This window comes from Eubacterium sp. LMAG:50 (genome assembly GCF_008680265.1).
In the GTDB taxonomy this organism is placed as follows: Bacteria; Bacillota; Clostridia; order Lachnospirales; family Lachnospiraceae; genus Eubacterium_U; species Eubacterium_U album.
The window spans coordinates 173015-288357 of the sequence record NZ_NALP01000007.1 but is presented as its reverse complement, the minus strand read 5'-3'; the positions used below and the strand labels follow the sequence as shown (position 1 = coordinate 288357).

At 32.7% G+C, this 115343-nt stretch carries 85 protein-coding genes and 1 CRISPR repeat array (1 of these 86 cut by a window edge); of the genes, 75 read left to right on the top strand and 10 right to left on the bottom strand.

The features are described from left to right. From CCC31_RS06545 to CCC31_RS06530, 4 genes are all read left to right on the top strand, one after another. Positions 1–1169, top strand: the end of a protein-coding gene (locus CCC31_RS06545; protein WP_290850430.1) for a fibronectin type III domain-containing protein. 1720 nt of this gene lie to the left of the window's left edge; only the last 1169 of its 2889 coding nucleotides appear in the window; the start codon falls outside the window, past its left edge; its stop codon occupies positions 1167–1169. 586 nt (positions 1170–1755) lie between these two features. Then, positions 1756–2517 carry an ABC transporter ATP-binding protein gene (locus CCC31_RS06540; RefSeq protein ID WP_022088985.1) on the top strand — a complete coding sequence of 254 codons (762 nt, stop codon included), beginning with the start codon at positions 1756–1758 and terminating at the stop codon, positions 2515–2517. Further along, the gene (locus CCC31_RS06535) at positions 2517–3698 is read left to right on the top strand and encodes an ABC transporter permease (protein ID WP_117908278.1); all 1182 of its coding nucleotides are present in this window, start codon (positions 2517–2519) and stop codon (positions 3696–3698) included. Before CCC31_RS06540 ends, CCC31_RS06535 begins: the two co-directional genes overlap by 1 nt. After that, a complete protein-coding gene (locus CCC31_RS06530) occupies positions 3685–4833 on the top strand; it encodes an ABC transporter permease (protein ID WP_022088987.1) in 1149 nt (382 codons plus the stop codon). The genes CCC31_RS06535 and CCC31_RS06530 overlap by 14 nt, the downstream gene beginning before the upstream one ends. 185 nt (positions 4834–5018) lie before the next feature. Here CCC31_RS06530 and CCC31_RS06525 read toward each other — a convergent pair whose 3' ends face one another. Further along, positions 5019–7268, bottom strand: coding sequence for an ATP-binding protein (locus tag CCC31_RS06525; protein ID WP_290850427.1), 2250 nt, complete (start codon positions 7266–7268; stop codon positions 5019–5021). A 183-nt stretch (positions 7269–7451) separates the two neighbouring features. Here CCC31_RS06525 and CCC31_RS06520 point away from each other — a divergent pair, with 183 nt between their 5' ends. The 6 genes from CCC31_RS06520 (at position 7452) to CCC31_RS06495 (ending at position 17961) form a co-directional block, all read left to right on the top strand. After that, positions 7452–8783, top strand: a complete 1332-nt coding sequence (locus CCC31_RS06520) for a sodium-dependent transporter (protein ID WP_022088989.1) — start codon at positions 7452–7454, stop codon at positions 8781–8783. Between the two features lie 2 nt (positions 8784–8785). Continuing rightward, positions 8786–9691 carry a hypothetical protein gene (locus tag CCC31_RS06515; protein ID WP_290850424.1) on the top strand — a complete coding sequence of 302 codons (906 nt, stop codon included), beginning with the start codon at positions 8786–8788 and terminating at the stop codon, positions 9689–9691. Between the two features lie 208 nt (positions 9692–9899). Then, a complete protein-coding gene (locus CCC31_RS06510) occupies positions 9900–10637 on the top strand; it encodes a LytTR family DNA-binding domain-containing protein (protein ID WP_290850422.1) in 738 nt (245 codons plus the stop codon). Further along, positions 10638–11969: a sensor histidine kinase gene (locus tag CCC31_RS06505; RefSeq protein ID WP_290850420.1), complete on the top strand. Its 1332-nt coding sequence runs from the start codon at positions 10638–10640 to the stop codon at positions 11967–11969. Positions 11970–12150: 181 nt separating this feature from the next. Continuing rightward, the gene (locus tag CCC31_RS06500; protein WP_290850418.1) at positions 12151–17553 is read left to right on the top strand and encodes a lectin-like protein; all 5403 of its coding nucleotides are present in this window, start codon (positions 12151–12153) and stop codon (positions 17551–17553) included. Positions 17554–17730: 177 nt separating this feature from the next. After that, the gene (locus tag CCC31_RS06495; protein ID WP_117908290.1) at positions 17731–17961 is read left to right on the top strand and encodes a purine biosynthesis protein PurH; all 231 of its coding nucleotides are present in this window, start codon (positions 17731–17733) and stop codon (positions 17959–17961) included. Between the two features lie 42 nt (positions 17962–18003). On the opposite strand, the gene CCC31_RS06490 is transcribed toward CCC31_RS06495, so the two are convergent. Then, positions 18004–18756, bottom strand: coding sequence for a class I SAM-dependent methyltransferase (locus CCC31_RS06490; RefSeq protein ID WP_290850415.1), 753 nt, complete (start codon positions 18754–18756; stop codon positions 18004–18006). 177 nt (positions 18757–18933) lie between these two features. Between CCC31_RS06490 and CCC31_RS06485 the strand changes: the two genes are divergently transcribed. The 23 genes from CCC31_RS06485 (at position 18934) to CCC31_RS06375 (ending at position 50678) form a co-directional block, all read left to right on the top strand. Continuing rightward, complete coding sequence (locus CCC31_RS06485) at positions 18934–21123, top strand: ATP-dependent helicase (RefSeq protein ID WP_290850413.1); 2190 nt, start codon at positions 18934–18936, stop codon at positions 21121–21123. 158 nt (positions 21124–21281) lie between these two features. After that, positions 21282–22877: a peptide chain release factor 3 gene (locus tag CCC31_RS06480; protein ID WP_290850411.1), complete on the top strand. Its 1596-nt coding sequence runs from the start codon at positions 21282–21284 to the stop codon at positions 22875–22877. 427 nt (positions 22878–23304) lie between these two features. After that, positions 23305–23793 carry a sigma-70 family RNA polymerase sigma factor gene (locus tag CCC31_RS06475; protein WP_118564924.1) on the top strand — a complete coding sequence of 163 codons (489 nt, stop codon included), beginning with the start codon at positions 23305–23307 and terminating at the stop codon, positions 23791–23793. Further along, complete coding sequence (locus CCC31_RS06470; protein WP_290850408.1) at positions 23786–24184, top strand: hypothetical protein; 399 nt, start codon at positions 23786–23788, stop codon at positions 24182–24184. The genes CCC31_RS06475 and CCC31_RS06470 overlap by 8 nt, the downstream gene beginning before the upstream one ends. 242 nt (positions 24185–24426) lie before the next feature. After that, positions 24427–24744, top strand: coding sequence for an HIRAN domain-containing protein (locus CCC31_RS06465; RefSeq protein WP_117908302.1), 318 nt, complete (start codon positions 24427–24429; stop codon positions 24742–24744). Between the two features lie 89 nt (positions 24745–24833). Continuing rightward, positions 24834–25094, top strand: a complete 261-nt coding sequence (locus tag CCC31_RS06460; protein WP_260978964.1) for a hypothetical protein — start codon at positions 24834–24836, stop codon at positions 25092–25094. A gap of 184 nt (positions 25095–25278) precedes the next feature. Further along, positions 25279–29061, top strand: a complete 3783-nt coding sequence (cas12a, locus tag CCC31_RS06455) for a type V CRISPR-associated protein Cas12a/Cpf1 (RefSeq protein ID WP_260978963.1) — start codon at positions 25279–25281, stop codon at positions 29059–29061. Then, the gene (gene cas4 / locus CCC31_RS06450; RefSeq protein ID WP_147585347.1) at positions 29061–29627 is read left to right on the top strand and encodes a type V CRISPR-associated protein Cas4; all 567 of its coding nucleotides are present in this window, start codon (positions 29061–29063) and stop codon (positions 29625–29627) included. The genes cas12a and cas4 overlap by 1 nt, the downstream gene beginning before the upstream one ends. Before the next feature lies 1 nt (position 29628). Next, complete coding sequence (gene cas1 / locus CCC31_RS06445; RefSeq protein WP_290850403.1) at positions 29629–30591, top strand: type V CRISPR-associated endonuclease Cas1; 963 nt, start codon at positions 29629–29631, stop codon at positions 30589–30591. Between the two features lie 20 nt (positions 30592–30611). Then, positions 30612–30887 carry a CRISPR-associated endonuclease Cas2 gene (cas2, locus tag CCC31_RS06440; RefSeq protein WP_147585349.1) on the top strand — a complete coding sequence of 92 codons (276 nt, stop codon included), beginning with the start codon at positions 30612–30614 and terminating at the stop codon, positions 30885–30887. Between the two features lie 122 nt (positions 30888–31009). Beyond that, positions 31010–33549: a CRISPR direct-repeat array (repeat unit 25 nt; unit sequence GTTTGAATAACTTATAATTTCTACT). Between the two features lie 247 nt (positions 33550–33796). Then, positions 33797–34639 (top strand): hypothetical protein, encoded by an 843-nt coding sequence (locus CCC31_RS06435; RefSeq protein WP_290850400.1) that lies wholly within the window; start codon positions 33797–33799, stop codon positions 34637–34639. Between the two features lie 357 nt (positions 34640–34996). Beyond that, positions 34997–36349 (top strand): MATE family efflux transporter, encoded by a 1353-nt coding sequence (locus CCC31_RS06430; protein WP_363347873.1) that lies wholly within the window; start codon positions 34997–34999, stop codon positions 36347–36349. Between the two features lie 138 nt (positions 36350–36487). Beyond that, complete coding sequence (locus CCC31_RS06425) at positions 36488–36649, top strand: hypothetical protein (protein WP_022088824.1); 162 nt, start codon at positions 36488–36490, stop codon at positions 36647–36649. Positions 36650–36827: 178 nt separating this feature from the next. Continuing rightward, positions 36828–37121 (top strand): Dabb family protein, encoded by a 294-nt coding sequence (locus tag CCC31_RS06420; protein WP_178515163.1) that lies wholly within the window; start codon positions 36828–36830, stop codon positions 37119–37121. A 167-nt stretch (positions 37122–37288) separates the two neighbouring features. Next, positions 37289–38524 carry an HD domain-containing protein gene (locus CCC31_RS06415; protein ID WP_290850394.1) on the top strand — a complete coding sequence of 412 codons (1236 nt, stop codon included), beginning with the start codon at positions 37289–37291 and terminating at the stop codon, positions 38522–38524. Between the two features lie 212 nt (positions 38525–38736). Beyond that, entirely contained in the window at positions 38737–39561 is an 825-nt protein-coding gene (locus tag CCC31_RS06410) for an undecaprenyl-diphosphate phosphatase (protein WP_290850392.1), read from the top strand. 312 nt (positions 39562–39873) lie between these two features. After that, positions 39874–41211 (top strand): MATE family efflux transporter, encoded by a 1338-nt coding sequence (locus CCC31_RS06405; protein WP_290850391.1) that lies wholly within the window; start codon positions 39874–39876, stop codon positions 41209–41211. Positions 41212–41402: 191 nt separating this feature from the next. Next, positions 41403–41852: a hypothetical protein gene (locus tag CCC31_RS06400; RefSeq protein WP_290850388.1), complete on the top strand. Its 450-nt coding sequence runs from the start codon at positions 41403–41405 to the stop codon at positions 41850–41852. Positions 41853–42519: 667 nt separating this feature from the next. Further along, a complete protein-coding gene (locus CCC31_RS06395; protein ID WP_290850385.1) occupies positions 42520–43944 on the top strand; it encodes an extracellular solute-binding protein in 1425 nt (474 codons plus the stop codon). Between the two features lie 172 nt (positions 43945–44116). Further along, on the top strand, positions 44117–45040 hold the full coding sequence (locus tag CCC31_RS06390; RefSeq protein ID WP_022088830.1) for a sugar ABC transporter permease: 924 nt from the start codon (positions 44117–44119) through the stop codon (positions 45038–45040). 12 nt (positions 45041–45052) lie between these two features. Continuing rightward, complete coding sequence (locus CCC31_RS06385; RefSeq protein ID WP_290850382.1) at positions 45053–45931, top strand: carbohydrate ABC transporter permease; 879 nt, start codon at positions 45053–45055, stop codon at positions 45929–45931. Positions 45932–46109: 178 nt separating this feature from the next. Further along, on the top strand, positions 46110–48425 hold the full coding sequence (locus tag CCC31_RS06380) for a glycosyl hydrolase family 65 protein (RefSeq protein ID WP_290850380.1): 2316 nt from the start codon (positions 46110–46112) through the stop codon (positions 48423–48425). 66 nt (positions 48426–48491) lie between these two features. Continuing rightward, the gene (locus CCC31_RS06375; RefSeq protein ID WP_118564939.1) at positions 48492–50678 is read left to right on the top strand and encodes a glycosyl hydrolase family 65 protein; all 2187 of its coding nucleotides are present in this window, start codon (positions 48492–48494) and stop codon (positions 50676–50678) included. Between the two features lie 118 nt (positions 50679–50796). On the opposite strand, the gene CCC31_RS06370 is transcribed toward CCC31_RS06375, so the two are convergent. Next, a complete protein-coding gene (locus CCC31_RS06370) occupies positions 50797–51816 on the bottom strand; it encodes a LacI family DNA-binding transcriptional regulator (RefSeq protein WP_290850376.1) in 1020 nt (339 codons plus the stop codon). 110 nt (positions 51817–51926) lie between these two features. Between CCC31_RS06370 and pgmB the strand changes: the two genes are divergently transcribed. Genes pgmB through CCC31_RS06355 form a run of 3 tightly spaced genes read left to right on the top strand, consistent with a single transcriptional unit; the run spans position 51927 to position 54800 of the window. Beyond that, positions 51927–52571 carry a beta-phosphoglucomutase gene (gene pgmB, locus CCC31_RS06365; RefSeq protein ID WP_290850373.1) on the top strand — a complete coding sequence of 215 codons (645 nt, stop codon included), beginning with the start codon at positions 51927–51929 and terminating at the stop codon, positions 52569–52571. Further along, positions 52565–54169 carry a glycosyl hydrolase family 28 protein gene (locus tag CCC31_RS06360; RefSeq protein WP_022088836.1) on the top strand — a complete coding sequence of 535 codons (1605 nt, stop codon included), beginning with the start codon at positions 52565–52567 and terminating at the stop codon, positions 54167–54169. Before pgmB ends, CCC31_RS06360 begins: the two co-directional genes overlap by 7 nt. 10 nt (positions 54170–54179) lie before the next feature. Continuing rightward, the gene (locus CCC31_RS06355; RefSeq protein ID WP_118564940.1) at positions 54180–54800 is read left to right on the top strand and encodes a discoidin domain-containing protein; all 621 of its coding nucleotides are present in this window, start codon (positions 54180–54182) and stop codon (positions 54798–54800) included. Positions 54801–55093: 293 nt separating this feature from the next. Here CCC31_RS06355 and CCC31_RS06350 read toward each other — a convergent pair whose 3' ends face one another. Further along, entirely contained in the window at positions 55094–56632 is a 1539-nt protein-coding gene (locus tag CCC31_RS06350; RefSeq protein WP_290850369.1) for a leucine-rich repeat protein, read from the bottom strand. Between the two features lie 612 nt (positions 56633–57244). Between CCC31_RS06350 and CCC31_RS06345 the strand changes: the two genes are divergently transcribed. The 17 genes from CCC31_RS06345 to CCC31_RS06265 all read left to right on the top strand — a co-directional run bounded on the left by CCC31_RS06345 (position 57245) and on the right by CCC31_RS06265 (position 83694). Then, on the top strand, positions 57245–58057 hold the full coding sequence (locus CCC31_RS06345; RefSeq protein WP_290850367.1) for a hypothetical protein: 813 nt from the start codon (positions 57245–57247) through the stop codon (positions 58055–58057). A 24-nt stretch (positions 58058–58081) separates the two neighbouring features. After that, entirely contained in the window at positions 58082–59980 is a 1899-nt protein-coding gene (locus tag CCC31_RS06340; RefSeq protein ID WP_178515181.1) for a hypothetical protein, read from the top strand. Between the two features lie 73 nt (positions 59981–60053). Next, entirely contained in the window at positions 60054–62363 is a 2310-nt protein-coding gene (locus CCC31_RS06335) for a glycosyl hydrolase family 28-related protein (RefSeq protein WP_290850364.1), read from the top strand. Between the two features lie 60 nt (positions 62364–62423). Continuing rightward, positions 62424–66419: a CARDB domain-containing protein gene (locus tag CCC31_RS06330; protein WP_290850362.1), complete on the top strand. Its 3996-nt coding sequence runs from the start codon at positions 62424–62426 to the stop codon at positions 66417–66419. A 308-nt stretch (positions 66420–66727) separates the two neighbouring features. Then, positions 66728–67387, top strand: a complete 660-nt coding sequence (locus tag CCC31_RS06325) for an HD domain-containing protein (protein WP_022088843.1) — start codon at positions 66728–66730, stop codon at positions 67385–67387. Positions 67388–67540: 153 nt separating this feature from the next. Then, positions 67541–68605 (top strand): 16S rRNA (cytosine(1402)-N(4))-methyltransferase RsmH, encoded by a 1065-nt coding sequence (gene rsmH, locus CCC31_RS06320; RefSeq protein ID WP_117908346.1) that lies wholly within the window; start codon positions 67541–67543, stop codon positions 68603–68605. A gap of 145 nt (positions 68606–68750) precedes the next feature. Then, positions 68751–69854 (top strand): ADP-ribosylglycohydrolase family protein, encoded by a 1104-nt coding sequence (locus tag CCC31_RS06315; protein WP_117908349.1) that lies wholly within the window; start codon positions 68751–68753, stop codon positions 69852–69854. A 225-nt stretch (positions 69855–70079) separates the two neighbouring features. Continuing rightward, positions 70080–70643, top strand: coding sequence for an HD domain-containing protein (locus CCC31_RS06310; RefSeq protein ID WP_117908351.1), 564 nt, complete (start codon positions 70080–70082; stop codon positions 70641–70643). Positions 70644–70767: 124 nt separating this feature from the next. Continuing rightward, complete coding sequence (locus CCC31_RS06305; RefSeq protein ID WP_118564947.1) at positions 70768–71607, top strand: patatin family protein; 840 nt, start codon at positions 70768–70770, stop codon at positions 71605–71607. A gap of 561 nt (positions 71608–72168) precedes the next feature. Further along, positions 72169–77328, top strand: coding sequence for a discoidin domain-containing protein (locus CCC31_RS06300; RefSeq protein ID WP_290850358.1), 5160 nt, complete (start codon positions 72169–72171; stop codon positions 77326–77328). Between the two features lie 450 nt (positions 77329–77778). After that, positions 77779–78744 (top strand): beta-ketoacyl-ACP synthase III, encoded by a 966-nt coding sequence (locus tag CCC31_RS06295; RefSeq protein WP_290850356.1) that lies wholly within the window; start codon positions 77779–77781, stop codon positions 78742–78744. Between the two features lie 137 nt (positions 78745–78881). Then, positions 78882–79595: an AzlC family ABC transporter permease gene (locus CCC31_RS06290; RefSeq protein ID WP_290850354.1), complete on the top strand. Its 714-nt coding sequence runs from the start codon at positions 78882–78884 to the stop codon at positions 79593–79595. Next, positions 79596–79919 (top strand): AzlD domain-containing protein, encoded by a 324-nt coding sequence (locus CCC31_RS06285; RefSeq protein WP_290850352.1) that lies wholly within the window; start codon positions 79596–79598, stop codon positions 79917–79919. It abuts the gene before it with no gap. 265 nt (positions 79920–80184) lie between these two features. Then, positions 80185–81612 carry a glycoside hydrolase family 25 protein gene (locus CCC31_RS06280; RefSeq protein ID WP_290850350.1) on the top strand — a complete coding sequence of 476 codons (1428 nt, stop codon included), beginning with the start codon at positions 80185–80187 and terminating at the stop codon, positions 81610–81612. Positions 81613–81977: 365 nt separating this feature from the next. Continuing rightward, positions 81978–82901 (top strand): homoserine O-succinyltransferase, encoded by a 924-nt coding sequence (metA, locus tag CCC31_RS06275; RefSeq protein ID WP_022088854.1) that lies wholly within the window; start codon positions 81978–81980, stop codon positions 82899–82901. A gap of 14 nt (positions 82902–82915) precedes the next feature. Next, entirely contained in the window at positions 82916–83071 is a 156-nt protein-coding gene (locus tag CCC31_RS06270) for a hypothetical protein (RefSeq protein WP_022088855.1), read from the top strand. A 128-nt stretch (positions 83072–83199) separates the two neighbouring features. Further along, entirely contained in the window at positions 83200–83694 is a 495-nt protein-coding gene (locus CCC31_RS06265) for a CarD family transcriptional regulator (protein WP_022088856.1), read from the top strand. A 63-nt stretch (positions 83695–83757) separates the two neighbouring features. On the opposite strand, the gene CCC31_RS06260 is transcribed toward CCC31_RS06265, so the two are convergent. Beyond that, positions 83758–84816 (bottom strand): DUF975 family protein, encoded by a 1059-nt coding sequence (locus tag CCC31_RS06260; protein WP_290850345.1) that lies wholly within the window; start codon positions 84814–84816, stop codon positions 83758–83760. Positions 84817–84959: 143 nt separating this feature from the next. Here CCC31_RS06260 and CCC31_RS06255 point away from each other — a divergent pair, with 143 nt between their 5' ends. The 9 genes from CCC31_RS06255 to CCC31_RS06215 all read left to right on the top strand — a co-directional run bounded on the left by CCC31_RS06255 (position 84960) and on the right by CCC31_RS06215 (position 93615). Further along, on the top strand, positions 84960–85826 hold the full coding sequence (locus CCC31_RS06255; RefSeq protein WP_290850342.1) for a zinc ribbon domain-containing protein: 867 nt from the start codon (positions 84960–84962) through the stop codon (positions 85824–85826). Between the two features lie 36 nt (positions 85827–85862). After that, positions 85863–87311: an aminoacyl-histidine dipeptidase gene (locus tag CCC31_RS06250; RefSeq protein ID WP_290850340.1), complete on the top strand. Its 1449-nt coding sequence runs from the start codon at positions 85863–85865 to the stop codon at positions 87309–87311. Between the two features lie 105 nt (positions 87312–87416). Next, positions 87417–89300 (top strand): fructose-1,6-bisphosphatase, encoded by a 1884-nt coding sequence (locus CCC31_RS06245; protein WP_290850338.1) that lies wholly within the window; start codon positions 87417–87419, stop codon positions 89298–89300. A 79-nt stretch (positions 89301–89379) separates the two neighbouring features. After that, positions 89380–89508 carry a hypothetical protein gene (locus tag CCC31_RS06240; protein WP_260978937.1) on the top strand — a complete coding sequence of 43 codons (129 nt, stop codon included), beginning with the start codon at positions 89380–89382 and terminating at the stop codon, positions 89506–89508. Between the two features lie 24 nt (positions 89509–89532). Further along, complete coding sequence (gene nadA / locus CCC31_RS06235; RefSeq protein WP_363347842.1) at positions 89533–90441, top strand: quinolinate synthase NadA; 909 nt, start codon at positions 89533–89535, stop codon at positions 90439–90441. 95 nt (positions 90442–90536) lie between these two features. Continuing rightward, complete coding sequence (locus CCC31_RS06230) at positions 90537–91835, top strand: L-aspartate oxidase (RefSeq protein WP_117908371.1); 1299 nt, start codon at positions 90537–90539, stop codon at positions 91833–91835. A 69-nt stretch (positions 91836–91904) separates the two neighbouring features. Continuing rightward, the gene (nadC, locus tag CCC31_RS06225) at positions 91905–92759 is read left to right on the top strand and encodes a carboxylating nicotinate-nucleotide diphosphorylase (RefSeq protein WP_022088863.1); all 855 of its coding nucleotides are present in this window, start codon (positions 91905–91907) and stop codon (positions 92757–92759) included. 113 nt (positions 92760–92872) lie between these two features. After that, entirely contained in the window at positions 92873–93424 is a 552-nt protein-coding gene (locus tag CCC31_RS06220; protein WP_022088864.1) for a 3H domain-containing protein, read from the top strand. A 17-nt stretch (positions 93425–93441) separates the two neighbouring features. Further along, complete coding sequence (locus CCC31_RS06215; RefSeq protein ID WP_022088871.1) at positions 93442–93615, top strand: hypothetical protein; 174 nt, start codon at positions 93442–93444, stop codon at positions 93613–93615. 374 nt (positions 93616–93989) lie between these two features. Here CCC31_RS06215 and CCC31_RS06210 read toward each other — a convergent pair whose 3' ends face one another. Next, entirely contained in the window at positions 93990–95594 is a 1605-nt protein-coding gene (locus tag CCC31_RS06210) for a CTP synthase (RefSeq protein ID WP_290850335.1), read from the bottom strand. A 589-nt stretch (positions 95595–96183) separates the two neighbouring features. On the opposite strand from CCC31_RS06210, the gene ftsH reads away from it, so the two are divergent. The 9 genes from ftsH to CCC31_RS06165 all read left to right on the top strand — a co-directional run bounded on the left by ftsH (position 96184) and on the right by CCC31_RS06165 (position 106643). Continuing rightward, positions 96184–98181 carry an ATP-dependent zinc metalloprotease FtsH gene (gene ftsH / locus CCC31_RS06205; protein WP_290850334.1) on the top strand — a complete coding sequence of 666 codons (1998 nt, stop codon included), beginning with the start codon at positions 96184–96186 and terminating at the stop codon, positions 98179–98181. Positions 98182–98793: 612 nt separating this feature from the next. Next, complete coding sequence (locus CCC31_RS06200; protein ID WP_290850333.1) at positions 98794–99453, top strand: YkgJ family cysteine cluster protein; 660 nt, start codon at positions 98794–98796, stop codon at positions 99451–99453. Position 99454: 1 nt separating this feature from the next. Further along, positions 99455–101353 (top strand): excinuclease ABC subunit UvrC, encoded by a 1899-nt coding sequence (uvrC, locus tag CCC31_RS06195; RefSeq protein WP_118564957.1) that lies wholly within the window; start codon positions 99455–99457, stop codon positions 101351–101353. Positions 101354–101484: 131 nt separating this feature from the next. Further along, positions 101485–102426 (top strand): HPr(Ser) kinase/phosphatase, encoded by a 942-nt coding sequence (gene hprK, locus CCC31_RS06190; RefSeq protein ID WP_178514921.1) that lies wholly within the window; start codon positions 101485–101487, stop codon positions 102424–102426. Between the two features lie 15 nt (positions 102427–102441). Then, positions 102442–103386, top strand: coding sequence for an ROK family glucokinase (locus CCC31_RS06185; protein ID WP_117908383.1), 945 nt, complete (start codon positions 102442–102444; stop codon positions 103384–103386). Positions 103387–103515: 129 nt separating this feature from the next. Further along, a complete protein-coding gene (gene murB, locus CCC31_RS06180) occupies positions 103516–104433 on the top strand; it encodes a UDP-N-acetylmuramate dehydrogenase (RefSeq protein ID WP_260978923.1) in 918 nt (305 codons plus the stop codon). 18 nt (positions 104434–104451) lie between these two features. Beyond that, on the top strand, positions 104452–105312 hold the full coding sequence (gene rapZ / locus CCC31_RS06175; RefSeq protein ID WP_022088883.1) for an RNase adapter RapZ: 861 nt from the start codon (positions 104452–104454) through the stop codon (positions 105310–105312). Between the two features lie 105 nt (positions 105313–105417). Then, positions 105418–106386 (top strand): DNA-binding protein WhiA, encoded by a 969-nt coding sequence (gene whiA, locus CCC31_RS06170; protein WP_022088884.1) that lies wholly within the window; start codon positions 105418–105420, stop codon positions 106384–106386. Beyond that, positions 106383–106643 (top strand): HPr family phosphocarrier protein, encoded by a 261-nt coding sequence (locus tag CCC31_RS06165; RefSeq protein ID WP_022088885.1) that lies wholly within the window; start codon positions 106383–106385, stop codon positions 106641–106643. The genes whiA and CCC31_RS06165 overlap by 4 nt, the downstream gene beginning before the upstream one ends. A gap of 119 nt (positions 106644–106762) precedes the next feature. Here CCC31_RS06165 and CCC31_RS06160 read toward each other — a convergent pair whose 3' ends face one another. Then, positions 106763–107920, bottom strand: coding sequence for a HAMP domain-containing sensor histidine kinase (locus CCC31_RS06160; RefSeq protein WP_290850331.1), 1158 nt, complete (start codon positions 107918–107920; stop codon positions 106763–106765). After that, positions 107917–108597: a response regulator transcription factor gene (locus CCC31_RS06155; RefSeq protein ID WP_022024520.1), complete on the bottom strand. Its 681-nt coding sequence runs from the start codon at positions 108595–108597 to the stop codon at positions 107917–107919. The genes CCC31_RS06160 and CCC31_RS06155 overlap by 4 nt, the downstream gene beginning before the upstream one ends. A gap of 94 nt (positions 108598–108691) precedes the next feature. On the opposite strand from CCC31_RS06155, the gene CCC31_RS06150 reads away from it, so the two are divergent. The 4 genes from CCC31_RS06150 (at position 108692) to CCC31_RS06135 (ending at position 111988) form a co-directional block, all read left to right on the top strand. Beyond that, complete coding sequence (locus tag CCC31_RS06150) at positions 108692–108835, top strand: CD1871A family CXXC motif-containing protein (RefSeq protein ID WP_009263530.1); 144 nt, start codon at positions 108692–108694, stop codon at positions 108833–108835. Then, complete coding sequence (locus tag CCC31_RS06145; protein WP_147585378.1) at positions 108828–109715, top strand: 4Fe-4S binding protein; 888 nt, start codon at positions 108828–108830, stop codon at positions 109713–109715. Before CCC31_RS06150 ends, CCC31_RS06145 begins: the two co-directional genes overlap by 8 nt. A gap of 41 nt (positions 109716–109756) precedes the next feature. Beyond that, positions 109757–110659, top strand: coding sequence for a TlpA disulfide reductase family protein (locus CCC31_RS06140; protein ID WP_147585379.1), 903 nt, complete (start codon positions 109757–109759; stop codon positions 110657–110659). A gap of 177 nt (positions 110660–110836) precedes the next feature. After that, positions 110837–111988: a hypothetical protein gene (locus CCC31_RS06135; protein ID WP_290850311.1), complete on the top strand. Its 1152-nt coding sequence runs from the start codon at positions 110837–110839 to the stop codon at positions 111986–111988. 96 nt (positions 111989–112084) lie between these two features. On the opposite strand, the gene ppk1 is transcribed toward CCC31_RS06135, so the two are convergent. Further along, positions 112085–114214 (bottom strand): polyphosphate kinase 1, encoded by a 2130-nt coding sequence (gene ppk1 / locus CCC31_RS06130; RefSeq protein ID WP_290850309.1) that lies wholly within the window; start codon positions 114212–114214, stop codon positions 112085–112087. Positions 114215–114355: 141 nt separating this feature from the next. Continuing rightward, positions 114356–115264 (bottom strand): phosphatase, encoded by a 909-nt coding sequence (locus tag CCC31_RS06125; protein WP_290850307.1) that lies wholly within the window; start codon positions 115262–115264, stop codon positions 114356–114358. Between the last annotated feature and the right edge of the window lie 79 nt (positions 115265–115343).

Below are 115343 nucleotides of genomic sequence, written 5' to 3'. Positions count from 1 at the left end.
GATTAAGCATATCAGCTTATGGAACAAAAGTACCAAAAGATAATATTTTCAAAATTTCAAATTGTATTATACATAATTTTAATAAGCAAAATGATGGAATTGGTCTATCATTAAGTGTAGAAGAAGATTTAATTGAAAAAATAGTTTTGGAAAATGTTACAATTGCAAACTGCTATTATGGAGTAAGCATAGGCAGATATATGACAAAACTTCCGATAATAAAAAATTGTATAATAGCCGGAAACAAGAGAGGATTTAAGAATCTAAATGACGATACAGACACATCAAATATAACATATACATGCATATATAATGATAGCTGGAATGGTAACACTTATAATTATGGAATAGGATGTATATTTGAAGAACCATTATTTGCAAATATAGAAAAAGGAAATTATCATTTGAAATCTAAAGGCGGAAGATGGAATGGAACGATGTGGATTGCGGATGATGTTACAAGCCCTTGCATAAATGCAGGTGACCCGTTAAGTGATTATTCAAATGAACCGGCTCCTAATGGAAGTAGAGTCAATATGGGTGCTTATGGAAATACGGCAGAAGCTTCAAAAACAGATGATGGGACTTTTATTCCAACTGAATGTGAGCACAAAAATACGACAATTATAAATAAAAAAGATGCAACAGAACAAGAGGAAGGATACACAGGAGATACTTATTGTAACGATTGTGATAAAATAATTGCAATAGGAAAAACATTACCAAGAATTATAGCATCAACTTCTGAGACAACAAAAGAAGCAGATTCTACACAAACAACAAAAAAAGCAGATGTAACTAATACGACAACACAAAAGCAGCCGGAAAGCAAAACTGAAACAACAACAAATCCGCAGAACACAACTGCTGTAGTTTCAACACCGAAGACTACAAAGATTATTAAGACAATTGCTAAAAAGAAAGCAATTACTTTGAAATGGAAAGCAGTTAAAAACGTAAAAGGATATGAAATTCAGGTAGCAACTGATAAGAAGTTTAAGAAAAACAAAAAGACAATATCAGTAAACAAACAAAAGGCAACTATATATATTGTAAAGAAATTAAAAGCAAAGAAAACATACAATGTTCGCATCCGTACTTACAAAATAGTAAATGGAAACAAAGTATATTCAGCATGGTCAAAGACAAAAAGAGTTAAGACAAAATAGTAAAAAATAATTAAAAATTACTAAGGTGAAATACCGAAGGTCTATTGTTAATAGATTTTCGGTATTTTTTTAAATTAAAGTATGAAAAATAGAAAATTTAATCAACTATATCCGATTTTAAAGAACTATATAAATTAAATCACCCAATCTGTCAAAACTTTTTATAAGCAACAAAATTTCCATACCCCAGCCGGCAGAAATATCCAGAGCAACAAAATTTCCACACCCCAGCCGGCAGATATTTTCATAAGCAAACGATAGGCAGATTTTTGAAATTTTGCGAGCATAGCGTAAGTTCAAAAGATATGTCTGAGCCGATAGGCGAGTTTATCTTTTGAACTTACAATAAGCGGCGCAGCAAAATAAAAAAATCAACGTGTTTGCTATGAAAAAATCTGCCGGCTGGGGGGAAGGAAAATCAACGTGTTTGCTATGAAAAAATCTGCCGGCTGGGGGGAAGGAAAATCAACGTGTTTGCTATGAAAAAATCTGTCGGCTGGGGAAGAAATTCAAAATATAAAACATAATCAAATTAACATATGATATAATTTAATCACAATATGAAAAGAAAAATTATGGAGGCAATATGGAAAAAGTAATAGAGGTAAAAAATCTAACTAAAGAATATAAAGAACAAAAGGCAGTTGATAATTTATCATTTGATGTATATGAAGGAGAAATATTAGGATTACTTGGACCTAACGGAAGTGGTAAAAGTACAACTATAAATTCAATTTTAGCATTGCTTAAATATCAGAACGGAAGCATAAAAATATTTGGTAAGGATATGAAACCCGATTCGTACGATATAAAATCGAAAATTGGAGTCATTTTTCAGGAGGTTGCAGTATTTAATGAATTAAATGTATATGACAATATAAACTATTTTTGTGGATTATACATAGAAGATAAAAATATCAGAAAGCAATATGTAGAAGATGCCATTGAATTAGTAGGACTTGGTGAATTTAAAAAATATTTGCCAAAACAACTTTCAGGGGGACTTTTAAGAAGATTAAATATTGCCTGTGGAATAGCACATAAACCAAAACTTATTTTTCTTGATGAACCAACAGTAGCAGTCGACCCACAGAGTAGAAACAATATTTTAGATGGAATTAAGAAATTAAGAGATGATGGTGCTACAATAGTTTACACAACACATTATATGGAAGAGGTAGAGATACTTTGCGATAGAATTATAATTCTTGATAAAGGAAAAATAATAGCTCAGGGAACAAGCGAAGAACTGAAACAACAGGCAAATATTGAAGAAAAAATAGAACGTGTAGGACCTACATTAAATGATGTATTTTTGAAATTAACAGGAAAGGAATTAAGAGATTAATGTTTATTCATAATTTGAAATATACGATAAAAACATTGTTTAAAAATAAAATATTAGTCTTTTGGACATTTGCCTTTCCGATTATTCTTGGAATATTTTTCAATATGGCATTTTCCAACATAGAAAAAGATGAAGTATTAAAAGTGTTTGATATTGCAGTCGTAGATAATGACGAATTTGAAACGCAGGAAATATACAAAAACGCATTAAAAGAATTATCGGATAATGATAATAAAGACAAATTATTTAATATCAAATATGTAAGTAATAAAAAAGCAGATTCACTATTAGATGATTCTAAAATTGAAGGATATGTTGTATTTAAGAACGACGAACCGCAGGTTGTAGTAAAGGCAAATGGTACATATCAAACATTACTTAAGTTTGTCATAAATGAAATCAGACAGAATGAAACAATAGTAGAAGAATTGACCGAAAAAAATATAGAAAACGAAATAGCAAACGGGAATTTTACATTTGATACAGACAAAATAGTAAATCAAATATTAGACAAAATTAATGATGAACAAGTTAATTTGAAAAATATTTCTAATTCAAATTTAAGTTATATGCAAATAGAATATTATACTTTAATTGCGATGATGTGTATGTATGGTGGAATATTCGGGTTGACTGCAATAAATAACTGTCTGGCGAATATGAGTAGCAAGGGAAAAAGAATTTCCGTGTCACCAAATAAAAAAAGCACAATTATTTTGAGTTCGACTATAGGAAGTTATGCGGTAAGTCTGGTAGGACTTGCGGTACTTATGGCATTTTTGACATTTGTAATAAAAGTTGATTTTGGAGAAAATCTTTTGTTAATTATTTTACTTTCCATGGTAGGAAATCTGGCAGGAATTGCACTAGGGGTAGTAATTGCTTCAATATTCAGAGTGTCAGAAGGTGCTAAGACAGGAATAACTATTGCTGTTACAATGTTCTTTTCTGTTTTTTCAGGAATGATGGGAGTTACATTAAAATATGTAATTGATAAAAATGTGCCTATAATTAATCTGATAAATCCAAATAACTTAATAACTGATGGCTTTTATTCATTATACTATTACGATACTTTAGACAGATATTTTAGAGATATCATTTATTTGATTATATTTATCATAATTTGTCTATTAATTTCGTTTGTTAGCTTAAGGAGGGAAAAGTATGACAGTATTTAAGACTATTTTAAAGATATTAAATAAATTAAAGGGAATGATTATTTTATATACTGCCATACTTGTTGCAATAACAGCACTTAATCAGACATCAGGTAATAATATGACAAATTTTGAAGATTCAAAACCAAGTGTGTTAATTGTAAATAAAGACAGTGAAGATAATATTGCTAAAGGCTTTGAGGATTATATAAGTAAACATTCAGAAATAAAAGATATAGATACAAAAGACGAAGACAAAATAAATGATGCAATTTTTTACAGAGACGTAAATTATGTAATTTATATACCAAAAGATTTTGGAAAAAATTTATTAGATGGAAAGAATCCTTCGTTGGAATATAAATCATGTGGTGATGAATATTCTTCATATGCCCAAATGATGGTGGAAAAATACATAAAAACCGTGCTTATTTACAAGGATTATTATAGTGGAGCTGAGTTAATTTCAAAAGTAAATAAAGTTGTGGACAAAGATACAAAGGTTTATATGAAAACGACTTTAGATACATCAAAGTTAAGCAGCATGACACAGTATTTTAATATCCTAAATTACGCCTTGCTTGCAGGATGTGTGTATTGCATCAGTATGATTTTAGCAAGTTTAAATGATGAGACTGTAAGAAAGAGAACAATTATAAGCAGTTTCAATTACAAAAAATATAATAGAATCGTACTATTATCAAATTCCATAGTAATATTTGCAATGTGGATTTTATATATGATTTTGGCATTGATTTTGTTTAAAGACTTAATGTTTAGTTCAAATGGTTTAGGCTATGTTATAAATTCATTTGTATTTACGATATGCAGTCTGACCATAGGATTTTTAATTGGAAATATTACGCAGAATAAGAATGCTATTGGTGGAATAGTAAATGTAATAGCACTCGGCACATCATTTCTTTGTGGATGCTTTGTGCCATTTGAATACATGCCTGATTATGTATTGAAAATAGCACATATATTGCCAACATATTATTATGTAGCAAATAACCAACTGATAAAAACTATGGAAGTTTTTAATTTTGAAAGCATTAAACCATTGTTAATAAATGGGGCAGTTATAGTAATTTCCAGTTTTATATTTGTCGCAGTAACAAATTATGTAAGTAAAAGAAAACAGATAATAAATTAAGAATTTTAAAAATGCTATTTTATAGTTTTTTATCAAAAATACCCGGTTGTGAAAATGGTTCACAACCGGGTATTTGTTTTTATTATTTGCTACATTCTAAAACAAAGGCTTTAGCAGCAACTTCGGAATTTTCATAGACACCTGCTCCTAAATAATTAGCCTCCATTCTTAAAGTTTTTTAAAACTTATAGTCCTTCTTTAATACAGTTATTAAAATTGAATAATACCTGTTTCATATTAATAGGCTTTGGTATATGAGCATTCATTCCGGCTTCTTTACATGCCTTTATGTCTTCAGCAAATGCATCAGCAGTCATTGCTACAATAGGAATATTTCGTATATACGCATCTTCGTTTTTCCTGATTTTACGTGTAGCTTCTTTTCCGTTCAGTACAGGCATTTGGATATCCATTAAAATTAAGTCATAAAAGCCTTTGGAAGAGGAAGTCAAAGTGTTTATGCATTCAAGACCATTTACGGCACGGTCACATGAAACTTTATATTCGGAAAGCATTGTTTTAATAATTTCCCAATTTAAATCATTGTCTTCTGCAACAAGTACATGTAATGAAGAAAAATCATAATTTTTTTCATATAATGAATCCGGATTTACTGTATCTAAATGCTTGTGTTCGTTAAGTACTGCTAAATCAAGGTAAACAGTAAATGTAGTTCCTTTCCTTAATTCGCTTTTACAATCAATTGAGCCGTTCATTAAATCTACAAGCTGTTTAATAATGGCAAGGCCTAAACCGGTTCCCTGAATTTTATTAGTTCGACTGTCAAGAGCTCTGGTAAATGAATTATACATTGTTTCCTGAAATTCTTTAGTCATACCGATTCCGTTATCAGAGACAACAATTTTTAGTCGTATTTTTTCGTCATCATCCGGTAATCGTGACTGACTTATATCAAATAAAACTTTTCCACCATTGTCAGTATATTTTACGGCATTAGTTAAAAGATTAGTTATTATCTGATTAAGTCGTAAAGGATCAGCTGACAAAGTTTCGTAAATAATGTCATGCATATTAACCTCAAGCGAAATGCCTTTATATTCAGCCTGAGGGCGAATAATACTAACAACTTCATTTACACAGTCCTTAAGTGAAAAAGGTTCTATAGAAATAGCCATTTTCCCACTCTCAATTTTTGAAATATCTAAAATATCATTTATTAATGTTAAAAGATGATTTCCGGCAAGAGAAACTTTATCCAGACATTCGCCCATATATTCAGGATCATTTAAATGTTTTTTCGCAATTTGAGTCATTCCCAAAACGCCATTCATTGGAGTACGGATATCGTGGGATATAGTGGACAAAAATTGTGTTTTTGCCTGACTTGCATGTTCAGCTTCACTTGCAGCTTTTCTTAAACTATGATTAATTGATAATATGTAAAATGTATCAAGAATTGTTAAAAACAATACTGTTCCACATATAATTGCAACAATACTCCAGTTCATATTAACTGAATTAATATCCTTTACAGGAATATATCCTATGATGTATAAATCTAAATTTTTTCCAAAACTTGAATAGTACCAATAGCAATTTTCGTTACGATAGTCTTTGTATTGAAGCAAGCCACTATCGGACGATTTAATTTTGTTAGCAAGCTCGTCGACTTTATTGTAATCATTTTGAAAATTGTATCCGCGAATATAGTCATAAAAAGTTCTTGATTTCATCGAAGGAGACTGAATAACATATTCACCGTTAGAGTTAATAAGACTGATTTCTGCTGATTTATATTCAGTTGGAAATGCACATGCATTTTTTAGGTAATCAACAGGAAGCAATCTTAAAAGCAGGTAAGGCTTTGTCTTATTGTTACCAATATTTAAATAAACTCTAGTACCAACACTGATGACAGTCTGTTGTAGTCCGTCAACGCGATATTTACCAAGAACATAAACCTGACCGGATTGTGATTTAAACATATTCTGCATTTTTTTAATCATTGCATGACATGCATTGGTATCTGTATCATAAAATGTTTTGTAACAGTTAACAGAGTAATTTCCATTTTTATCTGCAATAGTAGAAATAGCTGAGAAGTCATCCATATCAACGAAGTGTGCATAGCGGTTGCCCTGTGTGTTAATATTCTGCACAAATTTTATTGCTTCATCTATAGTCATATTATTGCTGGAAATGTAGTGAGCCCAGTTATCGACATATCCTTTTTCTGCATGTAAATAGCTTTCAGTAAGCTGTTTCATAGAGTCAGTAGAGTCGCAGAAATTATCTAAACGTAAGGCGACGCTTTTGTTTTCCGTAGTAATAGAATAGGAGTAGGAAGATAAAAGTGCCACTACAATCATAATAATATTGCATAAGAGTAAAAGAAATTTTTGGATACTAGTTTTTTTAGTATACTTATTTGTATATTTATTAGCTGAGTTATCTTTTGAATTATCTTGTGCCACAATAATCTCTCCTTTCGCAAAATTTAGTAATAATTTGCTTACAAAGAAGCAATAAAAGTATTAATTTTCCGAACCAAATTACATTATCTAATTATAACATATTGAGTAAAATTTAACTATAATAATCCCTATAATGTGATACAATATTTAAGGTATGACTGAAAAAGGAAAGGATAAAAATTAATGGAAAAAAAGAGGGACGGGTTTAAGAGTAGAACAGGCTTTGTAATTGCATGCATAGGGTCAGCAGTAGGAATGGGAAATATTTGGAGATTTCCTTATATGGTGTCAGACTGGGGAGGTATGACATTTTTAATCCCATACGTTTTATTTGTTATTTTAATTGGGGCAACAGGGCTTATCGAAGAAATGGCGCTTGGAAGAGCTGCTAAAGGTGGACCGATTAAAGCGTTTGGCAAATGTACTGAAGTTAGGACAGGTAATAAAAGAATCGGAGAAGTGATTGGTGCACTTCCGGTTATCGGTTCATTAGCATTAGCAATAGGATATACGGTAGTTGTAGGATGGATATTTAAATATACATATTTAGCAATTACAGGTCAGCTTTCTGATATGGGACATGATATGGATGCTATTGGCGGAATGTTTGGAAGTACAGCTACAAGCTATGGAAATAACTTATGGCTTGTAATCGCAGTAATTGTTACAGCCGTAATAATGGCATTTGGAATTGCCGGTGGTATCGAAAGGGCAAACAAATTTATGATGCCACTTCTTTTTGTATTGTTTTTGGGATTAGGAATTTATGTATTTACGCTTCCGGGTGCAAGTGATGGATATAAATACATATTTACAATAAATCCTAAAGGATTGCTTGACCCGAGATTGTGGATTTATGCATTTGGACAGGCATTTTTCTCATTATCAATAGCAGGAAATGGAACAGTAATTTATGGTTCATATTTAAGTGAATCAGAAAATGTAGTAAGTTCTGCAAGAAACGTAGCAGTATTTGATACAGTAGCAGCATTACTTGCAGCATTTGTAATAATTCCGGGAATGGCTGTTGGTGGAGCAGAATTGTCTTCAGGCGGACCGGGACTTATGTTTATCTATCTTGTAAATGTATTTAATGGAATGCAGGGTGGAAAGATTGTAGGAATAATTTTCTATATTTGCGTTTTATTTGCGGGAATGAGTTCTCTTGTAAATTTATATGAGGCACCGATAGCAACATTGGAAGAAAGATTAAAATTTAAAAGACCGGTAGCTGTTTTGAGTATAGCGGTAGTTGGCTGCGCAGTTGCGCTTGTTATTCAGGGGATTGTTTCAGGATGGATGGATGCAGTATCAATTTATATTTGTCCATTAGGTGCAATGCTTGCAGCAATTATGTTCTTCTGGGTTGCAGGGAAGGATTTTGCAATTAGTGCAGTAAATAAAGGCAATAATAAGCCGATTGGCAAATGGTTTATGCCACTTGGAAAATATGTGCTTGTACCATTAGCGTTTATAGCACTTGTGGCCGGAGCAATGCTTGGAGGAATAGGCTGATAATGTTAAAAAAAGAAACAGTATATTATCATCTTCCCGGATTATTTGAATTTTACGGGTTGTACCGTGAGTTTTTGCCATTGTTTCGTGAACATAGAGAATATTTTTACGACTGGTGCGATATAGGTTCTATATATGGAGCTCCGGCAGATTGTGTTTGGGGCGGAGGCCGTGTCGGATTTGGAGAAAATAATCCAAAAGAAGTTTTAGCATTAATGAAGGAATATGGCATTTCAGCAAGACTGACATTTAGTAATTCATTGTTAAGAACTGAACATCTTTCAGATAAAAAATGTAACGACCTATGTGCTATGTTTGGAGAAAAGAATGGAATACAAAATGGTGTAATAATTCATTCAGATTTGCTATTAGAGTATTTAAAAAATAAATATCCGGAATTCTATTTTGTCTCATCAACAACTAAGGTGTTAATTGATTTTGAGCAATTAAAACATGAGATGAATAGAAATGATTTTCTATATGTTGTTCCGGATTTTCGGTTAAATAAAGAATTAGATAAATTGAATAGGTTATCAGAAAAGCAGAAGGATAAAGTTGAATTTTTATGCAATGAATGCTGTTGGTTTGGTTGTGCTGACAGAAAAAAATGTTATGAAACTGTAAGTCGCAAAAATCTAGGAGAAAAATTTACAGAGCATCGTTGCGTGGCTCCTGATGCAGAGAGTGGCTATAAATTTTCTAAAGCAATGACAAATCCCGGTTTCATTGGTATAGATGATATAAAAAATATTTATATGCCTATGGGCTTTTCAAATTTTAAAATTGAAGGACGAAGCTTAGGAAGTGCTTTGATTCTGGAATTTTTACTTTATTATATGACTAAGCCTGAGTATCAGATTCATGTCAGAGAAAGAATTTACTTGGACAACATGTTGGAGTTATTTTAAAAGTAGCATAGTAGCCTGGCATTTGGTTTGTGACTTGGATTTTATCCCAAAAAGATGTTATGTATTTAAGCAAATTTTATTTATATAAATCTGAGCGAGGAAATGGATATGCACATTAAATGTTGGAATTTGTCATTAAAAATGCAAAAGAACTTAAATTAAATGGCATAGTTAATAACTATATGTTATTAGGAATAAGGAGAAGGACATGAAAATAGCTATCGTTGATGATAATGAGGATGACAGAAAGAGACTGCAAGAGGAAATTACAAAAATTTGCGATAACAAATCAAGAAAAGATTTTGAAATCACAGAATTTTTTAGTGGAGAAAATTTTATAAATTTAATAGAGAAAAATGAAAACAAAAAATATTTTGACATTGTATTCTTAGACATTTATATGAATGGAATTACAGGAATTGAAACGGCAAAGAAACTAAGAGAAACAGACAATCAGTCAAAGATAATATTTATCACAACAAGTAATGAATTTGCCAGTGAAAGCTATGAAGTTAAAGCATATGACTATCTGATAAAACCATTTAGTAAAGAGCGTATACTTAGAACTATAGAAAGAATATTTGAGGATGAAAAGAATAATAAAAAAATATTAGATTTACCGGATGGACAGATTATACCAATTGATTCTTTATTATATACAACTTTTTCAGGGCATTATGTAACAATTTATCTGATTGATGGAAACAAAATCCAATTAAGATGCACACAGAAAAATTTTGAAGCATGTATACAAGAACATAAGGAACTTGTTCAATGCTTTAAAGGAATAGTAGTTAATATTACAAAAGTAGACGGGCTTGAGGAAGACAGATTTAAACTGATAAATAAAGAATATGTTCCAATTAGCAGGAGAAAATATGCAGAAGTAAAGAAATCTTACACAGATTATCTGATAGAGAGATTAAGACAAGGGGAGGATATATAAATGTCTAATTTAAGAATATTTGAGATAATATTATATTCGTGTCTTAATTTAATTCCATACTTAGGACTTGCAATTTATCCCTTTATTGATAAACTACGTTTTTCAAAGAAAACAACAATGTTTTTTGCAATTATTCTTACAATATTTCAAAATGCGATGGGAATATATGCAACAACCTGTTCGCAAAGTCAGAAAGGACTTATTTCCTTAATAAGTACAGTAAGTTATGCAGCGTTCGATTTTATTGCCATAAAAGATTATTTTGGAAAACTTGTATTTGTGCTTCTTATAGTATCAAATTTTGCTAATTTTATTGTAATGGCAGGAAAATGCATGGAAGGTCACATATTCCCACAAATGGCCATACAGAATAACCGTTGGACATTTTCATTATGCACAATAATTATGCAGATAATATTTGTACCAATTATATTTATGTATTTTAAAAAATATATAAAAGGTCTTGCAGACATTAAAATTAATGGAAAAATGTGGAGATACCTATGGATGATACCTGCCACATTTTATTTATTCTGGTATCACGGTCTGTATTTTAATACTAAATCTTCATTGGAACTTGCTTTAAATTATGTCAGTCTAATATTTACATTTTTAGTAAATGTAGGTGCGCTTCTGGTATATGGAGTATTAATCAGTGCAATGTTTGAATTTGAACATAATTTAAAATTACGTGATGAAAATAAACAATTGGCACTTCAGAATCTCAGGTATGACGAAATGAAAAAACAGATGGATGCAACAAGAAGGGCAAGACATGACTTGAGACATCACATAAGTGTTGTACATGCAATGGCACAGAATAATGAATGTAAAAAAATAGAAGAGTATCTGGGAAAATATCTTAAGCATTCATATTTGAAAAATCCAATTGTATATTGTGGAAATTTTGCATTAAATACGGTGCTTGTATATTATGTGCAGGAGGCTGAAAAATCAGATATAAGTATAAATGTAGATGTTTCTATTCCAAATGAAGTAAATATCAGCGATTCAGATTTGACAGTGTTATTTGGAAATTTGCTCGAAAATGCTATTGATGCATGCAAAAATATTGAAATAGAAAAAAGAAAAATTGATTTAAAAATACATAAACCAAATGCAGAAGCGATAGTATTTTCAATAGATAATGCATTTGACGGAAATATAAAAATGAAAGGAAACAGATTTTTGTCAACAAAAGAAAATGGTAGTGGAATAGGAATTGAATCCGTAAAATATGTTGTAAATAAATATGAAGGAGACATTAAAATAGAAATTAACGAAAAGAAATTCTGTGTTAGTGGAGTATTATTGCAACCACCTGAAATATAAAGAAAATATAGAAATAAAAAGGATACCGGCTTTATATGAGTCAGGTATCTTTTTTATTACAACCACTTGATGCCTAAAATTAACCGTTTGACGCCAGAACATAGAATTGAAATATAGTCTTATTCTATAATAAACATGAAGTAAATTGGAAAAATATACATATCTAAATGGGAGGGCAAATATGAGAAAAAAAGTGACACGATTTTTAAGTATTACACTATCGTTGGCAATGATTTTTACTAATAATTTCATGCCTGTCAGTACATATGCAGCTACTGATAATAGTGAAGAAAACGTAATGTATGCAGACAATATAGCATATGACAAGACTACAGGACACTTGTATAAATTGACAAGTGAGGAAGGAAATTATGAGCGGGTTTTGGCTTTGGCAAAAGAAAGCGGAGGCTATCTTGCATGTATTTCCAATGCAAGGGAAAATGACATTGTTGCGAATGTTATTTCAGAGCAAGGTGCTAATACATCATCTTATATTGGACTTATAAGAAATGAAGAAAATCTTGATGAATGGCTGTGGGCAGATGGAAGTGAAGTAAGTTATACTAATTGGAATGATGGCGAACCAAACAACAAGAATGAAAAAGCAGGAGAGGTTTACGATAATAAAAGATCAAATGGTGCAGGAAAGTGGAATGACTGCAATACGACTTCACTTCGCACAGGTGTTATAGAATATGATTCATGTATTCATCCTAAATCACAGAACGTTATAAAGGATAGAACTTTAGCTGACTGTGAACAGGGAGGCTATACCGGAGATGTTTACTGTGGATTTTGTAATGAAAAAATAAGTGACGGCGAAGAGATTGAAGCTAGAGGACATTCTGATGCAGTATTAGATGAAAGCACAGTTAAAGAAGCTACATGTACTGAAACCGGTTATTCGGGTGATAAGATTTGTCCTGTTTGCGACAAGGTATTAGAGCAGGGCAAAGTGCTTAAGGCAAATGGACACAAAGAGGCTGAACAGGTTAGAAATGCCAAAAAAAGCAGTTGCTATCAGAAAGGCTATACAGGAGATAAATACTGTGAAGTATGTGATGAAACTTTGCAGGAAGGAAAGGCAATTCCTAAGCTTGAGCATGAATACGAAAATGATGTATGTAAAAACTGCGGAAGAGTAAATAACGCTCAGGTAGACGTAACATATAGCTTAACGAAAACAATAGATTGTCCGTATACAGTATTTCAATTTACGGCACCTGAAAGTGGGGGATACACATTTACAGGAGATTCAGAATGGGATAGCTATGGATATCTTTACAAGGCAGATAAATTTAATGATTCCGTAATAAGTGCAGGAATGGAAATGTATTATGCCAGATTAAAGGACAATAATGCATCAACACCACGATTAAAAGATTATTGGAAAAATGATGATGATAGCGGAATTGGTCCAGCGCCTAAGATAACTGCAGAACTAACAAAGGGAGAGACATATTACTTTGTTTTTGGACCTTATATAACAGAATATGGAGATTTTAAGCTGACAATAACGTGTGCGCATACAAAAACGCATGTTGAAGGAAGAACACTTGAAAGCTGTGAGCAGGGAGGCTATACCGGAGATGTTGTGTGCGATATATGTGGAAAAGTAATAGAAAATGGCACTACAGTTGAACCTTCAGAGCATACGCCGGGTGATTTAGAGAATGCCAGAGAGAACAGTTGTTATTTAGACGGCTATACAGGAGATAAATACTGTACGGTATGTAATACGCAACTTCAGCAAGGAGAAGTAATTCCTAAACTTGAACATGAATACGAAGATGATGTATGTAAAAATTGTGGAAGAGTAAATAATGCTCAGTTAGATATAACATACACTTCAAAGACAACAAAAGATTATCCGTATACAGTATTTCAATTCACGGCACCGGAAAGTGGAAGATACACATTTACAGGAGATTCAGACTGGGACAGCTATGGATATCTTTACAGGGCAGATAAATTTAATGATTCCGTAATAAGTGCAGGAATGGAAATGTATTATGCCAGATTAAAGGATAATAATGCATCAAGACCACAATTAAAAAACTATTGGATAGGTAATGATGGTGGTAATAACCTGGCACCGAAGATAAATGTAGAACTAACAAAGGGAGAGACATATTACTTTGTTTTTGGACCTTATTCAACAGAATATGGAGATTTTAAGCTGACAATAACGTGTGCGCATACAAAAACGCATGTTGAAGGAAGAACGCTTGAAAACTGTGAGCAGGGAGGCTATACCGGAGATGTTGTATGCGATACATGTGGAAAAGTAATAGAAAATGGCACTACAGTTGAACCTTCAGAGCATACGCCGGGTGATTTAGAGAATGCCAGAGTGAACAGTTGTTATTTAGATGGCTATACAGGAGATAAACACTGTACGGTATGTAATATGCAACTTCAGCAAGGAGAAGTAATTCCTAAATTCGAACACGAATATGAAAATGATGTATGTAAAAACTGTGGAAGAATAAGAAATGTACAGAAGAATAAAGTATATGATACTCAAATAACTAAAGACTTACCAATTCAGGTAATAGAATATACTGCAGATAAGGATGAATATGTTAGTTTTTATTGTAGTAATAAAACCGGTTGGGACAGTTATGGATTCTTATTTGATTCAGAGAATTATAGTGATGAAATGATAAGAAATGAGCTTGATAAATTCTTTGATGAAGACGAATACAAAATACGATTTAATAATGCTCTTGACTCTGATGATGATGGTGGAAACAATGGAGCTCCACAGGTTGAATACGAGCTTACTAAGGGTGAAAAATATTATTTTGTAGTTGTACCTTATGGCTATAATGATGAGTATGAATATGGCGAATTTACCATAACTGTTGGTTGTGCACATTATAATATTCATGTAGAAAATAAAACAATTAATAGTTGTGAAGAAGGAGGTTATACCGGAGATATTATCTGTGATGATTGTGGAGAAACAGTAGAAGAAGGAGTAACCATAGAACCTCACAGTGAACATTCTTATTATGAATATAACAGAAAAGATGCAACGTGTAATGAATATGCAAAGACTTATTACAGATGTAGGTATTGCAATGCTAAGAAAACTGAAATAGATACTAATGCAGGATATGGTTCACATAAATATGAATTTGTAGGTAGCATAGAAGCAACATGTACAACAGACGGATATCTTGGAGATTACAAGTGTATATATTGTGGAGAAGAAAGTGAAAATCAGCCTACAAATAAAATTATAAAAGCATATCATGATTATCCGGAAGGAAGCAGAAATCAATATTTTATATATGATTATAATATGGTCAAGGCAACATGTGAAAAGGATGGTTATACCGGCGATGTATACTGCCCAATTTGTAAAGAAACAATAGAAAAAGGCAAAGTAATAAACAAATTAGGTTATTCATTTAAAGATGGTGTTTGCGAGGAATGTGGTGCAGAAGAAGAATTCGTAAAACAACAAAAAGACGGATATTTTGAAATTACTACATTTGAAGACCTGATATTATATTTGAAAAATATTTACAGTGGTATTAATGGAAAACTTATGAGTGACATTACATTCCCTGAAAACTATGAGGATGAAGATGATCTTATAGGAAATGTGAATGCAGTAAATATTATTTTTGATGGTAATGGCCATTCGATATCAGGAATCAACCAAAGAGGAGAAAACAGACCATTATTTAATTTTGTTTATTCTAGTGAAATAAAGAACATTAATATTAAATATGTAAATGAAAACTTTACAAGTGGAATGGCTGCAGACATAGCAATTGGAGCAAAAAATTCAGTTTTTAGAAACTGTAGTGTTAGTGGTAACAAAAATCTTAATAACCTTAATGACTGTTTATCAGCAATGGTTTGTTTTGCGGATAATTGTAAATTTATCGGTTGCACAAATAATGCTAATGTTACAGGTACGGGATCAGGTGGAACAGCAGCAGGAATTGCATATATAATAACTGAAAATACTATTGTAGAAGATTGTGTGAACAATGGAAAATTATCTATGCAAAATGGCATGGCAGCAGGAATTGCAGTCAATGTATATTCAAGCACAATTAAGAACTGTATAAATAATGGTAGTATTAATGGCTATAATATAGCAAGCGGAATAGTAATTGATGTTCAGGGAGAACTTATTCCAGGGACAACTGAGATATCAGGTTGCATAAATAAGGGAAGAATAGAAGCAAATAGTTACTATGATCATTATGCATCCGGAATCTGTTCTAAATATAAAGGTAATTTTGATTCACCGGGGAAACTAATAATAAGTAATTGTGTAAATGAAGGATATGTCAAAGGTGGTACAGTAGCCGGAATTATTTGTGAAGCCAATGGAAAGTTAGAAATAACAAGTTGTGAAAACAATGGAAATATTGATGGAGATGATAGCGCAGCAGGAATCTGTGAATATATAAATAATACAAAGAATCACAACAAAATAAAAATTAGTAATTGTAAAAATAACGGAGATATATCAGCAGAAAGTGCAGCCGGAATAGTTGATTATGGATATTACTTTGATATTAACAATTGTATAAATAATGGAAATATTTTATCTGACAGATGTGGCGGAGGAATATTAGCATATGTATATGGTGTAAATGGTTCTGAATTAATTAATAATGGCGATATAAATGCATACGAATATGCTGGAGGAATTTGTGCATATGATGAAGGAAAATCAACGTATGATAAATTATACAATTCAGGAAAAATTGATACTAGAAATATTGCAGTAGATAAGAATAGTCTTGTAAATTCTGATGAAGAAATAAACGTAACTAACTCAGAAGAAAAACATGTACATAACTATGATAGCGAAGCAAATATTATTAAAGCAACATTAGAAGCTGACGGTTACAGGGAATTTAAGTGTTATTGTGGTGACAGTAAAAAAATTGCAATAAGCAGAATTGATAGTGTTAATATTTCAAATGAAAAATATGAATACACTGGAAATTCAATTGCATTACCAACAGTAACAGTTACTGATGCAGCTGGTGAAATTGTATCAGACCAGTATTATACAGTTACATTTAAAAATAAAACTACAGGTGCTGCGGTTACTGAAATTAAGGACGCAGGAACATATGAAGTTATAGTAACATTTAATACATTATATGAAGGTGAAGTTGCAAAAGAAATTACAGTTGTAAATAATTCCGGAACAACTCCGGCAGATACAACACCGGGAGGTACAAATAATTCCGGAACAACAAATGTAAGCAATTCTGATACAACAAACAAAACAGACAATGATAACTCTGTTACAAAACCGGGCAAAGTTAAGAAGGTGACAACAAAGGTTAATAAGAAAAAGAGTGTTATCATTAAATGGAGAAAACAGAAAGCTGTTACAGGATATCAGATTAGATATTCAGTTAACAAAAAGATGAAAAAAGCAAAAATTAAAACTATTACAAAGAATAATGCAAAAACTGTTCTTAAAAAATTGAAACCTGGAAAATACTTTGTTCAGATTCGTGCATACAAAGTGGTGAACGGAAAGAAAGTAGCAGGAAAATGGAGTAGCAAAAAGGTTGTAAAAGTAAGTAAATAATGTATAATCTAGAAAGAGGGTCAGATTTATCTGGCTCTCTTTTAAAGTAAAATTTGCAACGAATAGCCGTCGATTAAAGAGAGGGCAAATATCATATTATTAAGGGAAAAAGCAAATTAGATTATAATTACATAAAAATTAGAACAGCGTAAATAACATAATATTAGGAGAGAAAGCATGTCAGGATATTTAATAAAAGATACAACAAGAGAAGAAAGAAAAAAGATAGTTGAGGAGTCGCTTGGAAACATAGAGGCTAACTGTGACGGATGTATGGCCGGACTTGCTGAAATGTATAATGATTACATTGATGGAAAGAGAGAAATAAGAGATATCAATATGGAATTTAATGCAAGATATGTTAAAGGCGATATGGAAAAAGATAATGGAAGAAGTTGCCCAATGTAGATGGGCAAACTACTCCGTTATTTAAAATAATTATTACAATATTTACAATTTTTTCTGAAGTAAAAACAAGCGGTTCATACCATCCTGCCACGGATAAGGAAATTCAAGATAGCGAATAATCTCATAATGTTTTTCAAAACTTTGCTTCCATGAAGCAGTATCCAACTCACGATATCTAAGAACGCCATTCTCCTCGAAAAGATTATCATTTATCTGAGTGAATCCCCATGCCTTCATATCAGATTTCTCATAATATGGATTGAGTTTAACAAACATGAGCCCTTTTGGAGCGAGTAAATCAGTAAGTCTTTTGAAAGTTTTCAAAGCAACATCCTTAGGCATAACATCTAAAACGTTAGACAAAATAATACCATCAAAACTATTACTATTATAATTATCAAAAAAAGAAATATCGCCAATTTGGAAATCAAGATTGTGATAATTGTTTACGGAAGCAAATTTTTTAGCAAATTCAATTCCTGTTTCAGATAAATCCACTCCTAGTCCTGAATCTGTATTTCCAAATTCATAGCACTGAAAAAGAATATCTCCTGTTCCACAACCAAAATCTAATATGTTTTTGCATTTGCTTGCAAATATATCAAGGCAAATATCAAACATAGGCTCAACAGATAATGATTTTCCCTTTAAATCTACAATTTTACAATTAGAATAAACATCATTCCACATGTTTATTGAACGGTCGTAATCACGCTTGATAAAGTCTCCATTATTAGCGGTATTGTCAGAAGAATCGGATAATTTGTTGATATTTTTTTGAAATTTTGATTCCATTTTAATTCACCCCACTTCTAAGAAAAAAATTGATTGATAATAGAATAATTATAACTTATTAAAAAATATTTTGTTATTTTTATTTTTACAAGTATACAATTTTATCTTTATTTTTGATATAGTGAATAGTGAGATTGTAGAGGAACTAATGATGAAAATGGGGAGAGGAAAAAAATTATGACATTACAGGAATTTATTACCAAATTCAATGTAAAATTAAATAAACAACAGTTAGAAGCAGTGCAGAGCGTTGAAAAACCTACACTGCTTTTAGCTGTGCCGGGAAGCGGAAAAACAACAGTTTTGGTTACAAGATTAGGATATATGATTTACTGCTTAGGAATTCGTCCGGAAGAAATCCTAACAGTTACATATACTGTGGCTGCAACAAATGATATGCGAAAAAGATTTGCATCTATATTTGGAGACGAACTTGCTGCAAGACTTGAGTTTAGAACCATAAACGGAATATGTGCAAAAATAATAGGATATTGTGAAATATGTGTTGGGAAAAAAGCATTTGATTTGTTGACTGATGAGGGATATAAAACAAAGCTTTTGTCTGCAATTTACACAGAACTCGTTCATCAATATCCGACAGAAAGCGATTTGAAAAACATAAGCACATTAATTACATACATAAAAAATATGCAGCTTTCAAAAGAAGAGATAGATAAAGTTGGTAACGAACAGGACATACCACTTTTAAAAATTTATAGCGCATATTGTGATGAAATGAAAAAGCAATCACTTATGGATTATGATGACCAAATGGTGTATGCCCTGACTATGCTAAAAGTATCGCCACAGATTTTAGAATATTTTCAGGAAATGTATAAATATATTTGTGTGGATGAGGCACAGGATACCTCTAAAATTCAGCATCAGATTATCGCCTTACTTGCAAGTAAATATAAAAAAGTATTTATGGTAGGAGACGAAGACCAAAGTATTTATGGGTTTAGGGCAGCCTACCATGAGGCACTTCTTTCATTTGAAAAAAATTATAAAGACGCAAATGTATTGCTAATGGAAGAAAATTTCAGGTCAAATGCAAAAATTGTTACTGCAGCAGACAGATTTATACAAAAAAATAAATTTAGACATGAAAAACACATGAAGGCATTTAGAGAAGCAGGGGCAGACATACAGAAAATTCATTTGAAAAACCGACGGTCACAATATACATATTTGACAAAAGTGGCTGAAAATACAGACACGGAAACAGCAGTTCTTTATAGAGACAATGAAAGTATTATTCCGTTGGTTGATTTACTCGAAAGAAAAGAAATTCCATATAAGATAAAAAATGCTGACCTGACTTTTTTCTCGCATAGGGTTGTGATGGACATAAAAAATATTATCAGATTTGCAATGGAGCCAACGAATACAGAAATTTTTATGCAAATGTTTTACAAGATAAATACTTATATGAGTAAAGCCGTGGCAACACAAGTATGTAAAATAAGTCAGGAAAGAGGAATTACAATTTTGGATGCAGCCATTGATTATGGAGATGTTCCCGCGGGAACACGAAAAAGTATAAAATCGATGCAGACACATTTGAAAAGAATGCTTGAAGAAAGTGGAGGTAAGGCAATTTATAGAATTATACATTCTATGGGATATAAGGAATATTTAGACAGGTCAAATATAAAGGATAGCAAATTAAGTATAATTCAGGCAATCGCATATAATGAGCCGTCTGCATTAGCTTTAATAAACAGATTAGATGAACTTGCGATGCTTATAAAAGAAAAGCCTTACGATAATGGATGCAAATTTATTTTATCAACAATTCATTCAAGCAAAGGTTTAGAGTATGACAAAGTATACATAATGGATGCAGTTGATGGAATTTTTCCTGAAAATGTTATAGCAAATTATGAAAATAGTAAGAAAAAAGACGATGAAGCAAAAGAATATGAAGAGGAAAGAAGACTTTATTACGTAGGTGTAACCAGGGCAAAAAATGAACTTTGCATATTTGAATTTGATGACGGTTCTACATTTACAAATGAACTGCTTGGAATAGAAAATAAAAATAGTGCAAATTCTAGTGATATATATGGAATAACAGGTATATCGTCAACCCGAAGTATGTCAAAATCATCGTCTTATAAAAATAGCATAGATTTAACTAAACCAACTTCTTATCAGAAAACGGAAACGAAACGCAAAAAAATTACGGAGTCTGAATATGCCGATAAAATAGAAGAAATTTATTTGACAGGAACAGTTATGCATAAGAAGTATGGTTTAGGTAAAGTACTTAAAATATCTGGTGATTTGCTTGAAATCGAGTTCGATGGAAGAGTAACAAAATGCAAATTAAAGTTTATGATGGAACATTCGCTGATTGAGTAAATTACGCAGGTTGTCTTGTGGAAAAGAAAATAATTGTATATAATTGTGAGAGTGCTTGGCACGGAACAATCCGTAGGAATCAAAGTCGGGGAAGTTTGCCACGACAACATATAATGATGTCGGCACAATTTAGTTAAAATAAACATTTGGAGAATAAAATGGACGAAAATTTGAAAAAAGAAATAGAAAACAGAAGAACATTTGCAATCATTTCCCACCCGGATGCAGGTAAGACAACGTTAACAGAAAAATTTCTGTTATACGGAGGTGCAATTAACACAGCCGGTTCAGTAAAGGGAAAGGCAAATTCAAAATATGCGGTTTCTGACTGGATGGGAATTGAAAAGGAAAGAGGAATTTCAGTTACTTCTTCAGCCTTGCAGTTTAATTACGAAGGATATTGTATCAATATTTTGGATACTCCGGGACATCAGGATTTCTCAGAAGACACATACAGAACATTGATGGCAGCAGATTCCGCAGTAATGGTAATTGATGCATCAAAGGGTGTTGAAGCACAGACAATCAAACTTTTCAAGGTTTGTGTAATGAGACATATTCCAATTTTCACGTTTATCAATAAGATGGATTTGGAAGCAAGAGACCCATATGAACTTTTAGAAGAAATTGAAAATGTTTTAGGAATAAAGACATGCCCAATTAACTGGCCAATAGGTTCAGGTAAAAGATTTAAAGGTGTTTACGATAGAGATACAAAGAAAATATCAATGTTTCAGGCAATATCTGTCGGTGGTGCAAAAAGTGCAGCAGAAACAACTTATGATTTAGAAGATGAAGCGTTCAAAGGTGAAGTTGGGGATGAATTATATGACCAGCTTATGGATGATGTAGAATTGTTAGACGGAGCAAGTGAACCATTTGATCAGAATTTGGTTGATAAAGGTGAATTATCTCCGGTATTCTTCGGTTCAGCTTTAACTACATTTGGTATAGAAACATTTTTGGAGCATTTCTTAAAAATGACAGAATCACCACTTCCAAGAATGTCAGATATAGGATTAATTGATCCGATAACAGAACCGTTTTCAGGATTTGTATTTAAAATTCAGGCAAACATGAACAAGGCACATCATGACAGAATTGCATTTATGAGAGTATGTTCAGGCAAATTTGATGCCACAAAAGATGTGTTCCATGTACAAAGTGGAAAGAAAATGAAATTATCAAGACCACAGCAGATTATGGCGCAGGATAGAAAAGTAATAGATGAGGCATATGCAGGAGACGTAATTGGTGTATTTGATCCGGGAATTTTCTCAATTGGTGATACAATTTGTACTCCGGGCAAAAAATTCACTTACGAAGGAATCCCTACATTTGCACCTGAACATTTCTGCCGACTTGTAGCACTTGATTCCATGAAGCGTAAACAGTTTATGAAAGGTGTAACACAGATTGCACAGGAAGGTGCTATACAGATTTTCCAGGATTATAATCTTGAAATGTCAGAGATAATCGTAGGTGTTGTAGGAACTCTTCAGTTTGACGTATTAAAATACAGAATGGAAAATGAATATAGCTGTGATGTAAGACTTGAGCCATTACCTTACGGTCACATCAGATGGGTTAAAGATCCTGCAACAGATTTGAACAGCATAAAATGCCCAAGTGATACTAAGAAAGTTAAGGACATGAAAGGAAATCCTTTGATTTTATTTACAAATGAATGGTCAATAAGACTTTTATTAGAAAGAAACGAAGGAATCGAGCTTACAGAATTTAAGAAGAATTAGATTGATTGGAAAACCGGTTCTGAAAACTTGTAATTTAATTTATAAATGAGTTAAGGAAACCGGTTTTGGAAAACTTGTAATTTAATAAAACCGAATTAAAGAAAATATAAAAAGGATGGAATCTTTGTTATGGGATTTCGTCCTTTTTATATTTTAAAGTCTGGTCGCGGATTATGTAGATTAGAAATAAAGGGGGAAATTGTTGCTTTAACGGTATGTAAAATAAAAGCAGGCTTGAAATTTCTCTTTTGAAAATTCCCAAATGAGTAATAAAAAAATGACATAATACAAGTTAGAGAATAAAACAAGCCCGGGAAACATGATAAACAGGCAGGCCACAACCCGGCAAAAAAATAAATGTGATATTATTCTTTCCTGAATTGTTATATTATTAGAAAGATCTTTCAAAGCAACAAGGAGGAAAGCAGTGGAAACGCAAAAGTACAAAGAATTTGTATCGGAATATGCAAATATGGTATTTAAAATTGCTTATAATTATTGCCGAAACAAATATGATGCCGAAGACATAGTCCAGAATACATTTTTAAAACTTTTACAATATAAAGGCGAATTTGCTGATGGTGAACATGCAAAAAGATGGCTTATAAGAGTGACTGTAAATGAATCGAAAAACATGTGTACATCATTTTGGCACAAAAGAATAGTTTCGCTGGAAGAATCCAAATCAGATGCCGAATTTTCTTTTGAAAATGATGAAGAATCAGAACTATATGATGCAGTAATGAAGCTTGGCGAAAAATACAGAATAGTAGTTCATTTGTATTATTACGAAGAATATTCAGTAAAAGAAATCGCAGAAATATTAAATATAAAAGAGACTACAATTCAAACAAGACTTATGAGAGCTAGAGCAAAAATTAAAAGTATGGTCAAAGGAGATTGGTTAGATGAATAAATATAAAGGAATGTTTGACAAAATAAATATTTCAGACGAGTGTTTAAGAAAGGTGGAACATATGGAAAAGAATAATCACAAAATAAAGAAATTCAGAATACGTTATGTGGCAGTTGCAGCAGTTATGCTTGCTATATTTGCAATGACAGATGTTGTGTCTTATGCGGCAACCGGAAATGGAATAACAAAGCATGTCCATGTATTTTTGGATAACAATAGTGACAAAAAAGAAATTAAAGAAAATGGCAAAGGAAAATACATTTACGAGGGCGAAGACAAGAAGTACGAGCTCGAAATGAATGAAGATGAAATGGAAAAAGAGGGCATAAATGCTGAGGTAAATGTTGATGAAAGTAGCGGAGAGGTAAATATAGAACTAAAGGCAAATTAATCAAAAAAATAAATTTAAAAATAAATATATGTCGACAAACAAAAACAAACAAAAGAAGTCCACAGGCGAATTAAAATTATGAAATTCTCTTGTGGGCTGTTTTTATGCTTTAAAATAAGTGAAAACAGAACAGAGTTTCGAAAAAATAGCAAAATCGAGTACTGAAAAAGGGACAGTGAATGTGAGAAAATGGAGTCATAAAAGGAAAAAGAAAAATAGCAGCTATAAAGGAGGAAAAAAAGATGGCAGATAAGATTTATTTTACAATTACAGGAACAGGATTTTTTGAAGGTGACGAATTTTTTGAAAAGGATATGGAAGTGTTTCTTGAGAAAGAACCGGACAACAAATATGACCACGAAGCAATTCTTGTAAAAATGCCGGGAATTGGAAAAGTAGGGCATGTGGCAAATAGTTGTAGTACAGTCATTGGCGAGTCATATAGCGCCGGACGTATTTATGACAAAATTGGCGACACAGCAGTTGGAAAAGTGCTTTACAAAATGCCAAGAGGAATTTTGTGTGAATTAGTAAAACCGGTAGATGAAATTAAATTTTAAAGAAGTTATTGGAATTAGAATTATGGTGTAGCTGAAATGGAAAATGATAGTACAAATAATGAAATAATGTATAAATAAGGAGGCAAATTATGGGATTTTGGAACGGAAAAGTAGATGGACCTTTAGATAAGATGTTTGATTTTAACAGAGACGGAAAATTAAATGCTTGGGAAAGAGCAATGGAACTAGGATTATTAATGGATGATGAAGATGACTACCAGGATGATGATGAATTTGATGAGGATATGGATAGTGACTTTGATGATGACGAGTTTGACGACGATGAAGAAAGTGAAGAACTGATGGAAGAAGATTGGGATTCAGATTACGATGAAAGTGATGAGTGGTAGAAGCAATTATAAAAATAAATTGACATAACGTTATATATATAATAAGATTGAGTTAACAATTTCTACTTCAGTAGATTAAGATAATTTGGTCTGATGTATCGTATATAACGCTACAAAAAGCGTTATATTTTTATAAATTAATTTAAAAATTTTGACATTATCTTATAAAAGAGGAGGAGCAAAAATGAACAAAAATGAAACAATATTTAGTGAAACTATAGGACAAACGTATGTATCAAAAACATTAAAAAATACAATGATTCCAATTGGAGCAACACAATTAAATATCGAAAAGAATGGATTAATTACAGAAGATAAGATAAGAAGTGAAAAGCGACAAGAGTTGAAGGAAATAATGGATGATTATTATAGATACTTTATTAGTAATATGTTGTCAGGAAATTTAGCCAAAACTATAGAATGGGGGGAATTATTTGACGCAATAGATAATAACTATATTAATAATTCAGATAAAACGAAAAATGAATTAGAAAACATTCAAATGAAAAAAAGAACGGAATTAAATAAACTCTTTAAATCTAATGATGATTATAAAAAGATGTTTAATGCAAAATTATTATCTGATATTTTACCTGAATTTATAAATAAACAAAAAATAAGTAATACCGAAAAAGAAGAAAGATTAAACACAGTAAACTTATTTAATAAATTTACTTCATCCTTTACAGATTTTTTCACAAATCGAGAGAACATTTTTGCAGATGATAAGTCTACTTCAATTTGCTACAGAATTGTAAATGAAAATGCATGGATTTTTTATCAAAATTATCTAATTTATAACAAGATAAAGGAAGATGCGGAAAAAGAAATTATAACAATAGAAAATAATAATGTAGATGGCTTAGATGGATTTACATTAAATAGTATTTTTAATTTTGATTTCTATGGTATGTTAATAAATCAAAAAGGAATAAGATTCTACAATGATATATGTGGAATTGTGAATGCACATATGAATTTATATTGCCAAAAATATAAAAAAAAGGCTGCAAAATATAGACTCAAAAGAATGCATAAACAGATATTGAGTATTGATGAGTCAACATTCGAAGTACCTAAAATGTTAGAAAGTGATAAAGAAGTTTATGACTTAGTCAATGGTTTTTTATACAAGTTAAATGAAAAAAAGGTTTTAGATAGAATAAGGAAAATCAGTGAAGATGTAACAAGCTATGATTTAAATAAAATATATGTATGTGAAAAAAATTATGAAAATTTATCTTTGTTTATGTGTCGAAATTGGAGCATACTTAGAGATTCTATAAAAGCATTTTATCAGGAAAATACAACAGGAAGTAGCGCAGGAAAAGAAAAAAAGATAGAGAAATTAATGAAAGAAGATAAATATAGAAGTTTACAGAATATAAATGAATTAATTAATAAATATAACAGTAATTCTATAGAAAGAAAGGCAGAAGAATATATTGTTAATATAAATGAAAAATTAGAAAATAAAGAACTTGTTCAATTAACAAATAACGAAGATATAAGTTTAATAGAAGATGAAGAAAGCGGAGAAGAATTAAAGCGTGTTTTAGATTTAATAATGAGTATAAATCATTGGATAAAAATGTTTATTATTGATGAAGAAGTAGATAAAGATATGGCGTTTTATACTGAAATAGAAGATATATATTATGAGTTAGAACCGCTTAAATCTATATATGACAAAGTACGAAATTATATAACTCAAAAGCCTTATAGCAAAGAAAAAATAAAGCTCAATTTTGGAATCCCTACATTAGCAAGTGGATGGTCAAAAACTAAGGAGTATGATAATAATGCTATTATTTTAATTCGTGAAAATAAGTATTATATTGGAATATTCAATGCAAAAAATAAGCCGGACAAAACAGTTATTGAAGGACACAAGAAAAAAAGCGACAGCGATTATAAAAAAATGGTGTATATGTTTTTACCAAAACCATATTTAATGCTTCCAAAGGCATTTCTTTCTAAAAAGGGAATTGCGACGTATAAAACTTCTGAATATATACTAGATGGATATAAAAAGAAAAAGCATATTAAATCTAGTAAGAATTTTGATGTAAATTATTGTAGAGAATTAATTGATTATTTTAAGGAGTGTATTAATAAAAGAGATGAATGGAAAGGATATAAATTTAAGTTTTCAGAAACATCCACATACGAAGATATAAATGATTTTTATAAAGAGATTGAAAAGCAGGCATATACAATTCAGTGGACCTATATAGATGAAAAAGATATAGATGAGATGAATGAAAAGGGACAATTATATTTATTCCAAATATATAATAAGGATTTTTCAGATAAAAGCACTGGAACTAAAAATCTTCATACTATGTATTTTGAAAATTTGTTTAGCGAAGAAAACTTAAAAAATATTGTACTTAAATTGGATGGAAATGCCGAAGTATTTTTCAGAAAATCAAGCATTAAGCAACCTATTATTCATAAAAAAGGAAGTATTTTAGTAAATAAAGGTTACAATGAACAAAAAGAAAATGAAGAAAGAAAGACTATACCTGATGAAGTATACACAGAACTTTATAAGTATTTTAATAAAATTGGAGAAGTAAAATTATCAAATGAAGCAAAGAAATTAATAGATGAAGGTAAAGTTGAGTACTTTACATCTGATTACGATATTGTAAAAGATTATCGATATACTGTAGATAAATATTTTCTCCATTTACCTATAAAGATAAATTGTAATGCAGAAAATTATTCACCTGTAAATGATATTGCATTGAAGAATATTGCTGAAAATAATGATATGCATATTATTGGTATAGACAGAGGAGAAAGAAATCTTATTTATGTTTCAGTAATTGATTTACATGGAAATATTATAGAGCAGAAGAATTTCAACATAATTAATGGAGTGAACTATAAGGAAAAATTAAAACAAAGAGAAAGTGAACGTGACAGTGCCAGAAAGAATTGGAAACAAATTGGAAAAATCAAAGATATAAAAGAAGGATATTTGTCTTTGGTTATTCATGAAATAACAAGCTTAGTATTAAAATATAATGCGATAATTGCTATGGAAGATTTAAATATGGGATTTAAGAGGGGGAGATTTAAAGTTGAACGTCAAGTATACCAGAAATTTGAAAATATGTTGATAAGTAAATTAAATTATTTAGTTGATAAAAATAAAGCAGTAAACGAAGAAGGAGGAGTATTAAAAGGATATCAAATGACATATATCCCTAAAAGTTTGAAAGAATTAGGAAGACAATGTGGATATATTTTTTATGTTCCGGCAGCATATACCTCAAAAATTGATCCAACTACAGGTTTTGTATCCGTTTTCAATTATAAAGAAATGGATGATGAAAAATTTGTGACAAGTTTTGATTCAATCAAATATGATAAGAACAGACAAAAGTTTGCTTTAAAATTTGATTATACAAATTTCATAACGCACAATGTTAAATTAGCAAAAAATGAATGGACAATTTATTCTAATGGAACAAGAAAAATAAGAAAGTATAGGAATGGCAAATGGAATTCACCGGACAATGTTAATTTAACGAATGAAATAATTAAATTAATGGAGCAGTATAACATTCAATATGATAATGAACAAGATATATTAGAACAGGTGGAGACATTAGAAACTAAAAATAAAAATAATTTCTGCAAAGAAATGAAAAAATTAGTTAAGTATATTGTGCAAATGAGAAATAGTTTACCTGATAATAATTCAATTGAATATGATGAAATTATTTCACCGGTATTAAATGAGTCAGGAGAATTTTATAATTCAGAAGAAAAAAATAAAAAATTACCTCTGGATGCAGATGCAAATGGAGCATATTGTATAGCACTTAAAGGATTGTATGAAGTAAAACAAATCAAAAATAATTGGAAGGAAGGCGAAAAGTTTCCTAGGAAAACACTAAAAATATCTCATAATGATTGGTTTGATTTTATACAAAATAAAAGGTATTTATAATGGATGATATTATTAAAATTTCAAATATAAATGATTTTATATTTTGCCCAGTTTCCATTTATTTTCATAATTTATATGGAAATCAGGAAAAGCTGATGTTTCAATCGAAATATCAGCTTAATGGGACAAAATCACATGAAACTATAGATAAAAATAAGTATTCAACAAGTTCTGATAAGATTACTTCGTTAGAAGTATATTCTGAAAAGTTTAGAATAATTGGTAAAATTGATATTTATGATAAGAAAAAGGAGCTTTTAGTAGAAAGAAAAAAACATATAAAAGAAATCTATGATGGATATGTATTTCAATTATATGCTCAATATTATTGTATGACAGAAATGGGATATAATGTTTCAAAACTTCAAATTAGAAGTTGCGATGATAATAAAATATATAAAATCAAATTACCTGATGAAGATAAATCAATGAAAGAAAAATTTGAAAATACAATTAATGATATGAGAAATTTTGATATAGAACAATATCATCAAGTTAATGGATTAAAATGCCGAAATTGTATATATGAGGATGCATGTGATAGAGCTATGAATCGAGGGGAATAATATGTTAAGTGCAAATGATTTTAGCAAAAAACAAATAATATTCTTGTTTACTAATACAGGTGAAAAATTATCATTTTCAAATGATAACATTGTAATAAAGGACAAAGAGGGAAAAATAAAACACCAGTCTACATGCTATAGATTATTTATGGTATGTGTGGTTGGAAATATATCAATAACTAGTGGATTGATTCAACGCAGCAAAAAATTTGGATTTGCAATTTGTTTGATGTCAACTACGTTTAGAGTATATGAAATAATAGGAAGCAGAATGGAAGGAAACACAATGCTTAGAAAACGTCAATATGAATACACTCAAAATGACATAGGCAGAAAGATAGAACAAAATAAGATAGCAAATCAAATGGATACTTTGAAAAATATAAGAAAAAAGACTGAGGAAATAAAAGAAGGAATAGAATTTCTTCAAGATATGATTGACAAATTAAATGAACCTTTAAATTATTTGGAAGTAATGGGAATAGAAGGAAATGCTGCAAGAGTTTACTTTACGAGGGTGTTTAACAATGTTAAGTGGAATGGAAGAAAACCTAGAATAAAAAATGACTATATTAATGTTACATTGGATATAGGATACACAATGTTGTTTAATATTGTAGATGCAATATTACAAATATATGGGTTTGATACTTATTATGGAGTATTTCATAAATGTTTTTATATGAGAAAATCTTTAGTATGTGATTTGATGGAACCAATGCGTCCAATTGTGGATTATTCAGTTAGAAAGGCAATTAATTTAGAACAATGTAAAAAAGAAGATTTTGAAGTGTATGATAACAGATGGGTATTAAAGTATAAAATGAATTCGAAATATATACAGTTTCTCATGAAAGATATTCTGGAATATAAAGATGAAATTTTTGTTTATATACAAAAATATTATAGATTTTTTATGAAAATGAAAAGTGTTGAGGAATTGCCGAGGTTTGAAGTACATTAGAAAAAAGGGGAGAAGAATATATGATAGTGGTGAGTTACGATATATCAGATGATAAACTGAGAACTAAATTTTCAAAATATTTATCCAAATTTGGTCATAGATTACAATATTCAGTATTTGAAATTGACAATAGCAAACGTATAGTTGATAATATAGTTACTGATATAAAAAATCGTTTTGAAAAATGTTTTACACAACAGGATAGTGTTATTATATTCAAACTGTCTTCAAGTTGTGAAGTACTTAGATTTGGTTATGCAAAAAATGATGAGAAAGATTTCTTTATAATAACATAATGCAAACCTAAGTCTTAATTAATTAAAATAAAAGTTATTCAACAAAATTATGTGCAAAATAAATAAAAAAATATATAAATATAAAGAAAATTCAACTCAAAATTGTGAATAATGACAATGTAGGAGTTTGAATAACTTATAATTTCTACTAATTTGTAGATGGGGTGATTATTGGAGCAGAGCGACAAGGTTTGAATAACTTATAATTTCTACTAATTTGTAGATAAGACCAGGATTTTGCGTTTGTTGATGTTTGAATAACTTATAATTTCTACTAATTTGTAGATTTCATTGGCATCAGCTTTTACGAGAGGTTTGAATAACTTATAATTTCTACTAATTTGTAGATTTAGATTTGACTAAACTTATAGGTACAGTTTGAATAACTTATAATTTCTACTAATTTGTAGATCAATATCCTTGAATGCTTTTTCCTGCAGGTTTGAATAACTTATAATTTCTACTAATTTGTAGATTTGCCAACCCTCCCACCCTTTTTATTTGTTTGAATAACTTATAATTTCTACTAATTTGTAGATTTACTTGTGTCAATTGGGTAAGTAACGTTTGAATAACTTATAATTTCTACTAATTTGTAGATTCACAGCTTGCCAAATCTATAAAATGGTTTGAATAACTTATAATTTCTACTAATTTGTAGATTCGAAAAAACTTATAATTCCATTTAAAGTTTGAATAACTTATAATTTCTACTAATTTGTAGATTGAAATAAATAGAACATCACCGAAAAGTTTGAATAACTTATAATTTCTACTAATTTGTAGATATAATCCGCGTTTAGGTATATCAGATAGTTTGAATAACTTATAATTTCTACTAATTTGTAGATGTCTGTGCATTAAGTACAATTTTTGCGTTTGAATAACTTATAATTTCTACTAATTTGTAGATAGTTCTCTTTTATCATTTAACACAAAATAGTTTGAATAACTTATAATTTCTACTAATTTGTAGATCACTAATTCTTCTATACGTTCATCTATGTTTGAATAACTTATAATTTCTACTAATTTGTAGATTTCGACAACATAAGTTAAAAAATCAGGTTTGAATAACTTATAATTTCTACTAATTTGTAGATAAAGGTAAAAAGCGATATTGGCGTTCGAGTTTGAATAACTTATAATTTCTACTAATTTGTAGATTGAGTCTGCTCAGTTGTGTTTGCATTAGTTTGAATAACTTATAATTTCTACTAATTTGTAGATTTAGATTTGACTAAACTTATAGGTACAGTTTGAATAACTTATAATTTCTACTAATTTGTAGATATAACGGTGTTACTATGTGGCACAAAGTTTGAATAACTTATAATTTCTACTAATTTGTAGATTTAATTAAATACGCTCCACCCACTACCGTTTGAATAACTTATAATTTCTACTAATTTGTAGATAAATAGTCCAACATGAAGGTGATTTAGTTTGAATAACTTATAATTTCTACTAATTTGTAGATAAAGTGACATATAATTCTACTTATGCGGTTTGAATAACTTATAATTTCTACTAATTTGTAGATTTACTTACTAATTCTTTTTTCTTGAATGTTTGAATAACTTATAATTTCTACTAATTTGTAGATGTAAACTCCAAAAGTACAACACATGGTGTTTGAATAACTTATAATTTCTACTAATTTGTAGATTTATCGCCCCGCTGCATACGTTCATCGTTTGAATAACTTATAATTTCTACTAATTTGTAGATTAATCGTCAACATCTATACCTTTAACGTTTGAATAACTTATAATTTCTACTAATTTGTAGATTTTTAGGAGGTATGATTATGGGACATGGTTTGAATAACTTATAATTTCTACTAATTTGTAGATAGAGAAGTAGAAATGTTATTTATAAGGTTTGAATAACTTATAATTTCTACTAATTTGTAGATAAATAGTGGCGTTTGCTTTGGGCTTCGTTTGAATAACTTATAATTTCTACTAATTTGTAGATTTTTCTTCACATTGTGCCTCATACGATTTGTTTGAATAACTTATAATTTCTACTAATTTGTAGATAGGAATCGCAATCAGGGAATTGATCACAGTTTGAATAACTTATAATTTCTACTAATTTGTAGATTCCCACAATTTGAGCAATATTTAAATGTTTGAATAACTTATAATTTCTACTAATTTGTAGATTAGAAATAAATGTAGATACAAGAGCCAAGTTTGAATAACTTATAATTTCTACTAATTTGTAGATTGATTGACCTGCTCCATTTCTTCTGTCGTTTGAATAACTTATAATTTCTACTAATTTGTAGATAGGAACCAAGTCAACTTTATCCGTCAAGTTTGAATAACTTATAATTTCTACTGATGTGTAGATAGTCAAATAAAGCGACTGTGCTATTAGGTTTGAATAACTTATAATTTCTACGGATGTGTAGATAAAATACGATGATAGACCGTTCTGGAAGTTTGAATAACTTATAATTTCTACGGATGTGTAGATCGAGTGGATTTAATCTGTCGTTAGTGTTTGAATAACTTATAATTTCTACTGATGTGTAGATTGACAATTAACTCATCCCCGGAAGAAAGTTTGAATAACTTATAATTTCTACTAATGTGTAGATAGCTTTACGACAAGCATCTAAATCAGGTTTGAATAACTTATAATTTCTACTAAAATATGGTAGATAGAACCTTGTAGTTTCGAATAAATATAAAAATTGGTTGCAAAGGTAACTGCTAGTTTGCAAAAGTAGTAGCATGGAAAAACTAGCAGTTTAAATTGCAATTAAATCTTTAAATATTCCCCTACAAGTCCCATCTATTGGACACCAAATATGTGATAATTACCTCAATAAAAGAAAAACATTCTTTTACCACACAATTTGTAAAATATTTATAACACATGATTGGAGGTTAATTATGGGAATTTGGAATGGAAAGGCAGATGGACCGTTAGACAAGTTTTTTGATTTTAATAAAGATGGTAAATTAAATACATTTGAAAGAGGCATGGAATATCGCTTTATGAACGAAACAAGAAATCAGAATAGCCAGAGAAAACAGTATGGAGATTATGAAGATAGTAGTTCCAGATATCATAACAATGAGGAAAACAATGGCAGGACCTACAGCAAGAATAATGATAAGAGTAATAACAACAACAATAATGACAAGAGTAATAGCAACAACAATAAAGTTGACAACAATGACGATAACTATGGCAAACAAAATGGTGGAGGTGATTCAACCATGAAAAACAACAAATCAACTTCAGTTATAAAATTTGTCATATTAATAGTAGCCATATTTGGATTAATATACGGCTTTAAATCAATTTACACTAACATAAAAACATGCGCAGAGCCCGGTTGTAATTTTAATAAAGAAAAAGGATTTGATTATTGCTATCGTCATATGAAAGAGCATGGGCTTGATTATGATTTTTCTGATTTGGAAAATGATACAACAGAAAATGATGAAACCTACGAAGAAGAGACAACCCGTTATGACATCATAAATAATATTCAGAAACCAACTAGCAACAGCGACACATATGAAAGAGAGACAACAAGAAAAACTTATAATTATTCAAATAGCTCTAAAAAACATTATTATTATGATGACTCATACGACGATGGATATGATGATGTAATATCAGATGACGACTATGATTATGACCGCTATGATGAAGATGATGATTATGCAGATGGTGTTGACGATGCAATAGATGAAATGATGGAAGAGGGAGAAGGCGATTGGTAGATTTGAAGAAAGTGCTTAAGTTTTATTGAATTAAATCCCAAGTTTACCCGCTTAATATAGAAACACAAAGTACTACAACAACACAAAAAATGTCATAAAATTTTGCTATAAAAAATCCATAAAATCTTTGCAAATAAATTTCAAATCTATTCCCTCAACACCCATTTTATGCTATAATACTAGTAAGAAATCGAGACAGGCTAGGACGGTGGCTTGCTCATATGGAAACTCAGGATTGCATTGACGAAGGTATGTAATTCTGGGTTTCTTTTTTGACAAAATTTATTAAAAAAATTACGGAAAATGGAGTAAGGTCGCAACTTAAATAGCAAATAATTGTGACCGTAAGTTTTGCATATGGATTTGACGAAGGGAAATATAACAGGAAAATTAATTAAATTTGCATTGCCTCTTATGTTAGGAAATATTTTGCAGCAGTGTTACAATATTGCGGACACATTGATAGTTGGAAGATATGTGGGAAATGATGCGCTTGCAGCGGTAGGGGCATCATACACTTTGATGATATTTCTGACTTCGATAATATTGGGATTAAGCATGGGAGCCGGAGCTTTCATTTCTATGGAATTTGGGAAAAAAGATTATGACCGAATGAAAAATGGAATTGTATTAGCATTTGTGTTAATAGGCAGCATTACTTTGTTAATAACTTTTATATTTTTCGCGGAAATTAATAATATAATTAAGTTTTTGCAGATTCCAACTGAAATAACGAAGCTTACAAAACAGTATCTTCTTATTATTGGAATTGGAATAATTGCAACATTTTTTTACAATTTTTTTGGAAATGGGCTTAGAGCTATAGGAAATTCAGTAATGCCACTGGTATTCCTTGGGGTTTCAGCGGTTCTTAATATTGTGCTGGACCTTATTTTTATAGTTAAATTCAATCTTGGAGTTGCCGGAGCAGCTGAAGCTACCGTGATTTCACAGTATGTTTCAGGAATGGGAATAACCATCTATGCACTTTTAAAATCTACACATTTTAGAATTAAGCTCAAGCACTTAAAATTTGATATGAATATTGTTAAGGAACTGGCAAATCTTTCTATATTAACAGCTTTGCAACAGTCGGTTATGAATTTTGGAATCTTACTTGTGCAGGGATTGGTAAATAGTTTCGGAACGATAGTTATGGCGGCATTTGCGGCAGCAGTAAAAATAGATACTTTAGCATATTCACCGGTACAGGATTTTGGCAATGCAGTATCAACTTTTGTTGCGCAAAATTATGGAGCAGGTAAACACAGAAGAATAAAGGATGGCTGGAAGCAGTCTATGATTGCAGCATCTGTTTTTTGTGTGTGCGTGAGTGCAGTAGTGTTTATATTTGCTGAAAAATTTATGGGCCTGTTTGTGTCTGATGGAACTGAAATTATAAAAGTGGGAGCAGGATATTTAAGAATTGAAGGAAGTTTTTATATTGGAATTGGCATATTATTTTTGCTTTATGGATTTTATAGGGCAGTTGGAAAACCGGAAATGTCCTTGATTCTTACAATCATTTCACTTGGGACAAGAGTTGTGCTTGCATATGCATTATCAGCGATTCCTAAGATTGGTGTCATTGGAATATGGATATCTGTACCTATAGGATGGTTTTTGGCTGATATGACAGGGCTTTTATATATGAAAAAATTACCACTGTTAAAAAGTAGATTTAGAGAGAAATATGACTTGCATATATGAAATATTATCGAAATATATGAAAAATAACCAAAAACTCAATTGACAATTTGGCTATTTATACTATACTTAGATTGTTGTAAGGGATTTAAGGGGTAGATTCTAATGCAATTATTGGTTGAGGTGAGAAAGGATGGGAGTATGGCTAAAACACTTACGGAAAAATTTGAAAGCGAAAGAAAAGAATGCGTAACATCTGAAGATTTTTTAAGATTAATTAACAGATGGAGAAACATTCAGGGAGAGAATGTAGTAGGAGTTGAGTACTCAAGAAAAGCAATGCAATGTCTGAAGAAATGTTAGTTTACATTTTTGGAGGCATTTAAACTACTAGTTGATATCGCGGAGAATATTAATATGCCGCTTAACATTACATAAAATGTTTAAAGTCATCTTATTATTGATAAATAAGAGGGCTTTTTTTATTGATATAATTTGATAAAATAAAAGCATAGATTATAGCAGAGAAGGAGACGGGATAATGATTAAACATTTTGTTATATTTACATTTGAAAAAGATTTTTTTAAAGAAGAACATTACAAAGAATATTGTGAGGCATTTGACAAAATAAAGAATGCATTTGATGGAATAAAGGATGTAAAGATTCATAAAAATTGCGTGGACCGTCCGGCAAATATGGACCTTATGATTGAGATGGATTTGGAAGACGAAAGCGTTCTTGGACAATATTTAAGCTATCCTGAGCATGTGAGAATGGGTGAAAAATATAATCCACATGTAACAAACAGGGTTTCATTTGATTATAAAATGTAATTTGATATGTATCAGGCGGATATTTATTAAGAGCGAAAGAACGCTGGAATATCAGCCATGAGTTCTTTAGTTGTATCAGACAGATATAAAATAAGAGCGAAAGTTATATTTATATCATGTGGGCAAAAATAATTGCCGGAAAATTATGGATTTTGATGGGAGGTAAAATGGAGTTAAAGAAGGAACAGTCAAACGAAAATTTAAAATATGACCAGTTAAGTATAGAATTGCAGGAGCGAATTAAAGACGACAGAAAGCAGGGAAAAATTAATCCTTACAGATGCAATGATGATATGGTAATCAGAAGAAATATGGAACACGACAATCCTAATTTATGGCGACCGGCATTTGTGCGTGATATTGAGAAAATTATTCATTTGCCATATTACAATCGTTATGCGGATAAAACGCAGGTGTTTTCATTTTACAGTAATGATGATATTACAAGAAGAGCTTTGCATGTTCAGCTTGTGTCAAGAATTGCGAGAAATATAGGCGCGGTGCTTGGACTTAATCTTGATTTAATTGAAGCCATTTCTTTGGGACACGATATTGGGCATACACCATTTGGCCACGCAGGCGAAAGATTTTTAAGCGAATTACTTCAGAATGAAACCGGACGTTTTTTTAATCATAATGTACAGAGTGTAAGGGTTCTTGAAAATATGTTTGCAAGAAATGTCTCACTTCAGACTTTAGATGGAATTCTATGCCATAATGGTGAATTTGAGCAACAGGAATATCGTCCGCACTTTGGAAAAACATTTGCTGAATATGACAGGGAAGTAGAGGACAGTTATGTAATCGGTCACGATGCAATTTCACGTCTTGTACCGCTTACACTTGAGGCATGTGTGGTAAGAATATGTGATATTGTTGCATATCTTGGAAAGGACAGACAGGATGCAAGAATTGCAAAAATAATCGACAAAAATTATCAGTTTAAGACTAATAAAATAGGTGCGGAAAATGCCGCAATAATTAATAATATGACTGTTGATATTTTGGAAAACAGCTACGGAAAAGATTACATATTGTTAAGCAAATCTGTATATAATGATTTGAAAACTGCAAAAAGAGAAAATTACGAAGTTATATATAACAACAAGAAACTTGAAGAGCAGTACAATGAAATTATTAAACCAATGTTTAAGGAAATGTATTATAAATTATTGGATGATGTTCATAACAAGAGCACAGATTCAATAATTTACAAGCACCATATTAAGTTCATAAATGAAAATTTAAAGTACTATAAGCATAAAAATTATCTTGATGAAGAGGAAAATCAGATTGTTGTAGATTTTATTGCCAGCATGACTGACGATTATTTTATAGAGCTGCATAAATATTTGTTCCCTGACAGCAAATATAAAATAGAATACAAAAGCTATTTTCAGTAAACAAAAATTATTAAGAAAAAATTTACTTTTATTAGAAACACTGCTGTACTATAATGAAGAAGTTGTGTGAAAAGATAATTAAAAAATATCTACAGATTTATTTAGACTGATTTAAATAGAGAAAAAATTTTATTTAAGAAAAATACTTTCGTAAACTGTAGGTATAAAATCTTTTTCCGAATTAACAAGTAAATAAAATTGGAGGACTTTATATGTTGGAGTTTATTGAATGGCTTAAAGTTGTTTTCCTTGGAATTGTTGAAGGAATTACGGAATGGCTTCCTATCAGCAGTACAGGTCATATGCTTTTGGTAGATGAGTTTATCAAGTTAAATGTAAGTGATGCATTTAAGGAAATGTTTTTTGTAGTTATTCAGTTGGGAGCAATTTTAGCGGTTGTAGTAATTTTTTGGAATAAAATGTGGCCTTTCCAAATGCCAAAAGAATCTCAATCTATAATTAAAAAAGACAGATTCTCATTATGGTTTAAGGTAGTTGTTTCATGTATTCCGGGTGCAGTGGTTACACTGTTGTTTGATGATTATGTTGAAGCACATTTTCATACACCTGTAGTAATTGCAATTGCATTAATTTTCTATGGTATAGCATTTATCATTATTGAAAATAGAAATAAAAATAAAGTTGCAAGAATTAATACATTAGAAGAAATAAGTTACAAGGATGCATTTTTAATCGGTGTATTTCAGGTGCTTTCAATTGTTCCCGGAACATCCCGTTCAGGCTCAACAATCATCGGTGGTTTGTTGATGGGGATATCAAGAGTTGCTATAGCGGAATTTACATTTTTTATGGCAGTGCCTGTAATGTTTGGCTTAAGTGCAATCAAAATAATAAAATTTGGATTTAACTTTACACACACTGAGCTTGCAATTCTCATATGGGGAATGGTAATAGCGTTCACAGTATCAATCATTGTAATTAAATTTTTAATGAGTTACATAAAGAAACATGATTTCAAGATATTTGGCTGGTACAGAATCATATTGGGTATAGTAGTGTTAGCATATTTTTTATAGAGATAAGTTAAACATTTTATAGATATAGCTTAAACATTCTATGGAGATGCATTAAACATTTTATAGATATGGATTAAATATTTTACGGAGATGAGTTAAATATTCTATAGAGATAACTCAAATATTCTATGGAGATAGGAATCGATATTCTATCTTGACATAATAAATAAACAATATTAATATATCAAAGGATTAAAACCTTTAAGGGGTGGATTTTTAGAGAGAAATCTTTTTTCGCCACACAATTACAGAAGTAGTTGTGTGGCTTTATTATTGTTATAAACAATTAGCAAAAAAGAAAGGTAGGATAAAATGGATCAGAGTTTTATGAAAGAAAAGAAAATTTTGCCATTAGTATTGTCGATGTCGCTGCCTATGGTTATTTCAATGGCAGTAAACTCGATGTATAACATAGTAGACAGTTTCTTTGTGGCAAAATTAAGCGAGAACGCAATGACATCTTTGGCACTTGTATACCCTGTTCAGAACATAATAACATCAATTGGTGTCGGTATAGGAATTGGAATAAATTCGACAGTTGCGTATTATCTTGGAGCGCAGGATAAGAAAATGGCAAATAAAGCAACTACACAGGGTGTTGTCTTGAACTTTATACATGGATTGCTATTGACAATTTTATGTACAGCGTTTATGCCAACGTTTTTAAAGATGTTTACAAATAATCAAAATATAATTTCTATGTCCTTAGAGTATGCAAACATAGTATTCATGTTTAGTGTGGCAAGCACTGTAGGTATTACATTGGAAAAGATTTTTCAGGCTGTGGGACAAATGAAAGTTTCCATGTTTAGTATGATTTGCGGATTTGCAACAAATATAATTCTGGACCCACTAATGATTTTTGGAATTGGTCCGTTTCCTAAAATGGGGATTTCAGGTGCAGCCTATGCGACAGGAATAGGACAGGTTATTTCGCTGTTAGTTTATATAATTGTGTACTTTGCGAGACCAATTCCTGTAAAAATAGAAAGAAAATCATTAAAGCCGGATTTTAAATTGTTAAAGAGATTATATGGAATAGGAATTCCAGCAACATTAAATATGGCATTACCGTCATTTTTAATATCTGCGTTAAACGGAATCCTCGCAGAATTTTCAGACAAATATGTACTTGTACTTGGGGTTTATTATAAACTTCAGACATTTATCTATCTTAGTGCAAATGGAATTATACAGGGAATCAGACCACTTGTTGGATACAACTATGGAGCAGGTGAACATAAGCGTGTAGAGAAGATTTATCGCACGACATTAAAATTAACAGCTTTAATAATGGCGCTCGGAATGTTGCTCTCATGGATTATTCCATCTCAGCTTATAGGTTTGTTTACCACAAATCCTGAAACAATCCGAATTGGTGTCTTGGCACTTCATATAATTAGTTTTGGATTTATAATTTCTGCAGTATCAGTTACTTCCAGTGGAGCATTAGAAGGCTTAGGAATGGGAAATCCTTCATTGATGATATCGTTACTTCGTTATGTGATAGTGATTATACCGACAGCTTTTATTTTAAGCCGGTTTATGGGAGCAAACGGAGTGTGGATGTCATTTGTCATAGCAGAATTTGCAACAGGAATTATTTCGTATTTTATTTATCAGAAATATGCTAAGAAAACTATTGAATAGATATACAATGATAGAATATGCGGTTATGAAATTAGATATTTAGATGCAAATCGAATTTGATAATTTGAGATTAGAAAAATTAGAAGGTGAAAAATCTAACAAGTATAGACAATAATTAGCCAAGAAAATTCAATTATTTTGCAAAGCATTATAGTATAATGTGTTCATATATTTTATAAAGGGGGTTAAAAATGAATAGAAAAAGAATAATTGCTTCAACAATTGCTATTTTAATAATTTTAGGATCGCTTGTTGGATGCAATGAACCAAAGAATAAAATGAAGATGAGTAACGTAAGATATATGGAAGACGATGAAAGTCAGAATGAAATAAGGACATTAAAGAAATGGCCGGATAATAGCTTTACAGAAGGTTTTCCGGAACTCAATAATGCAGACTCATATTCTTATACGGAAGATAAAGAGAATAAAATGTATTCACTGTTTATAGATGGTATAAGCAAGAAAGAGATTGAAGAGTACATAGAAAAATTGCAAAGTTCCGGAGTCGAAACTGTAGGATATATTCATGATGATAAAAATAAATATGAAATGATAGAATACACGGGAACAAAGGATAATGTTTCAATATCAATCTCATTTTCTGATAATGGATGTGTAATTGGTTTTATGGAACAGTAATGCAACATAATGATGCCAGGATAAAAAGACCTAAGAACACATGAACTTGCTCATAAATGGGTGAAAGACTTTGGAACTCGTCACGATATGAAAATCAAAGTTGTGGCTTTTGACCACAACATCATAAAATATAAAATTTATAAAGAGTTAAAAAAATTACCTTAAGAAAAAGTATTTGAGCTTAGTCTTAAGGTAAATTTTTTGTTATGGAATTATAAAAGTAAAATAACATTGAAATATAAATATAATATTTGAAACCAGACCAAGATTAATCTCAAGGTTTAAATATCAGGAGCCAAAAAGTTTATCAAAGGTAATACTTAAGTATAATATTTAAAATAAAATCTCAACCCTTAACATCCATAATTGTTAATTAATAAACAAAGATAATATACTAATTGTGCAATATTACTAAAATTAGTAACGTTTTTATTGAAAAATAGGGCATAAATATTAGTTAATCTGCTTCCATTGTAAATATTGACAAATAAAATAAACAATGTTATTATTAGTTTAACGTTAAACGGTATAACAAACTTACAAATTAGTTTATAGTTCTTTTGATTGGGGAGTTTGTAGAAGGCACGTCGGTATATTATATTCATAATTGAGTTTAACGTTAAACTTGATTAATATATTATTATATAATGTAGAAGGGAGTATTTATATGAGAAAGAAACAGTTACTTAGTTTGGCATTAATTGCCGCGTTGACAACAACAATGTTTGCAGGATGTGGAAGTTCAGGGGACAAGGATTCAGCCAAGAAAAAGGCAGAGAAAGAAGGAAAGACAGTTCTTTCATTAGGTATTTGGCCGTCAGCAGATTTGGTTGATGATGTTAAGAATTTTGAAAAGTACAAAGAGACAATGAACGAACAGCACAGTGATGTATATGTTGAACCTGCAAGTTATACATATGCAACAGACACATTTGTATCATTAGCGGAATCAGGAAACTGTCCTACAATTTTTCAAACATGGTTTACAGAACCAAAGAAGTTAATTAAACAGGGGTTGGTAGCAGATGTTACAGACATTCTTAAAGAAAGAGGATGGATTGATGATATGAGTCCATCAGTATTATCTCTTATGTCAGATGAAAATGGTCACGTATATGGTGTTCCAAGAGATGCTTATGCATTAGGACTTATGTGTAATGTAGAATTATTTGAAGAAGCAGGACTTGTCGATGACAATGGTATTCCAAAGTTCCCACAGACATGGGATGAACTTGCTAAGGATGCTAAAATTATTAAAGATAAGACAGGAGCTGCAGGCCTTTGCTTATTGGCAAAAGATAATTCAGGCGGATGGCATTTTTCTAATATTGCATGGTGCTTTGGCGCTACATTGTGTACAGATAATGGCGACGGAACATACACTTCACATTTAGATTCAACAGAAGCTGTTGCAGCTATGGAATATGTATATGATTTGAAATGGAAATATGATGTTTTAACAGCTGATCCAACAGCAGAAGATTGGGCATCAGGATTCCAGCAGTTAGGAACAGGTGCAGCAGCAATGTACATCGCAGCTAATGATGCAGTTGCACAACCAACACAGGTTAACGGATTGCCAACAGATAAGTTGGCAATGGGAGCAATTCCAGCCGGACCTAATGGTGATCAGTATTCATTAACAGGTGGTACACCTTATATGTTCTCTAAGGATGCAACAAAAGAAGAAATTAATGCAGCTTTAGATTTCCTTGAAATTATGGGTAAATCTCCTGTAGTTAATGATACAAGTATTGAAGGTAAACAGGCAGATGCAGCTAACCGTGTATCAAACGGAGTTCCTGTAATTAAATCATTCCCATGCTGGATTAATCAGGATTATGTAGATGCTGAACAGAAGGTTATTGATGAATACAAGAACGTTGACTCAGCGCTTTATGATTCATATTTCGAAAAGACTGGAGCTGAAGGTAACTTAAGAGCGGAAGAACCGGGAGATACACAGTCAATGTACAAGGAACTCACAAAAGTTCTTCAGGAAGTTGTTACAAAGAAAGATTGTAATGTAGAAGAACTTATGAAGACAGCAAATGAAAATTATCAGAAAGTTTTAGACAAATTAAACAAATAGAATATTACCAAGGAAGGGTGGGCGACTAGTCCGGTTGCCTGCCCTTTTTCTAAAAACAGGAGAAGGTTTTACTATAAAATTAAGGAAACAGAATTGTTTTCTACAAATGTTTCAGAAAATTAGCTACTGACTAAAGGTGAGGGCAATACATATTATGTGAGGAGGTTTCCAGGTGAAAAGTAAACAACAAGTTCAAACAAAACAAACAAATTATAAACCTAAAAAACATAAATTTTCTAAGAGAGATTTACTGGGATGGTGCGTAATGCTCCCATCAATATTGTTATTCACATTCTTTGTTTGGGAACCGCTACTTGAAAGCGTGAGATTATCGCTATTTTCAGCAAAGGGAGTTCAGCTCCAGGAGTTTGTTGGGTTAGACAATTATATAACAGTAATTAATAACGTTAGTTTTAAAGCAGCGTTTCTAAACACATTTAAGTACATAGGATGGTCCTTGATTATAGGATTTTTTGTACCGATTATTTTGGCAATATTCATCAGTGAGACCGTTAGAGGAAAGAGCTTTTTCAGATTTGCAGTTTATTTTCCAAATATGATTCCGGGAATGGCTGTTTCACTTCTTTGGGTTTATTTCTTCAAACCGGGTCCTACAGGTGTTTTAAATATTTTACTATCTAAATGTGGTATAGAGCCACAGGTATGGTTAAACAATGCAGCGTTGGTTATCCCGTTGATTATTATAGCAATGACATGGAAAAGTGCAGGCTCCACATCCCTTATTTATATGGCGGGAATAAGTGGAATTAATCCGGAATATTACGAGGCTGCTGCAATTGATGGAGCGGGTGTATTCCAAAGAATTTTCCATGTAACTCTTCCTTGCATCTTAAGCTTAGGAAAGACAATGCTTATTCTTCAGGTTATTTCCGTATTCCAGATTTTATATGAACCATTAGTTTTGACAAATGGTGGACCAAATAATGCAAGTTTATCAATAATGCTTTTGGTTTACCAGTATGCGTTTACTGAATTTAATTATCCATGCGCAGCAGCGTTGTCAGTAATGATTTGTATAGTATTAATTTTGTTGAGTGGATTATATATGTACTTAACAAGAAAGAAAGATGATTAGGAGGAAAGGCTGATGTATTTTAATAAGTATGCAGACAAAACAGACGGTGCCATCAGAGGGTTTGACGTCAAGTCGACAAAAGTAAAAATAATCTGCCTATTCTTCGTGGCAGTATGTATCTTATTTGCAATAATTGCAATGTTCCCTGCAATATGGGTATTTTTATCAGGATTTAAAGATTTAAAAGAGTTAACAAGAGAAGCAACATTGTTCCCTAAATCGTTTAATTTTTCAGGATTTAAGGAAACATGGGATAAATTAAATTTCGGATTGTATTACAAGAACTCATTCATCATGGTTATTGGTTCAGTTATATGTGCAATTATTTTTAATGGAATTTTAGCATATGGACTTGCCATATTAAAACCAAAAGGATATCAGATTATAAATGGTCTTGTAATGTGGAGCCTCTTGATTCCTGCAACAACAAGTGTAGTTGCTTTGTTTGTAAATATTAACAGAATTGGTTTAAATAAATCATTTATTCCATTGTGGCTTGCATATGGAGCAAATGCCTTTTGGGTAGTTTTATTCAAAGAATTCTTTGAAGGGCTTCCACCTGAACTTATTGAAGCGGCAAGGTTGGATGGATGTAATGTAGTACAGGTATTTTATAAAATTGTATTACCTTTATCAAAACCAATCATTATGGTAATCGTAATTTTTGCGGTTACGGCAGCGTGGTCAGATTTCCTTCTTCCATATTTGATTTTAAATGGATCAGGAAAAGAAACAGTTATGGTTAAGTTGTATACATATTCAACTTCAAGAACAACAGCGATAGATATGATTAGAGCAATCTTCTTCTCGCTGATTCCACCTACAATTCTGTTTTCTATATTCCAGAAACAGATTACAGATGGTGCAGCCGGTGGGGCTGTAAAGGGTTAAGATATTTGGATACTAACATCCCCTTACGTTAGTAAAAAATATATTTGATAAAGATTATTTCTGTATAAAACTGACAGTAATAATCTGGAAATGATGTGTGCTGTCGGCAATTTCCTCCGTGGTTTAGAAAGACCATGTTTCTCATATTGTCGACAGCAGGAAAAGATGGAGAAGAATTATGGCGAAAATAGCAGATAAATATTTTAAAGTAGATTCTTGGAAAATAATTGAAGAGGGTTTTAATCCGAATTACGGAGAAGTATCAGAATCTATATTTTCATTAGGAAATGAATATATGGGAGTTAGAGGATATTTTGAAGAAGGATATAATGGACCAAAGTTAATCGGAAGTTATTTTAATGGAATATATGAAAGAACAAAGCCGGATTACGGACATTATAAAGGTATTGTAGATTTTACTGAATATATGGTTAATTCCGTTGACTGGTTATATACAAGAATATGTGTTGATGGGGAAGAATTAGAAATTTCCAAAGCAGATATCTCAGAATTTGTTCGTGAATTAGATATGCGAAATGGAGTATTAACACGTTCATTTATATGGAATTTATCAAAAGGTAAAAAAATAAAAGTTGTATTTGAAAGAATTCTTTCGATGACTGATGTACAGGTTGGTGCACAAAGAGTTAAGCTAACTGCATTAAATTTTGATGGAGATGTAGAAATAAAGTCAGGACTTGATTTTTCGAACCCGCATTGCATGCAGAAAATGAACATGTGGGAAATAAAAGACATATTATATAAGTCAGGAAAGAATGCATTTGCCGGAATAGAAGGTGAAACACTTCATACACAGCAAAGAGTATTTAGCGCATGTGCAATAAAAGCGGATGTGAATGAGTTTGACAATGTTAAGGAAGAAAAAAAGGCAGTTGTTAGATTTAATCTTTCATTAAAACAGAATGAAGAAAAAATATTTGAAAAGATAGTTAAGAATTTTACATTAAAGGAAGAAATAGAAAAAAATAAATTCCGTGAAGATGTAAAGGCAGTATATGAAGAATTTGAAACAGAAAAGGAAAATGACATAAGTGCTATGTCATTTAAACAGATAAAAGAAGATAGCACTAAGTGGTGGAAAGAAATCTGGGAAACATCTGATGTCACAATAGACGGAGATGAAGAAAACCAGCAGGGAATCAGATTCTGTATTTTTCAATTGTTCCAGACTTATCACGGTGCAGTAAAAGGCACAAATATTGGTGCAAAAGGATTAACAGGCGAAGCATACAATGGAAATGCTTTTTGGGATACGGAAACATATTGCTTACCGTTCTTCCTTTTTAATAACAAAGAAGCAGCTCAGAATCTTCTTTATTTCAGATATAAGACATTAGATGAAGCAAGAGAAAGAGCAAAGGCATTAGATTGTGAAGGCGCATTTTATCCAATAGCGACAATAAGCGGTAGGGAATGTTGTAATTTATGGCAGCATGCAAGTTTACAGCTTCAGGCATCTACAGCAGTTGCGTATGGTATTTGGTTCTATGAAAAACTGTATCATGATGAAGAGTTTATGACACAGTATGGATTAGAAATGTTGATTGAAATATCGAGAATGTTAGTTACCCGTGGTGATTTCTCACAGGATGGTAAATATGGTTATTACTGCGTAATGGGACCTGATGAATTCCAGATGATGGTTCATAACAACTGTTATACGAACTTCATGGGTAAATTCACATTAGATTTTACACTCAAAGTAATTGAAGATATTAAGAAAAATGATAAGAAGGCTTATGACGAAATAGTTGGAAAAATTAACTTCGATGAGTCAGAAATGGACAAATGGAAAAAAGTTAGTGAATGTATGTACATTCCATACTATGAAGATAGTCTTTTGTACGAACAGCATGAAGGATTCTTTAAACTTCCTCATTTGAATATTGATTCAATTCCAATTGAAGATTTCCCACTATATAATCATTGGTCTTATGACAGAATATATAGAAATGACATGATTAAACAACCGGATGTTTTAATGTTTATGCTTTTATTTAATTCTCATTTTACAGAGGAACAGTTAAAGGCAAATTATGAATATTATGAACCAAGATGTATACATGAAAGTTCATTGTCACCTTCAGTACATTCAATTTTAGCATCACAACTTCATAAAAAAGATGAAGCATATGATTTCTTTGGATTTGCTACAAGAATGGACTTGGATAACTATAACAGAAATACAAGAGAAGGTATACATACAACAAGTATTGCAGCAGCATGGATGAATATTATTTATGGATTTGGCGGACTTAGAACAGATGGAGATATTATTCATATTACACCTTCAATTCCACAAAACTGGAATAAGTACACTTTCAAAATCCATTATATGGGAGAAGTTATTGAAGTGATGGTTACTAAGGATAAAGTGGAAATCAGTACTAAATATGGCAAAAATATTTTAGTTCAGGTTTATGACGAAAAAATTGAACTTGGAAAAGAAGCATATATTTGTGACGTCAAATAAAAATAAATTTAATGCCGGGGCAGAATACAAAGTGTTTTGTCCCCGGACAAAATGGGAGGTAAATAAATGAATTGGGAGTTGACAGAAAACGGGTTTAATTCAGAAAAAATTGCTCATTTAGGAAATAAATTTCTGACAGGTAATGGATATATGGGAATTAGAGGCACTCTCGATGAATTTGATTCCCGGGATTTAGTAGCTGTTAATTTGGCAGGAATTTATGATCAGGTAGGTAATAGCTGGAGAGAACCGTTGAATGCTCCAAATGGTTTTTACAGTTATCTGATTGTTGATGGAAATGTTTTAAAGGTTCAGGATAATGCGCCTAAAGAACATTTTATAAAATTAGATTACAGACATGGAATATTTAAAAGACATACAGAGTGGACAACGAAGAGAGGAAACATTGTACTTGAATCAGAGCGCTTTGTAAGTATGGATGATGTTCATATTGGAGTAGAGAAATACAAAATTACGGCGGATTTTCATGCAGACATTAATTTTTTAACAGGAATTGATGGCGATGTATGGGACATTAACGGACCGCATTATGATGAAATTATTATGGATGAAGATGACTGTATAAGCATAGTTGGAATATCTCATGAAAAGAAATATCATGTGGCGGTAAGTGTAAGTGAAGATGAAAATTTCCCATGTGAAAAGAAGATAATATTAAAAAAAGAGGACAAAAAGATAATAAAATCATTAAATTTTGTCTCAGATATTAATAAGTGTTACGAAATTCACAGATTTATGGCAATTTATACATCAAAAGATTGTGAGAATCCTTTAGATAATGCAAAAGAAACGGCTATAAATATTAGAAATAAAGGATATTACGAATTGCGCGATGAACATTGTAAATGCTGGGAAAGCATTTGGGACAATTCAGAAGTGGAAATTGAAGGCGATGATGATGCGATGGAAGCATTGAATTATTCCTGCTATCATTTGAACAGCATTTCGCCAAGACATGCAGACAGTCTTTCCATTGCAGCCAGAGGATTATCGGGACAGACATATAAAGGTGCTGTTTTCTGGGATACGGAAATGTTTATTTTAGACTTTTTACTTATGACAAACCCAAAAGTAGCAAGAAATGTAATGAAATATAGAATTGATACTTTAGATGGTGCAAAAGAAAAAGCAAAAAGTTATGGCTATGATGGTGCATTTTATGCATGGGAAAGTCAGGAAGGCGGATATGACGCCTGCTCAGATTATAATGTTACAGACGTTTTTACAAAAAGACCGATGCGAACATATTTTAAAGATAAACAGATTCATATTTCAGCAGCTATTGTATATGGAATTGGCAGATACATAGACCTTACAGGTGATATGACAATTTTATCTGAAGGTGGAGCCGAAACAATAATAGAATGTGCAAAATTTTATTATGATTTACTGCTAAAGAAAGTGTCAGGCGGATATTATGAACTTCATGATGTTATAGGACCTGATGAATACCATGAAAGAGTTAATAATAACGGTTATACAAACCGAATGGCAAAATATACATTTGAACAGGCTGTTAAAGTAATTGATTCAATTGATGAATTAAACGAACAGTATGCAATAAAGTTGTGTAAAGAATATAACTTAAAACAATTAAAAGAAAAATTTGAAATGGCTGAGCGTAATATTTATATTCCACAGCCAAATGAAAATGGAATCATTCCACAGTTTGACGGTTATTTTGATTTAGAAGATGTAAGCGTAAATACTGTAAGAAGCAGACTCTTAGACCCTAAGGAATATTGGGGAGGAGCAAATGGAGTTGCAGCACATACACAGGTTATAAAACAGGCAGACGTAGTAACATGGCTTACAATGTTTCCGGATGATGTAAGTGATGAAATAAAACTCAAAAACTGGCAGTATTATGAGCCAAGAACAGAACATGGTTCTTCATTGAGCGCATGTATGTACGCTTTATTAGCCTGCAAATGTGGAATGAAAGAAAAGGCTTATCCGTTGTTTATGAAATCAGCTTCAGCAGATTTGAATGAGGGTGGAAAAGAATGGGCAGGACTTGTTTATATCGGAGGAACACACCCTGCAGCAGAAGGCGGAGCTTATATGGTGGCAATAAAAGGATTTGCGGGAATTTATTTTGAAGATGGAAAAATTAAAGCAAAACCTGATTTGCCAAAAGCATGGAAAAAAATGAGATTTCATATTTGTTATAGAAACAAAAAATACAAAATTGAAATAGAAGATAATAACGCAAATATTGTGGAAATATAGGAAATGAATACAAAGCAAAACAGTGCAAGTGTAGGATTTAAAATTTATATGACAATATAAGTAGCATTTATAAGATTGTTAGGATTCATTTGAAATCTCCTTAAATAAGAAAGAAGCGTTAGAAAATACTTCTAACGCTTTCTCTTTCTACAATAGAAGTTGGAAGTGATACTTCGCATGGATTAGGCATTCTGTGTTCTAACAATTCCAACATAAATTTAACGGCTGTACGACCTTTAAGGTCCATATCCTGATGAACAGTGGTAAGAGCCGGAGTTGTAATGTTACATATATTTAAATCGTCGAATCCTACTATTGATATATCTTCAGTAATACGAACACCTTCTTTATGAAGGTTAGCCATAATATTTCCTGCAAGAAAATCGGCAGTAGTAACGAGTCCTGTTATTTCAGGATGAGAAGATAAATATTTAGCGATATGTTTTGTATTTTCAAGGTCCATACCACATTCAAAAACAAGGGAATCATCAAATGGAATACCGGCTTCTGTAAGGGCAGCCTTATATCCGAGGAAACGCTCCATTAAAACGCCACCTTCTTTTATGTGAAGAGAGGCAAATGCAATTTTACGATGACCTTTGCTGATTAAATACTTGGTTGACTGGTTGCTTCCACCAAAATCTTCTAATCCGACATTACAAATGTTCTTTTCATGAACGTAACTGTCAACGAGAACGATAGGAAGCTTTTTAGCACAACTTGCAATGGCTTCAAAAAAGTCATCGCGGAAGATACCTGCTAAAAACAAACCGTCAAGATCCCATGTTTTTAAGAAAGCTTTAAACTGTTCAGGCGTCTCAACAGTACGCAACATTAAAAAATAACCATTTTCACGAAGAACCTGTTCGAGAATTCCGATAAATCGGGAAAGAAAAGGGTCTTCCATGAAATTTGAGTCTTTATTAGTAACAATATGGTTTACGAAACCAATAACTTTTGATGAACGTGAAACCAATGATCTGGCAGACATATTAGGTACATAACCTAAATCATCAATTGCTTTATTAATTTTAGCGACGGTTTCAGCAGAAACGCGACCGGTTTTTCCATTGATAACATTGGAAACGGTTGTTGCACTTACGCCTGTAGCCGAAGCAATATCTTTAATAGTAACCATATAATAAATCCTTTCTGTTTTTAGAATAGGTAAAACGTAAAACCTATATAGAAATAGTAACACTAAAATATGATTTTGAAAACAAAAAAATGTAAAGGAGAAGAGAAAAAATGAAGGGTGTAATTTTTGATTTAGATGGAGTTTTAGTTTCTACAGATGAACTTCATTATCAGGCTTGGAAAAAATTAGCTGATGAACTGGGAATTACTGAATTTAACAGAGAGGACAATATGCGACAGCGAGGAGTAAGCCGTATGGCTTCTTTGGAAATTGTTCTTGAAAAAGGTGATAAAACATATACACAGGAAGAAAAGATGGAGCTTGCAGACAAAAAAAACGGATATTATGTTGAAATGCTCCAAAAACTGGATTCAGGTGCTGTACTTCCGGGAGCAGTAGAAACTTTGAAAATGCTAAAGGAAATGGGAATTATGTCAGCAGTTGGTTCGGCAAGTAAAAACGCACCAATAATACTTGAAAGGACAGGTCTTGCACCTTATATCGACAAAATAAGCTGTGGATTAGATGTAACTAAATCTAAACCTGACCCTGAAGTATTTTTAGTGGCTGCAAAGAAATTAGGACTTAATCCGGCGGATTGTCTTGTAGTTGAAGATGCAGCAGCAGGAATAGAAGCAGCAAAGAGAGGCGGAATGAAATCCCTCGGTGTAGGACCGTTTCATGAAGAACTGGGAGCAGATTTTCATTCCAAAACACTTGCAACAGTAGAAAACTGGAGGGAAATTTTATGTTAAAAGGAAAGGAACAAAAAACAGGGGAAAACAATAATTCAAAGCCAATGGGCAAAGGATTTTTTGTAGTTGGATGTGTAATAATTTATTTCCTTATTGTAGGAATAGTAAGCGCGGCAATTCATTTGCCTGTAGCAATAACAAAAATTTCAGACAATAGTGAGATAAAAAAAGCCAAGGTTGTATTGTATGATGGACCTAAATCACTTAAAGATGCTACAGATGCTGATTTGGAAAAAGCATCAGAAGAAAAAAGAGATATTTCATTAATGCATTGTGTTGATACTAAAGTTGCGGTAAACGGCAAAGACTGTTATGTATACGATACAAATGTAAATAACACACATACATGGATGGGTGATTATATGCCGGCAGAAGACAGAACACCTATTACATATTTTGATTTTGAAGGAAAAGTTAAAATAACAGTTACAGTTCCTAATACAGATATTGAATATGTAAATATCAGACCATTAAAATATAACATTAAGCCGGAAATTAATACTAAAAAGCATACGGTGACATTTACAATTGACACACCGGATGCTTATACAGTTGAATTCAACAAGAAAGTAGAACGTGCAGTACATATTTTTGCAAATGAAATTGAAAAAGATGTTCCGGACAAAGATGCTGAAGGTGTTAAATACATTGGACCTGGTGAATGGAATATCGAAGATATGGTATTAGAAGATGGAGATACAATTTATATCTCAGGTGGAGCAGTTGTACATGGAGCAGTTACAGCATCATTTGCTAAAGATGTAACAGTTAGAGGAAGAGGCATTATTGATAATTCTAATTTAGAAGGTTGGAAAGGTACAAGTGCTACAGTTCCACTTAGATTTGATAACTGCCAGTACGTAACTGTTGAAGGAATTATTTCATTAAATGCAAATGCATGGTGCTTCCAGGGTTACAATTCAGTAGCTGGAGATATCAGTAATTTAAAGATTATTACAGCAAGACCAAATGGTGACGGAATTTCATTACAGTCATGTAAGAGTTTTGATGTAGAAAATTGTTTTGTACGTACATGGGATGATTCATTAGTAGTTAAGAATTATGATGTAAATTCAAACAATATCAAGTTCAAAAATGTTCAGGTTTGGACAGATTTGGCACAGTCAATGGAAATAGGTTATGAAACAAATAAAGGTGACAAAGAAAACTCGACAATTGAAAATGTTACATTTGAAGATATAACAGTACTTCATAACTTCCATAAGCCGGTATTGTCAATTCACAATGCAGATAATGCAGCAATTTCTAACGTGACTTATAAAAATATTGTAGTTGAAGATGCATGCATGGGACTTGGAGATGGAACAAAAGAATTAATTGATTTACAGGTATTAACAAATTCAGGATGGTCAACAACTTCTGACAGAGGAACTATTTCAAATGTTACAATTGACGGCTTTAAGGTACTTTATGGAAATGAATCACTTCCTTCACAGATTAAAGGATTTGACGAAGAACATGGTATTGATGGAGTTTCAATTTCAGGATTAAATATTAAGGGTAAAGATATTAAATCATTTGAAGATGGTGAATTTGAAGTAGATGAAGACACAGTAAAGAATGCGGAAATAAAGTAGGAGGAGCATTATGAAGAAAAAGTTTATAATTATAATGGGATGTCTTGCCGTAGTATGTGCAGTAATGTCAGCTGTTGTAGCTGTAGGCAATTCATCAGTAAAAATGTCAAATAAAAATTTGACGGTAGTAACAGCTCCTGACCAGAAGGAAGCGATGGAGAACGATGCTTTTAAGGAAGAAGAATATGTTGCACCTGAAATTGATGGTACAAATGTGGCGTTAGATGGAAGAGCAGATGCAAATGGATTTAATGATGTTTATAGAGCACCGAATATAATTGATGGCAGCAGATTAACATACTGGGAAGGTTCTCCAAATGAAGATAGCCAGATTGTTTCTGTAGATTTGAAGAATTCATATACAATTCATACAGTTGTAGTTGGATTAAATCCGGCTCAGATTTGGGGAAAGAGAACTCAGACATTTACAATTGAAGCAAGTGACGACGGACAAAATTATACAGAAGTAATACCATCTACAGATTATGATTTTGATCCAAAGACAGGCAATCAGGTCGTTATAGACATTGATAATGTTAAAATGCAGTACATAAGACTGACGTTTACAAAGAACACAGGTGCAGTAGCAGGACAGATAGCTGAACTCGAGGTTTATACAAACGACAAATAAAATTGTGTGCAGTTTAAAGAGTTTAATTAAATATAATGTGTTTAAAAGATACTTCGCGTAGAACCAATATATGTTGAAATATAATTTGAAACACAGCAAATAAAAAGAATCATACTTGTTATTATCGGTTTATATGAAATAAATCTGATAAAAGTATGATTCTTTTTTGTTTAAATAGTACAGGTTCATGTTTAAGAATCAGCAGAATGTTCTTTATGTTTGAATACATTGTCAGACTAAATTTAAGAATCAGCAGAATGTTCTTTATGTTTGAATACATTGTCAGACTAAATTTAAGAATCAACAGAATATTCTTTAAATTTAAACGTATTGTCAGGAACACACTTGTTAATTAGTTTTATGTATGCTTTAGACATACTCTTAGGTACTTTAAATTTGGCTCTAACATATATTTTTGCGAAAGCCTTTTCTCCTATAGAATCTAAAGTATTGCTCCTTATTTTAACATATTTTAAATTTGAAAGCTTGTAGAAAGCCTTTTCTTCGATTGTATTAACGCTATCTCCAATAATAACTTCTTCAAGTTTAGTACAGTTTACAAAAGCCTTTTTAGGTATAATCTCAACTTTGTTTCCAATTTTTAAATGCTTTAATTTTGTTAAATTATCAAATGCTTTTTTAGAAAGTGTTGTTACATCAAAAACTCTTCCCTGAAACTTAATAGTTGATGGAATTTCTAAAGACTTAATACTATAGTCTTTAACTCCTTCAAAAGAAACAGTTGAATTTGATAAAATTTTGAAATTATAACCATCAACTTCACAAGTTTTATTAACAGAGGATTCAACCTCAAGTGAACCGTCGTACCAGTCAATTTCATTAAATGACATTGCATTTTCAAATGAAGTTACAGTTGGTTTTTCTCCGCCGTATTTTTTATACCAGCTTGATGGATATAAAACATTTTTGTTATAGTGAGTTAAACTTGTGCCTACATCTGAGGATTCATTTTTTCTAAGCTTTCTGCAAACGACAACAGTTCTATAATCGTGTACTTCATATGAGCAAGTGGATAACATTAAAAGTGAATCTTTTTCATTTATATCTACAGGACATTTATAGGATGAACGAATCTCTATCTGATATACAAAATTTAAAAATTGTTCCTTTGTCTGAAATGTACTTTGTAGATAATTGAATCCGTCGCTGCTTTTGAAATCTCCTGCCACTCGCATATATCCTATTATTTTCCACTTGCTCTCTTTATATAAGGTGTCAAATGTAATTACCGGATGTTGTTTGTAAAATTCAATATCTTTATATTTTAACAACTGATGAAACATCATTCCTGTTGAATCCATATTGTGTCCGTGTATTACAAGATTTTTTGAGCGAGGTTTGATTTTTGAATTGCTTTGTATGTAAAGACAACCATTTTTATCACGACCACCTTCAAAATCATGCTTTAAATAAAATTCTGAGTTGCCGGTTGACTGCATTACCGGATAATCGATATTAGTTCCGGGAACTTTTAACCAACCTCGTATGTCCGAGTTTATTTCCAAAAGCTTTGAAAACTTTAATAATATTCCATCAGCTCCCTTGGCACCTTTTTCATATGATTTGTCCAAATTAATGTCAACAGGGGTATTCTCGGACGAATCGTCATCTATAACTTCATTGTTGCCGTCAGATTCAGGAGAATCTGAAACTGAATAATATAATGATTTATATTTATTGTTAAGCTGTTTGGAATGATAAGGCTGTATGCCTAAGTAATAAATCAAAAAAATAACGCATCCAATTAACAATAAAACAGAACAAATCATTACCGTAAGTCTGATTTTTTTCTTGCTTTTAATACTAATCATAAATATCTCCTATTGGATTTGGAAAAGTAAAATAAAGATAATAATGACAAAATATATTTATTTAATTTTCATTATAAAGAGTGTTTAGGGGGGAGTTTAAAATAGTGTTGAAATATAAAAATGCTTTCGGATTGTTCTGTATTATGTAACAGGAAAATCCACATTTAACTTTAAAATAATTATAATTGTAATAATAAAAAAAAGCAATAAAACATAAAATTAATAGTAGGAAATAAAGTCAGGTTATATATTGGTAAAACCGTTCCCAAAACAAAGCAGAAGACACAAGCGTAAACATAAAAAATATAGACATAAAATACAAAATAATTGACAATTGAAAGGTTTTTTTGTGCAATAATAATAAAAAAATGGGTGGTTTTTGGTTAAAACGCACCCACCAAACAGATTGACAAAGGCATGGTGCCATGTTAATATTAGTTTAACGTTAAACGGATGTGGGAAAAGTGATTTATTGGGGTGTGTCCGGGGGGACAATTTTCAAAAAAATCTTTTATTTTACCCAGGAAACAAGAAACAATTAAATAAGTGAAAATCTTTAAACCGTTACAAGTTTAACGTTTAACTTATTCGAAGAAAGGAAGAGGTAGAGAAATGAAAAAAACATTTAAAAAGTTATTAGTTATGGTAAGCGCTGTTGTTCTTACATTTAGTATGAATGTAGCAGCTGCAGAGGATATTGTGTTGAATGATAGTGGAAGTCCATTTATTAAATCGTTTGATCCAGGAACAAGTGGAGAGTACAAGTATTTAGGATATGCTTACTGTTTTGAAGTAGGACCTGAATATAAATATTTACAGATTACATATACAGGTGATCCTACAGCATTTGATGAATTAAGATTAGAATTTGTAGTTAACTCAGACCCATCAGAGGAAAAGAAATTAACTCCTGTATGGTTCAGAGAAAATGACGAAGGTACAGTTAGAACAACAGACGGCGGATTAGTTCCTAATCCTTCAGATAAAGAACAGACAGCAGTAATCGATTTAGAAAAATCAGGAATTGACTTATCAACAGGTATCAGAGCGTTCCATATACATGATACACCTGGTAAAGGTAAGTTTACAATTACAGATGCAAGATTAATGACTAGTGCACCAAAGGGTGGAGCATCAGCAAGTGCAAGTGATGTTAAATCATCATCAGATGATAAGAAAGCAAGCAGTGATTCAAAATCAAGCTCAAGCACAGAAAGTAAGAGTTCGGATTCATCTTCAAGCAAAGACAGCTCAGCATCATCAGCTTCAGCATCTTCATCAAGCGATAGCTCAGAATCAGTAGGAGGTGGAGCAACAGCAGCACCTACAACAGGTTCAGCAACATATCCAATTGCTATAGCTATAGGAGGTATTGTAGTAGCAGGCGCAGCATTAGTTGCATCAAAGAAAATGAAAATCCAGTAGTTTTAAGAAAGGAAGAAGGTTCATATGAGATTAAAGAAAATTAGTAACAAAGCAATTGCTTACGCATGCGTCGGAACATTGGCGGTAAGCAGCTTGGCAGGGGTGAACTTTGCATCAGTAAAAGCGGATGAAGAGAGCGGAACAGAAGCAGAAGTTAATTCGTATAAGGAAGTTAGTATTCCATGGATGGTTAAGGAATATGATCCGGGCACAGATGGTGATTACAAATATCTTGCAGGAATTGATCTTGCAGCACTAGAATTGACTAGTGATTATAAATATTTACAACTCACATATACAGGCGATGCTACGGCATTTGATGCTTTAAGATTTGAAATGGCAGGAGCAGATGGCTCTTTAGGAACATATTGGTTTAAGGAAAACCCACAGGGAACAATTAAGACATCTGATGATACATTAGTTGCAGATCCTTCAGAAGAGGAACAGACAGCAGTAATTGATCTTGAAAAATTAGGAATTAGTGGTGCAGACTTAATTACTACGATTCATATGCATGATTCACCGGGAAATGGTAAGTTTACAATTAAGGAAGCTAAGTTTACAAACAGTCCAAAAGAAGTTAAGTCGATTAGCATTCCATGGATGGCTAAAGAATATAATCCTGGAGAGGGAGAAGGATATCAGTATCTTGCAGGAATTGATCTTGCTGACCTAAATGTAACAAAAGATTACCAGTATTTACAGTTATCATATACAGGTGAATCTACATCATTTGATGAACTTAGATTTGAAGTAGTTGGAACAGATAAAGGATTAGGAACATTCTGGTTTAAAGAAAATCCACAGGGAACAATTAAGACAGTAGATGACACATTAGTTGCTAATCCAACAGAAACAGAGCAGACAGTTGTAATTGACCTTGCAAAATCAGGAATTACAAATGCTGAAGGAATTGCTACAATCCATATGCATGACACAAAGGGCAAAGGCGCATTTACAATAACAGATGCTCAGTTTACAAACACACCATTTCAGGTAACTAAGACACCGGTAGAACCTGAAGAAACAACTCCAGAGGAAACAACACCTGACAATAATGGGGAAACAACACCGGAAACAACAACAGAAAAAGTAATTGCAGATGGAACAAATGACATCATTTTAAATGGTGATGACCAGGGCAAGAGTGCTATGATTGGAACTTACTCAATTAAGAAAGGCTCTGTAGAAAAACCAAATTACAAATATCTTGGATGGGCAACATTTAAAGACTTTGCAAACGAATCATACAAATACTTAAAGATTACATATACAGGTAATATTAAATTACTTAGATTTGAATTTGAAGGCAAAGGTGGAGAAAAACAGGGACCATTCTGGTTTGATCCTGAACAGGCAACTCATTTTGTAACAGAAGATGGTAGTGCAATTCCACTTGTTGGAAACAACACAACAGTAGTAATTAATCTTGCTAAATCAGGCGTTGATATGAGCAAATATAATTCAGGTGTACATATGCACTGCTCAGCAGAAGACGAAGATGTAAATATTTCAATTACAGACGCAGTGTTATATGGTGGAAAGAAGAGTGAACCACAGCCAACAACAACTGCAGCACCAACAACAAAACCAACAACTGTAGCACCAACAACAACTCAGGCAGCAAAAGTTTCAGTTGGAAAGACAGCTGTTAAGAGTGCAACAAAGAAGAAATCAGCAAAGAAAGCTTCTGTAGTACTTAAGAAAGTTAAAGGGGCAAAAGGATATCAGGTTAAAATTTCTACATCTAAGAAATTTAAGAGTAAAGCAACAAAGACAATCACAACTGCAAAAGTTAAATTTGTTGTTAAGAAATTAAAAGCAAACAAGAAATACTATGTTAAGGCTAGAGCATACAAAGTAGTAAACAAGGCTAAAGTTTATGGTAAATGGTCAGCAGTTAAACAGGTAAAAAATAAATAATAATAACAGTTAATTACTAGAAAGCCCTCACGTAATAAACATGTGAGGGCTTTCGTTTTAAAAGAAAGGGCAAATGAAAGTGAAGAAGGGAAAAGTTTTTACAGCTATATTGATGGGAATAGTAATGACAACAGGGGGAAATATGACATTTAATACAGAAGTAAAGGCGGATATAAGTTCAGAATTTGAAATTCCTCAAGCAGATGAGGCAGGAAGAATTGGTGCAAGCATGCCCTATCTTAGATATGATTCAAAAGATGCAGAGATTGGAAATGGCGCAAAAATAGAAGAATCAGTAAAATCTGAACGAACAAAGATTGCAAGTCAGGCGTCACAACAGTCGTATGTAAGTCTGCCGGTTAAAGATTCATATGCAGAATGGACTGCAGTTAAAAGTGGTTCAGGTGTAACAATGAGATTTACAATGCCGGATTCAACAGACGGTAAAGGATTAACAGGTAGTCTTGATGTATATGTAAATGGAGAATTTTGTCAGAAAGTTGATTTGACATCTTATTACATGTGGCAATATTTTGCAGGTGGAAATCCAAGTGATAAAAACAACGGAGGAGTTCCGTGCTTTGCATTTGATGAAGTACATTTTATTTTGAATAAAACTTTAAATCCGGGGGACAAAATAAGAGTTCAAAACTCAGGAAGAGACAATTTAATTTATGGTGTAGATTTTGTTGAAATCGAAGAAGTTCCACAACCTATTTCACAACCTGCAAATTCTTTGAATGTTGTAGATTATGGTGCGAAGCCAAATGATGGAAAAGATGATTATAATGCAATAAGAAATTGTATAAGTGCTGCTAATATTCAGGGAAAAGATGTTTATTTTCCAGAAGGAACTTTTAATATAGGCAGAAAATGGACTTTTTATGGAAAGAACATAAAAGTTACGGGAGCAGGAATGTGGTATACAAACATTCAGTTCACAAACAGTAATGCGAATAGCGGAGGAATTGCATTTGCAGGAGAAAATTCATGTTATAATGTAGAATTTTGCAATATGTATATTAATTCAAATTTAAGCTCAAGATATAATGAACAGGCATCATATAAATGTTTTAGTGATGTTCCGGGAAATGGAAGTGTAATACATGATATTTGGGAAGACCATTTTGAGTGTGGATTTTGGTTAGGAGATTATAGTGGAACAGTTGATTATTCAGATGGAATGAAAATAATCAATTGTAGAATTAGAAACAATTTAGCTGACGGAGTAAATTTCTGTCAGGGTACAAGCAATAGTGTGGTATATAACTGCTCAATAAGAAATAATGGAGATGACGGACTGGCATGTTGGAATAATAATTATTTGTCAGCGAAAGATGAAACAGGAAATGTGTTTGCATATAATACAATAGACTTTATTTGGAGAGCCGGAGGCATTGCAATATATGGAGGAGATGGATTTAATATTTACAATAATTATATTTGCGATACATTCATGGCATCTGGAATTCATTTGAATACAACATTTGATGGATATAAATTTAATAATACGAAAAATATAAAATTCGAAAATAATACATTGGTAAGATGTGGAACATATAAAGATAGTTGGGGTAGTTCTTTAGCAGCTATAGATATTTCGCAAAATGTAAAGAATGTTTCATTTGTTAATACAAAAATATATGATGCATGGCACGATGGAATAGCTTTAAAGGACAACATACAAGGGATAAAATTTGAAAATACAATAATTTATGGAAGTGGAACTGCAGGACAGAAAGTGTCAGGAAATGTAGGAGCAGCAATTAAGACATCGGGAAGTCCGAAAGCTCAAATTGATAATATAAGTATAACTAACAGTGCTTATAATCATAATGACAAACCGTATCTTTTTACAGGAAGTTATAATGGAATTTCAATTTTGAACGAATTGTTGTATAATAATTTGGCTTATGAAGTACCGGGATATCCTGAAGTTTCAGATGTTACAAAGGATGAGGAGACAATAAAACCAGGTGATAACGAGACAACACCTGGAAATGACAACCGTAATGATACGGGAAATTTAATGAATTCGGGAACATCTTCGAATTCAGAAACAGTTTCAAATCAGAATGATGAGACTAAGAAAAAAATAACAAAGAATAAACCGGGAAAAGTAAAAATTAAATCTGTAAAAAAGACAAAAGGTAAAATGAAAATTACTTTGAAAAAATTAAGAGGGGTTTACAGGTATCAGATTAAAGTTTCAACTTCAAAGAAGTTTGTAGGCAAAAATACTCTTACTAAAAACTTAAAGGGGACAAAAGCGGTTTTCAAAAAAATCAATGTAGCAAAAAAGTATTACGTTAAGGCTAGAGCGTATAAAATTGTGGAAAAGAAAAGATTATATGGAAGATGGTCGGGGGTCGTATCTAAATAACCAACACAATTGCGAATAGTTGAACGTAAAACTTTAAATAAAATAAGAAGGAGAAGAAACATGAGAAAAAGTATTCAAAAGGTTTTATCATTTGCTTTAGCAGGGGCAATGGTATTACAACCTTTACCTTCAGCACAGAGTGTGTTTAAGGTAAACGCAGGGGTGGCTTCGGAATCAAAGTTTGATATTCCGCAAGCTGATGCAAGTGGACGTGTAGGAGCTAAGGTTCCTTACACAAGATATGATTCATTACAGGCGAATATTGGTGGCGGAGCACAGATTGCTTCATCAAAGAATTTCGACAGAATGAATATTGCAAGCCAGGCTTCGGAACAGTCATATGTAAGACTTCCTGGAAAAGGAGCTTACACAGAGTGGACAATGAACACTACCGGAGATGGGGTTACAATGAGATTTACAATGCCTGATTCCAGTGATGGAATGGGACTTAAAGGCTCATTAGATGTGTATGTAAACGGACAGTACAAAAAGACAATTGATTTAACATCTTATTTTATGTGGCAGTATTTTGCCAGTGGAAATCCAAGCGATAATAATGATGGTGGAGTGCCATGTTTCGCTTTTGATGAAGTACATTTTAAATTAGATAACTCTTTAAAAAAGGGTGATACAATCAGAATTCAGAGCAGTGGAGCCAATGCTTTAGAATATGGTGTAGACTTCCTTGAAATTGAAAATGTACCTGATGAAATTGCACAGCCGGACAATTCTTTAAATGTTGAAGATTTTGGAGCAGTTCCTGATGATGGACAGGACGACTATGATGCAATTTATCGTTGTATAGAAGAAGCAGACAGATCAAACATGGATGTTTATATCCCGGCAGGAACATTTGAAATCGGACAGGTTTGGAGATTATATGGTTCAAACATGAAGATTACAGGTGCAGGTATGTGGTATACAAATATTCAGTTTACAAATCCTGATGCCGGTGGCGGTGGTATTTCCGCCGGATGGCAGACAAGCGGTTCAAAGGATGGATATTGTAATAATATTGAATTTTGTAATATGTATATTAATTCAAATCTTAGATCACGTTATAATCAGCAGGCAGTATATAAATGCTTTATGGATGTATTCACAGATGGATCAGTAATCCATGATATTTGGGAAGAACATTTTGAATGTGGATTCTGGTTTGGTGATTACAATGGAAAAATGGATTACTCAGACGGAGTTAAAGTAATGGACTGTAGAATTAGAAATAATCTTGCAGACGGAGTAAACTTCTGTCAGGGTACAAGCAATGCAACAGTTTACAACTGCTCTATCAGAAACAATGGTGATGATGGTTTAGCATGTTGGAATAACAGCTGGGGCGGAGCTAAAAATGAATCTGGAAATGTATTCGCATATAATACAATTGATTTCATATGGAGAGCTGGTGGTATTGCAATCTATGGTGGTGATAATTTCAAAGTTTATAACAATTACATTTGCGATACATTTATGGCAGCAGGTATTCATTTAAATACAACATTTGACGGTTACAAATTTAGTGAATGTAAAAATATGACATTTGATAATAACATCATAGTTCGTGCCGGATGTACAAAGGACAGCTGGGGTGAAGAACTTGGTGCAGTTGATATCAAGCAGGAAGTCAAGAATGTAACATTTAACAATACTCAGATTTATGATGCTCAGCATGATGGTATCAGAATCCTTGATAACTCAGCAAGTAATGTAGTGTTTAACAATACTAAGATTTTAGGCTCAGGTATAGATGGTCAGCAGGGAAATTATTCATCAGTTCCTCATGCAGGTGCAGCTATCAGACTTGGAAGCTCATCATCAGCTACATTTAATGGAATCGAAATTGCAAATTCTGCGTTTAAGAACGAAGAAGATGGATCACCATATTTCTATACAGGTGGAACAGATTCATCATGCGTGAAGAATGCAACAATCTATGATGATGATGTTACATATACAGTACCGGGTTATCCTGAACCATATATTGATGGTGGACAGCAAGGTGGTGTTACAAATCCATTAGAAGGTATTACAGGATATGATATTGCTTTAACAGGTTTAACATGGAAAAATGAAAATGGCTCATCAGACCTTAAAAATGGAGATAAGGTTACATTCTCTGTTGCAATTACTAATACAAGTAATGTAGATATTCCTGAAGGAGTAACAATTGGATTCAAAGTTGTAGTTGATGGAACAACAACTTACAGAAATCAGAAATTTAAAGATGGTTTGAAAGCAGGACAGACAGTTAAACTTTCAACAACAGGTGCTTGGACAGCTTCAAGAGGAGGTCATACAATCGTTGCAACAGCAGATGATACAAATAAACTTCCAAATGAAACAGACAAGAACAATAATACAAGAACAAAGAAATTTAATGTTTATGGAGATGCAGCTACAAATCCTGTAACAAGAGTTTCAGGTGGATATGACTTAGTTGTATCAAAGATAGTTGCTAATAAGCAGGACATTGCTGTTGGAGATCAGTTAGTATTTACTGCAACAATTACAAATGCAGGTGATACAGCTATTCCGGCAGGAACAACTATTGGATATCAGTTACAGATTGATGGAAATACATCAAATATTTTATGGTGCGATACATATAATAGCGGATTGGCAGCAGGACAGTCAGTTGATTTAACAGTAAATTCTGGTTCAGCACAGAGAAATTACTGGACAGCTACAAGTGGAAAACATAGCATAATGGCATGGGTTGATGATGTTAATAGAATTCAGAATGAAGTTAATGAAGATAACAACAAATATACTATTTCATTAAATATTCCAACAGCATCAATGATTGAAAATCCTGATGCACCTGATGATTTAAACAATCCTGGACAGGTTGAAACAACAAAGCCGGTTGAAACAACAAAGGCACCTGAAACAACGACAAAACAGGCTGAAACAACTACAAAACAGGTTGAAACAACAACTAAGGAGTCAGAAACTTCAAGAGATACATCAGGAGATATTGTACTTAATGAATTCATGAAAACATGGTCAGTAGGTACAGGAAGCGGATATCAGTATATGGGTCAGGTAAATTACAATGCACCTGCAGGATACAGATATCTTCAGTTGACATATACAGGTGATACAAGAGCATTTGAAGAACTTAGATTAGAATTCTTTACAGATATGAAGAATCCATACTGGTTCAACAAAAATCAGGCAGTTAAGTTTGTTACAACAAATGGAGATGTAGTTAGTGCTCCATCATCTATTGCAAAGACAGTTGTAATTGACCTTCAGAAATCAGGTTTAAATATTAACCAGACAAATACAGGTTTCCATATTCATAATACACAAGGATACGGAAGCTTCACAATTACAGATGCACGACTTTACAAAACAGCAGCTGTAGAACAGCCAACAAAGCCTGTTGAAACAACAACAAAGCAGGTAGAAACAACAACAAAGGCACCTGAAACAACAACTAAACAGGTAGAAACAACAACAAAGGAACCTGAAACAACAAAACCGGCAGAAGCTCCATCAATGGTTTCAGATAAAGTTATTGTACATGGATATCAGATGAGTGCTAAGTTCAACGGAGTAGAAGGAGATATGGGAATTCGTATCGTATATTCTGTAGAACCTGAAATTGATGGAAAGAAAGTAGAAAAAGCAGGTGTTATTTGCGGAATAGTATATGGTGACAACCCAATAACAAAGAATGACATTGTATTAAACAGTAAGAATTCTTATGTAGCAAGCTATGAAGCAACAGACAAAGGTTTAATTGGCGATGTAGTTGGCGATTCAAAGACAGCAAAGAATTATGTAAGAACATTTGGATTAAAAGATTACAATGCAGCAGGACTTTCAGCAACATATTACACAAGATCATATGCAATTTTAGAAGACGGAACAATTGCATACAGTAATGTAGAAGAATTTAATATTTATGAAATCGGAAAGAAGATTTACCAGAAGAGAACAATGGTAAATGAGGCAGCTCATAATTACTTATATGATAAGATTCTTAAGGTGGTAAATCCTGCAGAATTACCAATTGATTATAATTGGAGCAATACAATAGAAAAATAAATAAAAGATATTGAAAACGGAGGCTATCGCTTCAACATTTAGGTTGTTGAAGCGAAGCCTCTTTGTGTTATATATGGGACTTTATTATGAATCAATTTTAATGAAATATTTGTATAATTTTTGATGTAATACTTGTATGATTTTTAATAAAATATTTGAAAAAATTACCGCAATATTTGTATGAGTTTAAGCACAATATTCCAGGGTTTTGGTAGAACATTTTACACTAATATGATAAAATAAAATAATAACTTTATTTACAATTTAATAGTGTCAAATGCGTATAACAACACAAAGGGGTGATTATTATGACAAATGACAAAGTAAGAATTCATCAGAGAGTACAGGATGTAATGAACGTGGATGAACTGTACAATTATATTTACAGATATGTGCATGATAACAACATGGAACAGTCAATTATGGCATTGGAAATGGCGAATGAATGCCATAAGGAACAGACAAGGATGGAAGGTGGACCGTATATTATTCATCCGTTAACAATTGCAAGACATGCAATATCCTTAGGAATTAAAGAAGACAACATAATTGCAACGATGCTTTTACATGATGTGTGTGAAGATTGTAATATTTCGGAAACAAGTATGCCTATAAATGATATTGTTAAAGCCGGGGTAAAAGCAATGACATTTGAAGTTAAGCCGGGTGAGGATAAGGAAGAAGCAAGATTAAAATATTTTGCAAGGCTAATTGATAATAGAGAAGCAACGATAACAAAGATGTTTGACAGGTGTAATAATGTGTCGACAATGGCTTTAATATTTTCGAGAAAAAGACTCGTTAAGTACATTAATGAGACAGATAAGCATGTCATTCCTCTTATTCAACAGGCAAGGATAAGATATCCTGAATTCGAGCAAATATGCTTTGCAGTAGAATATCAGATGAATTGTATGTTAAACTCGGTAGAAATGTTATTAGAATTTAACGATTCAAAGAGAGTATAGACTATTAAATGTCTATATAGTTTACAGAAAACGGTATGCAGTTATAAATAAATGTGACGTGATTAAAATTTGTGCAAATAACTACCATTTCATAGCTGTAAAAAATATATATTTTAAATACCCCCTAAAATATAATAGTGAAAGGATTGCATAATGGATAACAACCAAAATATTGAGACAGAAAAAGTTCACAAAAGAAGGGTAAGATATAAAGGAACACACCCGAGAACGTATGCAGAAAAGTATAAAGAACAACAGCCTGAAAAATATGCTGATACAATAGAAAAAGTAATACGAAAGGGAAGTACTCCTGCAGGTATGCATATATCTATTTGTGTAAAAGAAATATTAGAATTTTTACAAATAAAGCCGGGGCAGAAAGGATTGGATGCAACTCTAGGATATGGTGGACATACATCAAAGATGCTCGAATGCCTTGAAGGAAATGGTCATGTATACGGATTAGATATAGATCCGATAGAAATAGAAAAAACAAAAAAGAGATTAGCAGACAAAGGATTTGGAGACAATATATTTACAGCTATTAATACTAATTTTGCAAATATAGATGAAGTGGCAAAAGAATACGGTCCATTTGATTTTGTATTGGCAGATTTAGGTGTATCATCTATGCAGATTGATAATCCGGAGAGAGGATTTACTTATAAATATGATGGCCCGCTTGATTTACGATTAAATCCGCATAAAGGAATTTCAGCAGCTCAAAGATTGGAAAATATCAGGGAAGATGAACTTGAAGGGATGTTTATTGAAAACTCAGACGAACCTTATGCCGCTGAAATTGCAAAGGCTATAGTGGAAAGGAACCGAAAAGGACAGAAAATAACAACAACACTTATGCTTAAAGATGTAATAGAAGAGGCATTATCTTTTATTCCACAGAAAGAAAGAAAAGAAGCAGTGAAAAAGTCCTGTGCCAGAACATTTCAGGCTTTAAGAATTGATGTAAATAATGAATTTGAAGTGTTATATGATTTTCTTGAAAAACTACCGGATGCAATGGCACCAGGTGGAAGAGTTGCGATTCTGACTTTCCATTCAGGTGAAGACAGACTTGTAAAGAAGGCATTTAAAGCCCTATATAAGCAGGGAATATTTTCAGAAATTGCAAAGGATGTAATAAGACCGTCTGCAGAAGAATGTAATATGAATCCGCGTGCAAGATCAACAAAAATGCGTTGGGCAATAAAAAATTAACAAATTAGTAAAATATTGTTTTGAGTATATAGAATATTTGTATTATAATGGAAAATGTATAAGAACGTGAATAGTTACATCGCACAATGAAAAATTGGAAATGATAATATAGTTGTGCGTAAAGGATAAAAGGAGGAGGAAATTAATGAATCCTATTATTTTAGATAAGGTAAGGGGTTGTATGTTAGGTGGTGCTGTAGGTGATGCACTTGGTTACCCGGTTATGAATCTTAACATTGATGATATTCGTAAAGAACATGGTGAAAATGGTATTAGCGAATATTTATTAGATGAAAATGGTAAAGCAGGAATATCAGATATAACACAGTTATCGTTATTTACTGCAAATGGAATTTTATCAGGAAAGACAAAAGCCTGTAAAATAGGTACTGAGGGACCAGATGTTGCAACAGTATGTCAGGCATACAAAGATTGGGTTAAAACACAGGAAAGTGATAATACTAACGAAAGCCATACAACATGGTTATATAATATAGAAAATTTGCATAGTAGAAGACATTCATTAGAATCAGGAATAGATATTTTCAAAGGCGATTTTGGAAGTGTTGAAAAGCCTGAAAAGTTAGGAATGGATTTTGGAGCTATTACAAGAATCGCTCCTGTGGGACTTTATTTTAAAGAAGAAAATATGCAGATTGAAGAAATAGATGTGTTTGCTGCAAATGTAGCTGCATCTACACATGGATATGATGCTGCTTATATTTCAGCTGCAATATTAGCTCATATAATAAATAAAGTAACATATACGGAAATGACTTTAAAAGAAGCAGTATCAGATGCAATGAACACAGTAAAAAGATTATGTGGATATAAACCACATGTTGAAAGTGTCATGGAAGGATTAAGCAGAGCCGTTTCTTTAACAGGTGAAGATATAGATGATAAAGAAGCAGTATCAGAAATCGGTATAGGAAATAGTGCCGATGAAGTACTTGCAGCAGCAATTTACTTTAGTTTAAAGTATGAAGAAGATTTTGAAAAAGCAATCCATGCTGCTGTCAATAATGACGGTAAAAGCGGAGCAATAGCATCCGTAACAGGAAATATACTTGGTGCATATCTTGGAGCAAGAGCAATTCCTGAAAAATATTTAGAAAAATTAGAGTTACGCCATATAATCCAGATAATAGCAGAAGATTTACACGAAGATTGCCCGAATACAAATTATTTTGACAACTTCAATTGGATTTGGGAAGAAAAATATGGCGAAGCCTGTTATATTATTTAATAATTTAGAATTACAAAAAACTGCCTTCATGTTCGCATGTAAAGGCAGTTTTTCTAAGAAATCAAAGCCATAAGGAATGAGTCTTACAGGGAAGAAGCCGAATGGAAGGGGCAATACAGATTAATAAAGGAGGAAACAAAATGAACGAAGTTCATTTTTTATAAATGTTTCCGACGAATAGCCGCTGACCGAAGGGCGGGGCAATACAGATTAATAAAGGAGAATATGTTGGACGACAAATTAAAGCAACAAATATTTTTAGAAATAGCAATGCCTATTTGTACCAGAGAAAAAGTAATGCTTATGCATAAGTTTGTACAACATGGAAAAACAAGTTGCTTAGAACATAGCATAGCTGTAGCATACAATAGCTTTTTGATGGCAGAAGCCATGGGAACTGAATATGATAGGGAAAGTCTTATAAGAGGCGGCCTTTTGCATGATTATTTTTTATATGACTGGCATAAACCTCATGGAAGATGGCATGGATTTAAACACCCGGCAATAGCATTGAAAAATGCTACAAGGGATTTTAAACTAACAGAAATAGAAAAGAATCTTATAGTAAGACATATGTTTCCGCTAGTACCGATACCACCTAAAAATATTGAGGGTGGTATAGTATGTATGGTTGATAAGTGGTGTTCACTTAAAGAAACATTTTGTAGCGATATTTATAAAAAAGATGGAATGGTTCAGCAGATAATTAAAATAGTTGAAATTAAACTAAGAGAAGAAGAAACAAGAGAGTCAACGGTTAATATTTCACAGAGACATGTTGTTTTATAAAAATATACTTTTAGGCTGCAAATAACAAAAGATACAATAAAAAACAAAAGAGTGACTTTAAAGTTATTAATTGGATTAGTATTTTATGTAAAACAAATCTGAATGAAGCATTAGGAGGAATAGTATGGCAGGATTAGTTTTAGAAGGCGGAACATTCAGACCTATTTTTAGTTGTGGCGTAATGGATGCGTTATTAGATAATGGTATCGAATTTCCTTACGTAATAGGTGTATCGGCAGGAATAACGGATGCGATATCATACATTTCAAAACAGAAGGAAAGAAATTTACTTGTATTAGAAAAATATAGAAATGACAAAAGATATATCGGAATAAATAATTTTAAGACAGATAAAAGTTTATTTGGTCTTGAATTTGCATATGGAACAGTTCCAAATGAATTAATGCCATTTGATATGGAAACATATAAGAAATACACAGGAAAGGTAAGAGTTGGTGTAACTAATTGTATTACAGGAAAAGCTGAGTATATGGATGGCATGGAAATGGATGATAAATATACAATGCTAAGAGCAACATGTGCAATACCCGGGTTCTTCCCAACGATTAATATTAATGGAATACCATATTATGATGGAGGAATAGCTGACCCGATTCCGATACGTAAGTCTATGGCGGATGGAAATGAAAAAAATCTAATTATCCTGACACAGCCTTTAGAATATAGAAAAACATTAAATGCAAAGACTAAATTTGCAGCGAATCGTGTTAAAAAGAAATATCCTGAATTAGCAAATGCCCTATACACAAGACACATCAGATATAACGAGACAGTAGAGTATTGTCATAAATTAGAAGATGAGGGAAAGGCAATAATACTTCAGCCAAAGGTGAAACTCAACAGCTTTGAAAAGGATGTGAAAGTGTTGAGACAGACAAATGAAATGGGATATGAAATGGCTATGGACAAAATGGATTTAATAAAAGAATTAATAAAAAAATAAAAACATTTTTATCAAAAATAAGCGTAAAATTGTGTTTTTTCGACACTTTTTTGCGCCATTTTTTTTGCAAAAAAGGCAAAAACACCAAAATGAAAATTTTGAAATACCATAAAATAGTAAGGCGTTTGTGCATAATCAACAAAAAAACAAATAAAATAGACATTTTTTTGATGATATATTGCAAAAAATGTTTTTAAATTCTAATATTTTAAATATAGAACGACATATATATTGGGAATATGTTGGGGGTCGGATTCAAAAAAGCGGGCAAGTCAGCCTGATATTTCGTGAGTTAATGCGTGTATTGAAAACTTTTAATATACGCTTTATTTTTATCTTGGTAATTTAGAAAAATAAAAATTACCAAATAAATATGTATAGAGTTTTGAATTATTATTGTAAACCGTGGAGTGATAATAATAGAAATCAGAAAGGGTTTTTATTAATTATATTATGCGGAAAATGTTGAGATTGGGCAAATATTTTACGTAATCGCAGAAAGTGAATAAAAACGCATAGCGCGTTTTTTTATAAAAAATATGAAGGGGAGGTTTTTATTCAATGAGAATTAAAAATCTAAGAAAAGTGTCAAAAAGAGCAGCAAGTTTTGCACTTTCAGCAGCGTTGGTAGTTGGAGTAGTACCTGCGCAGAATTTAATGCCTACTGTAAAGGCAGCGGATGACAATACACCATATGTTATTTCGAACGGAAGAATGGTATATGCTAGTTCATCTGTAGAAAACAGTGATCCGTCTTATGCAGTGGATGGCTCAACATCGACAAGATGGGAAAGTTCATGGAACAACAAAAATGAATGGATGTACGTAGACCTCGGAAAAGTTACACAGATTACAGGTGTAAAACTTATGTGGGAAGGTGCGTACGCAACAGCTTACAAGATTCAGTTTTCTGATGATGAAGAAAACTGGAGAGATGTTTACACAAACAATTCATGTAAGGGTGGAAACGAAACAATTGATTTAAGTGGCTCAGCAAGATATGTAAGAATTTATATGACAGATAAAGCTTTGACTGCTTATGGATACTCATTATATGAATTTCAGGTTCTTGGTTTAAACGGAGTTACACAAAGACCAGTAGATTATGGAAAAAATATAGCAGAAGGTAAGAATGTAACAGCATCATCGCTTAGAGATGTATGGTGGATGTATGATGACAAAGGAGTAATTAATCAGTCGACAGTACTTGCTAAGAATGCAGTAGATGGAAATATGAATTCATACTGGACATCAGGTGAAAAAGACAACCAGTGGTTATGCGTAGATTTAGGCAGAAACTATGAGATAGGTCGAGTAATTATAAATTGGGCATCAGATGCAGGAAAGATTTATGATATTCAGACATCTACAGATGGAAATAACTGGACAACATTATACAGACAGACAAAAGGTTCAGGAAATAAAGTAGACAATGTAGAACTTTATGCTAATGCACGTTATGTAAGAATGTATGGATACACAAGAGTTGAGACAGGAAGTGGATTTAGCATTAATGAATTACAGGTATACGAATATAAAAATGGAGACAAGAAGGTAACACATAATATAGAAGCACTACCACAGTCTCAGGTAAAGAAAACAGCTAACAATAAAGGAAGTTATTTGTCAAATGATATGTACGAAGCAAAAGCTAAACTTCCGGTTTATGCAGCAGATAATATTAAAGTTCCTGTTGAAAGTAATGACTGGTGGCAGTCAATTTTAATTAACAAGTTTGGAAATATGTTATCAACACTTCCATTAAAGACAAAATATTCAACAAAAGGACTTGGAGTTTTAACAGCTACAGAAGGCTGGCTTCCGGCAATGGGCGAAACAGATGTAAATGTTTCAGTAGTTTCAGAAACAAAACCTGATTTTTACATTATGCCTGAGAATCTTGATACAGCGTCAGCATGTGACAAAGTCATGGATTACAGTGATTACTCAGTAAAAGTTGGTTTATGTGATGATAATCATGTAGCAATGCAGTCAACACATATAAAAGGTTCACCATATATTTTTACTGAATATGGAACAACAAGAACAATTTATATTTCATCATCAGCTGATGCACAGTGCTTTGATGCAAATGGAAATGCCATTTTAGCAAATAATCTTGATAAGATTACAGCTGACCATATTGGACTTCAGGTTACAGATGATGACAATAAGAACGGTACAAAGAACTCAACAAGTTATTATTGTTTAACAGTACCTGAAAATACAACATTTAAGAAAATCGGAAGTTATATTAAAGTAACATTCCCGGCAGACAACGGATATATGTCAATTGGTACAATGCAGGCAAAGAACCAGTTAGAAACATTCTTTGCACATGGATATGCATTTGTAACAGATACAGCCGTAACATATGATTATAGTGATGACAATGCAAAGATTAATTCACACTATAACTTAACAACAACAGTAAAGAGAAATGGATTTTCAAATGAATCTATGTTATGTATGCTTCCTCATCAGTGGAAAAATTCAACAGATGATAATAACGCATTCACAACATATACTTCAGTAAGAGGTGATTTAAAGACAATCATTTCAAATAAATTTACTACAACAAAAACATTTGCAGGTCTTATTCCAACATTTGCGATTCCATCAGGAAGTGATTTCGACAGTGAAGAAGCACAGATGTATTTAGCACAGTTAGATGATGCAACAAAGAATTTAAACCCTGCAGCAGATGCTTATTGGGAAGGTAAGAATTTACATCCGTTAGGAATGGGAGTTCTTATGGCTGACCAGTTAGGGGATACAGAATTAAGAGATGAATTCCTTGCTAGAATTAAGAAAATTCTTGTTAACTGGTTTACATATGATGGTAAAGATGACATTAGTTATTTCATTTATGATAACAATTGGGGAACACTTTATTATGCACAGAGTGAATTTGGTGCAAATGCTTCAATTTGTGACCACCATTTCACATATGGATATTTCATGTTTGCTGCTACAGTATTAGCAACATATGATGAAGAGTTCTACAACGATTACAAAGAAATGATTGAAATGTTAATCAGAGATTACGCAAATCCATCTGATAATGATAGTGAATTCTGTAGATTCAGATCATACGATTTATATGAAGGACATTCATGGGCAGGTGGATACGCAGACAATGATTCAGGAAACAATCAGGAATCAGCAAGTGAATCATTATTCAGCTGGGTAAGTTTATACTTATGGGGAACACTTACAGGAAATGACACATACAGAGATGCAGGTGTATTTGGCTTCTCAAATGAAATGGATGCAGTAGAACAGTACTGGTTTGATTATGATAAAGATAACTGGGTTAAGGAATGGCCATACGATGTTGTAGGACAGGTTTATGGAGGAATTAACTTCTACGGTACATTCTTTGGTGGACAGCCATTATATGTATATGGTATTCAGTGGTTACCAATTTCTGAATATTTAACATACTATGGTATGAATCAGGAAAGATGTGCAGAAATTTATCAGGGATTATTAGATGATACTGATGAAGCTATGAAGAAAGCAGTTATCGTAGCTAGAAATGAAGGAAAGACTGAAGAAGAAATCAAGACAATGTTAGATACATATCCACAGGCAGATACAGGTTGGCAGCATATTACATGGCCATTCTTATCACAGACAAATCCAACATTGGCATTACAGAAATTCCTTGCAAATGATGATAAGGTACAGAAAACAGATACAGCAAATACATACTGGTTCATTAACAGTATGAAAGAATTAGGAACAAAGACAACTGATATTGTAGCAACAGGAGATTGCTCAGCAGCAGTTTACTACAATAAGAATACAAATAAATATACTGCTACAGTATGGAACCCAACAAATGCTACAAAGAAAGTAACATTTAAGAACGCAAATGGAACAACTTTAGGAACAGCAACAATTGGTGCAAAGGCGTTAGTAAGCTTTGAAGTATACAAAGATAAGAAATTTGATATTACTCAGGCTCAAACACCTGAAATTTCAGTTCCAACAGGTACATATGATGATACACAGTATGTAGAAATTAAGTCATCTACAGAAGGTGCAACAATTTACTACACAACAGACGGAACAAGACCAACAACTTCATCAAAAGTTTATGACGGCATTATTCCTGTATCAAGTACATCAACAGTAAAAGCAATAGCAGTAAAAGACGGATACATTACATCAGCAATGGCATCTTCAACAATTACAGTAAATGGTGCAGAAGTATCAAAGAATACTAACATCGCATTAGGAAAGAATGTAACAGTATCTTCAAGTGAAAATCCATCAGTAAGTGGTGACAAATTAGTAGATAATGATGGAACAACAAGATGGTCATCAGAATTTACAGATGATCAGTGGTTCAACATTGATTTAGGTGGAAATTACACAATCAACAAAGTAACACTTGATTGGGAAGCTTCATATGCAACAGCATATAAGATTCAGACATCAGTGGACGGAAATAGTTGGAATACAGTTTACAGTACAACATCAGGAAAAGGAGGAGATGAAGAAATTGTATTTGATGCAACAAAATGCAGATATGTAAGATTCCAGGGCGAAAAGAGAGTAATGCAGTATGGATATTCTCTTTGGGAAGTTGGAGTATATGAAGCAAAGAAGGTTGAACAGCCAACATTTAGCTTAGCTTCAGGAAATTACTCAGGAAATAAGAAGTTACAGATTAGCAGTGCAACAAAGGGTGTTGAAATCAGATATACAACAGATGGTTCTACACCAAATGAAAATTCAAAACTTTATGTACCAAGCATTACTTTAAATAAGGATACAACAATTAAAGCAATAGCATACAGAAAAGGAATGATTGCTTCAGAAATTGCAACAGCTACTTACACAATTAATGGTGGAAGCACAACAGAACCTGAACAGCCAACAGAACCTTCAAAACCAGATGAAGGAGAAACAACATTAGTAAATGTTGCTAAAGGTAAAACAGCATCAACATCAGGAACAGAGACAGATGCAATGGCAGCAGCAAATGCATTTGATGGAGATGAAGGAACAAGATGGTCATCAAATTTTGCAGATGATGCATGGATTGCAGTAGATTTAGGAAAGACATATGCAGTTAGCAAGGTTGTACTTAACTGGGAAGGTGCATATGGAGAATCATACAAGATTCAGACATCAACAGATGGAAAGAACTGGACAACAGTAAAAGATGTAACAGGAAAGAACGGAGGCGTTGATACAATTACATTTAACACAGTAAATGCAAGATATGTAAGAATGCAGGGTGTTAAGAGAGGTTTACCATACGGATATTCATTATGGGAAATGGAAGTATATGCAACTGTTAAGGAAACTGCAGAATATGGCGTAGTTTCTAAGAACAAAACAGCAACAACATCAGGAGCAGAGACAGAAGCAATGGCAGCAGCAAATGCATTTGATGGAGATGAAGGAACAAGATGGTCATCAAATTTTGCAGATGATGCATGGATTTCAGTAGATTTAGGAAAGACATACGCAATTGATAAAGTTGTACTTAACTGGGAAGCAGCATATGGTAAAGCTTATAAAATTCAGACATCAACGGATGGAAATAATTGGACAACAGTAAAAGATTTGACAAATCAGGATGGTGGAGAAGACACTATCACGTTTAATGCAGTAAATGCAAGATATGTGAGAATGCAGGGTGTTAAGAGAGGTTTACCATATGGATATTCATTGTGGGAAATGCAGGTGTTAACAAAATAATGCGTTGCAGAAAAAACGAATAATGCCGGTGTTACAATTATTGACATTAACTGAATAATACTTTGAAAAAATCAGAGAAAAAATTTTAATTATCTTATAAAATAATTTCTTATCCTTCACCCCATTTGGGCAGATTACAATCTACCCAAATGGGGTATTTTAATTTGACAAAAAAATTAATATTCTCTATACTCCATATAGTAGTAAATTAACAATGATTTATATATTGCCCCGAAGCTTGTTGATATTAAGAGAAAGAGCATTTGTCCCCGTCGGTTCAATGTTTTGCCATGTGGAATGATTAGAACCAAAGGTTCTAAAGTCAGACCATATGGCAAAACGTTAGAACCGCTACGAGGGACAAGCAGCGCGAGCGTTCTTTCGTTAATATCAACAGGCTTCGGGACAGATAATGAATAGACATAATTGAATATTAAAATGGAGAGAAAAATGTATACAAAAATAGTGGGAACAGGAAGTTATCTTCCAAAAAAAGTATTAACAAATGATGATATAGCACAGCTTGTAGATACAAATGATGAATGGATCAGGGAAAGAACAGGAATACAAAGCCGTCATATAGTCGAAGACGAAACTACGGTTACTATGGCATCAATGGCAGCAAAGGATGCACTTGAAAATGCAAATTTGCAACCTGAGGATATAGATTTAATAATAGTAGCAACTGTTTCAGCAGATAATCTTTTGCCTAGTACAGCATGTAGCGTTCAGAAGGAGTTAGGGGCTGTAAATGCAACTGCATTTGATATAAATGCAGCATGCTCAGGATTTTTATTTGCACTCAATACAGCAGATGCGTACATAAAAACGGGCATGTATAAAAATGCACTTTTAATTGGAGTGGAGACTTTGTCAAAAATCGTAGACTGGAATGACAGGGGAACATGTATTTTATTTGGTGACGGAGCAGGTGCAGCAGTTGTTGCAGCAAGCGAAACACCGGGAATTTTAGCAGGAATACAGGGCGCAGATGGAGCAGGCGGAGATGTATTAGCGTGCAAAGGACGTGAAAACAATAATCCTATTGTGAAAGGAGATTTGACACCGGGATATGTCTCAATGGAAGGTCAGTCAGTATTCAAATTTGCAGTAAAAAAAGTTCCTGAATGCATAGATGAAGTCCTAAATAAGGGAGGAAAGAATATAGATGATGTTGAATTATTTGTGCTTCATCAGGCAAATTTAAGAATTTTAACTTCTATATCAAAGAGAAAGAAAATACCTATGGACAAAATTCCTGTAAATCTGGATACATGCGGAAACACTTCTGCGGCAAGCGTACCGATACTTTTAGATAAAGTAAATAAAGAAGGAAAAATTAAAGAAAACGATTTGATTTTACTTGCCGGATTTGGTGCCGGATTAACTTGGGGAGCGGCACTTATACAGTGGTAAAGTTTTTTATCCAGGAGGAAACAAAATGAACGAAGTTCATTTTCTCTAAAAGTTTCCGACGAATAGCCGCCGACCGAAGGGCGGGGCATTACATAATTTATATACAGTAATTTAATGAAATAATGGAATTAGGTGAAATGGAACAACATACACATAGAAAAGAATTTGTAAGGGGAATAAAAAATGGAATACCAATAGCCATGGGATATCTGGCTGTGGCATTTACATTAGGAATAGCGGCGAAAAAAGCAGGAATTACAGCATTTCAGGCAGGATTAACAAGTTTTGGACTTCATGCATCAGCGGGAGAGTATATTTGCTTTACTTTGATTGCAGCTCATGCAGGTTTAATAGAAATGGTTGTTATGGAAGTGGTTGCAAATGCAAGATATTTGCTTATGTCATGTGCATTGAGTCAGAAAATTCCGGCAGACACACCAATTTGGAAAAGGCTCATAATGGGATATTTTATAACAGATGAAATATTTGGAGTGTCAATACTGACAGACGGGAAATTAGACCCGTATTATAATTTCGGAATGGCAGCAGTTGCATCACCTGCATGGGTATTTGGAACTGTATTTGGCGTAGTGCTTGGAAATTTTCTTCCTATTTCAGTGGTTAGTGCATTAAGCGTAGGTTTATATGGAATGTTTATAGCAGTTATCATACCTCCTGCGAGAAAGAATAAAATAGTTGCAGTATTGATAATAATCAGCTTTGTCGCAAGTTACATATTTAATAAATTAGCACTATTTTCAGCTATATCAAGTGGTGTGAAAATAATAATACTTACAGTAGTAATTTCACTTGGAGCAGCAATTTTGTTCCCTGTAAAGGAGGAAAAATAATTGAACAGTAAAATATATATTTATATATTTGCAATGGCACTTGTTACATATCTGATAAGAGTGCTTCCTCTTACATTAATAAGAAAAGAGATAAAAAATCAGACATTAAAGTCATTTTTATATTATGTCCCATATGTAACATTGGCAGTAATGACGTTCCCGGCAATTTTGGATTCTACGCAGAGTACGTTATCTGCAATCATAGCACTTATTACGGCAGTTGCACTTGCATGGTTGGGAAGAAGTCTGTTTCAGGTGGCAGTTATCAGTTGCGTAGTAGTGTTTGTAGTAGAATTTGCTGAAAAAATATTAGGCATACTATAAGGAAAGAAATATCGGAGTTATGATAATGCGTAGTAAAAAATACGGAATAACAGTTGCTAATTTCAAATAAAGAAAGTGTTTTTAGTTAACAAAAGTGTGGCAAAAATTCTGAAATTTAGCGCATTCTATTGTAATAATTTATATATACAGTAAAATTGAAAAAGTGATGAGAAATCGATATTTTACAAGAGAGTTTGTAAAGTATATGCTAGTTACAATATAAATTTGAGTCAAATATACAATACTATATAAAAGGAGACCAACTATGAAATCAGAAGCAAAGAAAAAAGTAGCCGTTTTTCTTGTGGCGGCACTAATTGCTACGACGGTGCCATTTAATTTTACAAGTGTAAAGGCACAGGCAAAAACAAATCAGAATAATAAATATTCAGTAAGGGTAAATGCTGAAGAAGAACCGGTGACTGTTGATGGTAGTCAGCAGGAAACAACAAAAGAATCACAGGAAACTACAGAACCATCAAAAGAGACAAGTACAATAGAGACAAGTACAACAGAAACTTCTACAGTACAGGAATCATCAACTACAGATATTACAACAACACAGCCTGTAACTGAAACAACAACACAGGCTCCTACGGTAGAGACAACAACACAGGCCCCAACAACACAGGTCCCAACAACGGAAGCACCAACAACATCAAAAAAGACAGCATGGGGAGAAAGTAACGGTAAATTCTATAATGACAAATTAAAGCAAATTACAGGCGCTGTTGCAAAAGGTTTAGATGTAAGTCATCATCAGGGAAAAATAGATTGGGAAAAAGTTAGTAAATCGGATGTTGACTTTGTTATTATCCGTTGCGGATATGGAAACAATTTAACAAGTCAGGATGACAAATATTTTGCACAAAATGTTGCAGGATGTGAGAAGTACAATATTCCTTATGGAATTTACATATATTCGTATGCTTTAAGTAAGTCTGATGCAAAGAGCGAAGCAAATCATGTTTTAAGATTAATTAAATCTACAGGCGCAAAACCAACATATCCTATTTATATAGATTATGAAGATTCATCACAAAACGGACTTACTCCAAAGCAGTTAGGAAATTTTGCTACAGCATTTTTTAATAAGACTATTGCAGCAGGCTATAAGGCAGGCGTTTATGCAAATCTAAACTGGTGGACAAATAAACTAACAGACAGTAGATTTAATCAATGGACAAAGTGGGTAGCACAATATAATTCGGCATGCTCATATACAAAGCCTTACCAGATATGGCAGTCAACATCAACAGGAAAAGTTCCCGGAGTAAATGGAAATGCAGATTTGAATTTCCTTATGCAGTTTGATTGTATAGAAGACGGACATATTTATTCACAGTGGGTAACTACAAAAAGTGCAACTATATTTGCAAAAGGAACTAAAGTAAGAATTTGTAGTGTATGTGGAAAATTACAGACAAAAGAGACGGCAAAACTTAAGCCTACAGGAAAATTAAATAAAACAAAGGTTACACTAAGATTCCGCAGAAAATATAATAGAATACGAGTATCAAATTTATCAGCAGGCGATAAAGTAAAAAGTTATAAATCATCTAATAAAAAAATAGCTACCGTTAATAAAAAAGGTGTTATTAAAGCGAAGAAGAAGAAAGGAAAAGCTACAATTACAGTAAATCTTAAGAGCGGCAAGAAATTAAAAGTTAAAGTAACTGTAAGAAGAAAATAAAAGATGAATAAATTACTTGTTATATAGTAATAATAAATAATGAAAGTAATTTTGCAATTTATAAATGTAAAAAATGTGTTTTGGTTTAGTAAAACTGAAGCACATTTTTTATTGCCATATTGCATATCTAAATTATATGGGATGAATTACATTTGAAGCATTTATAGAAGAAGTTAATTTTTTGTATGGCAATTAGCTAAATGTTATTGGTGGATATAATAGATTTGTGGTATAATATAGTTTTATGATGCTAGGATTGTGGGAGTGCATAGCACGAAACAATTCGTAGGAATTAAAGTTGGAGGCTTTAGACCCCCCCCAACGTCATTTTATATTACATATGAATTTGATAGAGGTGAAGAAAGATGCCTATTAAAGTAAAACAGAATTTGCCTGCACAGCATATTTTAGAGCAGGAGAATATTTTTGTAATGACAGAGCAGAGAGCTATGACTCAGGATATACGACCATTAAATGTTTTAGTATTGAATTTAATGCCGACTAAAATTGTAACTGAGACACAGCTTTTAAGAAAATTATCTAATACTCCATTACAGATTCAGGTGGAATTTTTACAGACAGTAACATATAAATCGCAGCATACAGACAGTAGTCATTTAGATGAATTTTACAAATCATTCGATGAAGTAAAAGATCATTTTTATGATGGATTGATTATCACAGGGGCACCACTTGATTTTATAGATTATGAAGATGTCGATTACTGGGATGAAGTATGCAAGATAATGGAATGGTCAAAGAAACATGTACATTGTACATTCCATTTGTGCTGGGGCGCTTATGCGGGCCTTTATTATCATTATGGTATTAGAAAGAGAGACAGAATACCTAAGTTATCAGGAATTTATAAACATCATATTCTTAAGAAAAATGCTCCACTATTTAGAGGGTTTGATGATGTATTTTACGCTCCACATTCAAGAGCAACTGAAATTACAAAAGAGCAGATTCTTGCGGAACCTAAACTTGAATTGATGGCAGAATCGGATGAGGCAGGAGTAGCAATTGTTAAAAGTGAAGATAGCAGACAATTCTTTGTATTTTGCCATTCGGAATATGATGCTGATACTTTAAAATTAGAATATATACGAGATACGGAAAAGGGAATGAATCCTAAAGTTCCTGTAAACTATTTCCCTGATGATGATCCAACAAAAGAGCCGGTTGTTAATTGGCGTTCAGCAGGACAGTTGTTATTTACAAACTGGTTAAATTATTATGTATATCAGACAACACCGTATGATGTAAATGCAGTTAAAAATGAGTAAATAGGGAGGTTTGTATGTTTGGACCATATGATAAGAAATTTGATAAAAATAAAAACGGAATAATGGAAGACGATGAAAAGTTAGAAGAACAGGCTTACATCAGATATTTAGCAGAAAAAGATGATGAAGGTGAAGAAGAAGATGATTTTGACAATGGTGAGTCAGTGTAGAGTTTAAATAGTTAACATAATGAACAAACATTAGCGTGTTAAAGTTTGTTTATTATGCCTATGACATTTTGTCGGTTAAAGGAGTATAATAAATACATAGCCGAAAAGAAAAGTCAGAGGTGAGATAAGTGTTTAAAATAGGAGAATATGTTGTACACGGCAGAAATGGGGTTTGTAAGATTGATGACATTACTAAGTTAGAGATATCGGGTGCCGACAAAGATAAGTTATATTATGTTTTGGTACCAATGAAATCTGAACAGAGTAAAGTATTTTATCCTGTAGACAACAACAGGGTAACAATGAGATCAGTTATTTCGAAAGATCAGGCGGAAGATATTGTAAATGAGATTAAAAGTATTGAGCCGTTGTGGATTAACAATGAAAGACTTAGAGAGGCTAAATATAAAGAAGCAATTTCGTCATGTGATTGTGTTGAATGGATTAGAATTATTAAGACATTGCATATGCGTAATAAGGAAAGAGTTCAACAGGGAAAGAAAATTACATATGTTGACGACAGATATTTAAAAGAAGCAAAAGAAAATCTATATGAAGAATTTTCAATTGCTTTAGATATTGAAAAGGACAATGTGGAACAGTACATAACTGACCACCTATAAAAAAAGACCATCATTTGATGGTCATTTTTTATTCTAAAAATATTAAAATTTTATAAGCATAATCTATTCATCTAAATTATCATGGTTGTTGTAATCGTAGTCATTTGAATTATTGTTATAATTTGAATTACTGTTGTTGTCATAACCTGAATTGTCGTTACCATTGCCATATTTATTATCATAGCCATTGCTATAGTTATTATCATCATAGCCACTACCATAGCCGGAGTTACCATTACTATAATCGTTGTCATAATTATAACTATTGTTATTGTAACTATTATTATTACCATAACCATTATTGGTATTATAACTATTATAATTTGTTCCGTTATATCCATTATTAGGTTTTGAACATAAAGCTACATACAATTCCATGTCAGTATATGCCTGATATGGTGCCACATAGAAAAGACCGACAAGACCTAAAGTTAATGATGACAAAATATTCCAACCTATAAATGACAAATCAAGAACGAAGGCATTCCATTTTTCACCATCCATCATAGAGCGGCTTCTTGCAAATGCTTCATCTGTACTCATATATGGATTCTCAGCAAGTAAATAAGGAATCATACGATATTCATAAGATTTAACAATGCCTGGAAAGACAAATAACAATGACCAGAAAAATGTGTAAAGCTGTTTTAAGAACATTGTTTTTGTAACATTTCCATATCCTTCTTTAAATGTAAATCCTACACTACCAATATTATAATTGTCTTCAGTTCTTGAACGAATAAACCAATGCTGGCACCCAACCTGCAAAGGATTAAATACAAAAACATTTAAAAGTATTGAAAGTAATCCAACTATTAATATTATTAATGAGAGTCCTTGAAGTATTGTATTAACATTTACTCCTGGGAAAATGGAAGATATGTAATTCTTCATGTATGCTGACATATCTGAATATGATGAGTCAGGAATAGGAGAATCAGATAGTATATTATTAATATCTGAACTGCTATAATAATTATCAGAAGTTGCGTTAGAGAAACTGTTTCCAAAAGAAAAAGTTCCCAATGTAATTGATAAGATAACAGCTACAACAACTGATGGCCAATAGTTAGAATGAAATCTTTGCTTTGCAGCTGCTTTAAGTTCTATTCTGTTCCACATAAAATAATCTCCTGCGAATGTATTTATAAAATTTAGTTACTGTGTTATTATAATACAAAACAAAAAAGAAATAAATAAAATAGCATTTTTTTTCGTATATATATATGGATGCTTAATTTAAAACACAGGGAGGATATGTACATATGTATTGTAAACATTGTGGAACTCAATTGGCAGATTGGCAGAAGACATGCCATATATGTGGAACGCCGGTTGATTCAGATGCTAAGAAAACTTTTTTAGATGATATCGATTTCTCAGAAACAGAGGAACTATCGGATGCAATTAATGCGGATGAAGGCAAGACAAAAATCTTTAACGTAGAAGAAGATGATATATCTAAAACTCAGGATTTATCAGGCATGGCTGATACAAAGATTTTTGAAGAAAATAAAGCTATGGAATTTGAGGACATAGAACCTCAGGAAGTTGATGACTTTAATTTTAACACTACAGATTTTCAGTTTGATGATGAAGCGGAAAATGCTCAGAAGGAGAGAGCAGGAGTTATAGAAGACCTGTTTTACGGAGAAACTGACGATGATGGTATAGAAGAAGACGAATTAGAAATATTAAGAGAGAGCAATAAGAATAAAAAGATGAGTATTATTGCATTAGCATTAGCAGTAGCAGCAATACTTATAGTTGTTCTTGTAATTATTCTTGCAAATAATCTGACAGGTGGAAATAAAGATGCTAAAGAAACCGAAAATACCACTCAGGAGACAACAACACAAGAATATACAACAGAAGAATACACAACAAAAGCAACAGTTGTAACAACTTACAAGAAGGAAACAACAACAGAAGAAAAGACTACAGAAAAGAAAACAAAGAAAGCTAAAGAAACAACAACGGCAGCACCAACAACAGTGGCACCAACAACAGAGGCAGCTACAGTGGCACCAACAACAGTAGCGCCAACACAGGCGGCTACAGTAGCACCAACACAGGCAGCGGCACAGGATAATGATAATAATGCAGCAGATTCTAATGATGGAGCAGAATAGATATAGAATTTTAACAACAGGAAAGGATGACATAAAATGAAAGTATTAGAAAATTTACAACCAACAAGTGTATTTAAATATTTTGAAGAGATAACACAGATACCACATGGTTCAAAGAATGTAGAGAAAATAAGTAATTACCTTGTAGATTTCGCAAAGGAACATAATTTAAAGTATATTCAGGATGAAAGCAAAAATGTTATTATTTTTAAAGATGCATCAGAAGGATATGAAAATGCGGATACGGTAATCATTCAGGGACACATGGATATGGTTGCGGTTAAAGAAGCTGATTGCAACAAAGACATGGAAAAAGAAGGCTTAGATTTAGAGGTTAATGGAGATTACATTAGTGCAAAAGGAACATCTCTTGGCGGTGACGATGGTATTGCAGTGGCAATGACTTTAGCCATTTTAGATGATGACAGCATTAAACATCCGGCAATTGAAGCAGTATTTACAGTAGATGAAGAAATTGGAATGTTGGGTGCAGCAGCACTTGATACATCAGTTTTAAAAGGAAAGATTTTATTAAATGCTGATTCAGAGGATGAAAGAGTATTTACGGTAAGTTGTGCAGGTGGTGGAACAGTAGAATGCAAAGTTCCATTTCAGCATGAACCTGTAAACGGACAGATATTTGAAATAAAGCTTGATCAATTTACAGGAGGACATTCAGGGGCAGAAATTCATTTAGGAAGAGCTAATGCAAATGTTGCTATTGGAAGAATCTTATTAAATCTTGTTCAAAATATGGATATAAGAATTATTTCAATTAATGGTGGAGAGAAAGACAATGCAATTGCCAAATTAAGTGAAGCTGCAATTGCCGTATTACCTGAAAACGTTGATAAAGTAAAACAGATAGTAGAAGAAACATTTGAAGAGATAAAGGATGAATACAAGCATACAGACCCTGATATGAGACTTACAACTAATGTTCTTCCAAGTCAGGTACTTGATGTTGCAACAGTTCCAACTACAATTAGAGCAATTATGACTTTAGTTAATATGCCACATGGTGTACAGAAAATGAGCCATGATGTAGAGGGATTAGTTCAGACATCACTTAATTTAGGCGTGTTAAGAACAAATAAAGATGACATAATATTTACTTATTCAGTAAGAAGTTCAAAAGATTCAGAAAAGAAATATTTAATAGAAAAAATTCGCTCATTAGCGGATTTACTTGGAGAAGAAATAAGCATAAGCGGAGAATATCCGGCATGGGAATATGTTGAAAATTCTAAAGTGCGCGATATTATGGTAGATGTATATAAGGAAATTTACGGTAAAGAACCTATAGTTGAAGGAATTCATGCAGGACTTGAGTGTGGAATCTTTTCATCAAAATTAGAAGGACTTGATTGTATTTCATTTGGACCGCAGATGCATGATATTCATACGACAAAAGAAGTGTTATCTATAGCATCAACAGAAAGAACATGGGAATTATTGTTAAAAACTTTAGAGAGACTTAAATAAATGATAATAGAGAAACTCTTGCATTAGGATTTAATTTTTTGAAATTAAATCAAAGCGAGAGTTTCTTGTGTTTATATAAGAAGAGAAAGATTTGGAGATACAGATATGAACGAAAAAAGATATTTACAGTTACTTTCAGAAAAATACCCAACGATACAGTCTGTGTGTACAGAAATTATAAATTTAAATGCAATATTAAATCTTCCAAAAGGAACAGAACATTTTATGAGTGATTTGCATGGAGAGTATGAAGCTTTTTGTCATTTGTTAAATAACTGTGCAGGTGAAGTAAGAGACAAAGTAGACAGAATGTTTAGTGACATTATGACGAAGGAAGAACGAAAAGAGATATGTACATTAATCTATTATCCGAAAGAAAAAATGAATTTGCTTAGGCAGGAAGACAAACTGACGGACGGTTGGTATAGGGATAATTTGAAAAAACTTATTAATATAGCAAAGAAATTTTCATCAAAGTATACACGTTCTAAAGTGAGAAAAGCCATGCCTCAGGACTATAGATATATTATTGATGAACTTTTACATATGCAGGAAGATGAAGACAATAATCAGATTGTTTATCATGAAAAAATATTAGACACAATTATTAGTATAAAAAATGCAGAGGAATTTATAGAAGCATTATCGACCCTGATAAAGCGTCTTGCGGTAGACCATTTGCATATAGTGGGGGATGTATTTGACAGAGGAGAACATCCTGATGATATTCTTGATTTGCTGATGGAACACCATTCAATAGATATACAGTGGGGAAATCATGATATTTTGTGGATGGGAGCAACAGCCGGAAGTGATGCGTGTATTGCCACGACAATAAGAAATAATATTCAGTATAATAATATGCAAATGCTTGAAAACGGATATGGAATAAGTCTTAGAACTTTAACGCTTTTTGCAGAAAGATTATACCCGGATATGGAACCTATGAAAGCAGCATTAAAAGCAATTTCAGTCATTTTATTTAAATTAGAAGGACAGATTATTTCAAGACATCCCGAATATAATATGGATGATAGAAGACTTTTACATAAAATAAATTATGAAAATGGAACTATTGAAATTGAAGGAAAAACATATGAGATGAATGATGTTAATTTTCCAACAGTTGATAGAGAAAATCCGTACGAATTATCATCAGAAGAAAAGCAACTCGTGAAAGAACTTCGAAGAATGTATGTTAATAACAAACGTTTAAAACAACATATAGAATTCTTATATGCAAAAGGAAGTATGTATTGTTGTTTCAATAATAATTTGTTATATCATGGCTGCGTTCCTTTGGATGAGGATGGAAATTTTGCTGTTATTAAATTAAATGACAAGAATTATAAAGGAAAAGATTATCTTGATTATGCTGATAAAATGGCGAGAAAAGCTTATTTTAATAAGAATAATCAGGATGAACTTGATTTTATGTGGTATTTGTGGTGCGGTGAAAAATCTCCGCTATCAGGAAGAAGAATAAAGACATTTGAAAGAACTTTTATTGATGATAAAAATGCATGGAATGAACCTAAGAATCCATATTATGATTTTTATAAAGATGAAAAAACATGTAATATGATTCTTCATGATTTTGATATGTATTCACCAATGTCTCATATAATTAACGGCCATACGCCAATCAGGGTAACAAAAGGAGAAAAGCCGGTTCATGCAAATGGCAAACTTATAATAATTGATGGCGGATTCTGCAAAGCATATCATGATACTACAGGTATTGCAGGATATACGTTAATTTATAATTCCCACAGCATGAGACTTATGTCACATCAGCCATTTGAAAGTATTGAAACGGCACTTGAAGAAAATAAAGATATTGAATCAACTGCAGATAGAATAGAGACTATAGATAAACGAGTTATGGTTAGAGACAGTGATATAGGAAAAAATATTAAGAAGCAAATAAAAGAACTTGAGGAATTACTCGAGGGTTATAGACAAGGTGAAATAAAGGAAAGAGTATAACTGTATAACAGCCCTTTAAAATATAATCAGGTTAAAGAATATAGTCGGATTTGAAGCTAGATTAAATTAAGAGTACAACTTGAAAAGAGCCATCACTTGTTCTGAATTGACATATGAGTTAACAACTGATTTGACAACTGACAAGACAGATGATATAATGCCACCTAATGAAAACACGAAAGGAAAATACTGGTTCTATAAAACATAATGGCGAATCAGTTCAGGTGGAAAAATGGAAAATATGATAGCACGTATTGAACAGTTAAAGCAGGAGAAAGATGTTGCAATAGTAGCACATTACTATGTAGATGGACAGGTGCAGGATATCGCAGACTATGTAGGAGATTCATTTGCATTAAGTAAGATTGCAACAATAGTTCCACAGAAGAATATTTTGTTCTGTGGTGTACTTTTTATGGGAGAAAGTGCTAAGACATTAAATCCTAAGAAAACAGTTATGATGCCGGACTTATCAGCAGATTGTCCTATGGCTCATATGGTTACAGTAGAAGATATATTAGATGTAAAAGAAAAGTATCCTGATGTTGCGGTTGTATGTTATGTAAACTCAACAGCAGAAATAAAAGCATATTCAGATGTATGTGTAACTTCATCAAATGCAGTAAAAGTTGTAAAGGCATTACCAAATAAAGACATATTCTTTGTTCCTGATAACAATTTAGCGCATTTTGTAGCAAAACAGACACCGGACAAGAACTTTATATTCAACGATGGATATTGTCATGTACATAAAAAAATAACAACACAGCATATTGCAGACGCAAAGAAAAGACATCCCGGAGTTAAAGTCTTAACACATCCGGAATGTACAGAAGATGTATTAGCTGTTTCAGACTTTATAGGAAGTACAGCTGAAATTATTGACTATGCAACAAAGTGTGAAGATGAAGAATTTTTAATTGCCACCGAAATCGGAGTATTTTATGAACTTCAGAAAAGAAATCCGGATAAGAAATTCTATCCGGTTAAGGATTCACAGATTTGTCCAAATATGAAAAAGATTACACTTGAAAAAGTGTTAAACGTATTAGAAACATTTGATAATCAGGTTGAATTACATGAAGAGATAAGACAGAAGGCTAATTATCCATTATCAAGAATGCTTGAATTAGCAAAATAAAGATTAGAATTCGTTAATAAGAAATTAAAATATACAGATTAAATATAATTTATTTTTTTTAGAATAGAAAATCTCTTTATAGAAAGTGAAGTAAAATGAAAACAGATATAGTAATTGTTGGAAGTGGATGCTCAGGACTTTATTGTGCATATAATCTTCCAAGAGATAAAGAAATATTAATAATTACAAAAGATATAGTTGAGCATAGTGATTCATATTTAGCACAGGGTGGAATGTGCATGTTGACAGATGAAGAAGATTATGACAGTTATTTCTATGATACAATGAGAGCCGGACATTTTGAAAATGATACAGCTGCAGTAGAAACAATGATAAAATCTTCACCGGATATAGTAACAGATTTGGTTGAATTTGGAGCAGATTTTCATAGAGAAGAGGATGGCTCATTAAGTTATACAAGAGAGGGTGCACATTCAAGAAACAGAATAATATTTCATGAAGATGTAACCGGAAAAGAAATTACAAGTCATATTTATGAAAGAGTTAAACAACTGCCAAATGTTACAATAAAAGAACATTGGACAATGGTGGACATTCTATGTGAAGATAATGTATGTTATGGTGTGGTGGTAAAGAAAGATGACGGCACACTTGATACAATAACGGCTAATTATACAGTATTAGCAAGTGGTGGAATTGGTGGAATTTACAGATATTCTACAAATTACAGACATTTGACAGGAGATGCAATTGCACTCGCTTTGAAACACGGAATTGAACTTAAGAATACAAATTATGTTCAGATTCATCCTACAACATTTTACACTGAGAATGAGACAGACAGAAGTTTTCTTATTTCAGAATCAGTAAGGGGAGAAGGGGCAGTTCTTTTGGATAAAAAAATGAAAAGATTTACAGATGAACTGCAACCAAGAGACGTTGTTACCGGAGAAATAAGAAAACAAATGAAGAAAGACGGAACTGATTTTGTGTGGCTGTCTATGAAACCAATTGACAGAGAACAGTTGGAAAGCCATTTTCCAAATATAGTAAAACATTGTAGAGAATATGGCTATAACGTGCCTGATGACTGCATTCCAGTAGTACCGGCACAACACTATTTTATGGGTGGCATAAAAGTAAATCTTGAAAGTAAGACATCAATGGACCAGCTTTATGCAGTAGGAGAAACTGCATGTAATGGGGTTCATGGAAAGAACAGACTTGCAAGTAATTCGTTATTAGAAAGTCTTGTATTTGCGAAAAGAGCAGCAATCCAGATGGGAGAACAGTATAATACTACAAAACAGAAGGAATTTGAAAACATAGATATAACAAAATACCAGGATGGAGATGCCCTTGCAAAAGAGTACAAAAAACTTGTTTTAGATGAAATAGACAGATTAAATAATGAAGCACAACAGGCAGTTTAAATAAATAAGTTAAACAATCAGATTAAATGATAGATATAAAGTGAAAGATTAAACAGTGAGGTATTATAAATGTACGATCCAATTACTTTGAAATTAAGCGTTGATCCATTAGTATTAAGCGCATTAAAAGAAGATGTGACAAGCGAAGATGTAACCACAAATGCTGTAATGCCAACAGCACAGGCTGGCGAAGTAGATTTAGTATGCAAGGAAGATGGAGTTATTTGTGGACTTCAGGTATTCAGAAGAGCATTTGAACTTTTAGATGAAAATACAGAATTTGAATTCTACGTTCAGGACGGGGATGAAGTAAAAAAAGGACAGCTTATGGCAAAGGTAAGAGGCGATATCAGAACTTTGTTAGTAGGTGAAAGAACAGGACTTAATTATCTTCAGAGAATGAGTGGAATCGCAACATACACACATTCTATAGCAGTATTACTTAAGGATAGCAAAATAAAATTATTAGATACAAGAAAGACAAGCCCGAACAACAGAATATTTGAAAAATATGCTGTAAGAGTTGGTGGTGGAAATAATCACAGATACAACTTGACAGATGGTGTTCTTTTAAAGGATAATCATATAGGTGCTGCAGGTGGTGTCAAAGAAGCAATAATGGCAGCAAAGGAATATGCACCATTTGTAAGAAAGATAGAAGTTGAAGTAGAAAATCTTGAAATGGTAAAAGAGGCAGTAGATGCAGGAGCAGATATAATCATGCTTGATAATATGAGCCATGAAGAGATGAAAGAAGCAGTGGAAGTTATAAATCATAAGGCAGAAATTGAAATTTCAGGAAATGTTACTAAAGAAAACATTGCAAAATTAATTGATTTAGGTGTTGATTATATTTCTAGTGGTGCATTAACACATTCTGCACCAATTATGGATATTTCACTTAAAAACCTTCACAGAATATAAGACACATGAGAGATGGCACTTAATATATTTGATATTAGATATATCAAATTTATATATTTAAGGGCCGGACATTAAACATTCATATATTTAAATTTGTAGGAGAGATGGAAATTATGAGCGGAGAAAAGAGAAGGGAAAATCTGTTGAAAATATTGCAGGAAAGCACAAATCCTGTATCGGGAACGGAATTGGCTGAAAAATTTAATGTAAGCAGACAGATTGTTGTTCAGGATATTGCACTTCTTAGAGCAAAAAATCACGAAATTATTTCTACTCATAAGGGTTATATTTTAAATGACGAAGAAACATTTAAAAGGGTGTTTAAAGTAAAACATACAACAGAGCAGATTCCTGATGAATTAAATCTCATAGTAGATTTAGGCGGAGTGGTAGATGATGTGTTTGTGTACCACAAAGTATATGGTGTCATAAAAGTTGACATGAACATAAAGTCCCGTCGTGATGTAAAAAAATATATTGAAGGAATTGAAAGTGGCGTGTCTACACCGCTTATGCAAATAACTTCAGAATATCATTATCATACTGTATCTGCTGATTCAAAAGAAACATTAGATGAAATACAAAAGGAACTTGACGAAAGCGGATATTTGGTAGCTTTAAGAGATTATGAACCCGTGGATTTCTGGAGCAGAGTAGATGAATAAAGACGAGGAGAATTGTAATGCAAACTTTTTACTATACGGTAGTCAGCATTGATGGAGACTATGCAAATTTAAAAAGAACAGATATTGAAAGTGAAAATATAAAGTTGGTAGCAAGAGCTTTACTACCAGAGGGAATAAATGAAGGCACAAATCTTAAATATGAGATGTTACAATATGAAATTATTGAGTAAAGTACTATAGGATGATGGCATATCTATATTTGAAAAAATAAATATCCTCATAAAAGTGTTGGAATTGATGAAAAGTTCCCTCATAAAAATGTAAATATTATAAAAAGTTCCCTCATAAAAATGTAAAAAAGTTAAAAAAATCGCTCATAAAAATGTAAAATAGTGTGATGTTTTATTCAGAAATAAATTATCAAAGTACAAGTAAGATATTTTCAAATAAAAAATACGCACAATATTTGAAGGAGTATTTAATATTAAATGATATATTGGCCAATACACTTGGTGGCGTATTTGGACATGAAGTTTATGCAATAGTTAGTAAAAAACAGGGAAAAGCTTTCAATTGAAGGCTTTTCCCTGTTTTTGGTTTATATTTATTTGTTCTGATTATCGAGTGATGCGTTAACAAATCCAAGGAATAATGGATGAGGTCTGTTAGGTCTGCTCTTAAATTCAGGATGTGCCTGAGTAGCAATGAAAAATGGATGAGATGGAATTTCTACCATTTCAACAATTCTTCCGTCAGGAGAAATACCTGAAAGCATCATTCCGTTGTTTGTTAAATCCTTTCGATAGTCATTGTTAACTTCATAACGATGACGATGACGTTCGTGGATTAATTCTTCTTTATATAATTTGTATGCTAAACTGTCTTTAGCTAATTTACATGGGTAAGAACCAAGCCTTAATGTTCCACCGATATTATCAACACCTTCCTGATCAGCCATAAGAGAAATTACAGGATGAGTAGTTGCTGAATTAAGTTCAACACTATGTGCATCTCTAAATCCTACAACATGTCTTGCAAATTCAACAATTGATAATTGCATACCAAGGCAAAGACCAAGGAATGGAATGTTGTTTTCACGTGCATAACGGATAGCAGAAATTTTCCCTTCAATACCACGGCTTCCAAATCCGCCCGGAACAAGGATTCCTGAAACATTGCCAAATACTTCAGCAGCATTTTCATCTGTTACAGTTTCTGAGTCAACCCATTTGATATTTACACTTGCGTTAGCAGCATATCCGGCATGCTTTAATGATTCAACAACGCTGATGTAAGCATCGTGTAATGCAATATATTTTCCAACTAAAGCAACAGTAACCTCTTTTGTAGGATTCTTTGCTGATTTAACCATTGCTTTCCAATCATCTAAGTCAGGTTCAGGACAATCAAGATTTAAACTTTCGCATACAATTTCTGCTAAATGTTCTTTTTCCATTGCAAGAGGTGCTTCATAAAGCATGTCTACAGTTAAATTTTGTACAACATGGCTTGCAGGCACGTTACAGAAAAGACTGATTTTATCTTTTAAAATATCATCAATTTCAAATTCGGTACGGCATACAACGATGTCCGGCTGAATACCAAGTCGCTGTAATTCCTTAACACTCATCTGAATTGGTTTTGTCTTCATTTCCTCAGATGCTGGGAGATAAACCATTAATGCTACATGAATAAGAATGCAGTTTTCATGTCCAACATCATGCTGGAACTGTCTGATTGCTTCGATATATGGCTGTGATTCAATATCACCAACTGTTCCACCTACTTCAATGATTGCGATTTCAGTTTCTTCATTTAAACTTCTGTGAAAACGGCTTTTGATTTCATTTGTGATATGAGGAATAACCTGAACAGTTCCCCCACCAAAGTCGCCACGACGTTCTTTAGTAAGAACAGACCAGTAAACTTTACCGGTTGTTACATTTGAATTTTTTGTAAGACTTTCGTCGATAAATCTTTCATAATGACCTAAATCAAGGTCTGTTTCAGCACCGTCATCAGTTACGAAAACTTCGCCGTGCTGGATTGGATTCATAGTACCGGGATCGATATTTATATATGGATCAAATTTTTGCATTGTTACTTTGTATCCACGAGCCTTAAGAAGTCTGCCAAGGGAAGCAGCCGTAATTCCTTTTCCAAGGCCGGATACAACACCACCGGTTACAAATACGTATTTTACTGACATAATTTTCCTCCTATAATTCAATCAGAAAAAATTGATTTTATCAAATATATTTAAGTCCGAAAAATAATTAAAACAATATTTCTGAAAGTGTTTTGTTGTACCTATTTTATTATATTAAAATGCTCATTTTCTAAAAAAACAAACACGATTAAAATATACAACATATAAGAACGCAATACTATAAAAAATCAGAAAAAATGAATTTTTGAAAAAAAAACTTTTGATTATATAGTGAAATACAAAAAATATGTAATTATTATGCATACTTTAGTTTATAATAATAAGAAAAAAGCACTGACAAATTAAAATAAATAATTATAACTTTTATAATAAGCACTTTAGATAATTGTTAAATAAATATAAAGTATAAGTGATGGTTATATGAGAAAACAAAAAAAATAAAGGTGATATATAATTACCGGATTATTTGAGAAAACGAAAAAAAATAAAAATTTAATATTTGTTAAATCTTTTTTCATAAAATAACATTAGTATGGTATGTGAGATAAAAAATATGCTATATAACTGGCATTAATTCATGCAAAATGATAAAATAACTACAATTACACAGTTGACAGGAGAATTTTAGATGGACAATAATTTTTATCAAAATAACAATCGAAATAATAATGGCAACAATAATGGTAATAACGGAGATAATAATGGTAATGGCAACAGACCTAATAAAAACACGATTATACCTATAGTAATAGCTATAGCTGCCGCATTTTTATTTATGTCACTTTCATCTTATATGACAAGTGCGTTAACAACAAAGGAAATAACTTACAATCAGTTTATAGCTTTGTTGGAGCAGGACAAAGTTGATACGGTAGTATTTGACAAAGGAAAAATTGTATTAACTTTAAAAGGATCAGAAAACTCATTTATTCAGTATAAATATTGGACAACAGATTTAGAAGACAGAGATATTTCACTGATTCAGGAATTAAAGACTAAATATACTGATGTTAATTTTAAGGCACAATTTGATAGTGGGTCACAGGAAATAATTTTCTATGTAATACAGCTTGTTATTATGTTTGCCGTATTCTATTTTATCTTTGGCATGATGATGAAAAGAAGTGCCGGTGGCAAAAATGGAATATTTGGAGTTGGAAAGAGCAATGCCAAAGTTTATATCCAGAAAGAAACAGGTGTTACATTTAAAGATGTAGCCGGACAGGATGAAGCTAAGGAATCAGTAGTTGAACTGGTAGATTTCCTTCACAATCCCGGAAAATATGCAGAAATTGGGGCGAAACTTCCAAAAGGAGCTTTGCTTGTAGGACCTCCGGGAACTGGTAAAACCTTACTTGCAAAGGCAGTAGCAGGTGAAGCTAAAGTACCGTTCTTCTCATTATCAGGTTCAGATTTTGTTGAATTATATGTTGGTGTAGGTGCATCAAGAGTTAGAGATTTATTTAAACAGGCAGAGGAAAATGCACCATGTATTATATTTATCGATGAAATAGATTCTATTGGTAAGAGCAGAGATTCAAAATACGGTGGAGGCAATGATGAAAGAGAGCAGACGTTAAATGCATTGCTTGCTGAGATGGATGGATTTGATTCTTCTAAAGGTATTTTAATCTTAGCTGCAACTAACAGACCGGAAGTACTTGATCCGGCATTGTTGAGACCGGGACGTTTTGACAGAAGAGTAATCGTAGATACACCTGATTTACAGGGAAGATTGGAAACATTAAAAGTACATTCTAAAGATGTTAAGATGGATGAAACAGTAAATCTTGAAGAAATTGCATTGGCAACAAGTGGAGCTGTTGGTTCAGACCTCGCAAATATGATTAATGAAGCAGCAATTAATGCAGTTAAAGCCGGTAGAAAAGCGATTTCACAGGCTGATTTATTTGAAGCTGTAGAAGTTGTAATTGCAGGTAAAGAAAAGAAGAACAAGATTCTTGGAGCAGAAGAAAAGAAGATTGTTGCTTATCATGAAGTTGGTCATGCTCTTGTAACAGCAATTGAAAAGGATGCAGAACCTGTACAGAAGATTACAATTGTACCAAGAACGATGGGTTCTTTAGGATATGTAATGACAGTACCTGAAGAAGAAAAATATTTGATGTCACAAAGCGAACTTGAAGCAAGACTGGTTATGCTTCTTGCCGGAAGGGCAGCAGAAGAAATTGTATTTGATTCAGTTACAACAGGTGCTTCAAATGATATGGAAAAGGCAACAAAGATTGCAAAATCAATGATTGCAATGTATGGTATGTCAGAGAAGTTTGGACTTATGAGTCTTGAACAGGTAGAAAATCAGTATTTAGGAAGAAGTACAAGTTTAAATTGTAGTGAAAAGACAGCTTCACAAATTGAAGAAGAAATAAAGATTCTTTTGAAAGAAAAATACGAAGAAGCAAAGAGAATTCTTACAGAAAACAGAGACAAGCTCGATAAGATTGCTGAATATTTATATGAAAAAGAAACAATTACAGGAAAGCAGTTTATGGAAATTTATCATCAGTGCCAGGCTGAGGAAGCAGGACAGCAGGATGCCGGTGAAACAGTAGAACAGCAGAACGATGACAATGCAGATAGTCAGGTGACAGATGATAATCAATAATTAGTCAGATAGTCAGACGACGGATGATAATCAATAATTAGTCAGATAGTCAGACAATGGATGATAATCAATAATTAGGTAATATGAATTGATGTAGATGTAATGAAATCAATTCATATACTATACAAATAAAAGTGAATTAAATTAATTAATTCATAAAATATATAATTAAAACAAAGACTATACTTTTACTGATACGCGACACTCATATAGGACAATGAAATATAAAAGTCTTATATGGGGGAGCATATCATTTTAAGTATAGTCTTTATTTCATTAAATTGAATTCATATGCAAAATGCGTGCAATGCCGTGTCCATAGTATTGAAAATCACGCCCACAAAATCACACCAAAAAAATCTGGTTAAAGCCCCAATCGATTATTTTGCCCCATAAATAGTTTTATGATAAAATGACTTTGAAGCCTACGGATTGTTCAGTGCTACGCACTCCCACAATCCTACCCAATATTCGCATATCGTGGGAATTATCCCACTTTTTTGCTCATATTGGGGCGGGTCTCAAGGTCTTTTACCCACTTATGAGTAAGCTCATGTGGGCTTAAACCATTTGATCCTGGCATTAAATTATTAATAAGCACAAGAGGTAAACATGGAGAGAAATTGGGATTTGTCAGAGATGACAGATGGAAAATCATATACAGAAAATGATTTGGCAAGGATAGGATGCAACGAATGTGAGGGATGCAGCAAGTGTTGTCACAATATGGGAGAGTCGATAGTGCTTGACCCATACGACATATATCAATTTGCAAAAGTAGGAATTACAATGGAAGAACTTATGAGTAAAGCTGTGGAGTTAAATGTAGCAGATGGTGTTATTTTGCCGAATTTAAAAATGCAGGAAGATGGTGGAAAATGTTTCTTCCTAGATGAAAATGGAAGATGCAGTGTGCACTCAAACAGACCGGGGATATGCAGATTATTTCCGTTAGGCAGAATATACGATGATAATGATTTTAAATATTTTAATCAGATTTATGAATGCCCGAAGAAAAATAGAACTAAGGTTAGAATAGATAAATGGCTTGGAATAGATAATATAAATAAATACCATGAATACATTGTTATATGGCATTATTTCCTAAAAGACATACAACATATATTGAAAGGAATGCAGGATGAAAGTCAGATTAAAACAATAACAATGTATTTGGTAAAATTATTTTATTTAATGCCATATGATGTGAATAATGAATTTTATTTGCAATTTACACAGAGAATAAATAAGGTGAAAGAAGTAATAGGATAGAATGTTTAATTTTCAGGAAGAATTAAAAAAATTGCCGGAAACTCCGGGCGTATATCTTATGTATGACTCTCATGATGATGTAATTTATGTTGGAAAAGCAGTAAAGTTAAAGCGAAGAGTGAGTTCATATTTCAGAAAAGATGTAAAAAAAAGAGGACCGAAGATTGAATCAATGGTTCAGAAAATAAGCAGGTTTGAATATATTCTTACAGATTCAGAATTAGAGGCGCTCATATTAGAATGCAATCTTATAAAAGAATACAGACCAAAATACAATACAATGCTTATGGATGATAAAAGTTATCCGTATGTGCAGGTAACGATAAATGAAGATTATCCAAGAATTTTATTTGCAAGAAGAATGAAGAAAGACAAGAGCAAGTATTTTGGACCATTTACAAGTTCAGGAGCGGTAAAGGATACGATAGACCTGCTTCAGAAAATGTATCACATAAGAAATTGCAATAAGTCAATAGTTACGGATGATACACTGACAGCTGATGGTGAACATAAGCAGGTGCCCAAAATAAATGGAAGACCGTGCCTTTATTATCATATAGGACAGTGTGATGGGGCTTGTCAGGGCTACATTTCAAAAGCAGATTATAGAGAAAATATAAATAAGGCTATAAAGTTTCTTGAGGGAAATTATAAAGATACAATAAAAGAATTAGAAGAAAAAATGATGAAGGCATCAGAGGCTTTAGATTTTGAAAAAGCCATGGAATGCAGAGATTTGATAAATAGCATAAATCATGTTGCCGGAAATCAGAAAATTACAACGCATCAGTTTGAAGACAGGGATATTATAGGATATGCAGAGGAAGGAAATGATGCAGTAGTTCAGGTTTTCTTTGTCAGAAATGGCAAATTAATAGGAAGAGAACATTTTTACATGAATACTGTTCCGGGTGATACAGGGATGGATATCGTAACTAATTTTATCAAACAGTATTATGTGGGAACTCCGTTTATTCCAAGAGAGTTATTTGTGCCAACAGAAATTGAAGATGAAGAACTGATAAGCAAATGGCTTAGCAGAAATCAAAACTTTACGGTAAAAATTGTAAAACCGAAAAAAGGTCAGAAAGAAAAACTTGTGGAGCTTGCAAATAAAAATGCGAGAAATCTCCTAGAACAGAATAAGGAAAAATACAGAAGAGAAAAGCAAAAAACAATCGGAGCCGTAAAAGAAATTGAAGAATTACTAAATTTAACAAATATTCACAGAATGGAAGCCTACGATATTTCTAATACTAACGGATATGAATCAGTAGGCTCGATGATAGTTTATGAAGATGGGAAGCCAAAAAGAAACAGTTATAGACGATTTAAAATTAAATGGATAAAGGGCGCTGATGATTACGGAAGTCTTACGGAAGTTCTTACTAGAAGATTTTCCCATGGATTAGAGGAAAGAGAAAAAATGGATGAAGACGGAAGAGATTATGAACTTGGAAGTTTCAGCAAATTTCCTGATATTATTATGATGGATGGTGGAAAAGGACAGGTTAATGTTGCCCTTGAAGTGCTTGATAAACTTCATTTGAACATACCGGTATGTGGAATGGTTAAGGATGATAATCATAGGACAAGAGGGCTATATTATAACAATATAGAAATTCCGATAGACAGAAATTCGGAGGCATTCAAATTAATTACAAGAATTCAGGATGAGGCACATAGATTTGCAATTGAATTTCACAGAAGCCTTAGAGGTAAAAAACAGGTTAAATCTATTCTTGATGACATCCCGGGAGTTGGTCCGGCAAGAAGAAAGGCTCTGATGCAACATTTTAAATCGATTGACAATATAAAAGAGGCATCATTAGAAAATTTAGAGCAGGCACCTTCTATGACAAAAAATATTGCAAAAAGTGTTTATGATTTTTTTCATTAAATTAGTGTACAAAGAGTGTTTATGATGTTAAAATCTAGGAAGAATATATTACGGAAATAGTAAAAAAGGGCTTAAGAATAGGTTTATGCAACATATTCTTATGTGAAATAAAAAATAGGAGGAACATAGATATGGCAAAAGTAAAGTTTTCAAAAATAATAGAAAATTATAATCTTAAAAATTATATACCGGAAATTGATACTAATAAGATAATGATAACAATTCCGGAAGTAAACAGACCGGCTTTGCAGTTAGCAGGATTCTTTAATCATTTTGATAAAGAACGTGTACAGATTATAGGAAATGTTGAGTGGGCATATATTTCAGAAATGACTCATGAGAAACGTATTGAAATGTATAACATGTTAATGACAAGCGGAATACCTTGTTTAGTAATATGTCAGGGAATTGAGCCGGATGAAGATTTGATTGAGGTAGGACGAAAGAATGGAGTACCTGTTTTATCAACAGATATGACAACGTCAAGTTTTTATGCTGATTTGACAAGATGGCTTAATGTAGAACTTGCACCTTGTATTTCAATTCACGGAGTTTTAGTTGATGTTTATGGTGAAGGTGTTTTGATTATGGGTGAAAGCGGAATTGGTAAAAGTGAAGCTGCCCTTGAACTTATTAAAAGAGGACATCGTCTTGTAACAGATGATGTTGTAGAAATAAGAAAGGTAAGTGAAGAAACATTAATTGGAACTTCACCTGATATAACAAAACATTTTATTGAACTTCGAGGAATAGGTATTATTGATGTTAAGACTTTGTTCGGTGTTGAAAATGTTAAAGATACACAGAACATTGACATGGTAATAAAATTAGAAGAATGGAACAGAGAAAAAGAATATGACCGTTTAGGGTTAGAGGACCAGTATATTGAATTCCTTGGAAATCAGGTTGTATGTTACTCAATACCTATAAGACCGGGTAGAAACCTTGCGGTTATTGTAGAAGCAGCGGCAGTTAACCACAGACAGAAGAAGATGGGTTATAATGCAGCAAGAGAACTTTATAACAGAGTTCAGAATAACATTATGAAAAAAAGTGAAGAAGATGATGATTAGGAGGAAAATAAAAAAATGAAGAATTATTGTTTTGGCATTGATGTGGGAGGAACAACAGTAAAGTTAGGACTTTTCAGCACAGCAGGAGAACTTTTAGACAAATGGGAAATTACTACAAGAACAGAGAACTTTGGTGAAAATATCCTCTCAGATATTTGCGAGGCAATGGAGGCTAAGTTAGCAGAAAAAGAAATAAGCCTTGATGATATCGAAGGCGTAGGAATCGGACTTCCGGGACCTATTACAAATGACGGAACAGTTCTTCAGTGTGTAAACCTCGGATGGGGAACATTTAATGTAGAAGAAAAGTTATCTGAAATGTTCAGAGGAATAAAGGTTAAGGCAGGAAATGACGCTAATGTTGCAGCTTTAGGAGAAGCATGGCAGGGTGGCGGAAAAGATTATGATGATATCGTAATGATTACACTTGGAACAGGTGTAGGCGGTGGAGTTATAATTAATGGAAAGATTCTCACAGGCTACAATGGTGGAGCAGGTGAAATTGGTCATATGCATGTAGATGATAATGAAACAGACAGCTGTAATTGTGGAAGAAAAGGATGCCTTGAACAGTTTACATCAGCAACAGGTGTTGTAAGACTTGCAAAACGCTTAATGAATAATACAGATAAAGAAACAAAGATGAGAGAATTTGGAGAAAACATCACAGCTAAAGATGTATTTGACCTTGCAAAAGAAGGAGATGCAGGAGCAAATGAAGTTGTTGAAACAATGGGTACATATCTTGGAACAGCAATGTCACATATCGCAGTAGTTGTAAATCCTCAGGCATTTATCATAGGTGGAGGTGTTAGTAAGGCAGGACAGTTTCTTATTGATGCTATTAAAGATAAATACCGTGAAACATGTTTTGCAGCATGTGGTGACGCAGCAGTACATCTTGCAACATTAGGAAATGACGCAGGAATGTATGGTGCAGCAGCAATGATATGTAAATAAATATCAGTTTTTATAAAGTAGATTTGTAGCAAATGTTAATCATAAATGTATTTTTTTGTGAATTTAACATATTTGCCTTTAAATCTAATATAGAAACATAATCAAAATAGTTGAATGGAGATTTTTTCAATGAATAAAAGTCTGGAAAACAGATTAAAATTAATTGCCGGTGATAGTAATGTGCGATGTGATGAACCGATGAGTTCACACTGTACATTTAGAGCCGGAGGAACTGCAAAATACTATGTAATCCCTGATGAATATACAAAAGTCAGGGATGTTCTGCGTTTATGTGTAGAAGAAAATATTCCATATTATGTCATTGGAAATGGAAGTAATTTATTAGTACAGGATGATGGATTTGATGGTGTGATAATTGAAATTGATTCTGCATTAGCGGAAATAGAAATAAATGGAAATGAGATAGTTGCAAAGGCAGGAGCCAAATTATCTAAAATTGCAGTAAAGGCATTAAACGAAAGCCTGACAGGATTTGAATTTGCCCATGGAATTCCGGGAAACTTAGGTGGAGCGGTAACAATGAATGCCGGTGCCTATGGTGGGGAAATGAAGGATGTTCTTAAGTGGGTTAAGGTACTTGATAATAATGGAGAAATGAAAACTCTTAAAGCAGAAGAACTAGAGTTAGGGTATAGAACAAGTATTATTGTAAAAGAAAAAATGATAGTACTTGAAGCATGCATTGAGTTGCACGAAGGCAACAGAGATGAAATAGAAATGCATATGAAAGAATTAATGGCTAAAAGAAAAGAAAAACAGCCTTTAGAATACCCAAGTGCCGGTAGTACATTTAAAAGACCGGAAGGATATTTTGCAGGCAAATTAATTCAGGATGCAGGATTAAAGGGCTACCGTGTAGGTGGTGCAATGGTATCTGAAAAACACAGTGGATTTGTAATTAATTATGATAATGCAACAGCAACAGATATCATTAATTTGATGAAAGATGTGAGAAAAAAAGTATACGAAGAATTTCAGGTGACTCTGGAACCGGAGGTTAAAATATTACCGGCTGTTAAATGGTAATAAAATGAAAGGACAATTATGAGATTTGTTATAGTTACAGGAATGTCAGGCTCAGGTAAGATAACAGCACTTAAAATCTTAGAAGACAGCGGCTATTATTGTGCAGATAATCTTCCTATAGAACTCATAGGAACGTTTGCTGATTTAGTTTATAGTCAGACGAGTGAAGTTAACAGAGTAGCCATAGGTGTGGACATTCGTAGTGGACAAAATTTGGGCAAAATAAATAAAGTTCTTGAGCAAATGAAAAATAAAGGTCAGGAATATGAAATTTTATTTTTAGACTGTAGTAAAGAAATGCTCATCAAGCGATTTAAAGAAACAAGAAGAGCTCATCCTATGGGTGAGAATAAAAGTGTTGCCCACGGCATAAAAGTTGAGCAGGAAAGGCTTGCTTTCTTGCGTGAGCAGGCGGATTACATCATAGATACAAGTAATCTGCTTGTAAGAGATTTGCGCGTAGAATTGGAAAAAATATTTGTTCAGAGTAAAGGGTACAAGAATCTGTTCATATCGGTATTGTCATTTGGTTTTAAACATGGAATACCGACAGATTGTGACTTAGTATTTGATGTAAGATTTTTGCCAAATCCATATTATGAACCGGAGCTTAAGCATAAAACAGGGCTCGACAGAGAGGTACAGGAATTTGTTTTAAATGCAGATGTAACTCAGGTATTTCTGGAAAAATTAATTGATATGGTAAGATTCCTTATTCCAAATTATATCGCAGAAGGAAAAAATCAGCTTGTAATTGGAATTGGATGTACAGGAGGACACCATCGTTCAGTAACTGTTGCAGGAGAACTGTATGCCGCACTTGATGTTGAAGATGCACAATACGGAATAAAAATATCACACAGAGATATTAACAGATAGTTGTTTTAAAAACAAAAATAAAATAGCTGTTAAAAGACGGAGATATTTTAATGACAACATAATTAATAGATGTTAGCAGACAAGAACTTTTTAGTAGGAGTAAAAATGTCATTTTCAAGTGAAGTAAAAGAAGAATTATCGAGGCAAATGAGTAATGCACAGCATTGTAGAATTGCTGAAATTGCCGCAATTACAAGTATGTGTGGAAATGTAATTATTTCCTGGGATAACAAATATTCTATCAAGATGAGAACTGAAACATTGGCTGTTGCAAGGAAGTATGCAAATTTAATAAAAAAATCATTTAGAATAAAACCTGAAATTTCCATAAGGACAAGTGCATATTCTAATAAGTCAAGAACATATACTGTTAATATAAAGAATCATGAGGAAAGCCTTAAAATACTTCAGGCAACAAAATTAGTCAATAATGATGGTGATATTGAGGAAATATTGTCAGTACAAAATAATATAGTAATAATGAAGAATTGCTGTAAAAGGGCATTCCTTAGGGGAGCATTTATGGCAACAGGATCAATTAATGACCCTAACAAATCGTATCATTTTGAGATAGCATGCAATAATGAACTTAAGGCTAAACAGATACTGGATATACTGAATATTTTTAATATTGAGGGAAAAACGGTTGCAAGAAAGGGTAATTGTGTGGTATATATCAAAGAAGGCGAAGGCATAGTGGATGTTTTAAATGTTATGGAAGCACACGTTGCTCTTATGAAAATGGAGAATGTAAGGATTCTTAAAGGTATGAGCAACTATTATAACAGACAAGTTAATTGTGAAGCAGCCAATATTAAAAAAACAGTTAATACGGCATGCAGACAGATTGATGATATCCAATACATAATAGATAAAGCAGGCATAGATTATTTGCCGGGTAAACTTCAAGATATTGCCATGGTGAGACTGGAGAATCCGGACTCTTCATTGCAGGAACTTGGTGGATTGCTTGAGCCACCACTTGGAAAATCAGGAGTAAACCACAGATTACGCAAAATAAGCGAAATCGCAGACGATTTAAGAGGTAATACCCAGGGAGGATTAGATCAATGACGACAAAGGACATAACAATAGGAATTCAGACAGGATTGGAAGCAAGACCGGTAGCGGTATGTGTACAGGTGGCAAGTCAGTTTCAGAGCAAGATTTATGTAGAACATGGAAATGTTAAGGTAAATGCAAAGAGCATCATGGGAATGATGACATTAGGACTTGCATCAGGTGAAACAGTTACTGTAACAGCTGACGGTGAGGATGAAGTTCAGGCTATTGACAAAATCGAAGAATATCTTAGCAATAATGCAGAGTAAGATATATTAATATTAGAAAGATAAATATATATATATAATTATTGGTAATAGGATAAATAAAAAGATGCTGTTGTGTTGAACGCGACAGCATCTTTTTATTTGAAAATTATAACTCTTTGTCAAGCGTAGTGCTGTGCAAAAGTCACCTCGAAAATCGTTCCCCCAGTCTTGCCTGATTTGATACAAATACTGCCATCATGTACTCTAACGATTTCACGGACAAAAGCAAGGCCTAGTCCTACGCCACCCAGTTCCCGGCTTCTGGATTTATCCACACGGAAGAATGGCTCGAACACTCTCTCCCTAAGCTCCTTTGGTATTCCGCTTCCCGTATCTTCTACAGACAGATAAACATGCTTGTTTCTCTGATATGCGGTTACTGTAACCTGTCCGAGCGGATGATTATATTTGATGGCATTCTCAACCAGATTGTATACAAGCCTATAAATAAGGATATCACTGCCTATCATAGTGGCATCCTCACATTTTCCAATCAGCTTTATATTCTTTTCCACGGCAAGAGGCTCAAGGTCTGCCAAAACCTCTTCAACAATAGCATCCAATATAATTTTATCATCCCTTCCCACCGTCTGGAGCTCACTCATGTCAAGAAGAGTCTTTACCATCCTGTTTAATTTATCATTTTGTTCCGTAACCATTTTTATGGTCTGCAAAGTGTCTGCATCATTTCCCGGGTGAGAGGCAGAATTATATAAATCAAGCTGTACCTGCATTAACGCTAATGGAGTACGCAGCTCATGTGCTGCATTTGCAGTAAACTGTCTCTGTATCTCAAATGCTTCCGACAGACGCTCAAGCATCTTATTATAAGAAATACCCAGCTGGTTCAGTTCCTTAACATTGTTTTCCTCTATTCTTGAATCAGACAAATTCTGAGCCTGTACCTCTTCAATTTTATCTGAAAACTCCCTGATTGGTCTGAGTGTATGCCCACTTATAAAATAAGTGACGACACCTCCCAAAAGCGCCAGCAAAACCGTGATTATCAGACTGTTTCTTTTATAGCCGGCCTTATTATTGTACACCTGAATCGAAAATTCATCCGCAAACTCATCCCACTTATCGTCCGGTATGCTGATATATATTTCATCTGATTTGTTTCCTTTTTCATTCCCCTGTGACTCTACCGCATCCTGCAGAGAATCGATGTAATGCACACCATTTTTATAGACAAACATAGTCAGGCAGCCACATATAATAGCAATACACAATGTAGTAATGCACGTAAGTCTCCACTGTAGCGACATTCTTTTCATCTGTCAGACTCCTCCCGTATTTTATAGCCTTCACCTACCTTGTTCTGAATGGGATCATATCCCAGCTTAGCCTTAAGCTTTTTTCTAAGTGAAGACATATGTACCCTGATTGCTCCGCTAAAGCTGTCTGCCGTGGCATCCCACACATGCTCTATCAGCTCCTCCTGACTCACCGGTCTGCCTATATTGATAAGTAAATATTCCAAAATACCATTCTCTTTTCTTGTCAGTGGAACCGGCTCTTCCTTTGCATATGCCTCGCGTTTAATCGTATCAAACTTTATTTCTCCGCATTTAAGACATATATCATTCTGTACAAATTTTCTTCTTGTCAGGCTTCTGATACGTGCCTCAAGCTCCTGCAGATGGAATGGTTTTTCCATGTAATCATTTGCTCCTGCATCCAGTCCCTCTACCTTATCAGCAATCTGACCTCTTGCAGATAATATCAAAACCTTAGTTTCATCATTGTATTTTCTAAGCTCCTTAAGAAGCTCCATACCATCCATCCCCGGCAGATTCAAATCCAAAACTATCAGATCATAATTCTCCGACAGTATACATTCAAGAGCCTCTTTCCCATCATAACAGGTATCCACCTCATAGCCGGCAGCATACAGACTCTTTGCAACCATATCACATATTTGTTTCTCATCCTCAACAATTAATAATCTCAAAATGTTCTCCTGCTTCTTAACAATAATTTTACAACCTATATTGTATAATACCAAAGTCAGCTGGTCAACAATACAACAAAAAAGGAGCAACATTATGTTGAAATACCAAAAAACATGTCAAATCATTCTGCTTATCCTTGGTGTATCCATGATAAGCTATGGTGCAGTCAGAGGTGAGGCGGCTACAGTGCTTGGTAAAGCAATAAAACTATGTCTGGAGTGTGTCGGAATTGGATAAGGAAAAGAAATTACTATCAAGAAAACTGGCAAAAATACGTGGCTGGATACAGGCCGCAGCAACGCTGCTGACCAATATTCATATTCCAAATTTATTTAAGGGTAAAATATATCAGGGCAATGCAAAAACAGTATGCGTACCCGGATTAAACTGCTACTCCTGCCCTGCCGCGACAGGAGCCTGTCCAATAGGGGCATTTCAGGCAGTTGTCGGATCATCAAAATTTAAGTTTTCATACTACATAACCGGATTTTTTATTTTACTTGGTGTAACTCTCGGCAGATTTATATGTGGTTTTTTGTGCCCATTTGGATGGTTTCAGGATTTACTTCATAAAATCCCCGGAAAGAAATTATCCACAGCCAAACTAAAGCCTCTTAGGTACCTAAAATATGTCATTCTTATTGTTTTCGTTATACTTCTTCCGATGCTTGTAACGAACTCTATAGGAATGGGAGACCCGTTCTTCTGCAAATATATCTGTCCTCAGGGTGTTTTAGAGGGTGCTATACCGTTATCTATTGGAAATGCTGCTATCCGTTCTGCGCTGGGAAAGCTTTTTTCTTTCAAGTGTATGATTTTAATTGCAGTGATTGTACTAAGTATCTTATTTTACAGACCCTTCTGTAAATGGATTTGTCCGCTTGGAGCAATCTACTCATTATTTAATAAGGTCAGCCTGCTCAAAATCACCGTTGATAGCAGCAAATGTGTCGAATGCGGTCAATGCTCAAAGGCATGTAAGATGGATGTGGATGTGTGTAAGACACCGGATCACCCCGAGTGCATACGCTGCGGTGCCTGCATAAAGGCCTGTCCGAAGGACGCCATCTGCTACCGGTTTATGGGAAAATCATGTCAAAAAAATGACAACAGATAGCTATTAAACATTTTACTATTATTTTAAAGGAGAAATTACTCATGAAAAACAAATTATTATTTATTTCTATTTTTACACTCTGCATAGCATTATCACTTACAGCATGTGGCTTAAAGCAAGCTTCCACAACAGATTCTAAGAACACTCAGACTGAAGCCGGCTCAGAAGCATCCGGCAAATCAGATTCCAGGCTTGATGATTTATATCAGCAGGAAAATCAGCTTTTTGCAGATCACGCTGATGTGTGGAACAAGGCATTTGGCATGATGAACAAAAGTGACGCCGATCCAAACGGAAATTATGCTGATTATCTTGCCGGTACCGTAGAATCAAACAAGAATTCATTCACAGACGATGAGCTTAAAACACTTAATGAGGATATTGAAACCATACGAAAAATCGAGGAACAGATAGCAGAGCTTGAAAACAAAAATACATCATCAGACGATAACAAGAAGGATAGCTCTAAAGCCTCATCTGTATTCAGTGATTTTTCCGGTGAGGATTTTGATGGCAATAAGGTTGATGACAGCCTGTTTTCCGGTAATGCAGTAACAGTCGTCAATTTCTGGTTTACCGGCTGCAAACCATGTGTCGCTGAATTATCCAAGCTTAACGAATTAAATGATGCTATCAAATCAATGGGCGGAGAAGTTGTTGGCATCAACACTGAGACCTTCGATGGCAATAAAACAGCTATCAAAGAGGCTGCCTCTGTTCTTGAAAGCCAGGGTGTCAAATATCGTAATCTGTCAATTGACTCCTCTAGTGCTGCCGGTAAATATGCCTCAGAAATCATGGCCTTTCCAACAACTATACTTGTTGACAGAAATGGCAATATTGTAGGCGAACCAATGCTCGGCGGAATTGATAACAAGGACAACTATGATGCCCTTATGAAGCAGATTCAGTCTGTAATTGATGCAGACAGCACAAATAAATAGATGTCTACATATAAAAAGCTCCTGTGCATTGCACAGAGAGCTTTTTTTGAACATTACTATAATGTCAAGGAATCGCTCTTAATTGTCGTTGGGGAAAGAGTAATTATAAAGCGTTGAAATAAATCTCTTAATATAATAAAATTAAGATAAGAAAAAATATATTAAGGAGAGGGTGTTATGAACGTTAAAAAAATCATTATTTATGCAATGTTTACAGTTATAATTTTAATAACCAGTGGCTGTTCAAATGATAATATAGAATATACAAAAAGTGATAAGAAGGAAGAAAAAGGCATTGAAATTAATGAGAAAAATTTTCCGAGTGAATATGTAAGAGAATTAGTCAGCGAATCCTTTGATTCCAATAATGACAATCAATTGAGCCAAAATGAAATTGATGCAGTAACAGAATTATGGATAGATCCTGATGATACATATACTTATATGGATGGATTGGATAATAGTAATTTCAAATATTCTGTTATTGACTGTAGAGGACTGGAAATATTTAAAAATGTAGAGAAAATAAGAATCTGTGTGGAAATTGTTGAACATAATGATGAAATAATAGAAGAATATGGCTTGTTAAATTTTGAAAAATTATATGAATTAGATAAAGTTAAAGAATTGTTTATATCAGGAGAAAAATATAAAGCAAAATATGAATTAAATCGCTTCCCAAATTTGGAAAAAGTACAATTGAACTATATTAAAAATTTAGATCAAATAAAATTTGGAGATAAAATAAAACAGATAAAATTTAATTCTGTATATACCGATAGTGTTATTGACCTTTCAAAAATACATAACTTAGAAAGATTTAAGGCAATAGGATTTAATTGTAATGGCATCGTGTATGGTCAAAATGAGAAACTTAAAAATATTTCCATGAAAGAAATAGGTAAAGGAATAAAAGAAATAGATGTATCAAAGTTAAAGAATTTAAGAAGACTTGAAGTATGGTACTCAAAATATTTAAAAAATATTAAAATTGGAAAAATAAAAAATATAGATTTATATGAATGCAAAGGAATAAAAGAATTAGATATATCGAAATGTGATAAATTGAAGAGAGTGACAGTAATAGCTACGGGAATTGATAAAGTGCGAATGAGTAAAACGCCATCAATAAATCATTTATGTTTATCATTTAATAAAATAGAAAACATTGATTTAACAAATGCAAAAATTCATTCTCTTTCTTTGCAAGGAAATCCTATAAAAAACATAGATGTATCAAAGGCAAAGAGGATTGATAAGATATATGTAAAAAAATGTCAAAATGTAAAAAAAGGAGATAAACAACAAATTAAAATAATAAGGAGGTAGCATATGAGAAAAAAGCATCCGGTTTTTATATGCATTACTGTAATCAGTAAATAAGTATATAAAACCGGATGCTTTTTATAGAAGAATGTAAAAGTCTTATCCAAATTTTCTTTTGATTTCAGCTATAAAATCTTTCGGGTTAAAAGATTTACTTTCGGAGTTTGCGTTTCCTGCATTTCTTTTTGCTTCGTTCATTAATACGGTATGATTATCGATTGGCTCATTGCTTGTAATTATGGAACGGTATGTGCCGTCACTACGCATAATACGGGCTTTTGTGTTATCAGCCTGTTGAACTTCAATAAAATGCATTATTTTTTCTTTTACAGTTTTATCTTTAATAGGACATCCTACTTCTACACGTTTATCCATATTTCTTGTCATAAAATCGGCTGATGAAATATACATAATTTCATCATTTCCGGAGCCAAATAAATATATTCGGGAGTGTTCTAAGTATCTTCCAACAATACTCTTTATAAAGATATTATCAGTTTTTCCTTCAACCTGAGGAAGAATGCAGCAAATACCACGAACAATCATCTGAATATTAACACCGGCAAGAGAAGCCTCAGCTAATTTATTAATAAGAGTCAGGTCAGATATTGAATTGAATTTAACAAAAATACGTCCTTTTGTTCCTTTAGCAATTTCTCTATCAATAAGTTTAATAATTTCTGACTTCATTGAATTAGGGGCAACAAGCAAGGTGGAATAGTTTCCTTCAAGATTCCCAATTGCCATGTTTTTGAAAAATTCATTTGTGTCAGTTCCTATTTCCATGTCAGAGGTCATAAGTGAAAAATCAGTATATTGTTTTGATGTCTTTTCGTTGTAATTTCCGGTGCCTATCTGGGTAATATAGGAAATTTTCCCACGCTCTCTTCTTGTGATAAGGCAAACCTTTGAGTGAACTTTATAACCTTCAAATCCGTAAATTATACGGCAGCCTGCCTGTTCTAAACGTTGTGACCAGTCAATGTTATTTTGCTCATCAAATCTGGCTCGTAATTCTATAAGTACAGTTACATCTTTATCATTTTCTGCAGCTGCACATAAATAGTCTACAATTTTAGCATTTTTTGCAAGACGATATATTGATATCTTTATTGAAATAACAGAGTTATCATATGCAGCCTCCTTAAGTAATTTTAAAAACGGATTCATACTTTCATATGGATAGGAAAGTAATAAATCTTTTTTCTGCAGTTGTTTTATTATGCTTTCATTTAATCGGATATCATTACTTGGCTGTGGCTCAAATGGTGGATATACTAATTCACTTTTCACACTACCTGATATTTTGTCTTCTAAACCAAATGCGTAGGACATTGTTAAAGGTGAAGAAGTAATGAAGACCTGAACTTTGGTCAATTCCAATTTTTCACATAAAAAGCGAAGAAAATTACCACTGATTTTATTCTTTAATTCAAGCCTTACCGGAGCAAGTCTTTTTCTTGAATTTAACAATTGTTGCATTGCATCACGGAAATCTTCATCTACATCAAATGCCTCATCTCCGGAAGAAATATCCGCATTTCGTGTTACTGAAAACACTGTACTTTCAAGAATTTTATATGAATTAAATATTGTATCAGCAAAATAGGAAACCACATCACTTGTAAACACATATCTAATATCTGCACCGGGAAGAAAAATTACTTCAGGAAGAGCAGTCGGAATAGGAATTATACCAAATAACTCAGCATCTTTCTTCTCATTATCATTAGCTAATGTAGCACCGACATATATGTTTTTGTTTACTAAAAACGGAAATGGATGATGAGGGTCGATTATTTGAGGCGAAAGAATAGGATTAATTTGTGTCAAAAAATAGTTCTTAAGATATTTTAATTCTTTTTTCTCAATTTCATTCATTCTCAGACCGTGAACACCATATGTTTTTAGTTGCTCAGTAACATTTTCATAAATCTCATCTCTGAAATTAATTAAAGGTTTTACAACAAAAAAAATTGCTTCAAGCTGTTCAGATGGATTCATTCCTGTTTTATTATCTTTATGATTACTTTTAATCTGGCTCAAATCATGAAGTGTACCAACACGAATCATAAAAAATTCATCAAGATTACTTGTGAAGATTGATATAAATTTAAGACGGTCTAATAAAGGTACTGTTTCGTCTGTAGCCTCGGATAAAACACGCTGGTTAAATCTAAGCCACGACAATTCTCTATTTTGTGTATAATTTTGTAATTTCTCTTTCATTCAAATCTCCTTATGTGATTGTTATCTATAGTTTTTAAGTGAATATATTTTTATCTTGTGGACCGGATATTAATAGGTAAAAGTGCATTTGACACCATCAGTACAAAATGAATATTCTGTCTACAAGTAAAATGTAGTGGTTTAAAAAGTCTTGCCTTCCAATATATTTAAAAGATATCCTTCACGTACACCATATGGACTCACAGTGAAATTAGTGCAACCGTAATGCTCGGCAATTGAATTTATAATTGAAATTCCGGGTATTATTGTGTGGATACGTCCGGGAGTAGCTTTTATGATTGCCGATACTAATTTAGGCTTGTCTTTTTTTGCTGATTTCAAAATTTTGCTTAATCGTTTGCATTCAAAACCCGTATATCCTGAGTTCTCGTTAAAAAGCTCGTCGCTTAATTTACAACAGGCACGTGCAGAACCACCTACGCCAAACAAAACGGTTGAGTTAACAGCTTCAGGCGAAAGAGGTAGGGTATTAAGAATTTCACTTACATGATTATTGATATTTTTGATTTCTGATTTAGTAGGAATGATATCTTCAACATAATTTGTGTACATATTTAATGAACCAACAGGTATTGAGCATGTAGACAATAATTTTCCGTTTTCAAAATAAACAAGTTCAGTACTTCCTCCGCCTACATCAACTAATAAGCCGTTTCCGGATGAAATGCTTTTCATTGCACCATAGTAATCGTACAAAGCCTCTTCTTTGCCGGAAATGATTTCAATATCAAAACTAAAATGTTTTTTAATTTCAGCTAAAACTTCTTCTGAGTTACTGATATTTCGTAATGAAGCGGTTGCAAATGCATGAACTTCTTTTACAGCCACACTTTCTAATATAATTTGAAATTTGCTTAAGGCTTCGATAGCTTTTAAAATACCTTTTTTCGAAAGCATATTGTTATTGTCAATATAACCGGCAAGCCCGGCAGGAATTTTAGAATTAAGCATTTGCTGAATCTCATTGTTTATTACTTTATATAAAACCATTCGTATTGTATTTGAACCTATATCTATAATTGCGTACATATAAACCTCCGGAAAATCTGATTTAAAATATTTAAAAAGAAATTGCAAATTAATTAGCAAAATTTATGTAATTAATAAG

Coding starts and splice junctions, on each gene's coding strand:
- CCC31_RS06520 (WP_022088989.1), top strand. CDS start 7,452: ATGGAAAAAAAGAGGGACGGGTTTAAGAGTAGAACAGGCTTTGTAATT.
- CCC31_RS06185 (WP_117908383.1), top strand. CDS start 102,442: ATGAAGAATTATTGTTTTGGCATTGATGTGGGAGGAACAACAGTAAAG.
- CCC31_RS06345 (WP_290850367.1), top strand. CDS start 57,245: ATGAAAAAAACATTTAAAAAGTTATTAGTTATGGTAAGCGCTGTTGTT.
- nadA (WP_363347842.1), top strand. CDS start 89,533: ATGGAAAATATGATAGCACGTATTGAACAGTTAAAGCAGGAGAAAGAT.
- CCC31_RS06125 (WP_290850307.1), bottom strand. CDS start 115,264: ATGTACGCAATTATAGATATAGGTTCAAATACAATACGAATGGTTTTA.
- whiA (WP_022088884.1), top strand. CDS start 105,418: ATGTCATTTTCAAGTGAAGTAAAAGAAGAATTATCGAGGCAAATGAGT.
- CCC31_RS06295 (WP_290850356.1), top strand. CDS start 77,779: ATGTATACAAAAATAGTGGGAACAGGAAGTTATCTTCCAAAAAAAGTA.
- CCC31_RS06460 (WP_260978964.1), top strand. CDS start 24,834: ATGGGATTTTGGAACGGAAAAGTAGATGGACCTTTAGATAAGATGTTT.
- pgmB (WP_290850373.1), top strand. CDS start 51,927: ATGAAGGGTGTAATTTTTGATTTAGATGGAGTTTTAGTTTCTACAGAT.
- CCC31_RS06315 (WP_117908349.1), top strand. CDS start 68,751: ATGAATCCTATTATTTTAGATAAGGTAAGGGGTTGTATGTTAGGTGGT.
- CCC31_RS06535 (WP_117908278.1), top strand. CDS start 2,517: ATGTTTATTCATAATTTGAAATATACGATAAAAACATTGTTTAAAAAT.
- rapZ (WP_022088883.1), top strand. CDS start 104,452: ATGAGATTTGTTATAGTTACAGGAATGTCAGGCTCAGGTAAGATAACA.
- CCC31_RS06255 (WP_290850342.1), top strand. CDS start 84,960: ATGTATTGTAAACATTGTGGAACTCAATTGGCAGATTGGCAGAAGACA.
- ppk1 (WP_290850309.1), bottom strand. CDS start 114,214: ATGAAAGAGAAATTACAAAATTATACACAAAATAGAGAATTGTCGTGG.
- CCC31_RS06220 (WP_022088864.1), top strand. CDS start 92,873: ATGAGCGGAGAAAAGAGAAGGGAAAATCTGTTGAAAATATTGCAGGAA.
- CCC31_RS06280 (WP_290850350.1), top strand. CDS start 80,185: ATGAAATCAGAAGCAAAGAAAAAAGTAGCCGTTTTTCTTGTGGCGGCA.
- CCC31_RS06515 (WP_290850424.1), top strand. CDS start 8,786: ATGTTAAAAAAAGAAACAGTATATTATCATCTTCCCGGATTATTTGAA.
- CCC31_RS06310 (WP_117908351.1), top strand. CDS start 70,080: ATGTTGGACGACAAATTAAAGCAACAAATATTTTTAGAAATAGCAATG.
- cas1 (WP_290850403.1), top strand. CDS start 29,629: ATGTTAAGTGCAAATGATTTTAGCAAAAAACAAATAATATTCTTGTTT.
- CCC31_RS06290 (WP_290850354.1), top strand. CDS start 78,882: ATGGAACAACATACACATAGAAAAGAATTTGTAAGGGGAATAAAAAAT.
- CCC31_RS06150 (WP_009263530.1), top strand. CDS start 108,692: ATGTTGAAATACCAAAAAACATGTCAAATCATTCTGCTTATCCTTGGT.
- cas12a (WP_260978963.1), top strand. CDS start 25,279: ATGAACAAAAATGAAACAATATTTAGTGAAACTATAGGACAAACGTAT.
- CCC31_RS06530 (WP_022088987.1), top strand. CDS start 3,685: ATGACAGTATTTAAGACTATTTTAAAGATATTAAATAAATTAAAGGGA.
- CCC31_RS06385 (WP_290850382.1), top strand. CDS start 45,053: ATGTATTTTAATAAGTATGCAGACAAAACAGACGGTGCCATCAGAGGG.
- hprK (WP_178514921.1), top strand. CDS start 101,485: ATGGCAAAAGTAAAGTTTTCAAAAATAATAGAAAATTATAATCTTAAA.
- CCC31_RS06375 (WP_118564939.1), top strand. CDS start 48,492: ATGAATTGGGAGTTGACAGAAAACGGGTTTAATTCAGAAAAAATTGCT.
- CCC31_RS06350 (WP_290850369.1), bottom strand. CDS start 56,632: ATGATTAGTATTAAAAGCAAGAAAAAAATCAGACTTACGGTAATGATT.
- CCC31_RS06210 (WP_290850335.1), bottom strand. CDS start 95,594: ATGTCAGTAAAATACGTATTTGTAACCGGTGGTGTTGTATCCGGCCTT.
- CCC31_RS06200 (WP_290850333.1), top strand. CDS start 98,794: ATGGAGAGAAATTGGGATTTGTCAGAGATGACAGATGGAAAATCATAT.
- CCC31_RS06425 (WP_022088824.1), top strand. CDS start 36,488: ATGGCTAAAACACTTACGGAAAAATTTGAAAGCGAAAGAAAAGAATGC.
- ftsH (WP_290850334.1), top strand. CDS start 96,184: ATGGACAATAATTTTTATCAAAATAACAATCGAAATAATAATGGCAAC.
- CCC31_RS06495 (WP_117908290.1), top strand. CDS start 17,731: ATGTCAGGATATTTAATAAAAGATACAACAAGAGAAGAAAGAAAAAAG.
- CCC31_RS06480 (WP_290850411.1), top strand. CDS start 21,282: ATGGACGAAAATTTGAAAAAAGAAATAGAAAACAGAAGAACATTTGCA.
- rsmH (WP_117908346.1), top strand. CDS start 67,541: ATGGATAACAACCAAAATATTGAGACAGAAAAAGTTCACAAAAGAAGG.
- CCC31_RS06165 (WP_022088885.1), top strand. CDS start 106,383: ATGACGACAAAGGACATAACAATAGGAATTCAGACAGGATTGGAAGCA.
- CCC31_RS06430 (WP_363347873.1), top strand. CDS start 34,997: ATGGATTTGACGAAGGGAAATATAACAGGAAAATTAATTAAATTTGCA.
- CCC31_RS06370 (WP_290850376.1), bottom strand. CDS start 51,816: ATGGTTACTATTAAAGATATTGCTTCGGCTACAGGCGTAAGTGCAACA.
- uvrC (WP_118564957.1), top strand. CDS start 99,455: ATGTTTAATTTTCAGGAAGAATTAAAAAAATTGCCGGAAACTCCGGGC.
- CCC31_RS06415 (WP_290850394.1), top strand. CDS start 37,289: ATGGAGTTAAAGAAGGAACAGTCAAACGAAAATTTAAAATATGACCAG.
- CCC31_RS06325 (WP_022088843.1), top strand. CDS start 66,728: ATGACAAATGACAAAGTAAGAATTCATCAGAGAGTACAGGATGTAATG.
- CCC31_RS06300 (WP_290850358.1), top strand. CDS start 72,169: ATGAGAATTAAAAATCTAAGAAAAGTGTCAAAAAGAGCAGCAAGTTTT.
- murB (WP_260978923.1), top strand. CDS start 103,516: ATGAATAAAAGTCTGGAAAACAGATTAAAATTAATTGCCGGTGATAGT.
- CCC31_RS06500 (WP_290850418.1), top strand. CDS start 12,151: ATGAGAAAAAAAGTGACACGATTTTTAAGTATTACACTATCGTTGGCA.
- CCC31_RS06135 (WP_290850311.1), top strand. CDS start 110,837: ATGAACGTTAAAAAAATCATTATTTATGCAATGTTTACAGTTATAATT.
- CCC31_RS06260 (WP_290850345.1), bottom strand. CDS start 84,816: ATGTGGAACAGAATAGAACTTAAAGCAGCTGCAAAGCAAAGATTTCAT.
- cas4 (WP_147585347.1), top strand. CDS start 29,061: ATGGATGATATTATTAAAATTTCAAATATAAATGATTTTATATTTTGC.
- CCC31_RS06215 (WP_022088871.1), top strand. CDS start 93,442: ATGCAAACTTTTTACTATACGGTAGTCAGCATTGATGGAGACTATGCA.
- CCC31_RS06510 (WP_290850422.1), top strand. CDS start 9,900: ATGAAAATAGCTATCGTTGATGATAATGAGGATGACAGAAAGAGACTG.
- CCC31_RS06485 (WP_290850413.1), top strand. CDS start 18,934: ATGACATTACAGGAATTTATTACCAAATTCAATGTAAAATTAAATAAA.
- cas2 (WP_147585349.1), top strand. CDS start 30,612: ATGATAGTGGTGAGTTACGATATATCAGATGATAAACTGAGAACTAAA.
- CCC31_RS06490 (WP_290850415.1), bottom strand. CDS start 18,756: ATGGAATCAAAATTTCAAAAAAATATCAACAAATTATCCGATTCTTCT.
- CCC31_RS06380 (WP_290850380.1), top strand. CDS start 46,110: ATGGCGAAAATAGCAGATAAATATTTTAAAGTAGATTCTTGGAAAATA.
- CCC31_RS06355 (WP_118564940.1), top strand. CDS start 54,180: ATGAAGAAAAAGTTTATAATTATAATGGGATGTCTTGCCGTAGTATGT.
- CCC31_RS06435 (WP_290850400.1), top strand. CDS start 33,797: ATGGGAATTTGGAATGGAAAGGCAGATGGACCGTTAGACAAGTTTTTT.
- CCC31_RS06505 (WP_290850420.1), top strand. CDS start 10,638: ATGTCTAATTTAAGAATATTTGAGATAATATTATATTCGTGTCTTAAT.
- CCC31_RS06330 (WP_290850362.1), top strand. CDS start 62,424: ATGAGAAAAAGTATTCAAAAGGTTTTATCATTTGCTTTAGCAGGGGCA.
- CCC31_RS06140 (WP_147585379.1), top strand. CDS start 109,757: ATGAAAAACAAATTATTATTTATTTCTATTTTTACACTCTGCATAGCA.
- CCC31_RS06245 (WP_290850338.1), top strand. CDS start 87,417: ATGAACGAAAAAAGATATTTACAGTTACTTTCAGAAAAATACCCAACG.
- CCC31_RS06250 (WP_290850340.1), top strand. CDS start 85,863: ATGAAAGTATTAGAAAATTTACAACCAACAAGTGTATTTAAATATTTT.
- CCC31_RS06470 (WP_290850408.1), top strand. CDS start 23,786: ATGAATAAATATAAAGGAATGTTTGACAAAATAAATATTTCAGACGAG.
- CCC31_RS06270 (WP_022088855.1), top strand. CDS start 82,916: ATGTTTGGACCATATGATAAGAAATTTGATAAAAATAAAAACGGAATA.
- CCC31_RS06160 (WP_290850331.1), bottom strand. CDS start 107,920: ATGAAAAGAATGTCGCTACAGTGGAGACTTACGTGCATTACTACATTG.
- CCC31_RS06410 (WP_290850392.1), top strand. CDS start 38,737: ATGTTGGAGTTTATTGAATGGCTTAAAGTTGTTTTCCTTGGAATTGTT.
- CCC31_RS06540 (WP_022088985.1), top strand. CDS start 1,756: ATGGAAAAAGTAATAGAGGTAAAAAATCTAACTAAAGAATATAAAGAA.
- CCC31_RS06395 (WP_290850385.1), top strand. CDS start 42,520: ATGAGAAAGAAACAGTTACTTAGTTTGGCATTAATTGCCGCGTTGACA.
- nadC (WP_022088863.1), top strand. CDS start 91,905: ATGTACGATCCAATTACTTTGAAATTAAGCGTTGATCCATTAGTATTA.
- CCC31_RS06360 (WP_022088836.1), top strand. CDS start 52,565: ATGTTAAAAGGAAAGGAACAAAAAACAGGGGAAAACAATAATTCAAAG.
- CCC31_RS06340 (WP_178515181.1), top strand. CDS start 58,082: ATGAGATTAAAGAAAATTAGTAACAAAGCAATTGCTTACGCATGCGTC.
- metA (WP_022088854.1), top strand. CDS start 81,978: ATGCCTATTAAAGTAAAACAGAATTTGCCTGCACAGCATATTTTAGAG.
- CCC31_RS06230 (WP_117908371.1), top strand. CDS start 90,537: ATGAAAACAGATATAGTAATTGTTGGAAGTGGATGCTCAGGACTTTAT.
- CCC31_RS06400 (WP_290850388.1), top strand. CDS start 41,403: ATGAATAGAAAAAGAATAATTGCTTCAACAATTGCTATTTTAATAATT.
- CCC31_RS06465 (WP_117908302.1), top strand. CDS start 24,427: ATGGCAGATAAGATTTATTTTACAATTACAGGAACAGGATTTTTTGAA.
- CCC31_RS06335 (WP_290850364.1), top strand. CDS start 60,054: ATGAAAGTGAAGAAGGGAAAAGTTTTTACAGCTATATTGATGGGAATA.
- CCC31_RS06405 (WP_290850391.1), top strand. CDS start 39,874: ATGGATCAGAGTTTTATGAAAGAAAAGAAAATTTTGCCATTAGTATTG.
- CCC31_RS06420 (WP_178515163.1), top strand. CDS start 36,828: ATGATTAAACATTTTGTTATATTTACATTTGAAAAAGATTTTTTTAAA.
- CCC31_RS06305 (WP_118564947.1), top strand. CDS start 70,768: ATGGCAGGATTAGTTTTAGAAGGCGGAACATTCAGACCTATTTTTAGT.